The 108,924-nt window shown below is 73.7% G+C and carries 122 protein-coding genes, 1 tRNA gene and 1 pseudogene (2 of these 124 only partly in view); 64 read left to right on the forward strand and 60 right to left on the reverse strand.

All coding sequences use genetic code 11. The features are described from left to right. The 5 genes in view from Ae717Ps2_RS25775 to Ae717Ps2_RS25795 are tightly spaced (at most 59 nt apart) and all read right to left on the reverse strand, a layout consistent with a single transcriptional unit that may run on beyond the window. Positions 1-306, reverse strand: the start of a protein-coding gene (locus Ae717Ps2_RS25775) for a class I SAM-dependent methyltransferase (protein WP_020627420.1). It extends 327 nt beyond the left edge of the window; the window shows 306 of its 633 coding nt (coding positions 1-306); its start codon is at positions 304-306; the stop codon falls past the left edge of the window. 31 nt (positions 307-337) lie between these two features. Continuing rightward, complete coding sequence (locus Ae717Ps2_RS25780; protein WP_020627421.1) at positions 338-745, reverse strand: hypothetical protein; 408 nt, start codon at positions 743-745, stop codon at positions 338-340. Next, positions 732-1,178 carry a DUF1707 domain-containing protein gene (locus Ae717Ps2_RS25785; RefSeq protein WP_083696225.1) on the reverse strand — a complete coding sequence of 149 codons (447 nt, stop codon included), beginning with the start codon at positions 1,176-1,178 and terminating at the stop codon, positions 732-734. The genes Ae717Ps2_RS25780 and Ae717Ps2_RS25785 overlap by 14 nt, the downstream gene beginning before the upstream one ends. Before the next feature lie 59 nt (positions 1,179-1,237). Next, on the reverse strand, positions 1,238-1,765 hold the full coding sequence (locus Ae717Ps2_RS25790) for a PadR family transcriptional regulator (RefSeq protein ID WP_075309553.1): 528 nt from the start codon (positions 1,763-1,765) through the stop codon (positions 1,238-1,240). Positions 1,766-1,782: 17 nt separating this feature from the next. Continuing rightward, positions 1,783-2,895: a hypothetical protein gene (locus Ae717Ps2_RS25795; protein ID WP_139320135.1), complete on the reverse strand. Its 1,113-nt coding sequence runs from the start codon at positions 2,893-2,895 to the stop codon at positions 1,783-1,785. A 260-nt stretch (positions 2,896-3,155) separates the two neighbouring features. Here Ae717Ps2_RS25795 and Ae717Ps2_RS25800 point away from each other — a divergent pair, with 260 nt between their 5' ends. From Ae717Ps2_RS25800 to Ae717Ps2_RS25850, 11 genes are all read left to right on the forward strand, one after another. Then, on the forward strand, positions 3,156-4,181 hold the full coding sequence (locus Ae717Ps2_RS25800) for an NAD(P)-dependent alcohol dehydrogenase (RefSeq protein WP_075333987.1): 1,026 nt from the start codon (positions 3,156-3,158) through the stop codon (positions 4,179-4,181). 102 nt (positions 4,182-4,283) lie between these two features. Further along, a complete protein-coding gene (locus Ae717Ps2_RS25805) occupies positions 4,284-4,610 on the forward strand; it encodes a putative quinol monooxygenase (protein WP_075309549.1) in 327 nt (108 codons plus the stop codon). A 314-nt stretch (positions 4,611-4,924) separates the two neighbouring features. After that, entirely contained in the window at positions 4,925-5,467 is a 543-nt protein-coding gene (locus Ae717Ps2_RS25810; protein ID WP_020627427.1) for a L,D-transpeptidase, read from the forward strand. A gap of 109 nt (positions 5,468-5,576) precedes the next feature. Continuing rightward, entirely contained in the window at positions 5,577-6,392 is an 816-nt protein-coding gene (locus Ae717Ps2_RS25815; RefSeq protein WP_075309547.1) for a trans-aconitate 2-methyltransferase, read from the forward strand. Positions 6,393-6,501: 109 nt separating this feature from the next. After that, the gene (locus Ae717Ps2_RS25820) at positions 6,502-6,975 is read left to right on the forward strand and encodes a hypothetical protein (RefSeq protein ID WP_075309545.1); all 474 of its coding nucleotides are present in this window, start codon (positions 6,502-6,504) and stop codon (positions 6,973-6,975) included. 278 nt (positions 6,976-7,253) lie between these two features. Beyond that, positions 7,254-7,727, forward strand: a complete 474-nt coding sequence (locus Ae717Ps2_RS25825; protein ID WP_020627430.1) for an Asp23/Gls24 family envelope stress response protein — start codon at positions 7,254-7,256, stop codon at positions 7,725-7,727. After that, positions 7,724-8,125 carry a hypothetical protein gene (locus Ae717Ps2_RS25830; protein WP_075309543.1) on the forward strand — a complete coding sequence of 134 codons (402 nt, stop codon included), beginning with the start codon at positions 7,724-7,726 and terminating at the stop codon, positions 8,123-8,125. Before Ae717Ps2_RS25825 ends, Ae717Ps2_RS25830 begins: the two co-directional genes overlap by 4 nt. Before the next feature lie 67 nt (positions 8,126-8,192). After that, a complete protein-coding gene (locus Ae717Ps2_RS25835; protein ID WP_020627432.1) occupies positions 8,193-8,405 on the forward strand; it encodes a hypothetical protein in 213 nt (70 codons plus the stop codon). 5 nt (positions 8,406-8,410) lie between these two features. Further along, positions 8,411-8,920 carry an Asp23/Gls24 family envelope stress response protein gene (locus Ae717Ps2_RS25840; RefSeq protein ID WP_233147679.1) on the forward strand — a complete coding sequence of 170 codons (510 nt, stop codon included), beginning with the start codon at positions 8,411-8,413 and terminating at the stop codon, positions 8,918-8,920. Continuing rightward, entirely contained in the window at positions 8,917-9,462 is a 546-nt protein-coding gene (locus Ae717Ps2_RS25845) for a DUF6286 domain-containing protein (protein WP_075309541.1), read from the forward strand. Before Ae717Ps2_RS25840 ends, Ae717Ps2_RS25845 begins: the two co-directional genes overlap by 4 nt. Beyond that, positions 9,462-10,061, forward strand: coding sequence for a hypothetical protein (locus Ae717Ps2_RS25850; protein ID WP_075309539.1), 600 nt, complete (start codon positions 9,462-9,464; stop codon positions 10,059-10,061). The genes Ae717Ps2_RS25845 and Ae717Ps2_RS25850 overlap by 1 nt, the downstream gene beginning before the upstream one ends. Before the next feature lie 65 nt (positions 10,062-10,126). On the opposite strand, the gene Ae717Ps2_RS25855 is transcribed toward Ae717Ps2_RS25850, so the two are convergent. Next, the gene (locus Ae717Ps2_RS25855; RefSeq protein WP_020627436.1) at positions 10,127-11,017 is read right to left on the reverse strand and encodes a hypothetical protein; all 891 of its coding nucleotides are present in this window, start codon (positions 11,015-11,017) and stop codon (positions 10,127-10,129) included. A gap of 107 nt (positions 11,018-11,124) precedes the next feature. Then, complete coding sequence (locus tag Ae717Ps2_RS25860) at positions 11,125-12,099, reverse strand: aldo/keto reductase (RefSeq protein ID WP_075309537.1); 975 nt, start codon at positions 12,097-12,099, stop codon at positions 11,125-11,127. An 87-nt stretch (positions 12,100-12,186) separates the two neighbouring features. On the opposite strand from Ae717Ps2_RS25860, the gene Ae717Ps2_RS25865 reads away from it, so the two are divergent. The 4 genes from Ae717Ps2_RS25865 to Ae717Ps2_RS25880 are packed head-to-tail and all read left to right on the forward strand — an operon-like array spanning position 12,187 to position 16,492. Continuing rightward, a complete protein-coding gene (locus Ae717Ps2_RS25865; protein WP_075309535.1) occupies positions 12,187-12,753 on the forward strand; it encodes a Chromate resistance protein ChrB in 567 nt (188 codons plus the stop codon). 15 nt (positions 12,754-12,768) lie between these two features. Next, positions 12,769-15,297: a cation-transporting P-type ATPase gene (locus tag Ae717Ps2_RS25870; RefSeq protein ID WP_083695375.1), complete on the forward strand. Its 2,529-nt coding sequence runs from the start codon at positions 12,769-12,771 to the stop codon at positions 15,295-15,297. Positions 15,298-15,317: 20 nt separating this feature from the next. Further along, positions 15,318-16,031 carry a S9 family peptidase gene (locus tag Ae717Ps2_RS25875; protein ID WP_075309533.1) on the forward strand — a complete coding sequence of 238 codons (714 nt, stop codon included), beginning with the start codon at positions 15,318-15,320 and terminating at the stop codon, positions 16,029-16,031. 35 nt (positions 16,032-16,066) lie between these two features. Further along, entirely contained in the window at positions 16,067-16,492 is a 426-nt protein-coding gene (locus Ae717Ps2_RS25880; RefSeq protein WP_043282665.1) for an acyl-CoA thioesterase, read from the forward strand. Positions 16,493-16,553: 61 nt separating this feature from the next. Here the strand turns inward: Ae717Ps2_RS25880 and Ae717Ps2_RS25885 are convergent, their stop codons facing one another. The 3 genes from Ae717Ps2_RS25885 to Ae717Ps2_RS25895 form a co-directional block, all read right to left on the reverse strand. Further along, positions 16,554-16,940 carry a hypothetical protein gene (locus Ae717Ps2_RS25885; RefSeq protein WP_020628221.1) on the reverse strand — a complete coding sequence of 129 codons (387 nt, stop codon included), beginning with the start codon at positions 16,938-16,940 and terminating at the stop codon, positions 16,554-16,556. Positions 16,941-17,266: 326 nt separating this feature from the next. Next, positions 17,267-17,614: a hypothetical protein gene (locus Ae717Ps2_RS25890; RefSeq protein ID WP_020628222.1), complete on the reverse strand. Its 348-nt coding sequence runs from the start codon at positions 17,612-17,614 to the stop codon at positions 17,267-17,269. Positions 17,615-17,950: 336 nt separating this feature from the next. Then, the gene (locus Ae717Ps2_RS25895) at positions 17,951-18,535 is read right to left on the reverse strand and encodes a hypothetical protein (protein WP_233147680.1); all 585 of its coding nucleotides are present in this window, start codon (positions 18,533-18,535) and stop codon (positions 17,951-17,953) included. Between the two features lie 103 nt (positions 18,536-18,638). Between Ae717Ps2_RS25895 and Ae717Ps2_RS25900 the strand changes: the two genes are divergently transcribed. Beyond that, positions 18,639-19,244, forward strand: a complete 606-nt coding sequence (locus Ae717Ps2_RS25900) for a TetR/AcrR family transcriptional regulator (RefSeq protein ID WP_075333988.1) — start codon at positions 18,639-18,641, stop codon at positions 19,242-19,244. Positions 19,245-19,383: 139 nt separating this feature from the next. Here the strand turns inward: Ae717Ps2_RS25900 and Ae717Ps2_RS25905 are convergent, their stop codons facing one another. After that, positions 19,384-20,187, reverse strand: a complete 804-nt coding sequence (locus tag Ae717Ps2_RS25905) for an alpha/beta fold hydrolase (protein WP_075309529.1) — start codon at positions 20,185-20,187, stop codon at positions 19,384-19,386. Between the two features lie 60 nt (positions 20,188-20,247). Here Ae717Ps2_RS25905 and Ae717Ps2_RS25910 point away from each other — a divergent pair, with 60 nt between their 5' ends. After that, on the forward strand, positions 20,248-20,673 hold the full coding sequence (locus tag Ae717Ps2_RS25910) for a helix-turn-helix domain-containing protein (protein WP_075309527.1): 426 nt from the start codon (positions 20,248-20,250) through the stop codon (positions 20,671-20,673). A 16-nt stretch (positions 20,674-20,689) separates the two neighbouring features. Here the strand turns inward: Ae717Ps2_RS25910 and Ae717Ps2_RS36390 are convergent, their stop codons facing one another. After that, positions 20,690-21,076: a hypothetical protein gene (locus tag Ae717Ps2_RS36390; RefSeq protein WP_139318895.1), complete on the reverse strand. Its 387-nt coding sequence runs from the start codon at positions 21,074-21,076 to the stop codon at positions 20,690-20,692. A gap of 75 nt (positions 21,077-21,151) precedes the next feature. Between Ae717Ps2_RS36390 and Ae717Ps2_RS25920 the strand changes: the two genes are divergently transcribed. After that, positions 21,152-21,700 carry a hypothetical protein gene (locus Ae717Ps2_RS25920; protein ID WP_139318894.1) on the forward strand — a complete coding sequence of 183 codons (549 nt, stop codon included), beginning with the start codon at positions 21,152-21,154 and terminating at the stop codon, positions 21,698-21,700. Next, positions 21,697-22,722: an amidohydrolase family protein gene (locus Ae717Ps2_RS25925; RefSeq protein ID WP_075309521.1), complete on the forward strand. Its 1,026-nt coding sequence runs from the start codon at positions 21,697-21,699 to the stop codon at positions 22,720-22,722. The genes Ae717Ps2_RS25920 and Ae717Ps2_RS25925 overlap by 4 nt, the downstream gene beginning before the upstream one ends. A gap of 124 nt (positions 22,723-22,846) precedes the next feature. Here the strand turns inward: Ae717Ps2_RS25925 and Ae717Ps2_RS25930 are convergent, their stop codons facing one another. After that, a complete protein-coding gene (locus Ae717Ps2_RS25930; protein ID WP_198932231.1) occupies positions 22,847-23,401 on the reverse strand; it encodes a TetR/AcrR family transcriptional regulator in 555 nt (184 codons plus the stop codon). Positions 23,402-23,464: 63 nt separating this feature from the next. On the opposite strand from Ae717Ps2_RS25930, the gene Ae717Ps2_RS25935 reads away from it, so the two are divergent. After that, the gene (locus Ae717Ps2_RS25935; RefSeq protein ID WP_075334378.1) at positions 23,465-24,448 is read left to right on the forward strand and encodes an SDR family NAD(P)-dependent oxidoreductase; all 984 of its coding nucleotides are present in this window, start codon (positions 23,465-23,467) and stop codon (positions 24,446-24,448) included. A 16-nt stretch (positions 24,449-24,464) separates the two neighbouring features. Here the strand turns inward: Ae717Ps2_RS25935 and Ae717Ps2_RS25940 are convergent, their stop codons facing one another. Beyond that, positions 24,465-26,162, reverse strand: a complete 1,698-nt coding sequence (locus Ae717Ps2_RS25940; protein WP_198932232.1) for an FAD-dependent monooxygenase — start codon at positions 26,160-26,162, stop codon at positions 24,465-24,467. Positions 26,163-26,296: 134 nt separating this feature from the next. Between Ae717Ps2_RS25940 and Ae717Ps2_RS25945 the strand changes: the two genes are divergently transcribed. From Ae717Ps2_RS25945 to Ae717Ps2_RS25955, 3 genes are all read left to right on the forward strand, one after another. Continuing rightward, positions 26,297-26,719 carry a nuclear transport factor 2 family protein gene (locus Ae717Ps2_RS25945; RefSeq protein ID WP_075309517.1) on the forward strand — a complete coding sequence of 141 codons (423 nt, stop codon included), beginning with the start codon at positions 26,297-26,299 and terminating at the stop codon, positions 26,717-26,719. Next, positions 26,716-27,342, forward strand: coding sequence for a VOC family protein (locus Ae717Ps2_RS25950; RefSeq protein ID WP_075309515.1), 627 nt, complete (start codon positions 26,716-26,718; stop codon positions 27,340-27,342). Before Ae717Ps2_RS25945 ends, Ae717Ps2_RS25950 begins: the two co-directional genes overlap by 4 nt. A gap of 70 nt (positions 27,343-27,412) precedes the next feature. After that, a complete protein-coding gene (locus tag Ae717Ps2_RS25955; protein ID WP_075333989.1) occupies positions 27,413-28,246 on the forward strand; it encodes a fumarylacetoacetate hydrolase family protein in 834 nt (277 codons plus the stop codon). A gap of 130 nt (positions 28,247-28,376) precedes the next feature. Here Ae717Ps2_RS25955 and Ae717Ps2_RS25960 read toward each other — a convergent pair whose 3' ends face one another. Beyond that, on the reverse strand, positions 28,377-28,964 hold the full coding sequence (locus Ae717Ps2_RS25960; RefSeq protein ID WP_075309513.1) for a TetR/AcrR family transcriptional regulator: 588 nt from the start codon (positions 28,962-28,964) through the stop codon (positions 28,377-28,379). Positions 28,965-29,301: 337 nt separating this feature from the next. On the opposite strand from Ae717Ps2_RS25960, the gene Ae717Ps2_RS39345 reads away from it, so the two are divergent. The 12 genes from Ae717Ps2_RS39345 (at position 29,302) to Ae717Ps2_RS26015 (ending at position 40,484) form a co-directional block, all read left to right on the forward strand. Next, on the forward strand, positions 29,302-30,129 hold the full coding sequence (locus Ae717Ps2_RS39345) for an MFS transporter (RefSeq protein WP_233147681.1): 828 nt from the start codon (positions 29,302-29,304) through the stop codon (positions 30,127-30,129). Beyond that, positions 30,130-30,639: an MFS transporter gene (locus Ae717Ps2_RS39350; protein WP_139318892.1), complete on the forward strand. Its 510-nt coding sequence runs from the start codon at positions 30,130-30,132 to the stop codon at positions 30,637-30,639. Continuing rightward, positions 30,629-32,356, forward strand: a complete 1,728-nt coding sequence (locus Ae717Ps2_RS25970) for an FAD-dependent oxidoreductase (protein WP_075309511.1) — start codon at positions 30,629-30,631, stop codon at positions 32,354-32,356. Before Ae717Ps2_RS39350 ends, Ae717Ps2_RS25970 begins: the two co-directional genes overlap by 11 nt. Continuing rightward, complete coding sequence (locus Ae717Ps2_RS25975; protein WP_075309509.1) at positions 32,353-32,949, forward strand: VOC family protein; 597 nt, start codon at positions 32,353-32,355, stop codon at positions 32,947-32,949. The genes Ae717Ps2_RS25970 and Ae717Ps2_RS25975 overlap by 4 nt, the downstream gene beginning before the upstream one ends. 636 nt (positions 32,950-33,585) lie before the next feature. Next, positions 33,586-34,407: an ABC transporter ATP-binding protein gene (locus Ae717Ps2_RS25980; protein ID WP_060713942.1), complete on the forward strand. Its 822-nt coding sequence runs from the start codon at positions 33,586-33,588 to the stop codon at positions 34,405-34,407. Continuing rightward, complete coding sequence (locus Ae717Ps2_RS25985; RefSeq protein WP_075309507.1) at positions 34,404-35,159, forward strand: ABC transporter permease; 756 nt, start codon at positions 34,404-34,406, stop codon at positions 35,157-35,159. The genes Ae717Ps2_RS25980 and Ae717Ps2_RS25985 overlap by 4 nt, the downstream gene beginning before the upstream one ends. Next, entirely contained in the window at positions 35,156-36,013 is an 858-nt protein-coding gene (locus Ae717Ps2_RS25990; protein ID WP_139318891.1) for an ABC transporter permease, read from the forward strand. Before Ae717Ps2_RS25985 ends, Ae717Ps2_RS25990 begins: the two co-directional genes overlap by 4 nt. Positions 36,014-36,045: 32 nt before the next feature. Continuing rightward, positions 36,046-37,095 carry an ABC transporter substrate-binding protein gene (locus tag Ae717Ps2_RS25995; protein ID WP_075333990.1) on the forward strand — a complete coding sequence of 350 codons (1,050 nt, stop codon included), beginning with the start codon at positions 36,046-36,048 and terminating at the stop codon, positions 37,093-37,095. A gap of 24 nt (positions 37,096-37,119) precedes the next feature. Next, the gene (gene allB, locus Ae717Ps2_RS26000) at positions 37,120-38,544 is read left to right on the forward strand and encodes an allantoinase AllB (RefSeq protein ID WP_083695380.1); all 1,425 of its coding nucleotides are present in this window, start codon (positions 37,120-37,122) and stop codon (positions 38,542-38,544) included. Then, a complete protein-coding gene (locus Ae717Ps2_RS26005; RefSeq protein ID WP_075309501.1) occupies positions 38,541-39,416 on the forward strand; it encodes a hypothetical protein in 876 nt (291 codons plus the stop codon). Before allB ends, Ae717Ps2_RS26005 begins: the two co-directional genes overlap by 4 nt. Continuing rightward, the gene (locus Ae717Ps2_RS26010; protein WP_075309499.1) at positions 39,413-40,060 is read left to right on the forward strand and encodes a GntR family transcriptional regulator; all 648 of its coding nucleotides are present in this window, start codon (positions 39,413-39,415) and stop codon (positions 40,058-40,060) included. The genes Ae717Ps2_RS26005 and Ae717Ps2_RS26010 overlap by 4 nt, the downstream gene beginning before the upstream one ends. 28 nt (positions 40,061-40,088) lie before the next feature. Continuing rightward, entirely contained in the window at positions 40,089-40,484 is a 396-nt protein-coding gene (locus Ae717Ps2_RS26015; protein WP_075333991.1) for a gamma-glutamylcyclotransferase, read from the forward strand. Between the two features lie 223 nt (positions 40,485-40,707). Here Ae717Ps2_RS26015 and Ae717Ps2_RS26020 read toward each other — a convergent pair. The 6 genes from Ae717Ps2_RS26020 to Ae717Ps2_RS26045 all read right to left on the reverse strand — a co-directional run bounded on the left by Ae717Ps2_RS26020 (position 40,708) and on the right by Ae717Ps2_RS26045 (position 47,000). Continuing rightward, a tRNA-Thr gene (locus Ae717Ps2_RS26020) sits at positions 40,708-40,784 on the reverse strand. 54 nt (positions 40,785-40,838) lie between these two features. Beyond that, positions 40,839-41,345 carry a 2'-5' RNA ligase family protein gene (locus Ae717Ps2_RS26025; protein ID WP_075333992.1) on the reverse strand — a complete coding sequence of 169 codons (507 nt, stop codon included), beginning with the start codon at positions 41,343-41,345 and terminating at the stop codon, positions 40,839-40,841. Next, a complete protein-coding gene (locus Ae717Ps2_RS26030; protein WP_083695382.1) occupies positions 41,338-42,489 on the reverse strand; it encodes a DNA polymerase III subunit delta' in 1,152 nt (383 codons plus the stop codon). Before Ae717Ps2_RS26030 ends, Ae717Ps2_RS26025 begins: the two co-directional genes overlap by 8 nt. After that, positions 42,486-43,811, reverse strand: coding sequence for an MFS transporter (locus Ae717Ps2_RS26035; protein WP_083695383.1), 1,326 nt, complete (start codon positions 43,809-43,811; stop codon positions 42,486-42,488). Before Ae717Ps2_RS26035 ends, Ae717Ps2_RS26030 begins: the two co-directional genes overlap by 4 nt. Before the next feature lie 76 nt (positions 43,812-43,887). Further along, the gene (locus Ae717Ps2_RS36400; protein ID WP_139318890.1) at positions 43,888-44,514 is read right to left on the reverse strand and encodes a hypothetical protein; all 627 of its coding nucleotides are present in this window, start codon (positions 44,512-44,514) and stop codon (positions 43,888-43,890) included. 95 nt (positions 44,515-44,609) lie between these two features. After that, positions 44,610-47,000, reverse strand: coding sequence for a penicillin-binding protein (locus Ae717Ps2_RS26045; RefSeq protein WP_233147683.1), 2,391 nt, complete (start codon positions 46,998-47,000; stop codon positions 44,610-44,612). A 155-nt stretch (positions 47,001-47,155) separates the two neighbouring features. Between Ae717Ps2_RS26045 and Ae717Ps2_RS26050 the strand changes: the two genes are divergently transcribed. Together Ae717Ps2_RS26050 and Ae717Ps2_RS26055 are read left to right on the forward strand one after the other, a co-directional pair. Next, positions 47,156-47,518, forward strand: a complete 363-nt coding sequence (locus Ae717Ps2_RS26050) for a WhiB family transcriptional regulator (RefSeq protein WP_082375646.1) — start codon at positions 47,156-47,158, stop codon at positions 47,516-47,518. Between the two features lie 18 nt (positions 47,519-47,536). Further along, positions 47,537-48,214, forward strand: coding sequence for a class I SAM-dependent methyltransferase (locus Ae717Ps2_RS26055; RefSeq protein ID WP_075333993.1), 678 nt, complete (start codon positions 47,537-47,539; stop codon positions 48,212-48,214). A 2-nt stretch (positions 48,215-48,216) separates the two neighbouring features. Here Ae717Ps2_RS26055 and Ae717Ps2_RS26060 read toward each other — a convergent pair whose 3' ends face one another. Then, on the reverse strand, positions 48,217-48,660 hold the full coding sequence (locus Ae717Ps2_RS26060) for a MarR family winged helix-turn-helix transcriptional regulator (RefSeq protein WP_020626607.1): 444 nt from the start codon (positions 48,658-48,660) through the stop codon (positions 48,217-48,219). Between the two features lie 92 nt (positions 48,661-48,752). On the opposite strand from Ae717Ps2_RS26060, the gene Ae717Ps2_RS26065 reads away from it, so the two are divergent. Next, positions 48,753-49,016 carry a hypothetical protein gene (locus Ae717Ps2_RS26065; protein WP_043280967.1) on the forward strand — a complete coding sequence of 88 codons (264 nt, stop codon included), beginning with the start codon at positions 48,753-48,755 and terminating at the stop codon, positions 49,014-49,016. A 2-nt stretch (positions 49,017-49,018) separates the two neighbouring features. On the opposite strand, the gene Ae717Ps2_RS26070 is transcribed toward Ae717Ps2_RS26065, so the two are convergent. Together Ae717Ps2_RS26070 and Ae717Ps2_RS26075 are read right to left on the reverse strand one after the other, a co-directional pair. Beyond that, the gene (locus Ae717Ps2_RS26070; protein WP_075333994.1) at positions 49,019-50,182 is read right to left on the reverse strand and encodes an ArsA family ATPase; all 1,164 of its coding nucleotides are present in this window, start codon (positions 50,180-50,182) and stop codon (positions 49,019-49,021) included. Then, on the reverse strand, positions 50,179-51,231 hold the full coding sequence (locus tag Ae717Ps2_RS26075; RefSeq protein WP_075334381.1) for an ArsA family ATPase: 1,053 nt from the start codon (positions 51,229-51,231) through the stop codon (positions 50,179-50,181). The genes Ae717Ps2_RS26070 and Ae717Ps2_RS26075 overlap by 4 nt, the downstream gene beginning before the upstream one ends. Positions 51,232-51,396: 165 nt before the next feature. Here Ae717Ps2_RS26075 and Ae717Ps2_RS36405 point away from each other — a divergent pair, with 165 nt between their 5' ends. From Ae717Ps2_RS36405 to Ae717Ps2_RS26100, 4 genes are all read left to right on the forward strand, one after another. Next, positions 51,397-51,567 carry a DUF4177 domain-containing protein gene (locus Ae717Ps2_RS36405; protein ID WP_020626603.1) on the forward strand — a complete coding sequence of 57 codons (171 nt, stop codon included), beginning with the start codon at positions 51,397-51,399 and terminating at the stop codon, positions 51,565-51,567. Beyond that, positions 51,564-52,022 carry a RidA family protein gene (locus tag Ae717Ps2_RS26080; protein WP_075309485.1) on the forward strand — a complete coding sequence of 153 codons (459 nt, stop codon included), beginning with the start codon at positions 51,564-51,566 and terminating at the stop codon, positions 52,020-52,022. The genes Ae717Ps2_RS36405 and Ae717Ps2_RS26080 overlap by 4 nt, the downstream gene beginning before the upstream one ends. A gap of 12 nt (positions 52,023-52,034) precedes the next feature. Beyond that, positions 52,035-52,598: a hypothetical protein gene (locus Ae717Ps2_RS26085; protein ID WP_075309483.1), complete on the forward strand. Its 564-nt coding sequence runs from the start codon at positions 52,035-52,037 to the stop codon at positions 52,596-52,598. 1,149 nt (positions 52,599-53,747) lie between these two features. Then, positions 53,748-55,409, forward strand: a complete 1,662-nt coding sequence (locus Ae717Ps2_RS26100; RefSeq protein WP_075333996.1) for a hypothetical protein — start codon at positions 53,748-53,750, stop codon at positions 55,407-55,409. A 270-nt stretch (positions 55,410-55,679) separates the two neighbouring features. Here the strand turns inward: Ae717Ps2_RS26100 and Ae717Ps2_RS26105 are convergent, their stop codons facing one another. Beyond that, entirely contained in the window at positions 55,680-56,573 is an 894-nt protein-coding gene (locus Ae717Ps2_RS26105; RefSeq protein WP_075333997.1) for a Gfo/Idh/MocA family protein, read from the reverse strand. 52 nt (positions 56,574-56,625) lie between these two features. Here Ae717Ps2_RS26105 and Ae717Ps2_RS26110 point away from each other — a divergent pair, with 52 nt between their 5' ends. From Ae717Ps2_RS26110 to Ae717Ps2_RS26130, 5 genes are all read left to right on the forward strand, one after another. Then, positions 56,626-57,432 (forward strand): NUDIX hydrolase, encoded by an 807-nt coding sequence (locus tag Ae717Ps2_RS26110; RefSeq protein ID WP_198932233.1) that lies wholly within the window; start codon positions 56,626-56,628, stop codon positions 57,430-57,432. Then, positions 57,429-58,217 (forward strand): MBL fold metallo-hydrolase, encoded by a 789-nt coding sequence (locus Ae717Ps2_RS26115; protein ID WP_075333999.1) that lies wholly within the window; start codon positions 57,429-57,431, stop codon positions 58,215-58,217. Before Ae717Ps2_RS26110 ends, Ae717Ps2_RS26115 begins: the two co-directional genes overlap by 4 nt. 107 nt (positions 58,218-58,324) lie before the next feature. Beyond that, positions 58,325-59,077 (forward strand): amino acid ABC transporter substrate-binding protein, encoded by a 753-nt coding sequence (locus Ae717Ps2_RS26120; protein WP_020628206.1) that lies wholly within the window; start codon positions 58,325-58,327, stop codon positions 59,075-59,077. Next, positions 59,078-59,746: an amino acid ABC transporter permease gene (locus Ae717Ps2_RS26125; protein ID WP_020628207.1), complete on the forward strand. Its 669-nt coding sequence runs from the start codon at positions 59,078-59,080 to the stop codon at positions 59,744-59,746. Further along, positions 59,743-60,495 carry an amino acid ABC transporter ATP-binding protein gene (locus Ae717Ps2_RS26130; protein WP_020628208.1) on the forward strand — a complete coding sequence of 251 codons (753 nt, stop codon included), beginning with the start codon at positions 59,743-59,745 and terminating at the stop codon, positions 60,493-60,495. Before Ae717Ps2_RS26125 ends, Ae717Ps2_RS26130 begins: the two co-directional genes overlap by 4 nt. Here Ae717Ps2_RS26130 and Ae717Ps2_RS26135 read toward each other — a convergent pair. From Ae717Ps2_RS26135 to Ae717Ps2_RS26150, 4 genes are all read right to left on the reverse strand, one after another. Next, positions 60,492-61,184: an HD domain-containing protein gene (locus Ae717Ps2_RS26135; protein ID WP_075309469.1), complete on the reverse strand. Its 693-nt coding sequence runs from the start codon at positions 61,182-61,184 to the stop codon at positions 60,492-60,494. The two genes, Ae717Ps2_RS26130 and Ae717Ps2_RS26135, sit on opposite strands and share 4 nt — an antisense overlap. Then, entirely contained in the window at positions 61,181-62,443 is a 1,263-nt protein-coding gene (locus Ae717Ps2_RS26140; protein ID WP_075309467.1) for an MFS transporter, read from the reverse strand. The genes Ae717Ps2_RS26135 and Ae717Ps2_RS26140 overlap by 4 nt, the downstream gene beginning before the upstream one ends. 41 nt (positions 62,444-62,484) lie before the next feature. Then, on the reverse strand, positions 62,485-63,159 hold the full coding sequence (locus tag Ae717Ps2_RS26145) for a Crp/Fnr family transcriptional regulator (protein ID WP_020628211.1): 675 nt from the start codon (positions 63,157-63,159) through the stop codon (positions 62,485-62,487). Between the two features lie 163 nt (positions 63,160-63,322). Next, a complete protein-coding gene (locus Ae717Ps2_RS26150; RefSeq protein WP_043282623.1) occupies positions 63,323-63,571 on the reverse strand; it encodes a hypothetical protein in 249 nt (82 codons plus the stop codon). 352 nt (positions 63,572-63,923) lie between these two features. Here Ae717Ps2_RS26150 and nth point away from each other — a divergent pair, with 352 nt between their 5' ends. The 5 genes from nth (at position 63,924) to Ae717Ps2_RS26175 (ending at position 68,545) form a co-directional block, all read left to right on the forward strand. Then, the gene (gene nth, locus Ae717Ps2_RS26155; RefSeq protein WP_075312644.1) at positions 63,924-64,655 is read left to right on the forward strand and encodes an endonuclease III; all 732 of its coding nucleotides are present in this window, start codon (positions 63,924-63,926) and stop codon (positions 64,653-64,655) included. Then, entirely contained in the window at positions 64,652-65,323 is a 672-nt protein-coding gene (locus Ae717Ps2_RS26160) for a TlpA disulfide reductase family protein (protein ID WP_075334000.1), read from the forward strand. Before nth ends, Ae717Ps2_RS26160 begins: the two co-directional genes overlap by 4 nt. Beyond that, positions 65,320-66,066: a CoA pyrophosphatase gene (locus Ae717Ps2_RS26165; protein WP_233147684.1), complete on the forward strand. Its 747-nt coding sequence runs from the start codon at positions 65,320-65,322 to the stop codon at positions 66,064-66,066. Before Ae717Ps2_RS26160 ends, Ae717Ps2_RS26165 begins: the two co-directional genes overlap by 4 nt. A gap of 2 nt (positions 66,067-66,068) precedes the next feature. Further along, on the forward strand, positions 66,069-67,268 hold the full coding sequence (locus Ae717Ps2_RS26170) for a MarP family serine protease (RefSeq protein ID WP_075334382.1): 1,200 nt from the start codon (positions 66,069-66,071) through the stop codon (positions 67,266-67,268). Positions 67,269-67,339: 71 nt separating this feature from the next. Continuing rightward, positions 67,340-68,545 (forward strand): MFS transporter, encoded by a 1,206-nt coding sequence (locus tag Ae717Ps2_RS26175; RefSeq protein ID WP_075334001.1) that lies wholly within the window; start codon positions 67,340-67,342, stop codon positions 68,543-68,545. Here the strand turns inward: Ae717Ps2_RS26175 and Ae717Ps2_RS26180 are convergent. Beyond that, positions 68,527-69,369, reverse strand: a complete 843-nt coding sequence (locus Ae717Ps2_RS26180) for an MBL fold metallo-hydrolase (RefSeq protein WP_075334002.1) — start codon at positions 69,367-69,369, stop codon at positions 68,527-68,529. The genes Ae717Ps2_RS26175 and Ae717Ps2_RS26180 overlap by 19 nt on opposite strands. A gap of 100 nt (positions 69,370-69,469) precedes the next feature. Between Ae717Ps2_RS26180 and Ae717Ps2_RS26185 the strand changes: the two genes are divergently transcribed. After that, positions 69,470-70,312, forward strand: a complete 843-nt coding sequence (locus Ae717Ps2_RS26185) for a helix-turn-helix domain-containing protein (protein ID WP_075309462.1) — start codon at positions 69,470-69,472, stop codon at positions 70,310-70,312. On the opposite strand, the gene Ae717Ps2_RS26190 is transcribed toward Ae717Ps2_RS26185, so the two are convergent. Further along, on the reverse strand, positions 70,302-71,576 hold the full coding sequence (locus Ae717Ps2_RS26190; RefSeq protein WP_075309460.1) for an adenylosuccinate synthase: 1,275 nt from the start codon (positions 71,574-71,576) through the stop codon (positions 70,302-70,304). The genes Ae717Ps2_RS26185 and Ae717Ps2_RS26190 overlap by 11 nt on opposite strands. A 204-nt stretch (positions 71,577-71,780) precedes the next feature. Here Ae717Ps2_RS26190 and Ae717Ps2_RS26195 point away from each other — a divergent pair, with 204 nt between their 5' ends. Next, complete coding sequence (locus Ae717Ps2_RS26195; RefSeq protein WP_020622377.1) at positions 71,781-72,362, forward strand: hypothetical protein; 582 nt, start codon at positions 71,781-71,783, stop codon at positions 72,360-72,362. Here the strand turns inward: Ae717Ps2_RS26195 and Ae717Ps2_RS26200 are convergent, their stop codons facing one another. The 8 genes and pseudogenes from Ae717Ps2_RS26200 to fbaA form a co-directional block, all read right to left on the reverse strand. After that, a complete protein-coding gene (locus Ae717Ps2_RS26200; RefSeq protein WP_075334003.1) occupies positions 72,363-73,781 on the reverse strand; it encodes a WXG100 family type VII secretion target in 1,419 nt (472 codons plus the stop codon). Between the two features lie 10 nt (positions 73,782-73,791). Beyond that, the gene (locus Ae717Ps2_RS26205; protein WP_075309456.1) at positions 73,792-74,121 is read right to left on the reverse strand and encodes a PE domain-containing protein; all 330 of its coding nucleotides are present in this window, start codon (positions 74,119-74,121) and stop codon (positions 73,792-73,794) included. A gap of 120 nt (positions 74,122-74,241) precedes the next feature. After that, positions 74,242-74,769: a DUF3558 family protein gene (locus tag Ae717Ps2_RS26210; protein WP_075309454.1), complete on the reverse strand. Its 528-nt coding sequence runs from the start codon at positions 74,767-74,769 to the stop codon at positions 74,242-74,244. A gap of 74 nt (positions 74,770-74,843) precedes the next feature. After that, a complete protein-coding gene (locus tag Ae717Ps2_RS26215; RefSeq protein ID WP_075309452.1) occupies positions 74,844-75,521 on the reverse strand; it encodes a 1-acyl-sn-glycerol-3-phosphate acyltransferase in 678 nt (225 codons plus the stop codon). A gap of 120 nt (positions 75,522-75,641) precedes the next feature. Next, positions 75,642-76,088 (reverse strand): hypothetical protein, encoded by a 447-nt coding sequence (locus Ae717Ps2_RS39355; protein ID WP_233147824.1) that lies wholly within the window; start codon positions 76,086-76,088, stop codon positions 75,642-75,644. 283 nt (positions 76,089-76,371) lie between these two features. Continuing rightward, a pseudogene (locus Ae717Ps2_RS39360) lies at positions 76,372-76,695 on the reverse strand (FUSC family protein); the annotation flags it as partial. 92 nt (positions 76,696-76,787) lie between these two features. Continuing rightward, the gene (locus tag Ae717Ps2_RS26225; protein WP_020623386.1) at positions 76,788-77,201 is read right to left on the reverse strand and encodes a DUF3151 domain-containing protein; all 414 of its coding nucleotides are present in this window, start codon (positions 77,199-77,201) and stop codon (positions 76,788-76,790) included. A gap of 71 nt (positions 77,202-77,272) precedes the next feature. Continuing rightward, the gene (fbaA, locus tag Ae717Ps2_RS26230) at positions 77,273-78,301 is read right to left on the reverse strand and encodes a class II fructose-bisphosphate aldolase (protein ID WP_075309450.1); all 1,029 of its coding nucleotides are present in this window, start codon (positions 78,299-78,301) and stop codon (positions 77,273-77,275) included. A 224-nt stretch (positions 78,302-78,525) separates the two neighbouring features. Between fbaA and Ae717Ps2_RS26235 the strand changes: the two genes are divergently transcribed. The 3 genes from Ae717Ps2_RS26235 (at position 78,526) to Ae717Ps2_RS40535 (ending at position 80,630) form a co-directional block, all read left to right on the forward strand. Further along, positions 78,526-79,215 carry an RNA polymerase sigma factor gene (locus tag Ae717Ps2_RS26235; protein ID WP_075334383.1) on the forward strand — a complete coding sequence of 230 codons (690 nt, stop codon included), beginning with the start codon at positions 78,526-78,528 and terminating at the stop codon, positions 79,213-79,215. Further along, a complete protein-coding gene (locus Ae717Ps2_RS26240) occupies positions 79,212-79,556 on the forward strand; it encodes a hypothetical protein (protein ID WP_075309448.1) in 345 nt (114 codons plus the stop codon). The genes Ae717Ps2_RS26235 and Ae717Ps2_RS26240 overlap by 4 nt, the downstream gene beginning before the upstream one ends. 69 nt (positions 79,557-79,625) lie before the next feature. Beyond that, positions 79,626-80,630 (forward strand): DedA family protein, encoded by a 1,005-nt coding sequence (locus Ae717Ps2_RS40535; protein ID WP_083695394.1) that lies wholly within the window; start codon positions 79,626-79,628, stop codon positions 80,628-80,630. 47 nt (positions 80,631-80,677) lie between these two features. On the opposite strand, the gene Ae717Ps2_RS26250 is transcribed toward Ae717Ps2_RS40535, so the two are convergent. Genes Ae717Ps2_RS26250 through Ae717Ps2_RS26260 form a run of 3 tightly spaced genes read right to left on the reverse strand, consistent with a single transcriptional unit; the run spans position 80,678 to position 82,652 of the window. After that, the gene (locus Ae717Ps2_RS26250) at positions 80,678-81,325 is read right to left on the reverse strand and encodes an RNA methyltransferase (protein WP_075334004.1); all 648 of its coding nucleotides are present in this window, start codon (positions 81,323-81,325) and stop codon (positions 80,678-80,680) included. Next, positions 81,322-81,882, reverse strand: coding sequence for an orotate phosphoribosyltransferase (gene pyrE, locus Ae717Ps2_RS26255; RefSeq protein ID WP_020625733.1), 561 nt, complete (start codon positions 81,880-81,882; stop codon positions 81,322-81,324). Before pyrE ends, Ae717Ps2_RS26250 begins: the two co-directional genes overlap by 4 nt. Continuing rightward, entirely contained in the window at positions 81,879-82,652 is a 774-nt protein-coding gene (locus tag Ae717Ps2_RS26260; protein WP_020625732.1) for an SDR family oxidoreductase, read from the reverse strand. The genes pyrE and Ae717Ps2_RS26260 overlap by 4 nt, the downstream gene beginning before the upstream one ends. A gap of 153 nt (positions 82,653-82,805) precedes the next feature. Between Ae717Ps2_RS26260 and Ae717Ps2_RS26265 the strand changes: the two genes are divergently transcribed. Both Ae717Ps2_RS26265 and Ae717Ps2_RS26270 read left to right on the forward strand, forming a co-directional pair. After that, positions 82,806-84,407, forward strand: a complete 1,602-nt coding sequence (locus tag Ae717Ps2_RS26265; RefSeq protein ID WP_139318887.1) for an NAD(P)/FAD-dependent oxidoreductase — start codon at positions 82,806-82,808, stop codon at positions 84,405-84,407. Between the two features lie 15 nt (positions 84,408-84,422). Beyond that, on the forward strand, positions 84,423-84,950 hold the full coding sequence (locus Ae717Ps2_RS26270; protein ID WP_020625730.1) for a MarR family winged helix-turn-helix transcriptional regulator: 528 nt from the start codon (positions 84,423-84,425) through the stop codon (positions 84,948-84,950). A 4-nt stretch (positions 84,951-84,954) separates the two neighbouring features. On the opposite strand, the gene Ae717Ps2_RS26275 is transcribed toward Ae717Ps2_RS26270, so the two are convergent. From Ae717Ps2_RS26275 to Ae717Ps2_RS26320, 10 genes are all read right to left on the reverse strand, one after another. Beyond that, positions 84,955-85,938 (reverse strand): amidohydrolase family protein, encoded by a 984-nt coding sequence (locus Ae717Ps2_RS26275; protein WP_075309444.1) that lies wholly within the window; start codon positions 85,936-85,938, stop codon positions 84,955-84,957. A 74-nt stretch (positions 85,939-86,012) separates the two neighbouring features. Further along, positions 86,013-87,005 (reverse strand): adenosine deaminase, encoded by a 993-nt coding sequence (locus tag Ae717Ps2_RS26280; RefSeq protein WP_075309443.1) that lies wholly within the window; start codon positions 87,003-87,005, stop codon positions 86,013-86,015. A gap of 30 nt (positions 87,006-87,035) precedes the next feature. Continuing rightward, positions 87,036-88,028 (reverse strand): SDR family NAD(P)-dependent oxidoreductase, encoded by a 993-nt coding sequence (locus tag Ae717Ps2_RS26285; RefSeq protein WP_075309442.1) that lies wholly within the window; start codon positions 88,026-88,028, stop codon positions 87,036-87,038. An 89-nt stretch (positions 88,029-88,117) separates the two neighbouring features. Next, positions 88,118-88,765, reverse strand: a complete 648-nt coding sequence (locus tag Ae717Ps2_RS26290) for a hypothetical protein (protein WP_020627000.1) — start codon at positions 88,763-88,765, stop codon at positions 88,118-88,120. Positions 88,766-88,845: 80 nt separating this feature from the next. Then, entirely contained in the window at positions 88,846-89,718 is an 873-nt protein-coding gene (locus tag Ae717Ps2_RS26295; RefSeq protein WP_075309440.1) for a hypothetical protein, read from the reverse strand. Then, on the reverse strand, positions 89,715-90,053 hold the full coding sequence (locus tag Ae717Ps2_RS26300; RefSeq protein WP_075309439.1) for a type VII secretion target: 339 nt from the start codon (positions 90,051-90,053) through the stop codon (positions 89,715-89,717). Before Ae717Ps2_RS26300 ends, Ae717Ps2_RS26295 begins: the two co-directional genes overlap by 4 nt. Next, on the reverse strand, positions 90,050-90,382 hold the full coding sequence (locus Ae717Ps2_RS26305; RefSeq protein ID WP_020626998.1) for a YbaB/EbfC family nucleoid-associated protein: 333 nt from the start codon (positions 90,380-90,382) through the stop codon (positions 90,050-90,052). Before Ae717Ps2_RS26305 ends, Ae717Ps2_RS26300 begins: the two co-directional genes overlap by 4 nt. 50 nt (positions 90,383-90,432) lie before the next feature. Beyond that, positions 90,433-93,054, reverse strand: coding sequence for an ATP-dependent chaperone ClpB (gene clpB, locus Ae717Ps2_RS26310; protein ID WP_060714136.1), 2,622 nt, complete (start codon positions 93,052-93,054; stop codon positions 90,433-90,435). 224 nt (positions 93,055-93,278) lie between these two features. Then, on the reverse strand, positions 93,279-93,608 hold the full coding sequence (locus Ae717Ps2_RS26315; RefSeq protein WP_020626996.1) for a hypothetical protein: 330 nt from the start codon (positions 93,606-93,608) through the stop codon (positions 93,279-93,281). A 205-nt stretch (positions 93,609-93,813) separates the two neighbouring features. Further along, positions 93,814-94,629, reverse strand: coding sequence for a pyridoxamine 5'-phosphate oxidase family protein (locus Ae717Ps2_RS26320; protein ID WP_083702500.1), 816 nt, complete (start codon positions 94,627-94,629; stop codon positions 93,814-93,816). Between the two features lie 314 nt (positions 94,630-94,943). Between Ae717Ps2_RS26320 and Ae717Ps2_RS26325 the strand changes: the two genes are divergently transcribed. Beyond that, positions 94,944-96,116 carry a globin domain-containing protein gene (locus Ae717Ps2_RS26325; protein ID WP_198932235.1) on the forward strand — a complete coding sequence of 391 codons (1,173 nt, stop codon included), beginning with the start codon at positions 94,944-94,946 and terminating at the stop codon, positions 96,114-96,116. A gap of 82 nt (positions 96,117-96,198) precedes the next feature. Here Ae717Ps2_RS26325 and Ae717Ps2_RS26330 read toward each other — a convergent pair whose 3' ends face one another. Genes Ae717Ps2_RS26330 through Ae717Ps2_RS26345 form a run of 4 tightly spaced genes read right to left on the reverse strand, consistent with a single transcriptional unit; the run spans position 96,199 to position 100,417 of the window. After that, complete coding sequence (locus Ae717Ps2_RS26330; RefSeq protein WP_158071546.1) at positions 96,199-97,008, reverse strand: TauD/TfdA family dioxygenase; 810 nt, start codon at positions 97,006-97,008, stop codon at positions 96,199-96,201. Positions 97,009-97,065: 57 nt separating this feature from the next. Continuing rightward, on the reverse strand, positions 97,066-97,923 hold the full coding sequence (locus Ae717Ps2_RS26335; RefSeq protein WP_075334005.1) for an ABC transporter permease: 858 nt from the start codon (positions 97,921-97,923) through the stop codon (positions 97,066-97,068). Then, a complete protein-coding gene (locus Ae717Ps2_RS26340) occupies positions 97,920-98,861 on the reverse strand; it encodes an ABC transporter permease (RefSeq protein WP_075309436.1) in 942 nt (313 codons plus the stop codon). The genes Ae717Ps2_RS26335 and Ae717Ps2_RS26340 overlap by 4 nt, the downstream gene beginning before the upstream one ends. Beyond that, a complete protein-coding gene (locus Ae717Ps2_RS26345; RefSeq protein WP_075334006.1) occupies positions 98,858-100,417 on the reverse strand; it encodes an ABC transporter substrate-binding protein in 1,560 nt (519 codons plus the stop codon). The genes Ae717Ps2_RS26340 and Ae717Ps2_RS26345 overlap by 4 nt, the downstream gene beginning before the upstream one ends. Before the next feature lie 158 nt (positions 100,418-100,575). Here Ae717Ps2_RS26345 and Ae717Ps2_RS26350 point away from each other — a divergent pair, with 158 nt between their 5' ends. Beyond that, on the forward strand, positions 100,576-101,874 hold the full coding sequence (locus tag Ae717Ps2_RS26350) for an MFS transporter (protein ID WP_226361539.1): 1,299 nt from the start codon (positions 100,576-100,578) through the stop codon (positions 101,872-101,874). A 97-nt stretch (positions 101,875-101,971) separates the two neighbouring features. Here the strand turns inward: Ae717Ps2_RS26350 and Ae717Ps2_RS26355 are convergent, their stop codons facing one another. The 4 genes from Ae717Ps2_RS26355 to dnaK form a co-directional block, all read right to left on the reverse strand. After that, positions 101,972-102,427, reverse strand: coding sequence for a heat shock protein transcriptional repressor HspR (locus Ae717Ps2_RS26355; protein ID WP_283160292.1), 456 nt, complete (start codon positions 102,425-102,427; stop codon positions 101,972-101,974). A gap of 5 nt (positions 102,428-102,432) precedes the next feature. Next, the gene (gene dnaJ, locus Ae717Ps2_RS26360; RefSeq protein WP_075334008.1) at positions 102,433-103,665 is read right to left on the reverse strand and encodes a molecular chaperone DnaJ; all 1,233 of its coding nucleotides are present in this window, start codon (positions 103,663-103,665) and stop codon (positions 102,433-102,435) included. Positions 103,666-103,753: 88 nt separating this feature from the next. Next, positions 103,754-104,440: a nucleotide exchange factor GrpE gene (gene grpE / locus Ae717Ps2_RS26365; protein ID WP_075312626.1), complete on the reverse strand. Its 687-nt coding sequence runs from the start codon at positions 104,438-104,440 to the stop codon at positions 103,754-103,756. Positions 104,441-104,478: 38 nt separating this feature from the next. After that, positions 104,479-106,350: a molecular chaperone DnaK gene (dnaK, locus tag Ae717Ps2_RS26370; RefSeq protein ID WP_075334009.1), complete on the reverse strand. Its 1,872-nt coding sequence runs from the start codon at positions 106,348-106,350 to the stop codon at positions 104,479-104,481. Positions 106,351-106,625: 275 nt separating this feature from the next. On the opposite strand from dnaK, the gene Ae717Ps2_RS26375 reads away from it, so the two are divergent. The 3 genes from Ae717Ps2_RS26375 to Ae717Ps2_RS26385 form a co-directional block, all read left to right on the forward strand. Further along, positions 106,626-107,150 (forward strand): DUF3558 family protein, encoded by a 525-nt coding sequence (locus Ae717Ps2_RS26375; protein ID WP_158071547.1) that lies wholly within the window; start codon positions 106,626-106,628, stop codon positions 107,148-107,150. 101 nt (positions 107,151-107,251) lie between these two features. Beyond that, positions 107,252-107,554 carry a PE domain-containing protein gene (locus tag Ae717Ps2_RS26380; protein WP_158071548.1) on the forward strand — a complete coding sequence of 101 codons (303 nt, stop codon included), beginning with the start codon at positions 107,252-107,254 and terminating at the stop codon, positions 107,552-107,554. 31 nt (positions 107,555-107,585) lie between these two features. Continuing rightward, a protein-coding gene (locus Ae717Ps2_RS26385; RefSeq protein WP_075334011.1) for a PPE domain-containing protein crosses the window boundary here: on the forward strand, positions 107,586-108,924 show its 5' portion. 29 nt of this gene lie beyond the right edge of the window; the window shows 1,339 of its 1,368 coding nt (coding positions 1-1,339); the start codon lies at positions 107,586-107,588; its stop codon lies off the right edge, out of view.

Here is a 108,924-nt window from a genome sequence, read left to right on the forward strand (position 1 = left end):
GGCGCGGGCCCGGTCCAGCATCCCGGGCGACAGGTCGATCCCGTCGACGGTGGTCGCACCGCGCTCGCGCAGGGCGACGCCGACGAGCCCGGTGCCGCAGCCGGCGTCGAGGATCTCGCCGCCGGGGCCCGCGGCCGCGACGACGGCGTCCGCGGTGACCGCGGGCGCGACGTAGCCCTGGGCCTCGCCGGAGAGATCGGCGTCGTAGGTGGGGGCCCACTCGTCGTAGAGCGCCCGGGCGTCGGCCGGGCCGCTCAGCGAGTAGGCGCGTTCCAGATGGGGGTCGCCCCCGGTGCTCGTGGCCATCGCCCGATCATGATGGACGGTCCGTGGGCTGTCATGCGCGCCCGAGCAACCCCCGGCGCGGCGGGTCGGCGGCGAGCAGGGAGAGCGCGCACAGCGCGCCCCAGCCGGCGGCGACCATGGTCGCCTTCTCCCTGGCGTCGCGGTCGGGGAGCTGCGAGCCCAGCACCACGAGGTCGACGACGTCGGCGCCGACCCGCACCGCGATCGCGGCCTTGAGCGGGGTCCCGGCCGGGGCCAGGGCCATGGCCAGGCCGGACGCGAGGTCGCGCCCGCCGACCGCCCGCGCGAGCAGCGTGGTGCCCGCGGACGGGGTCCGGCCGCCGCCGGACAGCTTCGTCGGCGACAGCAGCACCTCCGGCTTCGCGGCGACGGCCGCACCGTAAGCGGCGGTGGCGGCGCCCAGCAGGCGGGGGATCCAGGTCAGGTCACGACGGGGCATGCACCCGGTGTACCCGTTCCGCGGCGGTTCTCGCCCGCCCGCACGGACCGGCGACCGAGCGGCCGGTGAGCGTGCCGAGTGCGAGCAGGGCACCCCACGGCCCGATCACCCAGATCGGCCAGAAGTACCCTCCGCCCCCGCCCAGTGCGACGGCGGCCCAGATCGTCAGGACGATCACCGCGGTCAGCGCCCACGGCCCCCAGGTCGCGGCCAGGACGACCCGGCGCACCCGCCGCTCGCGCTCCGGGTCGACGGGACGCGGCAGCCGGGGCAGGTCCGCCTCGACGGCGGCCAGCTCGGACGCCGTGCGCGCCGCGGCCACCTGCTCGCTGCGGGTGGAGAACTCGGCGAGGTCGAGCCGCCCGTCCCCCACGTGCCTGCCGAGCCGTTCCAGTGCGCGCTCCCGCTCGGCGTCACCGATGCGTACGTCCACCACGACCACCCTCCCAGTCGGATACCGGAACTATCCACTATCCGTTTCGGGACTGCGAGTCAGAGTTCGTCGAGGAAGGCCAGCGCCGCCTCCGCCGAGGTGCGCCGCCAGGCGGCCAGCATCCGGTCGAACTCGTCGCCGCCGTCCCCCGCCGCTGCGGCGCGGTCCTGTTCCGCCCGCAGCGCCGCGACGATCGGGGCCAGCTCGCGGCGCTGGGCCTCGACCAGCGCGGTCGCGTCCCGGCCGTGCCGGTGCAGCACCGCCAGCTTGAGCAGGAACTCCGAGCGCAGGTCCCGCACGTGCGGCACCGGGATGCCCAGCCACGCGTCGACGTGGCCGCGGCCGGCGGGGGTGGCGGCGTAGAGGGTGCGGGGCGGGCCACCCTTGGTCTCGACGGCCTCGGCGGTGATCAGGCCGGCGTCGACCAGCCTGCCGATCGCCCGGTAGACGACCGGGCGCGGGATCTGCCAGACCCGGCCCAGCTCGCCGTCGGCGGCGGTGAGCGCGGCGACGGCGAAACCGTGCACCGGGCGCTCGCCGGCCACGGCCAGCACGACCCACTCGGCGAGCCCGAGCCGTGGAAGCATCGGGCCAGCGTAGGGCCTCAGCGGTGGACGGCCGCCTCGTTCCCCGCATCCCAGGAGAAGCCGCGGTCGTAGAGGAAGCGCAGCTCGGGGTCGCTCTCCAGCACGAGCCGCTGGCCGTCCCCGGTCAGCTCGACCCGGCCGTCGGGCCGGGGCGTCCAGGTCAGCTCGGCGGTCCGGACGGCGGGCTCGACCAGTGAGGTCGCGCCGGACTGCGGCGCGTTCCACTCGACCCGGATCGTCCGGTCCCCGACGGGCCGCCAGGTCCCGCGGACGACGGTGCTGTCGGCGAGCCGCACCGAGATCCCGGCGGAGCCGGTCTGCGGGTAGCCGGGTACCGGGAGCGACGGGCCGACGTAGGTCCACTGCCCCACGGCCACGTGCTGCCAGCGCCGGTCGTCGGCGAGCCGGGCGGCGGGGGCCGTCGGGTCCTCCACGACCCGGTAGACCCCGGCGAGCGCGATGTCGGAGCGCTGGAACGGGGGCTGGAACTGCTGGAACAGCGCGCCCTGCGCGGCGATCAGCACCAGTCCGAGCACCGGGACCAGCCATCGGGTCACCCGGCGGACCCGCGGCCACGGCAGCAGCCGCGGGGACCCCTCGGTCGCCGCCGTCGGACGCCCGGCCAGGAACCGGACCACCCGTGGCAGCTCGGGGGCCGCGACGAGCGCGAACCCGACCGTCAGGGCGAGTGCGAGCTGCTTGACCGGCACGTCGTAGGTCATGTTCAGCAGGAAGACCGTGCCGAGGGCGACGGTCCCGAGCAGGCCGCCGATCCAGGCCGTGCGCCGGAACACCAGCAGCAGCACGACGACGAGCTCGGCGAACCCGGCCAGGAACTGGATCACCGGGGAGTAGGCCATGAACCCCCACAGCAGCCCCATCGGGCTCTTCTCGCCGGTCATGACGAGCGCCTCGGAGTAGTCGGCCCGGCCCATCTGGGTCAAGGTGAGCTTGGACCAGACGTAGGGCTGCATGAGCAGGATCAGGACGAACCGCAGCAGCGCGTGCAGCGCCCACGCCACCCGGTTCCACCACGGTCGCGGCGCCGCCGCCTCCGCCGCCCCGGCCACCGCGGCGCCGTCCACAGCGTCCTCCCGCCGCACCGCGGCGTCCCCCCTCGTCCCGGTCATGGGCCGACGGTAGGGCGCCACGGCACGGTCGCGGATCCCTCGTCCGACCGATCCTCTGCGCCCGGCACTCCTCCGCGGGTGGGAGACGTGACGCACAGCCCGTCGATGCATCGCACACAACGATCAATGGGTAGACACATGGCGATGCGGCCGTACGACCGGCCGCGCATCCCGCCGTGGCATCGGCGCCCGGCCACACCCGAACCACGGCGTCGGTAGCGACGCCACGAGGAGGAACCGTGCCCACGACCGTGTCCGCCATGAAGACCGCAGGTCCGAACAAGCCGTTCGAGCGCGGCACCATCGAGCGCCGCGACCCGCGGCCGCACGACGTCGTCATCGACATCGCGTACGCCGGGATCTGCCACTCCGACATCCACCAGGCCCGCGACGAGTGGGGCGAGGGCATCTACCCGATGGTCCCCGGCCACGAGATCGCCGGAGTCGTCTCCGCCGTCGGCGACCAGGTCTCGCGCTACGCGGTGGGCGACCGCGTCGGCGTCGGCTGCTTCGTGGACTCCTGTCGCGAGTGCGAGAACTGCCTCGCCGGTGAGGAGCAGTACTGCCTCAAGGGCGAGGTGCAGACCTACAACGGCCGGCAGTACGACGGCGAGCCGACCTACGGCGGCTACTCGACGCAGATCGTGGTCGACGAGAACTACGTGCTGCGCATCCCGGACGGCGTGGAGCTCGACGTCGCCGCTCCGCTGCTGTGCGCCGGCATCACCCTGTACTCGCCGCTGCACCACTGGAACGCCGGCCCCGGCAAGCAGGTCGCGATCGTCGGCATGGGCGGCCTCGGCCACATGGGCGTGAAGATCGCCGCCGCGATGGGCGCCGAGGTGACCGTCCTGTCCCGCACGCTGTCCAAGCAGGAGGACGGGAAGCGGCTCGGCGCGGACCACTACTTCGCCACCGAGGACGAGAGCACGTTCAGCGAGCTGGCGGGCCGTTTCGACCTGATCGTCAACACCGTCGCCGCGCAGATCCCGGTCGACGCCTACCTCGGACTGCTCAAGCTCGACGGGACGATGGTCAACGTCGGCGTGCCGGAGGGCCCGCTCTCGTACCACGGCTTCTCCCTCGTCGCGAGCCGCAGGAGCCTGGCCGGTTCGAAGATCGGTGGCATCCGCGAGACCCAGGAGATGCTCGACTTCTGTGCCGAGCACGGCCTGGGCGCCGACATCGAGACGATCTCCTGCGACCAGGTCGACGAGGCCTGGGAGCGGGTCGTGCGGGGCGACGTGCGCTACCGCTTCGTGATCGACACCGCGACGTTCTCCTGAGCGCTGTCAACCCGGTGGGCGTCCCTGATTGAGACGCCCGCACGCCACCGATCCGTGGAACGATCCCCGCGACGTTCCCGACGACCGTGACCGGAGGCTCACATGATCCTCATCGTGCTCAAGGCACAGATCCGCCCGGACAAGCGCGAGGAGTGGCTGACCGGCATCGCGCAGTACACGAAGGACGTGAACTCCGAGCCGGGCAACATCTCCTTCGACTACTACGAGAACTTCGAGAAGCCGAACGAGTTCGTGATCGTGGAGGTCTTCAAGAACAGCGCGGCCGGCGACGCCCACGTGAAGACCGACCACGCGCAGAAGTTCTTCGACTTCATGGGCTCGGTCGTGCCGGAGAAGCCGCTCATCAACTTCCAGAGCGAGGACGGCAAGGACGCCTGGGTCGAGATGGGCGAGGTCACCCCGCACTGACCCGACCCTCCCGACGATGCCGGCGGCCCCACGGGTCGCCGGCATCGTCGTGTCGGGAGCGGAGCGGGCAGGTGGCCCGACCGCACCGGACGGAGGAACCCGGGCGGACCGGACATCGGAACCGAGACGGTCCTTCCGGGTGATCGGGACGGGAGCGCACCGCGTCCGGGCCGGTCGGGAACGGGGTGCAGACTGACCCGGCACGGCCGAACCTTTCGTCACGCAACCTGGGCGTTCCCCACGCGTCTCCCACAGTGACGGAACGATCACGTGGCGTCGCCGCCCCGGGCGACGCGGACGAACAGGAGCACCCCATGGACACCGTCCGGCAGCGGCCCCGCCGCCTCGTCGCACTGGGCCTCGGACTGGCCACCATCGCGGGTGTCGCCGTCGCCGGGACCGCCCTGGCCGCCTCCCCCGCGGCCGAGCAGGCCCGCGCGCAGCCGCTCGTCCCCGGCACCCCCTGCTCGATCACCGCCAAGGCGTGCGTCGACCTGGACTCGCAGCGGTCCTGGCTCATCCAGGACGGCAAGGTCATCCGCGGCCCGATCGGCATCTCCTCCGGCGGCAACGGCCAGGAGACCCCGGTCGGCCACTCGCTGCGCGTCTACCGCAAGGACGCCGAGCACAAGAGCGAGGAGTCGCGCCTGCCCAACGGCGACCCCGCTCCGATGCCGTGGTCGGTCTTCTTCAACGACGGCGGCATCGCCTTCCACAGCGGCGACCCGAACCGCTCCTCCGCGGGCTGCATCCACGTCCCGCCGGCCGACGCCAAGGCGTACTTCGACTACCTGCAGATCGGCGACCAGGTGCAGGTCGTGAAGGCATCCGAGGAGACAGCGGCCCGTAAGGGCTAGCTCGCGGGGAGTCACCGCATCGGGGGCTGCTGGGACGTCCGGCGTAACGCGGAGACGGTCGTGCCGCGACACACCGGACGTATCACCCGCACGTCCCCCGGAGCGCCCGATGGCCGAGAGCCGACCCGTCCGTCGCACGCCGATCGACCACGCCCGGCGGGTCGCCCGGCTCTCCCTCAGCGGCGGCGCGCGGGCCGCCGCGGTCCCGGTGCGCGGCCTGGCCCGGCTCGGCCGCGACGCCCACGACCCCCGCTGGACCGGCCAGACCTGGCTCTGGCAGCCGGGCTGGGGGCGCCGCACGCACGACCGGCCCTACCGCAGCCCTGACCCGTACTCGATCGGGCTGTCGGCCTACGAGCAGCAGAAGTACGGCACCGTCATGGACGCGCTCGCCGGCCGCCGTTTCGACCGGGTGCTGGAGGTCGGCTGCGGCGAGGGCGACCTGTCGGTCCGTCTCGCCGGGCACACCGCGGCTCTGCTCGGGGTGGACATCTGCTCGGCCGCGGTCGAGCGGGCCGCCGCCCGGGTGCCGTCGGGGACCTTCGTCCGTCGCACGCTCCCGCACGAGATGCCCGAGGGCGACTTCGCCCTGATCGTCTGCTCCGACGTCCTCTACTACTGGGAAACGGTCACGCTGCGGGTCGGCCTGACCGCCCTGCTGGACCGCCTGCGGCCGGGCGGGATGCTGCTGGCCTACCACTACCGCGGGGCGTTCGGTCAGGCCGGGACGGCCGACCGGGTGCACGAGACGCTCGTCGCCGCCGCGACCGCCCGCGGACTGACGGTCCGGGCGCACGAGACCGTCGACGGTGTCGGTCCCGACGGCGCCGGGGCCCGCTTCGCCGTCGTCGTCCACCCCGAGGTCGCGGTGCCGTCCCCGCGCCGCCCGGAGCCGGGCGTCGCAGTCCGCGCACGTCGATCCTGAGGGGTCGACTGGGCCGGGTGGCGGTGCGGTCGCTGGACCGTCCGGGCGTTCTCGTCAGGTCGACGTGGACCTGTCGTGACCGGGCGGTTCCTGGTTACCGTCCGGAGCCATGACGGTCGACGCCGACGGACCCGCCGGGATGGCCGACGCACAGCGCGTGGTCACCATCCCCGAGCTGAGCGCACCGAGCTACCTGCAGGCGGTGCTGTCGATCGCCTACCGCGACGAGCGCAACAGCGTCCCGCTCACCGTCGCCACCCCGGCCGGGCTGGTGTTCGGCAACGCCGTGCACCCCTCGGCCTGGCTGCGCGGGCTGGGGGACCAGCTGCGCCGGCTCACCGCCGACGATCCGGGCAACGAGTCCGCGGCGTCGATGGCCGACATGTTCGACGAGATGGCCGGCGGTCGCGGCGACGAGCGCCCCGGCCCGGACGTCCCGACGAAGGACATCCACTGGATCTACTTCACCGACGCGCTCGTGGTCCCGACCGCGGCGGGCGGGCCGAACTACGGCGAACCCGCCTGCTGGCAGGTGGCACTGCGCGACGTCACCGGCTGGACGATCGGCCTGCCGCCCGCCTGACCACCACGTCCGATGAACACCCGAACACGTGATCGCAAACCCGCAGGATCCGGGCCCCGCCACAGCCTCCCTTCGCAGGTCGGACGCTCTCTGCCCAGGTCAGCGACCCATCGGCGGAGCGCAGGTGTGACGACGACCACCCAAATTGGTCCGTGAGGATGCGCCACCCCCGGGACTCCCATGTGTGTCGAGCGGATCGACAGGGCACCACCGGTGCGAACCGGCCCCCGATCCGGCCACTGTGAGGCCCGATACCGGGCCATGACCTGGAGGCACACATGAGCACCACCGAGACCAAGGCGACCAAGGCCCCGGCTGTCACCGGCACCCCGTCGGCCCTGCAGTCCGAGCACGGCAGCACCCGCATCGCCGAGACCGTCGTCTCGAAGATCGCCGGGCTGGCCGCCCGCGAGGTCAGTGGCATCTACGCCCTCGGCGGCGGCGCGGCCCGCGCGTTCGGCGCGTTGCGCGAGCGCATCCCGGGCGGCACCACCAACGCCTCGCAGGGCGTGTCGGTCGAGGTCGGCGAGAAGCAGGCCGCCGTCGACATCAACGTCGTCGTCGAGTACGGCGTCTCCATCGCCGACCTGGCGAAGGCCGTGCGCCGCAACGTCATCTCCGCCCTGGAGCGGATGACCGGGCTCGAGGTCGTCGAGGTCAACATCTCGGTCGACGACGTCCACCTGCCGTCCGAGGACGACGGCAAGGACGAGGAGCCGAAGAAGATCGAGTCCACCTCGCGGGTGGCGTGAGCGCCCGTACCGCCGCGGGTGGCGACGGGATCGTCGCCACGGGTGCGATCGACACCGACCGGATCGCCGACGCGGTGCTGGGCTGCCCCGGCGTCGCGCAGCTGCACGGCGGCCGGTTCGGTGAGGTCGCCACCTACCTGCCCGGACGCCGGGTGAGCGGCATCCGCGTGGACCCCACGGCCCCGGCCGTCGAGGTGCACGTGGTCGGTCGCTACCCGGCCTCCGTGGCCGAGATCGACCACCAGGTCCGCACCGCGCTGCTCCCGGTCGTCGGGGGCGCGCGGGTGGACGTGGTGGTCGGCGACTACGCCGGTCCCACCGAGCCGACGCCCGTCCGGCAGTCGGACTCGGCACCCGCCACCGGCGAGCTCCCGGTCCCTCCCGCGGCCACCCCCTGACCCGCCCGGACGCCCGTCCACATCCCCGGACGTCCGGTACCTCCTCGTCTCGAAGGACGTGACTGTGATGTCCCTGTCCACCAACACCCAGATCGGCCTGATCGCCGGTCTCCTCCTGGCCATCGCCGGCATCGTCGGCGGCTTCGGCGGGTTCGTCCTCGCCCTGATCCTCGGCGCGATCGGGCTCGGCGTCGGCCGCTGGCTCGACGGCGACCTCGACCTGTCCGAGCTCTCCGAGCGGTCGGGGCTGTCCGGACGCGGCCGCGACAAGGTCCGGTGAACCCGGTGAGCACCGTCGAGCCGACGGGGACGGCGACCGGGGACCCGGAGACGATCCGGGCCACCCGTCTCCCCCCGCCCCCGCCGGACGACACCCCGACCCGCTCGATCGACACCGGCACGGGCTCCGCGGACGCCTCCGCCGGGACGGCCCCGGAGGACCGGGGCCGGGTCGACGTCGCCGACCAGGTCGTGCAGAAGATCGCGCTCGGCGCCCTGGAGGAGACCGAGGGCGTCGGCGGGAGCACCGGCACGGTCGGGCGGATGCTCGGCCGCGACGACGCCGACGGCCACCCGCGCGTCGAGGCGACCGTCTCCGGGCAGTGGGCCCGGATCGACGCGCGGATCTCCGTCGCCTACCCGTCCCCGGTCGCCGCGGTCTGCGACCGCGCCCGCGCGCACGTCGTGCGGCAGGTCGAGGCGCTGACCGGGCTGTCCGTCACGCGGGTCGACGTCGTCGTCACCGCGCTCACCATCCCGGGCGCCGCCCGCCCGGCCGGGAGGGAGCTCGAATGATCCGCCGCCCCCGCAAGTCCCTCGCCGCGGGCATCGTGGCGCTGGTCCTGCTCGCGCTCTGCGTCGTCGTCGCCGTCGCGGTCGTGCAGCTGCTCCTCGGGCAGCAGCCGATCCTCGACTTCGGCCTGCTGGGCTCCACCGTCGCCGGGTACACCGGCGCCGACGTGCCCGTGCTCGTCGCGTCCGGCGTCGTCGCGCTGGTCGGGTTGGTGCTCGTCGTGGTCGCGCTGCGGCCGGGCACGCCGACCGTGTTCCCGCTGGCCTCCGCGGACGGGGCCGAGAAGCTCGACTCCGGCATCACCCGGCGCAGCCTGAACCGGGCGCTGGCCGACGCCGCCACCGACGTCGACGGCATCACCAAGGCATCGGTGAAGAACACCGGCCGCCGCGCCGCCGTCACCGCGCACGCCGCGTTCGGCGACCCCAGGGACCTGCGCGACCGGGTCCGCAGCGCGGTCGCGCAGCGGCTCGACGCCGTCGGACCGGCCCGCAGCCCGAAGATCACGGTGTCCGTGACCGGCACGAAGCAGCAGGAGGCGTGATGGCCAGCGCGACCCCACCGTCCCGGCTCAACCGGACCCTGCTGTTCCTGATCGGGCTCGTCCTGCTCGCCGCGGGGGTGTTCGGGCTGCTGTTCGGCACCGGCGTCCTGCGCCAGGTGCTTCCCGGGATCGACCCCTCGGTCCCGCTGCTGCCCGCCGGTCTCACGCTGCCCGCGTGGGCGCCGTGGGTGACCCTCGCCGTCGCGGTCGTGGTCGGGCTGCTGGCCCTGCGCTGGCTGCTCGCCCAGGCTCGTCGCACGCCCCGCACCTCGGCATGGACGCTACCGTCGGCGCAGGTCGCGGGCCGGGACGCCGGGACGACCCGGATCCACTCCGACCACGCCGCGGACGCCCTGGCCGCCGACATCGAGAGCTACGACGGCGTCCAGCGCGCCGCCGCCGCACTCGTGGGCGACCGCCGTCGTCCGGAGATCCACCTGGACGTGACCGCGGACGACGGTGCCGACCTCGCCGCGCTGCGCACCCGGATCACCGACCACGCGCTGCCGCGGCTGCGGTCCGCACTGGACATCGAGTCCGGTCGCGCCGACCTGGTGCTGCGCCTGGCCGAGGAGAAGGCGCACTCGCGGGTGGGCTGAGCGACCGCACACCGACGACGACGGGGCCCCGGATCACCGGGGCCCCGTCGTCGTGTGCGGGCGGGTCAGCGGGACCGGTCGACGAACCCGGCGCCGGCGATCCGCAGGCCGCTGCCGCCCGCCATGCGGAGCAGCCCGGCCATGGCGATGACCAGACCGACCATCTCGAGGGTCTCCTCGGTGCCGGCCAGGACGTTGTAGGTGAAGGACTGCACGTCGCCGGTCTGCTCGAACAGCGCCCCACCGGCCGACTCCAGCCCGACCGCGCCGAGCAGGAACACCGCCGCCCCGGCGACGACGAGCCAGGCCCCCGGCCGGCGCAGCACCATCGGCAGGCACAGCACCGCGACCACCGCGACGAGCGCCACGGCCGGGATGATCCAGGCGTAGGTCAGGAAGCCGCTGGTGCCGAACGTGGTGTGGATGATCCAGCCGACCTGCTCGTGGTTCGCGGCGGTCTCGTCCATCGCGACGACCGCGCAGGACAGGCTGAGCAGGATCCAGCGCCACCGCTCGCGGCGCACCGAGTTCGCCGCGATCAGCGCGAGCAGCGCCGCGTTGGTCAGGTGCAGCGCCGAGCTGAACCAGGTCGAGATGTTCAGCTCGGTGCCCAGCCGGATCGGGGCCGGGATCTCGAAGCCGGGCCGCCCGATGCCGTAGACGGCGGCGCCGTAGTGGGCCAGCGCCAGCACGGCGACGATCGCGGCGGCGGTGCCGACGACCGGCCCGCGACGCACCAGCGCCAGGTGCGGTGCGCCGGGCGCGGCGGCCTGAGCCTGCGGTGACGGCTCCGCGGGGGCCGGGCTCGCGGCCCCGGAGGCCCCCGCGGGCCGCGGACCGGCCCCGGCGTCCTCGGTGACGCGCGGGATGACGACCGTGGCCGGGTCGTCGTCGGCGCTGTGCGCGCCGCCGCCCTGGGCGCCGCGGCCCCGGGCGAGATGGTCCTGGGCGGTCATGTCCCCTCCTCTTCACCGGCGGCCGGGCGGCATCAGCAGGCGACGTCGACTCCGACCGCAAGGTGGCTGGAAGGTAAACGAGCGTATGACCGCCGGGAAACGCCGGGTCAGCTCCAGGGGCGCGCGGAGCGGGTGCGCCAGTAGCTCTCGGCCGGTTCGGCCAGCGCGGCGAGCTCCTCGGCCACGTCCGCCGGCAGCGTGAGCTCCGCGCCCGCGAGGTTCGACGCGAGCTGGTCGGTCCCGACCGGGCCGAGCAGCACCCGCCACGCCCACGGGTTCGCCAGCGCCGCGGCGACGGCGATCCGGTCCAGCCCGATCCCGGTCCGCGCGGCCAGCGCCGCGGCCGCACGGGCGCCCTCGGTGCCGTCCTCACCGCCCGGGGCGAGCCTGCCGTTGGCGAAGACCTCCTTCAGGATCACCCGGGCCCCGGCGTCGGCGGCCTCGGCCAGCGCCGGACCCACCGAGGGTTCGAGCGGGTTCCAGGTGCTCTGGAACGAGGTGAACAGCGGCTCGCCGTCCACCCGGACCTCCAGCGCCCGGCGCACCGCGTCGGCCTGGGCGGGGCCGGAGGTGGAGATCCCGACCCGGATCCCCCGGTCGCGCAGGTGGGCCATCGCGCGGTGGACGCGCTCGTCGTCGAGGACGCCGGTGTCGAGCGTCGCGGAGTGCACGTGGTAGATCCCGAGGTGGTCGCCGAGCAGCTGGTGGCTCATCGCGTACTGCTCGGTGAAGGCGTCGAGCGAGTGGTCCTTGATCTCGTGGGTGTCGGCGTCGGTCCGCCACCCGCCCACGTAGCGGTAGCCCCACTTCGAGCCGATCTCGACGGGGTCCTCGCCGCCGGTCACCCCGGGCCGGTCGGCGAGCCAGCCGGCGAGGAACTCCTCGGCGCGGCCGTAGGAGCGGGCGACGTCGACGTAGCGGACGCCCGCGGCGTACGCGGCGTCGAGCAGGGCACGGGAACGGTCGCGCAGGTCGGCGACGTCGCGGGCGTCGCCGAGCTCGGCGGCGCGGCCGGAGGTGATGTAGGCGGGGCGGGCGATCGCGGCCAGGCCGAGACCGAGACGGTGGGCGGGGGCGGGCATGCCCCCAGCCTGCCCCACCCGACGCCGGCGCCCCACCCGACGAAACACCTGTTGCACGCCGGTGGCGGCCCGGTACCGTCACCCGGCATGACCGACGCGCCGTCAGCCGGCTGGGTCCTGCTGCTCGCGCAGCTGCCCGCCGCGCCCTCGAGCCCACGGGTCACGCTGTGGCGCCGGGCCCGCGCCGCGGGCGCGGTGGGCCTCCAGAACGGCGCGTGGGTGCTGCCCGCGACCGACGAGCACCGCACGTTCCTGGAGGGGCTCGCGACCTACGTCCGCGAGGCCGGCGGCACCGCGTTCGCCCTCGACGTCGCCGCCGGGAGCAGCGACGAGGGCATCGTCGCCCGGATCCGCGCCGAGCACGGCAAGGAGTTCGCCGAGTTCACCGAGCGCGGCGAGGCGCTGCTGGCGGAGCTGGCGAAGGAGTCCTCCCGGGACAACTACTCCTTCGCCGAGCTGGAGGAGAACGAGCAGGACCTGGAGCGGCTCACCCGCTGGCTGGCGACGATCTCGTCGCGGGACTTCTTCCCCGACGAGCGCGGCAAGGACGCCGAGGCCCTGCTCGACCGCTGCCGGCACGCACTCGACGCGTTCACCGCCGCCGTGTACCGCGCCGAGGGCGTGGCCCCCGACCTGCCACCGCGTACGGACTGAGGCCGTGGGCAGCCGGTGAGCACCGGGGCGCACGCCGCGACCGGCGCGGCGGTGGTGGACGACCTCGGCACGGACGCCGTGCGGGGTCTGACCGACGCCGAGGCCACAGCCCGTCACCGGCGGCACGGCCCCAACCGGTGGGTGGTCCCGCGCCGGGTCACCTTCCTGCGGGTAATGGCCGACGAGGTCACCGAGCCGATGATGCTGCTCCTCGCGGCGATCGCGGTGCTCTACGGCGTCTGGGGCAGGTTCGACGACACCGTCGCCGTCGTCGTGATCATCGCGGCGGTCGTCGGGGTCGAGGTGTTCGCCGAGTTCCGGGCGAAGTCGGTCATCGCCTCGCTGGGCGAGCTCACCGCCCCGACGACGCCGGTGGTGCGCGACGGGAGCACCGTCTCGGTCGATGTCACCGACGTCGTGCCCGGCGACCTCGTGCCGCTGGCCGCGGGCTCGCGGGTGCCCGCCGACCTGCGCCTGGTCGAGTCCTGGGGTCTGCGCGTCGACGAGTCGACCCTCACCGGGGAGCCCGTCGCCGCCCCCAAGGACGCCGCCAGGGTGCTGCCCGGCGACGCCGCGCTGGCCGAGCGGACGAACCTGGTGTTCGCGGGGACGACGGTCGTCGCCGGGCGGGCCCGCGGTGTCGTCGTCGCGACGGGGACGGCCACCGAGCTCGGCACGCTGACCGGGCTCGTCGTCGCCGCGCGACCGCCCCGGACCGCGCTGCAGCAGGCCATGCGCGAGCTCGCGGGCAGCCTCGCGACGCTGGCGATCGCGTTCAGCGTGCTCGTCCCACTGATCGGGGTGCTGACCGGTCGGCCGTGGCGGGAGATGGTGCTGACCGGGCTCACCCTGGCCTTCGCGACGGTCCCGGAGGAGCTGCCGATCATCGTCAGTCTGGTGCTCGGGCTCGGCGCGCACCGGCTGTCCCGGCGACGCGGGCTGGTCCGGCGGCTGCGCGCGGCGGAGGCGCTCGGACTGGTGACGGTGCTGGCCACCGACAAGACCGGCACGCTCACCCGCAACCGGATGGCCGTCGCGCGGGTCGAACCGGCTCCGGGCACGGACGGCGACACCGTGGTCGCCCTCGGCGCGGCCTGCACCGAGACCGCCCCCGAGCCCGACGGCGGCTGGTCCGGCGACCCGACCGACGTCGCGTTCCTGGTCGCCGCCCGCGACCGTGGCCTGCCCACGCCCGCCGAGCCGGTCGCCCGGTTCCCGTTCGACCCCGGCCGGGAGACGATGACCGTCGTCCTGCCCGCCGGCGCCTCCGGCACCGCCACCGTGGTGACCACCGGCTCGCCGGAGTCGGTGCTGGCCCGGTGCGCGGCGCCGTCGCCGGAGACCGCGGGCCGGGTCGCGGTGCTCGCCGCCCGCGGCCTGCGCGTGATCGCGGTGGCGAGCAGGCCCGCGCCGCAGGTCCCGGCGACGGTCGGCGCCGCCGAGCGCGACCTCGTCCTCGCCGGGCTCGTGGCGCTGTCCGACCCGCCGCGCCCGGGTGCCGCCGAGGCCGTCGCCGCCGCACGACGGGCCGGGGTGCGGGTGGTGATGCTGACCGGGGACCACCCCGCATGTGCCCGGGCCGTCGCCGCCGAGGTCGGCATCGACCCCGACCCGGTGCTGACCGGCCGCGACCTCGACGGTCTCGACGACGCGACGCTGGCCGCCGCCGTCGCGTCGACGCCGGTGTTCGCCCGGGTCACGCCCGCGCACAAGCTGCGCCTGGTCACGGCGCTGCAGGCCGGCGGGGAGGTGGTGGCGGTGACCGGGGACGGCGTGAACGACGCCCCCGCGCTGGCCCGGGCCGACGTCGGGGTGGCCATGGGCTCGTCGGGCACCGACGTGGCCCGCGAGGCGGCCGGGCTCGTGCTGGCCGACGACGACGTCTCCACCCTCACCCGTGCCCTGCACGAGGGCCGCACGCTGCACGGGAACCTGCGCAAGGGCGTCGCCTACTACCTGGCCTGCAAGGCCGGGCTGGTCGCGACCGTCGCCGCCGGGGTGCTCACCGGGATGGCCGTGCCGTTCACCCCGATCCAGATCGTGGTGCTGGAGATGTTCATGGACATCGCGGGCAGCGCGACCTTCGCCGCGGAACCCGCCGAGCGCGACGCCATGACCCGCCCGCCACGCGACCCGGGCGCACGCTTCCTGGACCGGGCCCTGCTCGGCGACCTCGCCGCGGGGGCCGTGGCGCTGTTCGTCGCCGTCGGCGGGCTGTACCTGGTGACCGCCTCGCAGACGGTGGCGTTCGTGGCGTGGCTGTCCGGGCACCTGGCGCTGGCCTGGGTGATGCGGACCGAGCGGACACCGGTGCTGCGGTCGGGTCTGTTCGCGAACCGGTTCCTGCCCTGGTGGACGGTGGTGACCGCCGCGGCCGTGTGGGTGGCCACGACGGTGCCGGCGCTGCGGGAGACGCTGCGGCTGACCCCGCTGACCGGTCCGCAGTGGATCGCGGCGGTGCTCGTGCCGGTGGCCGCGGTCGCGGTGCTGGAGCTGCGCAAGGCCGGCCGGCGGCGGGCCGCCACGGCACGCCCGGCGGGGTGATCCGTGCTAGACCACCGGTCGTGAACGGATCGGTCCTCTCCCGCCCGGCCCCCGAGCCGCCCCGTGTCGTCGCCGTCGGCGACGACCCCGACCAGGTCATGGACCTGTGGCCGGACGGCGGGCCAGGCCGCCCGCTGGTCGTGCTGGTGCACGGCGGGTTCTGGCGGCCCCGGTTCGACCGGGTGCACCTGCGGTCGACGGCGGGTGCGGTGAACGCGCTGGGGCTGCCCGTCGCGTCCCTGGAGTACCGCCGGGCGCCCGGCGACCCGGACGCGACCGTCGCCGACGTGCTCGCCGGACTGCGGGCCGCCCACGCGATCGCCGGACCGGTCGTCGCGGTGGGGCACTCGGCGGGCGGGCACCTCGTGCTGCACGCCGCGGCCGTCGAGCCGTCGCTGATCAGGGCGACGGTGTCGCTCGCCCCGGTCGCGGACCTGGCGCTGGCCGACGCGGAGAACCTCGGCGACGGCGCGGTCCGCGCCTATCTCGGCGGCCCCGCGGCCGGGCGCACCGACCTGGACCCGGCGGCGGGCCCGACCCCGCCCGGACCGGTGACGATCGTGCACGGCGACGCCGACGAGCGCGTCCCGCCGGCCGTCTCCCGCTCCTACGCCGGCCGGCACCCGTCGGTACGGCTCGTCGAGCTGCCCGGCTGCGACCACTTCGCGGTGGTCGACCCGCTGTCGGCGGCCTGGCGGACGGTGACCCGGGAGATCCTGGCGGCGGCGACGTGAGCGCGCCCGGCGGCCTGCCCCGTCACCAGCTGACGATGACCGTGCTGATGACGCCGGACATGGCGAACTTCTCCGGCAACGTCCACGGTGGCGCGATCCTGAAGCTGCTCGACCAGGTCGCGTTCTCGTGTGCGAGCCGCTGGGCCGAGACCTACGTCGTGACGCTCTCGGTGGACCGGGTCCGCTTCCGCGAGCCCATCTACATCGGCGAGCTCGTGACGTTCCAGGCGTCGGTGAACCACACCGGGCGCAGCTCGATGGAGGTCGGCATCCGGGTCACCACGGAGAACATCACCGAGCGGACCCAACGGCACGCCAACAGCTGCTACTTCACGATGGTCGCGATGGACGAGCACCGGCGTCCGGTCCCGGTCCCGGAGCTGGTCCCGTCGAACGACACCGAGCGCCGTCGCCGGGACGACGCTCGCCGGCGTCGCGAGGTGCGCCGGGCCGGGGGCTGACCCCGGACACGACGGTGCCCCGGGACCACGTCGTCCCGGGGCACGTCGAGGTGCGGAGAGATCAGCCGATCGAGTCGCCCGCGCCGGAGGTCTGGCCGCAGCTGTCGGACTGGTCGGTGGCCGAGTCGCCGGAGACGGCCTTGGCCTTGCCACCCAGGCCGAGGGCCCCGGTGATGCCGCTCAGCAGGTTCGCGTCCTCGACCGGGACCTGCACGCCCAGGACGTTGACCGGGATGTTGTTGTTGCAGAGCTGGATCGGCACGTTGATGTTGTTGCCGCTCAGGCCACCCGCGAGCAGGCCCTTGGCGTCCTTGTCGATGTGGCCCGACTCGTGCTTGCCGTGGTGCTTGGCGGAGTCGCCCGCGTAGTCGCCGGCGAAGGCCAGCGGGGAGACGGCGAGCAGGGACGCGGCGGACGCCGCGACGATGATTCCGGCCTTCTTCAGCACAGTTCTTCTCCTGATGAGGTGTCAGGGCCGTGGTGAAGGCCCCGTTCCATGTCGGCACGCTGACAGAAAGGGGGGAGCCCGTGCCGACTGGCTGCGAATCTAGCGGGGCGGGAGTGCCCGAACAATTCTTCTACCACCATCGGGTGGCCAAATCACTTTCCGTTCGGATACTCCCACGATGGGGTCGGATGTGATCGAGGCGAATCGCCCGGAACGCCACCCGAACCGGCGACGACGACCACGGCGGGTGCCCGCGGGCCCCACTCCGGACACGGACGTGCCCCGGAGCCGCGAAGGCCCCGGGGCACGTCAGCGAGAGGATCCGGTCAGTTGACCGAGTCGCCCGCGCCGGCCTCCTGGCCGCAGTTGTCCGACTGGTCGGTGACGGAGTCGCCCGACTTGGCCTTGCCCTCGCCCAGGATGCCGGCGCCACCGGTGAGGCCGTTGGCCGCAGCCGCGTCCTCGACCGGAACCTGGACACCCAGGACGTTGACCGGGATGTTGTTGTTGCACGCCTGGACCGGAACCTGGGCGTTGTTGCCGTTCAGGCCGGCAACGAGGCCCTTCGCGTCCTTGTCGATGACGCTGTCCGAGCCGGCGAACGCCAGCGGCGACAGGCCGATCAGGGCGACGGCGGACACGGCGGCGACGAAACCGGCCTTCTTCTTCTGCACAGTCTTCTCCTGGTGAGTCACGGATCCATGCGGATCCGGGCACGTGCCGGTCCGACGACAAAGGGGGGAGCTCGAACCGGCTGAGGAGAACGATAGGGGGCGGAAAGCGCACGGATCAACCCGGGAAACACCATCGTGGGGAACAATCACCGAGGGTCAGTTATTCACACGATACGGTTTCGTCGCCGAGTCGGCCGTTCTGCACGACGACGGTACGAAACCCGGCGCCCCGGCCTCCCGGCCGACGCCGACCGGCGGGTCGGGAACCGACGACACGTCCTGGACCCTGACACGGACGGCCGGCCCGTCGACCGTGTCACCGTCACCGTGTCACCGTCACGCGGACGCGACCCGGCCGAGCCTCAGCGCCGACACCAGGAAGAAGACACCACCGAGCAGGGCGTAGCCGGCGACCCCGGTCAGGGACGCCTCGCCGCCCGAGGCCATCAGCACGAACGAAGCGCCCGCGACGACCGAGAGGGACCCGCTCGCGATCATGGCCCCCTGGCCGCCCGCCGCACGACGCCGCAGGGCGACGACGAGCTGGGCGACCCCGGCGACGACGGCCCAGGCACCCCAGACCCGCAGCACCGCCGGCACGCCCGAGCCGAGGACGACGACGAGCCCGACGGCCGCGAACCCGCCCAGGACGATCGTGGCGTACAGGCCCGGAGCCACCCCGGTCGCACGCGAGGAGCGGGCGTCGATCACGGCGGCGGCCACGTCCACCAGCGGGTAGAGCACCAGCAGCGCCGCGGTCAGCGGGCCGACCTCCGCCGCGTTCGGCAGCAGCAGCGCCGCCCAGAGCAGCGCGAACGCGAACCGCGCGAGGTACAGGCGCCGTAGGGCGACGGTGCCGTCGACCGGCCCCGGGCGGGGGGTCCGCACGGTGCGCCGACCGGTGGTGGGCGAGCTCGACATGATGCCTCCTGGAGGGAGAAAGACCGTTCTTCCTATGAACCCGAGCATGCACGCCTGACTCGCCATAAGCAAGACCGATCGTTCTTTCTGCTAACGTGGGGCCGTGGCTGCACCGACACGCACGACGTCCGGGGCCGGGCGCTCCGAGGCCCGCGAGCGGCTGCTCGCGACGGCGAGCGGGCTGTTCTACCGCGAGGGCATCCGGGCGGTCGGTGTGGAGCGGATCCTCGCCGAGACCCCCACCACGCGCGCCACGTTCTACCGGCACTTCCCCTCGAAGGAGGCGCTGGTCGTCGCCTACCTGCGCGGCGTCGACGCCCACACCCGCGCCGCCCTCCAGGACGCCGTCGCCTCGGCCGCCACCCCCGACGACGCCGTCCGCGCCGTCGGCACCGCGCTGGTGGACGACCTGACCGGTGCGGACTTCCGGGGGTGCGCGTTCCTCAAGGCCGCGGCCGAGTTCCCCGACCCGGAGGACCCCGTGCGCCGGGTCGTCGCCGAGCACCGCAGCTGGTACGTCGCCAGCCTCACCGAACTGTTCGCCAGGGTCTTCGGGTCCGCACCGGGGCGCGGGCGACCCGAGCACGCGGCCCAGCACTTCCTGATGATGCGCGACGGGGCCATGGCCGGTGCCGACATCGACGGGGCGGGCCACGTCGGCGCCGCGTTCCGGCGCGGGCTGGAGGGGCTGCTCACGCTGACCCACTGAGGCGGCGATCGCGGGCCTGCTGCACCCCGAAGTCCGTGCACTCCGCCGGGCCGGAAGGACGGCGATCCGACGCCAGGCAGGGCGATGTGCGGCCGCCGGCGCGGCTCGTCGACAGGGCCGGGACGACAGCGCCCCGGCATCACGTGCGCAGAAGTGCCACGAGCGCGTCGGGCCGGTCGAGGGGCACGATGTGCCCGCAGTCGTCGAGCAGGTGCCCGTCGAGGACGTCGGCGACCCCGCGCAGCTGGTTCTCCAGCGCGCGACCGACCGACGCGGCGCCGACCGCGGTCGTGGGCACCGTCAACCGGGCCTCGGCCACCGCCGCGGCGAGCTGCCGTCCCGTCTCGGGCAGCGCCCGGTAGACGGCGAGCGCGCAGCGGAGGGCGTCCGGGCGCGCGAACGCGTCGGCCATCGCGGCCCGCAGCGCCGGACGGATCCCGCGCCCGCGGGTGCCCTGGTCGAGGAACCACCCGGCGTAGGCGGCCTCGTTCCCGCGCAGCACGCTCTCCGCCAGCCCCGGAACCCGGTGGAAACCGAACCACCACGGGGGTCCGCCCTCGAAGAACTCCTCGGCGCCGGGGAGTGTCCCCAGGGTCGACTCGACCAGCACGAGCCGCGCGACGAGGTCCGGGCGGCGCAGGGCGAGCAGGAACGCGGCGGGGACACCGGCGTCGATCGCCACCACGACCGCCGGCGCGGCTCCGAGGGCCACGACCAGCTCCTCGAGGTCGCGCGACAGGGTTCCCGCGTCGAGCCCCTCGGCCGTGCGGGTGCTCGCCCCGAACCCGCGCAGGTCCGGCACGACGACCCGGTGGTCCTCCCGCAGCGCGTCGCGCACCTCGGACCACACCAGGCCGGTGTGCGGGAAGCCGTGCACGAGCACCATCGGCGGCCCCTGCCCCACCTCGTCGACGGCCAGCTCGACCCCGTTGACGGCGACCATCCGCACGACGACCTCCCAGTCGGTAACTTCTGGTGACCAGATCACCTAAGCTCACCGACCATGGAGACGGAAGACGGCACGTCGACGGCACCTGGTGAGCCCGGGGTGACCGACCCCCGTCGCGGGGACCTGTTCTCCCCGGACTGCCCCACCCGTCGCCTGCTCGACCGGCTCGGCACGAAGTGGACCTCGATGGTGGTCGGATCGCTGGCCGACGGCGGAGAGCTGCGGTTCACCGAGCTGCGACGACGCGCACCGGGGATCTCCCAGAAGATGCTGTCCACGACGCTGCAGAACCTCGTGCTCGACGGCCTGGTCGCCCGGCGCGTCGAGGACACCGTCCCGCCACGCGTGCACTACCGGCTCACCGAGCTCGGTGCCTCCCTCGAGATCCCGCTCTCCGCGCTGCGCGAGTGGGCGCAGCAGAACATGGCCCGCATCGACGACCACCGCACACGGACCGAGGCGTCCCGCACGGGCCGATGAGCACGGGCGCCCGCCGTCAGGGACCCGCCGGGACCAGGGACACCGCACAGGAGCGGATCCGGTCGAGGTCGACGTCGTCCGCGAGCGTGACCGGATCCGGTCGACGAGGGAGGGGCGGGCGAACCCCGAGCAGGCAGCTCATCACCTCCGGGTACACGGTCCGTGCCACGAGAGCCCGGGCAGTGGCGTCGGCCGCCTCGGGCGCGAGACCCGTGCGCTGTTCGAGATACGCCGCCAGCCGCGCGGTCGGGATCTCGACCACGGACTCGTAGTCGCGCTGCGCGGCGTCGACGCCCTGTTCTGGCTCATGCCTCCCGACCTCACCGCACCCGATCCCGTCACCGCCTCCCGCGACGCGAGCCGCCCCGGCGCGGAGGCCGTCGCCACACACGGCGTCGGCCACGTCGTCGGGGTCTCCGCCCTCGGTCGTGGCACCCCGCTCGCCCACCGGGCCGGCCACGTCACCGGATCGCTGGCCATGGACGACCTCTTCGCCGCCACCAGCCACTACCGCGCGCTGGCCAACCCCACCTTCATGGACAACACCCTGCGTGCAGCCGGCGCCCTCCACGACACCGCGACACTGACGTCGACCACGGCTCCCGACCACCGGCTGCCCCTCGTCGCGACCCGCGACATCGCCGACGCCGCCGCCCACCTCCTGCTCGACCGCTCCTGGAGCGGGTTCGCCGAGACACCGTTGCTGGGCCCCGAGGACCTCTCCGGCAACGACATGGCAGCCGTGCTCTCCGACGTACTCGCCGACCTCCTCGGTCGACCGGTGCGCTACACGCAGACGGACCCGGAACTCGCCGGCCGCGCGATGCTCGACCACGGCGCATCCCCCGGCATGGCACGTGCCATGGCCGACATGGCCACCGCGAAGAACGAGGGCCTCGACGAAGGCGTCACCCGCACTCCCGCCACGACCACTCCGACCACCTACCGCGACTGGTGCACCGAGAACCTCAGGCCGGTCATCGCCGCCCTCGGGCCCGCCCGGGACGCCCGACAGGAGACGGCATGACCCTCATCTGCATCGAGGAACACGCCCTGCACGGCCCGACCGACACCGCGGCCGGCCCCACGCTCGGGCAGCAGGCTCCGTATATGTCCGGGCAGAGCAGGAGCGACGCGCCCGTGCCCCGCGTCGACGGACGGCATCCCGCCGTCGACATGGACACCGCCCGACGGCTCGGCGCCGACCTCGGGGCCGGCCGCATCGACGACATGGACCGGCACGGCATCGACATGGCCGTCGTGTCCTGGACGAGCCCCACCCAGCTCGCTCCCGGGGACGCCGCGGTAGAGCTGGCCCGCGCGGCCAACGACCGTCTCGCCACCGCGGTCTCCGAGCACCCCGACCGTCTCGCCGGATTCGCGACGCTGCCCTGGCAACGTCCGGCCGAGGCGGTCGCCGAACTCGACCGTGCCGTCGGGGAGCTGGGCCTGCGCGGCGTACTGATCGTCGGACGACCCGGTGCCGGGTTCCTCGACGACCCCGTCCACCGGCCGCTCCTGCGCCGCCTCGCCGACCTCGGCGTGCCGCTCTACCTGCACCCCTTTCCTCCGCTGCTCGAGGTGCAGCAGGCCTACTACTCCGGCTTCAACGACAAGGTCACCGCGGAACTGTCGCTCGGCGGATGGGGCTGGCACCACGAGGCGGGAATCCACGCCCCGCGTCTCGTCCTCGCCGGGATCTTCGACGAGCTCCCCGGCCTGCAGATCATCAGCGGACACTGGGGCGAGATGGTGCCGTTCTTCCTCCCGCGCCTCGACGACGTCCTCTCCCCCGGCGACACCGGACTGTCCAGGACCATCAGCGACACCTACCGGTCCCACGTCTGGGTCACCCCCAGCGGCATGTACCACCGGCCCCAGTTCGACTACGTCCGCGAGGTCGTCGGCATAGACCGCATCATCTGGTCGACCGACTACCCGTTCCTGCACCTCGACGGCACCCAGGAGTTCCTGAGCGGACTCGATCTCTCCCACGGGGAACGCGAGCAGATCACCCACGGCAACGCCGCCCGACTCCTGGGTCTCTGACGACGCGGCGGCGCCGACGGCCCGTGGCGCGGCGGACGGGAACGGTCGGCGGGCCTCGGGGAGGGGCATCGAGGCCGCTCTCCGTCGGACGCCCGTCGCGCTCGGCCACCGGACGCTGTTCGGGCTAGTCGGGCTGTTCGGGCACCAGGAGGTGGACCGCGACGGCGATGCGCCGGCGATAGGCGTCACGGGTCTCCACCTGGTGCTTCACGCCCACCGATGTGCTGATCAGGGTGTCGGCGATGTCGACGGCCCTACGGCGGTCGACCGTCCGGGCGAGTGCGTCGACGATCAGCTGCCGGAACCTGGCGGGCGCGGTCTCGACGATCTCACCGAGCAGGTCCGGGTTGGTGGCGACGACGTCCTCGACGTCGCGCGCGGGGCCGACGTAGCGGCCCGCCCAGTGGTCGAACGCGTCCACGATCCGGTGGCGCAGCGGTTCGGCGGTCGACGCGAGCGAACGTTCCGCGGCTGCGAGGTCGCGGTCCAGAGCGTGGGTCGCCGCGGCGCGGAACAGCTCCTGCTTCGAGGAGAACAGGAAGTAGAGACCGGGCCGGGAGATCTCCGCCGCGCGCGCGACCTCGTCCATGGACGTCTTCCGGTAGCCGAAACGGGCGAAGCTCAGCAGCGCCGACTCCAGCACGCGCTCACGACGGCCGACCGCCTCCGACGCTGTCACGGGCCGAGTCTAGCTGCCGCTGATCGCACTAGGCAGAAAGTGTTCATCTTGTACAGTGTGGGCATGCGTCGCGGCCTCCGCTCCACACCCTTCTCCGCCACCAGCACCGCCGACGACGTCCTGTCGGGGCACGACCTGACCGGCGTGCGCGCCGTCGTGACCGGGGCGTCGTCCGGGCTCGGGGCCGAGTCCGCCCGCGCCCTGGCCGCCGCGGGGGCCGAGGTGACCCTGGCCGTCCGCAACACCGTCGCCGGTGCGGCCGTGGCCGCCGACATCGCCAGGTCGACCGGGAGGCCGGCGCCCGCGGTGGCACCGCTCGACCTCGCCGACCGTTCGTCGGTCGAGGGGTTCGTCGCGGCGTGGCGCGGCCCGCTCCACCTCCTGCTCGCCAACGCCGGGGTGGTCACCGGGGGTCTCGAGCGCACCCCCGAGGGCTGGGAGCTGCAGTTCGCGACCAACCACCTGGGCCACGTCGCCCTGGCGACGGGCCTGCGCCGCGGGCTCGTCGCCGGCGCCGCGGATCAGGGCGGAGCGCGGATCGTCGTGGTGAGCTCGACCGCGCACATGCGAGCGGACGTGGACTTCGACGACCTCCACTTCGACGACCTCCACTTCGACCGCCGCGCCTACGACCCCCAGATCGCCTACGCACAGTCGAAGACCGCGAACTCCCTCTTCGCGGTGGGGGCGACCCGACGATGGGCCCGGGACGGCGTCGTCGCGAACACCGTCAACCCCGGCGGGGTCGCCACCGGGTTGCAGCGGAACTTCACCCGTCGTCAGAAGGACTCCCTGGCCGCCGCGGAAGCAGCAGGAGTGTTCACCTACAAGACCGTCGAGCAGGGAGCGGCGACGAGCATGGTGGCCGCGGTCGACCCGCAGTTCGCGACGTCCGGAGGCCACTACCTCGACGACTGCCAGGAGGCCTACGAGGTCCCGAACGACGCCGACCTCGCCGACCACCCCCACGGCGTGAAGGCCTGGGCGCTCGACCCCGACCGCGCCGACCGGCTGTGGACGGTGTCGGAGCAGCTCCTCCGTCCATGAGCTCGTAGGTGCCCGCTCAGCGTTCTCCCTGCGCAGCTGCGCGGACTCCTCGAGCTCCTCGGTCGTCGAGCGGGCCGGCGCCACGGACGCGGTCCAGCAGCGCGACCGGGTCGTCGGGCGCACTCGCTCCGCGCCACGCCACGTGGCCGTCAGGTCGGACGAGCACCATCGGCGCCGCATAGAGCCGGACGACGGCAGGACGGTCGATGCGCAGCACCCTCAGCGGCACCCCGAGGGCGCTCGCGGCACGGACCATCGGAGCCGGGTCGGCGGTGGCCGTGGCGACCAGCACGAAGCCGTGGCCGAAGTGATCGAGGGTGGAGCTGCCGTCGGGGAGCCAGGCGTGCGGCGCGCGGCACCCGGGCCAGGTCGAGGGAACATAGGCGTCCGGCTCGTCCGGCGGCTCGGGGGTGCCGTCCGGCAGGCAGATCGGCGAGCCGGCGTAGCGGTGGCTGAGCTGCACCCCGATGCTGCGGAACTCACGTCCACGCAGCCGTTGGATGAGATCGCCGGTCACTCTGCGCGCCTGCGCGCCGACGTCGTCCGGGCGATCGAGGAGCGGGTCGGGGGTCAGCCGGGCGTCCGAGGTCCAGTTGCTCGACGCCTCGGAGACGTTGCGCACCGCCACCGGGCGTCGCTCGATCTCGTAGCTGTCCAGCAGGTCGGAGCCGCCCCAGCCGTGCAGCACGGCCGCGAGCTTCCAGCCGAGGTCCACGGCGTCACCGATCCCGGTGTTGGCGCCGAAGCCGCCCTTGGGCCACAGCAGGTGCGCGGCGTCGCCCGCCAGGAACACCCGGCCGTCCCGGTAGCGGTCGGCCACGACCCGGTGCCCGCTCCACGGCTGGGCCCGCAGGATCTCGGTCTCGATCGGCTCTCCGACGGCCTCGTGCACCCAGCGGACGGCGTCCCCGTCGGCCGGCTCGTGGTCGAGGTAGACCGACAGACGCCACTCGTCGACGCCGTCGACGACCGTGATGTAGGGCCGCTTCTCCGAGGCGAGGGTCTGGATCTGTGCCGCCCGCCCGCCGGCGCGCTCGATCAGCAGCTCCCGCAGTCGCGGGGCCCGGAAGTGCACGGCGAAGTTGTGGCCCTGGGCGAAGTCGCCGGCGAGCTCGATCCCGAGCGCGCGCCGGATCCCGCTGCGGCCGCCCTCGCAGCTGACGAGGTAGGCCGCCGCCTCGGTCCGTTCGACGCCGGTGACGACGTCCCGGACGCGGGCGGTCACCCCGTCGGCGTCCTGGGTGAAGTCCTCCAGCCGGTTCCCGTGGGCGATCTCGACGGCCGGCAGTCCGGCCGCGATCCGCTGCAGCAGCGGCAGGAGGGAGAACTTCGAGATGAATGCGGGGCCCTCGGGGGTCACGTCGGCGTACTCGCCGGGGCTGGAGTTGGTGACCCCGTAGTCGAACTCGGTGAGCACGTGCCCGACCACCTGGGTCATGAACAGGATGCGGTGCGGGTGGTCCGGGCCCGGCAGGCACTCGCGACGCGCCTCGGCCGCATGGCCCCATCGCCGCAGGTGCTCCATGGAGCGGGAGAAGATCGCCTCCCCGGCCGGGAAGACCACCGACCCGTCCGTCTCGTCGACGAGCAGCACCGGCACGTTCCGCCAGCCGAGCTCGATGGCCGTGCAGAGGCCCACCGGGCCGCCGCCCACCACGATCACGCGCCCCGGCCCGGTCGTCCGGTGCGCGCTGTCCGCTGCAGGTCGTGTCACTCCGGCACCTCACACGTCGTCGTCGATCGAGCTGGGCACTGCCGCCACCGGGAGCGGCGGGAGCGCCGCCGCCGTGCGTTGACACCCGCCATGGAAGCACTACTCTTGAGTCATACTCAAGAGAGGAGCTGCCCATGGGTCTCATGCTCGACGACGACGTCAGCCAGTGCCGGCAGCACGTGATCGGCTACCACCTCGCGATCGACCGGGGACGGGCCACCACGGGGATCGACGCCTTCACCGACGACGCGGAGTTCGAGATCCGCGGCGAACGGCTCCACGGGCGCGACGCGATCCTCGAGTTCCTGACCCGCCGGGAAGCCATGCCGGACCGGCAGACGGCCCACCTGATCAGCAACGAGCACCTCGTCGAGCGCAGCGCCGACGAGATCACGCTCGGCTGCCTGGTGCTGCTCCACCTGCGCGGTGCCGACGGCACCTACGACCTCGAGAAGATCCTCGACACCACCCACACCCTGCGCCGCACGGCCGAGGGATGGCGCATCGCGCGACGGACCTCGCGTCCGTTGCACGGACCCACCGGAGGTGCGGCATGACCGCCGCGACCGACCGGCCCGCACCGGGGCAGACCTCGACGCGGGCCGTCCCGCTGCAGATGGCGGAGCTGGTGCTGAAGACCGGGCGCTTCGAGCAGATGCACGCCTGGTACTCGCACGTCCTGGGCGCCGGCCCGTTCTTCGAACGCACCCCCGCCCCGGACGCCCCGCCCCGCCCCGCGGGCATGCCCGAGCGCGCGGTGGACGTCCGCCTCGCCTTCTTCCCCGTCCGGGACGGTCAGGTCCTCGCCCTGTTCGGGATCGACTCCCTCGCGGGCGTCGATCCCGCCGGGCCGGGCCTGCACCACTTCCAGTTCGGCGTCGCGTCCCTCGCCGACCTGATCGCCCAGTTCGAGCACCTGCGGGCCGCCGGAACCCATCCGCACCGCGCGGCCAACCACGGTCAGGCCACGAGCTTCTACTTCCGCGATCCGGACGGCAACGTCGTCGAGTTCTCCTGCTCGAACTTCGACACCCCGGAACAGGAACGGGAGTTCATGGCGAGCCCGGAGTTCGCCGCGAACCCGTCCGGACTGGAGCTCGATCCCGACCGGTTCGCCGAGCACTTCCACGCGGGCGATCCGGACATCCTCGACCTCGACAACCAGGCGGTGGCCCGATGAGCGAGCCCGCGAGCGAATCATCGACACAGCGCCTCGCGCAGCGCCGACCGAGCGTCAGCGAGGGAGTGCGATGAGCAGGCTCGTCAGCACCACGAAGGGCATCGGCAGCCACGACGGCGAGACCGTCGCCCTGCTCGACGTCGACGCCCCCGACCTGGGCGAGGCCCTGCGCGCGGGGTACGACGTCGCGGACATCGCCGCGGCCACCGTGCGCGAGCGGATCCCCCTCGCGCAGGTCGAGCTGCTCCCGACGATCCCCAGGCCCTCGAAGATCTGGGCCGTCGGCTTCGCCTACGCCGCGCACCGCAGCGAGGTCGGGCGCACCGAGCACCCGGACGAGCCGCACATCTTCCTGAAGGCGCCCTCGTCGGTCATCGCCTCGGGGCAGGCGATCCGGTTCCCGCGGGTGGCGCCCGAGCACGTGGACTACGAGGGCGAACTGGCCGTCGTCGTCGGGCGGCGCGCCACGGACGTCGAGGTCGGCGACGCGATGAGCCACGTCGCGGGCTACACCATCTGCAACGACGTGAGCGCCCGGGACGTGCAGAAGGGCCTCGTCCCGGGACGCGGCGCGGACGTGAGCGCGGCCAAGAGCTTCGACACCTTCACCCCCATGGGGCCGTGCCTGGCCACCCTGGACGAGTTCGACGATCCCGGAGACCTGCACCTGCAGACCTGGGTCGACGGCGAGCTGCGCCAGGACGCGCGCACCTCCGATCTGATCCACCCGGTCGGACCCCTGATCTCCTACCTGTCACGGCAGACGACGCTGGAGCCCGGCGACGTCGTGATGACCGGGACCCCGGCGGGCGTCGGGCATCCACAGGGGCGCTACCTGCGGTCCGGCTCGGAGGTGCGGATCGCGATCGAGGGGATCGGCACCCTGGTCAACCGCTGCGCCTGATCGACCGCTGCGCCTGATCGACCGCTGCGCCTGATCGACCGCTGCGCCTGATCGACCGCTGCGCCTGATCGACCACTGCGTCTGATCGACCACTGCGCCCGAGTCGCGCGGCCGCCGCGGTCGGGCGGGCTCAGTCCGACGGGACCGGCGCCGGCAGGTCGCGGGCGCGGGCGGAACCCAGGACCGACTCGAGGAGGAACCGCATGAGCTGAGCACCCGGGCGCGGCGGCGCGCCCTCCACGTTGAAGCCCTCGAAGAGGGTGACGGCGGTGTCGGCGACGAGCTCACGATCCACCGACGGGTCGTCGAGGTCGTCGACCATCTTCCGGACGAGGTCACGGATCCAGTCGAGGAAGCGGTCGTGGGCCTCGCGCACGGCTTCGGACTGCAGGAGCCTGCCGTGCATGGCCTGGTGCAGCGGCCGGAACACGCGCATGTCGTTGAGACCCCGGACCAGGTGCGACATCGGGTCGTCGTCCGCGTGGTCCTCGTCGAGGATGCGGATCTCCCGGCTGAGCATGCGGTCCATGACCGCGGCGAAGACGTCGTCCTTGGAGGGGAAGTACCAGTAGACCGCCGCCGGCGCGACGCCGGCGGCGCGGCTGATGTCGGCCATCGTGGTGCCGGCGTACCCGTTGCTGAGGAACAGCTCGGTGGCGACCGCCAGCACCTCGGCCTTCCGCTCCTCGCGCGGGATGTGCTGCCTGTTCCGGGGCACGGCCGATCGCCTCCTTCGGGTGCTCCGCGCGGCGCAGAGGCGGCTCCAGCTTAGCCATCCGCGGCGAGACGGTCGGAGGTACCTCTTGATCGATCCTCATCCTCTTCGCCGAGATGCCGCCGATCCCGCAGCCAACCGCACCACAGCGACATCCTTGACACTGCTCTTGATCGCCATTCATCATTCGTCCCCATCGCAGCGGCACGGCCCGGCGCGTCCCTCCGCCCGCCGGTTTCCCGACCCCACCGTGATCACGCCGAGCACGGCAGGTCTCACGCACGAACACTCACGACAGAGGAGTCCAGTGTTCCCGCAGAGCGAATCCCCACCCGTCCCCGTGAGGTCGGGCACGCGCCACACCCGTCGGGTCGCCACGGCGAGCTTCGTCGGCACCGCGATCGAGATCTACGACTTCAACATCTACGGCCTGACGGCGGCGCTGATCTTCGGTCCGCAGTTCTTCCCGACCTTCTCGCCCGTCGCGGGCACCCTGGCCGCCTTCGTGACCTTCGGCGCCGGGTTCATCGCCCGGCCGCTGGGCAGCGTCGTCCTCAGCCACCTCGGTGACCGGGTCGGCCGCAAGTCCACGCTGGTCGCGTCGCTGGTCATCATGGGTGCGGCCACGTTCCTCACCGGGCTGCTGCCCACCTACGCGGTGATCGGCGTCTGGGCACCCGTCCTGCTGGTCGTGCTGCGCCTGGTGCAGGGCTTCGCGGTCGGCGGGGAGTGGGGCGGTGCGGTGGTGCTGGGGGTCGAGCACGCCCCGACGCACCGGCGCGCCTTCTTCGGTTCGTTCACCCAGATGGGCAACCCGGTCGGCATCGTCCTGGCCTCGCTGACCTTCGTCCTGCTGACGACGTACCTGCCCGCCGACGTGTTCAGCTCCTGGGGCTGGCGGATCCCGTTCCTGGCGAGCATCGTGCTGATCGGCCTCGGCATGTGGGTGCGGCTCGGTGTCGCGGAGAGCCCCGACTTCACCGCCGTGCAGCGCTCCGGCGCCATCAGCCGCTCGCCGGTCCGGGACCTGATCATTGACAACTGGCGGGAGATGCTCCTGGGCGGTCTGTCGTCCACCGCCGCGCCCACCCTGGGCTACCTGATGTTCGTGTACATGCTCGCGTACTCCAGGCAGGCCCTCGGGCTGCCCCCGACGTACGTGCTCTGACTGACCGTCGCCGCCGGTGTGGTGTGGATCCCGCTGGTGCTGGTCACCGCGCGGCTCGCGGACCGCATCGGCCGCAGACCGGTCCTCCTCGGCGGGCTGATCGGCATCGTCGTGTGGGCCCTGCCGTTCTTCGCCCTGGTCAACACCGGGTCACTGGCCGCGATGATCGTCGCCTACCTGGGCGGCGTGATCGCCGTCTCGTTCGCCACCGGCGCACAGGCCGCCTTCATCGCGGAGCTCTTCCCGGCCCCGGTGCGCTACAGCGGGACCTCGATGGCCTATCAGATCGGCTCCATCCTCGGCGGTGGCGTGGCGCCGATCGTCTTCGCCCTGCTCTACGCCAGGAGCGGCTCCTCGACCCCGATCGCCGGCTACCTGCTGGCCACCGCCGCGGTCAGCCTCGTCGCCACCTTCGTGCTGTTCATCAGGGGCAGTGCCCGCAACGGCGGGACCGCGTCGACGCGCCCCGAACCCACACCCGCAGTGGAGGGAACTGCCGATGCGCACTGACCACGATCCGACACCCGCCCCCGACCACCACGACGTCGTGGTGGTCGGGGGCGGCCCGACCGGCCTGAGTGCGGCCATCGGTCTCGGCCGCCTCGGGGTGCGGACGCTGCTCGTCGAACGGCGGGCGACGACCTCGTACCACCCGCGAGGGCACGTGGTGAACGGGCGCTCCCTCGAGATCTTCCGCAGCTGGGGGGTCGCCGAGGAGGTGCTGGCGGCGGGTCTGCCGCGGGAGCGCAACCGCGGCAGCGCATTCGTCACCCGGCTCGCCCACCCCGAGTTCGGCGCGCTGGTCACCCACGGCCACTCCCCCGAGTTCGACCGTGAGGTGGCCGGTTACGCGCCGCACGTCAAGAGCTCCTGCCCGCAGGACGTGTTGGAGCCGATCCTGCTCCGGGCCGCCTCGGCCCTCCCGGCCGTGGACGTCCGGTTCGGCACCACGGTGCTCGGTGTCGATGACATCGACGACGCCGAGGCCGCCGACGACGCCGTCACCGTCCGCCTGTCCGCGGACGGAGGATCCGAGTCGGAGGTCAGGGCCCGGTTCGTGATCGCGGCCGACGGAGCGGCCAGCCCACTGCGCGACCAGCTCGGCGTGCGGCTGGAGGGCCCGGAGCGCCTGGGCGCGCAGATGGGCATCTACTTCCACGCCGACCTGTCGCGCTACGTCGCCGACCGCCCCTACCTGCTGTGGTGGGTCTACAACCCCGAGACCACCGGCGTGCTCATCACCCTCGACGGCCGCCACCGGTGGACCTACAACTTCGCCTACGACCCGGCCACGACCGAACCCGCCTCGTTCACCCCCGAGCGCTGCGTGGAGATCGTCCGCGCCCTCGTCGGCGACCCCGATCTCGACGTCGACGTCCGCAGCGCCCGGCCCTGGCAGATGCAGGCGCGTGTCGCCACCCGGATGCGCGTCGGGAACGTCTTTCTCGCGGGCGACGCCGCGCACCCGCTGCCGCCCACCGGCGGGCAGGGGATGAACACCGGTGTCGGCGACGTGCACAACCTCGCGTGGAAGATCGCCGCGGTGTTGCGGGGGCGGGCCGGCCGGCACCTCCTGGACACCTACGAGGAGGAACGCCGTCCGGTCGCCCGGTTCAACGTCGACCAGAGCCTCGCCAACGCCGAGCGGATGGCGCGCGCCGGGCTCGGCGGGATGCTGGAGAACGACCTCGACTTCGTGGCCCGTGTCGAGACGCTCGACGACGCCGAGCTCGGGCCGGTCCGGGCGGCGATCGCCGAGCAGCGCGAGCACTTCGAGTACTACGGCCAGGTGTTCGGCATCTCCTACGAGTCACCCGGGATCCGGCCGGACGGGACCGAACCCGTCCCCAGCCCCGTCGGCCGCTACCTCCCGGTCGGGCGGCCCGGCGCGCGTGCCCCCCACCTGTGGCTCGACCCCGAGCACACCCGCTCCCTGCAGGACCTGTTCGGCGCCGGTTTCGTGCTGCTCACCACTGCGGCCGGGAAACAGCGGTGGACGGCACCGGACGAGGTCGACGTCGTCGCGGTGGGAGCCGAGGCGCGGCACGCCGGCGTCGAGGACGACTTCCGCACCGTCTACGGCATCGGCGCCGACGGGGCCGTGCTCGTCCGCCCGGACGGGCACATCGCCTGGCGCGCACCCGCGTTCGATCCCGCGATCGACCTGAGCGACGTGCTCGACCACCTGCTGCTCCGCCAGCCCGACCTCATGGAGGCAACCGCATGACCTCGACCGACCAGCACACAGGGGCGGCGCGCACGCTGCCGGACCCGACCGTCGCCCGGCCCCCGGTGGGGCTCGCCCACGTGGTGTTCCGCACCAACGACCTGCCGCGGATGCGGGAGTGGTACTGCACGGTGCTGGGCGCGCACCCGGTCTTCGACAACGGCAAGCTCGCGTTCCTGACCTACGACGAGGAGCACCACCGGGTGGCCCTCATCGCCACCGGGCCGTACCCCGTTCCGAGCGACGAACCACAGGTCGGCTTCTACCACTCCGCCTTCACCCATCCCGATCTCGGCGCGCTCCTGGCCACCTACCGCCGGCTGCGGGACGCGGAGATCCTCCCCGTGCGCGCCATCCGCCACGGTCCGACCGTGTCGCTGTACTACCGGGATCCGGACGGCAACCACGTGGAGCTGCAGGTCGACAGCTTCGCGACCGCCGACGAGGCGACGGAGTGGATGAAGGGGCCGGTGTTCTCGGCGAACCCGATCGGCACCCTGTTCGACCCGGAGGAGATGGTCGCCGACTACGAGCGCGGCGTCCCGTTCGAGGTCCTCGTCCGGCGCGACGACGACCCCGTGCCGACCTCCTGACCGCGTCCAGGGCGCCGGGCCGACGCCAGGCGGCGATGTCGGGGACCGTGGGGAGGAGGTCACCCGCGGCAGGCTCACCGCCCGTCGGGAACGCGAACAGATCACCCGCGGCGATGCCGCACGGCTGCTGGGCCTGCCGGCACGGCTCCCCTGACGACTCGCGTGCGGTGCGCGCGCGGGTCGGCCCCCTCGTAGCGGGCCTGACCGAAGCCGGGAAGCACCCCACCGAGCGCAAGCCTCCCCGCCAGCACCTCCGCGACCCGTCGCAACCGCCGGAACCTCCGTCGGACCGGCGTCGGCAGCGCTCCGGGTCCTCCTCGGCCTGCTCGGCAAGGACCTCGGCGAGTTCCAGCGCTTCGCCCTCCTGCAGGTCGCTCTGGTGGCGCTGGCGATGACCGGCGTCGTGGCCGCGACGGGAGTCGTCTCCTCGTCCTCGTGACGACCGGTGAGCCGGCCGGTTCCTCGTCGCGCCCTCTCCGCGAGCCGGATCGGGCCCGCGTGGCACGAGGCCCGAGTGACGTAACCGGACAGACGCATCGATTTACGCCTCCGCAACGCCGCGCGCCTATCTTCGCATCCGAGCTTGGATCCAAACTCGGATGCAAACAGCGCAGAGCGTGAAGGAGGAGAACGCACATGGTCGAACCGACTGCTCCTGGCATCCACATCGCGGGCCTCGGCAAATCGTTCCGCGTCGGCCGCGGGGAGGTGACCGCCCTCGACGGCGTCGACCTGCAGTCCCGTGCGGGCGAGTTCGTCACCCTGCTCGGCCCCTCGGGCTGCGGGAAGAGCACGATCCTCCGGATCCTCGCGGGTCTCGAACACCAGTCCACCGGGGTCGCCCTCGTCCACGGTGAGACCCCCGCGGACATGCGCCGTCACCACCATCTCGGGATCGCCTTCCAGGAGCCGGCTCTGTTGCCGTGGCGGACGGTGCGCACCAACATCGGCCTCCCGTTCGAGCTGACGCGGCGTCCGACCGACGATGCCCTCGTCGATGACCTGATCGAGCTCGTCGGGTTGACGGGGTTCGAGGACGCCAGGCCCGCGCAGCTGTCGGGCGGGATGCGGCAGCGCGTCGCGATCGCCCGCGCGCTCGTGGTCGAGCCGCGGGTGCTGTTGCTCGACGAGCCCTTCGGCGCCTTGGACGACATGACGCGGCAGAACCTCAACGTCGAGCTCCTGCGCATCTGGACCGAGCGGCCGGCGACCACGCTGATGGTCACGCACGGCATCTCCGAGGCGGTGTTCCTGTCCGACACCGTCGTGGTGATGAGCGCCCGCCCGGGACGGGTCCAGCAGGTGGTGCCGATCGACCTGCCGCGGCCACGGACCCCGGAGCTGCTGCGCACGCCCGAGTTCCACTCCTACGTCGACCGGCTGTCGTCGCTGCTGTTCGGACTCGACACCCCCGGTCAGGACCTGATCGGCGCGGCGACGAGGGAGACCGAGCGATGAGAAGCCGTGCCCTGGGCACCGCCGGGACCGTGGCCGTGTTGCTGGTGTGGCAGCTCGTCGGCATGACCGGGCTCCTCGGCCCGGCGATCGCCCCGCCACTGGAGATCGTCGCGGGTATCGTCGACGACGGGGTCGCGTTCTACGCCCTGCACGTCCCGGTGACGCTCGCCTCCGCTGTCGTCGGCTACCTCTGGGGCAACCTGGCAGCGATCTGCTGCGCCGCGGTGGTGATGACCGTCCCGGCCGTCGAACGGTTCGTGCTGCAGATCGGCATCGCGTCGGCCTGCATCCCCCTCGTGGCCATCGCCCCGATCCTCGCCGCGTGCTTCAACGGACCGGTCACCTCAGCCGTGATGGCCGCCGTGTCGGTGTTCTTCACGACGCTGGTCGGCACGATCAACGGCCTGCGCCGGACCGATCCGGCTGCTCTCGACCTGGTCCGCGCCTACGGCGGGGGCCGGTACCTCGTCCTCCGCAAGGTCCAGCTCCGCTCCGCGCTGCCCGGCGTCCTGACCGCGCTGAAGATCGCGGTCCCGGCCGCGCTCCTCGGCACCGTCATCGGCGAGTTCATGGGACAGGAACGCGGTCTCGGAGCAGCCCTGGTCGTGGCGCAGCAGTCCAGCGACGTCGTTCGCACCAGCGGCATCACCCTCGTCACCGGCGTGATCGCCGGTCTCGCCTTCGCCGTCGTCGGCTGGATCGAACGGGCGACGACGCCGTGGGCCCCCAGCACCGCGGGAGCCTCCGCATGACCGCGACCAGCGCCCCCGCGCGCTCCTGGGCCCGGGTCGGCACCGGCACCCCCGACACCCGCACACGGCGCGCCCTGGTCGCCGGTCTCGCCCGGACGACGTCGACGCTGGTCGGAGCGACCGTCGCGATCCTGGTGGTCTGGACGGCCTTCGTCAGCCTCGTCGACGTGAGCCCGTTCGTGGCCAAGACCCCGCTCGACGTCTGGCGCTACCTGTTCACCGACCCCACGGCCGCGGCGAGCCGGGCCGGCATCGGCGCAGCGCTCGTCGTCACCCTCGGCGACGCCGCCCTCGGGTTCGGACTCGGTCTGGTCCTCGCCGCCGCCGTGACCGTGCTGTTCCACTTCTTCCGCACGGCCGAGAAGATGCTCACGCCCACGATCTCGGCGCTGCATGCCATCCCGATGGTCACCGTCGCACCGATCCTCGTCCTGATCTTCGGACGCGGACCGTTCGGGGTCGCGGTCATCGGCGCCGCCATCGTGTTCGTGCCGGCGATGCTCACGATGCTGCAGGGCATCCGCTCCGCACCCCGGACCGACCTCGACATGTGCGCGGCCTTCGGGGGATCCAGCTGGTCCGCGTTCGCCCGGGTCGCCCTGCCCCACGCCGTGCCGACCTGGTTCGCCGCCGCCCGTGTGGCCGTGACCAGCTCGGTGGTGGGTGCGCTCCTGGCCGAGTGGCTCGCCAGCGGCGAAGGCCTCGGCGGACAGATGCTCCGCGACGCGAACGAGTTCGAGTTCGCCCGGCTCTGGGCGTCGGTCGTCGTCCTCACCGTGGTCTGCGTCCTGATCTACCAGCTCGTCGGTCTGCTCGAGACGTTCGTGACCGCACAGATGGGGGTCACCCGGTGAACCCCTCCCACCCCATCAGGAATGGATCCCTCATGTCCTCCCAGCTCGGCCGCCGTGCATTCCTCCGTCACGGTCTCACCGTCGGAGGACTGGCCCTCGCCGCTCCCGCCGTCCTCACCGCCTGCGTCTCCGGTGGCGACGGCGACGGCTCCCGCTTCGGAATCGCCTCGCAGCGCCTCGCCTGGGTCAAGAACACCCAGTTCGCCGGCAGCTATCTCGCCGACCGCAACGGCTACTACGTGCAGGAAGGCTTCTCCGGCGCCGATCTGGTGTCCGGTGGCCCGACCGCGCCGCCCATCGAGTCGGACGTGCTGAGCCGCACCTTCACCGGGGTGTCCCAGGTCCCCATCGTCGGGTCCGCGGTTGCCAAGGGTGCCCCGCTGAAGATCATCGGCGCGGTCTACGCCCGGAACGCGAACTGCATCATGTCGATGGGAGCCAGCCCGATCGAGACCCCGCAGGACCTCTACGGAAGGACCATCGGCTGCTCCTCGTCGAGCGAACCGGTCTGGCGCAACTTCGTCGCCGCGCTCGGTCTCGACGCCTCACGCATCACCACCGTCCCCGTGCAGGGCGATCCCATCGGGATGACGACCGGGGAGATCGACGGCTACGTCGGGTTCGTCAACAACCAGGTCGTCGACCTGCGGGGCAAGGGTTTCGACATCCACGCGATGCTGCTCGCCGACGTGGGGTTCCCGCTCGTCGGCCAGACCTACATCACCACCCAGGACGTACTCGACAACGACCGGGAGAAGGTCAAGGCCTTCCTGCGCGCCGAGGTCCGCGGCTGGAAGGACGTCCTCGCCGACCCTCAGCACGCCACCGACCTGACCGTGAACGACTACGGCCGGACCCTCGGCCTGGACCCGAGGACCACCCTCGATGCCTGCATCGCCGGCAACGAGCTCATCCGCACCGGCGAGCCCGGCCAGCGCGTCATCGACATCTCCGACGCCACCGTCGAGGCGAACGTGCGGGCCATCGCCGCGGGCGGGCTCGATCTGAGCCCCGACACCCTGTTCGACCTCGGTCCGATCCGCGAGGTCCACCAGGAGGACCCCGCTCTCGCCCTCGCCTGACCCACCCGAGAAGGAGATCAGCACATGTCTGTGCCCCACGACCTGGTCGTCACCGGTGGGACCGTCGTCCACCACGACGGCCGCCACCGCCACGACGTCGCCGTGCGCGACGGCCGCATCGTCGCCGTCGGCACCGACCTCGACACCACCGGCGCCACCGTCGTCGACGCCCGCGGCCTGCTCGTGCTGCCCGGCCTGATCGACATGCACGTGCACCTGCGCGAGCCGGGTATGACGGAGAAGGAGGACTTCGCCAGCGGCACCAGTGCCGCCGCCGCCGGGGGCGTCACCACCGTGGTCGACATGCCCAACACCTTCCCGCCCGTCGCGACCGCCCAGCGCTACCGCGACAAGCTCGACCTGGTGCGCGGCAAGGCCTACGTCGACTTCGGGCTGTACGGCATGATCGACCACGACAACGCGGGTGAGATCGCCGGTATGGCCGAGCTCGGTGCCATGGGGCTCAAGCTGTTCATGGGACAGACGACCGGCGACAACCGCTGCCCGGACGACGCCGCCATCTTCCGCGGGCTCGAGGCCGCCGCCGCCGCCGACCTGGTCGTCGGTGTGCACGCCGAGAACGACCACCTCCTACGGCTGTTCGGCGAGCGGCTCCGCGAGTCCGGCCGTACCGACCCCCGCGCCCACCTGGAGTCCCGGCCCGCGTTCATCGAGGTCGAGGCGATCACCCGCATCGTCACCATGGCCACCGAGGCCCGCACCAAGCTGCACATCCACCACCTCTCGACCCGCGCCGGCCTGCAACGGATCGTCGACCTGCGCGCCGAGGGCCACCGCGTCACCGTCGAGAGCCTCGTCTCACACCTGGTGCTCGACGACGGCGCCTACGACACCCACGGCAACCTGGTGAAGCTCAACCCCCCGATCCGGCCCGCCGCCGACGTCGAGGCGCTCTGGGCCGGCATCACCCGCGGCGACATCGACATCATCGCCACCGACCACGCCCCGCACACCGCAGCCGAGCAGGCCGAGACCGACGTGTGGAAGGCCTACGGGGGCTTCATCGGTGTCGAGACCATGCTCCCGCTGCTGCTCACCGCCACCACGCGGGGAGCCCTCGACGTCGAGGACATCGTGCGTCTGTGCGCGTACACCCCGGCCCAGCGCTGGTCGATCCCGTACAAGGGGCAGATCGCCCCCGGCTTCGACGCCGACCTCGTCCTCGTCGACCCGACCGAGGAGAAGCCCCTCGACGGGGCGAGCCTGCACTCCCGGCATCCCGTGACCCCCTACGACGGGTGGGTCCTCACCGGCTCCGTCGTCGCCACCTACCTGCGTGGCGGACTCGTCCACGACCGGGGAGAGGTCGTCGGCCCGCCGAGCGGACGCCAGGTCGTGCCCCGCCGGGGGTCCGGCCTGCGGCCGGTGGACGCCCCGGTCCCCGCCCTGGGCACAATGCTCACCGTGCCGACCCGGGAGCTGGTGTGACGTCCCCGCCGATCACGCTGCTGGGCCACGACGGTGCCGCGACCCTGCGGGCCACCGTCGCGCACTGTCTCGACGAGAGCCCCACGCCCCACCGGCCGCCGGGCCCCGTCACGATCGCCGGTATCGGCACCACCGCACCGCACGCCCTGCAGGGCCGGCTGCTCCTCGACGCCCTCGCGGCCCGCGGACTCGTCGTCTCCGCCACCACCCCCGTCGACGGCCCACAGTCCCTGCTCACTGCCCCGGGCTGGGATCTCGCCCTCGTACTCAGCCCGTGGAAGCGCGACGTGGCCACGGCGGTAGCTGCACTGAGCCCGTCGGCCGAGGCCACCGGCGTCGTGGACACCGTCGTACGCGGCGGCGCGGGCGAGGCACTGGGGGTCAACACCAACAGCTGGGCCGCCCAGGCCGCGATGGAGACCGTGACCGGCGGGGCCGTCCCCCGGACGGTCCTGGTGCTCGGCTCCGGCGGGTCCACGCACTCGGTCGCGCTGGGGGTGCGGCGGGCGTGGCCCGGGACCCGACTCGTCGGTACCGCCCGCCGCCCCGAGGCCCTCACCGGGTGGGCCACACAGTTCGACGCCGAGGTCCTCGCCCCGGCCCGGCTCCGGACGGCGTTCGCGGACGACGCGCCGACCCTGGTCGTCAACACCACCACCTGGGGCGAGACCGACGCCTCCGAGAAGGACCCCTTCGCGTTCCCGTTCGCCGAGCTCCTCGCCCCCGGCAACGCCTTCTTCGACCTCAACAACCGGGTCTCGACACTGCAGACCGACGCCCTCCGGGCCGGGATGAGCGTGATGTCGGGGACCTTCATGCAGCGCGCCACCAACTCGTGCCGGGCCGCACTCCTCGCCGGGGCCACACCATGACCGGCGCGCACCGGAACAGCAGCGCTCCGAGCGCCCGCGAGCGCGTGTACCTCTACCTGCGCCAGCAGATCACCACGGGCGAGTACGGGCCCGGCATCCGCCTCGTCGAGGAGCAGATCGCCGAGGAGCTCGGCGTGAGTCGGACCCCCATCCGGGAAGCACTGCAGCGCCTCACCAGCGAGGGCCTCGTCGAACGGGTCCGTCGGGGCCAGCTCGTCGTCGTCCGGATCGACGACACCGCCCGCGCCGAGCTGCACGAGCTGCGCATCGCCTTCGACCAGGTCGCCGCGAGCCTGCTCACGCAGAAGGTCGGCAGCGTCGACTGGGAGAGCCTGCACGCGCTGCTCGACCCCCTCGGCCACGCCGCCCGCGAGTACGGCATCGGCAGCCCGCAGTACGGCATCGCCCACCTGGACCTGCACGTCGCGATCAACCGGGCCGCATTCTCCCCGGTCACCTCGGCCTTCCTCGAACGACAGGCCTTCCTCCACCCGACCGACGACTACGTGCAGCAGAGCGGCCACGAACCGGTCGCCCAGCACCGCGACCTGCTCGACGACCTCGCCAGTGGTGACCTCGACAGGGCGCAGACCGCGATGCGCGTCCACGCACTGCGCGGCCACGGCAACACCACGCTCTCCTGAGCGCCCCGCACCGTCGAAAGGCACCTCCATGTCCGACAGCGTCCGCATGTTCGTCAACGGCCAGGCCATGAGTGGTGGCCCGCTGCACGACGCCCTCGCCGGCGCCCACTTCCTGGGCCCCGTCCGCACCGCCCCCGACTACCGCTTCTTCTCCTTCGACGACGTGTTCCCCGGTATCGCGCCCGTCCCCGACGGTGGCTGGTCGGTCCCCGGCGAGATCTACGAGATCTCCTACACCCAGCTCCGCCGAGACCTGCTACCCCGCGAACCGGCCGAGCTGGAGCTGTCCGTGATCGAGCTGGAGGACGGGACCGGCTCCCTGAGCATGGTCTGCCGCACCCTGCCCGGCGCCACCGACGCCGTCGAGATCACCGCGGCCGGTGGGTGGCGGGAGCACCTCGGCGCCGTGTCCACCGCGCGCTGACCGCGATGCTCGTCGCCGGGGCCGATCCCGGCCTGGCCACCCACTCCCTGTGGTGCACCCCGGACACCGTCACCTCGACCCCGTGGGCGCCGAAGTGGCCCGCCGACGGGGACACGATCGCTTCGAGAAGGCGATGCTCCGAAGCCAGAGCGACCGGGAGGTCACACACCGCGTTCAGGGAGTTCAGAGGACTTGTCAGATGCCGGACCGGGCCCCTGACCTGTGGAGCCGCCTTGGGGAGTCGAACCCCAGACCTACGCATTACGAGTGCGTCGCTCTAACCGACTGAGCTAAGGCGGCGTGGTGCATACCCAGTGTACCGATCGGCCCCCGACGCTCCCGCAGCCCCCCGGGTCACCCCGAGAAGGGGAACCGGGGCCCCGGGTCCCACGGCCCACCGTCGTAGCGCCACAGCGCCACGCCGGGGACGCCGGCGTCCCACGGTTCGAATCCGGCGACCAGGTCGTCGTACAGCGCGCGGGCCGCGATCGGGTCGACCTTGTTCTGGACGGTGACGTGCAGGTCGGACTTCCCGGCGTCCTGCCGGGTGAGACGGGATCGCCACCGCTCGGCGACATCGCGGCGCAGCGACGTCAGCTCGGGGCAGTCGAGGGTGAACGCGACACCGCGGCCGAGCAGGCGCAGCCCGGTGACACGGGCGGTCATCGGGGGACGGTCGGTCGCGGCGATCAGGTCCGCGGTCAGCTCGACGACGGCGTCGCCGGGCAGGGCGTGGAACAGCGTCAGGTGCGCGGCCAGGTGGTTGCGTCCGGCCGGGAAGTGCCGTTCCCGCAGGTCGTCGAAGCGGGTCCGGGTGGTGTCGTCGAGCTGGGCCGTGAGGATCAGCGGCCGGTCATCCACGGTGCAGCGCGGTCATCATCGCCTCGACGGCGATCCGCGGCTTCACGTTCTGCTCCAGCGCGTCGCGGCAGGCGAGCACCGCCTCCAGCCGGCGCAGGCTCGACTCCGGGCCCCACTCGGCGGCGGCCACCCGGATCTCGCGGTCGCGGTCCGGGTTGGTCAGCGGCACCGTCGCACCGGTCGCGGCGACGATCGCGTCCCGGTAGAAGCCGGCGAGGTCGACCAGGGCCCGGTCGAGCGCGTCCCGCTGCGTACGGGTGGCGCGGCTCTTCTGCCGCTTCTCCAGATCCCGCTCGGCCGCCTTCGCCGAGCGGGCCGCCGCGGCGGCGCCCTTGCCGGTGCCGCCGGCCCCCATCGCGACCGCGAGCTCCTCGCGCTCGGACTCGTCGCGGGAGGAGCGCAGCTCGTCGGCCTCGGCCTCGGCCGCGCGGATCAGCACGTCGGCGTGGAAGAACGCGTCGCCGAGGCGACGGAGCTTCGTCGGTACGCCGAGGATCTCCTCGCGACGGGCACGGGCCTGCGGGTCGCGGGCGAGGCGCCGCGCCCGGCCGACGTGGCCGCCGCACACCGACGCGGCCCACCGGGCCTGCTCGGGATCGATGCCGTCGCGGTCGCGCAGCACCCCGGCGACGGCGTCGGGCGCCGGGCTGCGCAGGTGCACCATCCGGCAGCGCGACCGGATCGTGACGGGCACGTCGTCGGGATGGTCGGACGGCGCGCAGAGCAGGAACACCGTCTCCGGGGCCGGCTCCTCGACCGCCTTGAGCAGCGCGTTCGACGCGCCCTCGGTGAGCCGGTCGGCGTCGGCGATGATCACGATCTGCCATGTCCCGGTGGCGGGCTTGCGTGCGGCGAGCTGCACGAGCGAGCGCATCTCGGCGACCGAGATGGACAGTCCCTCGGGGACGATCTCCCGGACGTCGGAGTGCGTGCCCGCCATGACGGTCCGGCAGGCCGCGCACTCGCCGCAGCCGTGGTAGCGGCACTGCAGGGCGGCCGCGAAGGCGCGCGCGGCGTTGGACCGGCCGGAGCCGGGCGGGCCGGTGAACAGCCAGGCGTGGGTCATCGCCGACGGGTCGGATGCCGCCGCGTCCAGCTCGGCGACGGCGGCGGGCTGGCCCACCACGTCGTCCCACACACTCACGACGATCCCTCCTCCGTCATCTGCCGGCGCGCGACGACGCCGACCGCCGCCGCCAGGACGCCCGCTCCGGCGAGCACGAACCGCGTGCCGTCGACCAGCAGCGCGGTGTCGCCGACGGTGACCGTCCGGGTCGCGACGACGCCGACGACGACCGGCACCACCGACATCGCCCCCAGCAGCACCAGCCGGACCAGGGACTGCACGAACGCGTTGACCCGGCCGCGGATCCCGTCGGCGACCTCGGTGCCGATGATCGTGAGCCCGGTCAGGAAGGCGATCCCGGCGAACGCGCCGACGACCAGCACCGCGGCGATCGCCATGAACAGGTGCACCGCCACTGCCACGACGACGAGCGACACCCCGGCCCCGACGATCGCGCTGCCGAACAGCCGCCGGTGCGGCACCTGCCGGGCCAGCACCGGGCCGACGGCCATGCCCGCGGCGAGTCCGGCGAAGACCGACGCGAACAGGATCGAGTACGCCGCGTCCCCGCCGCCGAGGCTCGACGCGTAGAGCTTGGCCGTCGCGATCACGGTGCCGCCCGCGGTGAACGCGCCGACGACCCCGACGACCAGCCCACGCACGAGCGGGGTGCGGACGACATAGGTGTAGCCGTCGCGCAGCAGGTACAGCAGCGACGGCGGGGCCTGCTGCCGCTCGGCCTCGGTGGCCCGGCCGGAGATCTCGGGGATCGCGAAGTACACGACCAGCGCCGAGAGCAGGAACGCGAACCCGTTGAGGCACAGCGCCGCGTAGACGGTGGTCTCCTGGTCCGCCCCGAACATCGGGCCGGCCTTGCTGACCAGCGCGAACAGCCCCGCACCGCCGACGACCGCGACGCCGTAGGTCACCAGCAGGCCCAGCTGCGCGGCGCTCTCCATCTGCGCCGGGCTGCGCAGCAGGTTCGGGACGGCCGCGTCCTTCGCCGGGATCCAGAACATGGTGCACAGCTCGAGTAGCAGGGTCACGACCAGCAGCCACCACAGCTGCCCGACGAACGGGATCGACAGCAGCAGCACGAACTTCGCGAGATCGCAGGTCACCATGACCTTGCGCCGGTCGAAGCGGTCGGCGAGCACGCCGGCGAGCGGCCCGAACAGCAGCGACGGCACCAGCTTGGTCGCGACGACCCCGCCGAGCGCGAAGCTCTGCGCGGTGAACCCGGCGCCCGCGGTGAGGTGGGTCGCCAGCGAGGTGAGTGCCAGCAGCGCCAACCACTCGCCGGTCGCGGTGACCGCGGTGACCGACCAGAGCCTGCGGAAGGCGGGGATCGCGAGGACCGACGTCAGGCGGTGCGACGACGTCGACGACGGGGTCGTGATCGCGGCTCACCTCCTCGCCCGGTGCGGCGTGCGGATCTTCAGGCTAGACGGGGCCACCGACGGCGACCGCGGGACCTCAGACGATCGTCGACAGTGTCTGGACCAGGATCACCAGGTAGATCAGCACGAAGACGATCGTGAACACCCGCGCTCCGACCCGGCCGCGGGTGAGCCGGGAGAAGCCGAGCAGGCCCTCGTCGAGGTCGACCGGGGGCCGGGCGGACACCGCGGGCGGCCGGTAGACCGTCCCGACGGGTTCCTCGCCGCCGGAACGGGGTCGGCGCGGTGCGGGCAGCCGGGGCACCGGGCCGGTCGGGGACCGCCGGGGCACGGGCGGGACCGGCGACGACGGGGCGGGCGTCACCGGGCGGCGGGGCCCGGGGACCGAGTCGTCCGCGTCCTCGTCCGGGGTGGGGATGGCGGCGGGGCCCGGCCTGCGGCGCCGGACCGCGGTCAGGGTCCGCCGGGTGGGGCCGTCGATGTCGGGTCCGCCCGCAGCGGGCTGCTCACCGTCCGAGGACGGGTCGGGGTCCGGCCGGTCCGCGGGCGCGTCCTGCGCCGCCCCGGCGGGGCCCGCGGGGTGGGCACCTTGCTCCCGGGCCCGCCGGTCCGCCTCGCGCTCGGCGACCAGCCGCGCCACGCCCCAACGCCCGTCGTCGGCGGGGGCCGGCGCGGGGCGGCTGTTCCTCCACCGCACGGCCATGACGGCATGCTAGGCCGCGACCAGCGGTGACGCCTGCTTCCGACGGGGTATGGCGCGCGGTGCCGCCCGGCCGGGTGACCCGGCCGGGCGGAGCGTCACCCGCCGTCGGGCGGGCGGTTCCCCTCGTCCGGCCGGCCCGGCGGCGGGCCGGAGTCCGGCGCGGGCGCCGGAGCCGGGCTGCCCGGGGGCGGCGGCGGAGCGGGCACCGACCCGCTGCTGACCTGCAGGGTCACCTGCTCACCCGGGAGCGCGGCACCGCGGGGCTCCTGCCCGACGACCGTCCCCTCGGGAGCGTTGTTGTCGACGGTGCGGGTGGTGACCTGCCATCCGGCGCCCTCCAGCTCACCGCGGGCGTCGCTCACCGACCGGCCGACGACGTCCGGGATGCGCGACTCGGCGCCGCCGTCGAGGTAGCGCGGGTCGGTCGGCGGCAACGGGGTCGGCGGGGTGTTCGCGACGAGCGGGCCCACCGCGCCGTACCAGGTGCGGGCCGGGGTCTTGCCGCCGAAGATGTTGCCGTTCCCGCAGGCGAAGGGGGCGCCGCCGCCGTCGCAGAGGGGTCGCGGCCGGTTGGAGTTGTCGAAGGTGATGACCGCGCCGGCCATCTCTGGGATCGCACCCATGAACGCGGCCGACTTGTGCTGCTGGGTCGTCCCCGTCTTGCCCGCCATCGGCCGGGTCCAGCCCGCGGCCCTCGCCGCGGCGGCGGAGGTGCCGGCGACGTCGTCCTTGCTCAGGCCGGTGACCAGGGTGTTCGCCAGCGCGGGATCGACGGCCTGCTGGCAGGGCTCCTCGGTGATCGGGACGGGCTTGCCCTCGGCGTCGGTGATCGAGTCGATCGGCGTCGGCGGGCACCACTTGCCCTGGGAGAACAGGGTGGCGCCGACGTTGGCCAGCTCCAGCACCGACGTCGGGGTGACGCCGAGCGTGAACGACGCGAGCCGCTGGTCCTTGATCACCTCGGCGATCGAGCGGTCGGTGCGCTTGCCGGTGCCCGGGTCGACGAACGGCGTCGTGGCCAGCGACTTCATGCCGAGCCGGACGGCCATGTCGACCACGTCCGGCACCCCGGTGAACTCCTCGAGCTTGATGAACGCGGTGTTCGGCGACTGCGCGAGCGCATCGGTGAGGCTCATCCGGCCGGGGTAGTTGCCGGCGTTCGCGACGGGGACGGGGCGGCCGCTGCCGTCGACGTAGATCGGGGAGGCGTAGCCCGAGGGCGGCACCTGCATCGAGTAGTTGATGCCGAGGCCCTTCTCCAGCGCGGTGGCCGCGGTGAAGATCTTGTACGTCGACCCGGCACCGAGGTTGACCGGCTGGTACGGCAGGCCGTAGCTGGTCTCCTCGGCGTCGGCGTTCAGGCCGAACGTGCGGCTCGACCCCATCGCGAGCACCCGGTGCTTGTCCTGGCCGGGCTGCACCAGCGACATCACGTTCGCGACGTTGGGGGTGTCCGGCGGCACCTCCTTGTCCAGGGAGCGCTTGACCTCGGTCATCGCGCGGCGGTCCAGGGTGGTGCGGATGGTGTAGCCGCCGCGCTGGATCTGCTCCTCGGTGAAGCCGGCCTCGGTCAGGTACTGCGTCACGTACTTGCAGAAGAAGCCCATGTCGCCGGCACCGATGCAGCCGTTCGGCACCCGCACCAGCGGGTTCGCGACGCCGAGCGGAGCGGCCATGGCCTGCTTCGCCTGGGCGTCGTCGATCATCTGCTGCTGGCGCATCTGGTCGATCACGACGTTGCGCCGCTGCAGCGCGGTCTGCGGGTTCTGCACCGGGTCGAACTGGGTGGTCGAGCGGACCATCCCGGCGAGCATCGCGGCCTGCGGGACGGTCAGCTTGTCCGGCGTGGTGTTGAAGTACGTGCGCGCCCCGGCGGCGACGCCGTAGGAGCCGTTGCCCAGGAAGACGATGTTGAGGTAGCGGTTGAGGATCTCGTCCTTGGACAGCTGGCGTTCCAGCTGCAGGGCGATCCGCGCCTCCTTGAGCTTGCGGGCCGGTGTCTGCTCGGTGGCCTTGAGCCGCTCGGCCTCGCTCGTCGCGTCGACGTAGAGCATGTAGTTCTTGACGTACTGCTGGGTGATCGTCGAGGCACCCTGGACGACGTCGCCGGACGCCGAGTTCGCGACGACCGCGCGCAGCGTGCCCTGCCAGTCGACGCCGTCGTGCTCGTAGAACCGGCGGTCCTCGATGGCCAGCATCGCGCCCTTCATCGCGGTCGAGATCTGGTCGTTCGTGACCTCGGTGCGGTTCTGGTCGAACAGGTAGGCGATCGGGCGGCCGTCGGAGTCGGTGAGCGTCGTCGTCAGCGGCGGGCGGGTGCCGACCAGGTCCGCCGAGCTCGAGGTGACGCTGTCACCCGCCTCGTTGGACAGCATGCCGAGGCCGCCGACCAGTGGGAAGGCCATGCCCGCCGTGATCACACCGAGCAGGACGCACAGGCCGGCGAGGACGCCGAGCGGGCGGAGCAGACGCCGGGGGAACCTCACGGGACCAGCCTACGGGCCACGGCGTCAGGAACCGGTCAGGCCGACACCCCCCGGGTTGCGTAGTTTTGCGCGCTGACCCGGACACCCTCCGCGGTCGAGGATCGACGCATCACGTCGCGGGCCACCGGGCCCGCACCGGCCCGAGAGGCGACCCGATGCTCGACACCCTGCGTCCCGTCACCGGCAGGCCCCGCCTGCGCCCCGCCGTCGTCGTCCGCGCCTGCACCGCGGTCTGGAACTGGCGGTCGGCCGCACGCTGCCGCACCGAGGACGCCGAGAACCTGTTCGTCACCGGCGCCGACCAGCGCGAGGCACGCGAGTTCTGCCTGTCCTGCCCGGTCCGCACCGAGTGCCTCGCGCACGCACTGGACCACCAGGTCGAGTTCGGTGTGTGGGGCGGGATGACCGAGCGGGAGCGCCGGGCGCTCCTGCGGCGGCGCCCGGACGTGCGCGACTGGGCCGCGCTGCTCGGACGCGCGCGCTCCGACCACTACGCCGGACGCAGCAGGAGCGCCTGACCCGATAGCGTCAGCGGCGTGCTGGAGTTCCTGGCCGGTCTCTACCGGACGCACGCCGACGATCTCGCCGCGGTGATCGACCAGCAGCGGGGGCTCCTCGCCGGCGGCACGATCACTCCGCAGCTCGACGACGTCGAGGCCGAGCTGACCTACCTGCTGCTGCGCCACCACCGGCCGTCGCAGGTGGTGGAGGTCGGCACCTACTACGGCTGGTCCACCACCTGGATCCTGTCCGCGCTGCGCGACAACGGGGCGGGTCACCTGCAGTCGTTCGACCTGGTCGACCACGTGTGCGGCACCGTGCCCGAGGAGCTGTCTGCCGGGCGCTGGACGTTCCACCGCGGGGACCTGCGCGAGACCGTCGAGAAGGTCCCTGCCGGCACCGGCTACCTGTTCGTCGACGCCGACCACGGACGCCGCTTCGCCCGCTGGTACCTGGAGCACCTGTTCGGGCGGATCGCGACGGGCACCCCGACCAGCGTGCACGACGTGTTCCACCTGCCCCGGGCACGGCCGTTCACCGAGGGGGCCGAGGTGCTGCGGCACCTGGCGCGCAGCGGCACCGGCTGGTTCACCCCCTCGCGGGCCGCGGCACCGCGGAACCTGCGTGCGCTCGACGCCGTCCGGGCCGAGCTGGGGATCACCGGGGCACGCGGGACCTCGCGCAACCCGATGATCTTCTTCTCGATGCCCTGAGCTCAGCGGGCGGGATCGCGCAGCCCCTCGACGACGCCCTCCAGCACCGTCGCGAACCGGTCGGCCTCGGCCCGGTCCAGCCCGGACAGCAGGCGTTCCAGACGCGCGTCGAGCCGTCCACGGGTGCGGTCCACCGCGGCTCGGCCCGCGTCGGTGAGCGCGACGGCGACCGCCCGACGGTCGGTCCCGTGCGGACGGCGGAGCAGCAGTCCGTGCGCCTCGAGGGTGCTGACGTGCCGGCTGGCGACACTGCGCTCCAGTCCGACGGCGGCGGCCAGCTCGGTGGTGCTGACCCCGTCGCCGAGCCGGGCCAGCCCGGACAGCACCGGGTAGGTGGTCGCGTCGAGACCGTCGATGCCGCCGGTCAGTGCCGCGTGCAGCCCGGTGCGGGTGTCACGCAGCAGTAGCCGGCCGAGGGCGTCCGCACAGCGTCGTTCGGGGGTCACACCGCCCCACGATACGTGCAGCTTGCACGCTCCCCACCGGCCGGCGTACCGTCCGAATGCGTGCACAGTGCACGCTCATGGAGGGAGTGGTCATGACCGGAGCGGTGGATCCCGAGGACGTCCTGCCGGACGGGGTCGAGTACGCGGAGCTGGGCGGGACGCCGGTGCGCAAGGGCACGGTCGCCGCGTTCGTCGCGACGGCGCGGTCCCTGGAGGCGCTGCCCGCGGGCGACCCGGCCGAGGCCGGTCTGGCTGCGCACCTGCGTGACCTGCTGCCGGGCCTGCGCGCGGTCGGGGTGCTGGAGGTGTTCGCGCCCCGCTCGGCCCGGCTGCGGGCCGCGCTCGGCGTGTCCTGAGCTCACCCCGCCGACGCCGCGGCGCCGGACTCGGTCTCGCCGGCCAGCAGCGCGCCGACCCGACGCAGCCCGTCGAGGTCGGCGATGTCACCGGCCAGCGCGGGCACCCGCGTCACCGCCACGCCGGGGTGCGCGGCGGAGAACCGGGTGAGCAGGTGCTCCTCCCGTTCGTGCAGGTCGACGCGGTCGGCGTGCAGCCGCAGCACCGCGGCCGCGATCTGCGACCCCGGTCCGCCGACCTGCTCGGCCGCGGCCCGCGCGCGGGCCGCGGAGACCGGCGCGAGCACCGGGTGGGTCCGGTTCAGCACGAGCCCGGCCAGCGGCATGTCCTCCGACGACAGCCGCTCGGTGAAGTACGCCGCCTCGCGCAGCGCGTCCGGCTCCGGTGCGGCGACGACGAGGAACGCCGTGCCCTCCGAGCGCAGCAACGCGTAGGTCTTGTCGGCCCGCTCGGCGAAGCCGCCGAACAGGGTGTCGAAGGCCTGCACGAACGCCGACGCGTCCTGCAGCATCTGCCCGCCGATGATCGAGCCGACGGCCTTGGCGAACAGCCCGAACCCGGCCTCGACGATCCGACGCAGCCCGCGGCCGCCCGCCCGGGCGGGCGCGGCGAGCAGCTTGATCATGCGGCCGTCGAGGAAGCGGGACATGCGCTGCGGGGCGTCGAGGAAGTCCAGCGCCGAGCGCGAGGGCGGCGTGTCGACGACGACGAGGTCCCACGTCCCGGCGCCGGCGAGCTGACCCAGCTTCTCCATCGCCATGTACTCCTGCGTCCCGGAGAACGAGGAGGAGACCGTCTGGTAGAAGGGGTTCTCGATGATCTTCTGGGCCCGCTCGGGCGGGGCGTGCGACTCCACCATCTCGTCGAAGGTGCGCCGCATGTCCAGCATCATCGCGGCGAGCTCGCCGTCGACCGCCTTCACCGGGGCGGGGTCGTTCGACAGCTCGTCCACCCCGAGTGCCTGGGCCAGGCGCCGCGCCGGGTCGATGGTGAGCACGACGACCTGACGGCCGCGATCGGCGGCGCGCACCGCGAGCGCCGCGGAGGTGGTCGTCTTCCCGACGCCCCCCGAGCCGCAGCACACGATGACCCGGGTGGCCGGGTCGTCGATCAGGGCGTCGACGTCCAGCACCCCGTCCGGCGCCGGGTCGGTCCTGCTGGTCATCGGCGGGCCTCCAGGTGCACTCCCTGCGCGGTCATCGACTCGGCGAGCTCGTAGAGCGAGCCGAGGTCCACACCGCCCAGCAGCGCGGGCAGGGTGATCCGCGGCAGCGGTGGGGTCGGCTCGGTCTCCAGCCGGCGCAGCGCGGCGGTCTCCCCCTCGACGGCGACGGCGTGCTCCACGGTCTCGGCGACCAGGCCGTCGATCTCGGCGGGGGCCAGCTCGATCCCGGCGCTCTGCAGGCCGTTGCGGATCCGGGTCGCGTCGACCCGGCCGCCCGCGGCGGCGGTGACCGAGCGGTCGGGCAGCCACTGCTCGCGCATCCGGTTCACCACGACCGAGCCCAGCGGGATCCCGGCGGCGTCGAGCTCGGCGACGGCGTCGAGCGTCTCGGTGACCGGCAGGTCCGACAGCAGCGTGACCAGGTGCACCGCGGTGAGCGGGGAGTGGATCAGCGCCTCGACGCCCTTGGCCTGCCCGTGGATCGGCCCGACCTTGGCCAGGTCCGCCATCGCCCTGGTGACGTCGAGGAACGACACGAGACGACCGGTGGGCGGCGCGTCGAGGACCACCGCGTCGTAGGCGGGGAGGCCGTCGGACTCCGTGCGGGTGACGCACTCCTTGGCCTTGCCGGTGAGCAGCACGTCACGCAGGCCGGGGGCGAGCGTGGTCGCGAACTCGATCGCGCCCATCCGGCGCAGGGTCCGCCCGGCCACGCCCAGCCGGTAGAACATCTCGAAGTACTCCAGCAGCGCGGCCTCGGCGTCGACGGCCAGCGCCCGCACCTCGCCCCCGCCGGGCGCGACGGCGATCCGCCGCTCCTCGTACGGCAACGGCGCGGTGTCGAAGACCTGGGCGATGCCCTGGCGGCCCTCGACCTCGACGAGCAGCACCCGCTTCCCACCGCCGGCCAGGGCCAGCGCGAGGGCGGCGGCCACGGTGGTCTTGCCGGTTCCCCCCTTGCCGGACACCACGTGGAACCGCACGCAGGAGAGCGCATCGGGCCACGGATCGGGGCGGGTTCCGGGCTCGGGCCGGACGGTCGTGCTCACGACGACCAGCGTACGAGCGCCCACCGACAGCGGCCCGTCGGCGAGGTGCGTCCCACAACGGACGGGCGCGTCCCACGCTCCGGCGGTGGGCGTCCGTCGCAGCGGGACGGCCATCCGTCGCGCCACGGCGGTTCGGTGTCGGGTGCCCGGGTTACAGTCCCGCCCATGAGCTCCCCGGTCGTGAAGTGGGAATACCTGACCGCCCCCCTGCTGATCCACAACACCAAGGCGATCCTGGACAACTTCGGCCGCGACGGCTGGGAACTGGTCACGGTGACCAGCGGCGCGAACGCCGAGCAGCTGGTGGCGTTCTTCAAGCGGCCGGTGCAGCAGTGAGCGCACTCGCCCGGCTGACGGAACTGGGGTTGACCCTGCCTGCCGTGGCCGCACCGGCCGGCGCCTACATCCCGGCCCGGCGCAGCGGGAACCTGGTGTTCACCGCGGGCCAGGTCCCGTTCGTGGACGGCAAGGTCGCCGCGACCGGCAAGGTCGGCGGCACCGTCACCCCCGAGCAGGCCTACGACCTGGCCCGGATCTGCACGCTGAACGCGCTCGCCGCGATCGACGGGCTGGTCGGCCTCGACAGCGTCACCGGCGTGGTGAAGGTCGTCGGGTTCGTCGCGTCGGACCCGTCGTTCACCGGCCAGCCCGGCGTGATCAACGGTGCGTCGGACCTGCTCGGTGAGGTGTTCGGCGAGGCCGGGGCGCACGCCCGGTCGGCCGTCGGCGTCGCGGTGCTGCCGCTGGACGTACCGGTCGAGGTGGAACTGACCGTGGAGATCAAGGACTGAGGTCGGGTCGACATGGGTGTGTCCGTCGGGGTCCCGGCCGGTCACGAGCTGCTGCTGCGGCTCGCCGGCCGGGTTCCCGACGAGCTGCTCTGGCGGCTGCGCGACTGGCTGGCCGCCGGGGACACCACGGCGCTCGGCGCGGTCCTGCCGCGCACACTGCTGCGGCACCGGATCGGGCTGACCGGGCACGAGCGCACCCTGCTGGCCGAGGTCGTCGGGCCGGACGCGCCGTCGCGGCGCCTGGTCGACGCGGTGCTGCCCGGCACACCCCCCGCCCCGCCCACGTTCACGGCGGGCGAGCCGGACCTGGCCGCGTGGTCGGCCCTGTCGGTGGTGCGCGACGAGGCGTCCGCGCTGCTGCTGGCCGTGCGTGACGACGGAGCCCGCGTACTGCTCGTGCGTGACGCGCAGCGGCCGCACCTGCTCGCCGCCGCGGTCGCGCGGCTGCTGCGTGTCCACGGTGACCGTGTCCCGCGCGTCGAGGCCCTCACCGGCGACGCCCCGACCGAGTACCACGAGGCCGCGTGCACCGCGGCGGCGTCGTTGTGGAGCCGCGAGCCGGTCCCCACCGGCTGACGCGGACCGCGAAGGAGGCCCCATGTCCGACCCCACGTACCGCCTGCTGCGGGAACTGGCCGGCCGGGTGGACGACGACCTGCTCGCCACCGGACGTGAGCTCGTCGCCGTCGGCGAGGAGGGGCACGCGCTGGAGCTGCTGGTCGCCGAGCTCGTCGCGGGGCGGGCGGTGCTGCCGCACGCGGTGCGCTCCGAGCTGGTCACCGAGGCGGCCGCCCGCCGGGTGCAGCCCGACGCCGACGCCTGCCTGCCGCCCGCCGCGGACGTCGCCGCGGGTCCGCACCGGTTCGACGGCGACGGTCCGCCCGGTGCCGCGGAGGCGGTGGCCGCCGCACTTGCCGGCGTCCCGGACCCGGAGTCGGGCTGGACGCTGGCCTGGCGCACGACGCCCGCCGGTGCCGCCCCCGGCCCGCTGCCGCAGCCGGTGCTGCTGGCCCGCACCGGACCGCACGACGCACCTGAGGTCCTGACCTACCAGGCGCAGGCGGCGCTGGCCCGCGCCGGGCTGGTCGTGTCGGTCGAGGTCGGCGACGACAGCCCGGATCCCGACTACCACCGCGCCGCCCGCGAGGTCGCGCGGCCGCTCCCCGCCGCTGCACCGCTCCCCGCCGCGCCACCACCCGCGGCACCACTCACCGCCGCACCACTCTCCGCCGCACCGCCGCTCCCCGCGGCCGCCTCCTCTGCGCCGTCCCACGACACTCCGTCCCACGACGCCCCGTCCCGTGACGACGTGTCGGCGGAGGGCGCCCTGCCCACCGGCGACCGGCCGGCCCCACCCACCTCGGCCCACTCGTCCGACCGGGCTCTCGGCGACCGTCCCGACGACCGGCCGTCCCACCGGGCCGGACTCGTGTCCGCGGCGGCCCCCCCCCGGACCCGCGGCCCGACCGGGACGCGCCCTCCATCGACCCGGACCCCGAGCCCGGCGCACTCGGCGGCCTGGACAGCGACGCGGCGCTGGCGTTCGATGCCGTACCGGCCCGGGACCGCGCCGACGGCTCCCCCGTCCGCCCCGCCGTCGATGCGGAGGTCCCCGACCCGGGGCGATCGCCCGCACCGATCCCCGACGACCGCCCCGCGCCCCGCACCGACGGCCCCTCCACGCAGGTTCCGGAACCGGCGGACCGACCCGGCCACGTCGATCCGGTGTCGACGAGGAGGACCACCACCTCGCCGGGAACGAGCGGGCCCGGCGACCGGCCGGTCCGGTCCTCCGACGCTGCCGCCTCCCGCACCGGCGCGGACCCGGGCACCCCCGCGACCGGCTCCGCGACGAGCCCGTCCGACGCGACCGGTCCGGGCCCGGACACCGGCACCTCGGCCGGCACCGCACACGGTCCGGAGACGGCCACCGCCGACCCGGCCGTTCACGGCCCGGAGGCGGGCACCGCCGATCCGACCGGCACGACAGTGCGCCCTGCGACCCGCGGCCCGCGGGCCGGCACCCCCGACAGCGCCGATCCAGGTTCGGCCGGGTCGCGCGGCCCCGCGGCCCGACCGGTCGCGGTACCCGCCGAGGGCGAGGACACCGCGCATCCGGCACCGCGGCCGTCGCCGCCGATCCGGGCGTTGCGGCAGGCCACCGGGGGCGACTGGTTCGACTCGCCCCCGGAGGCCGGCAGCCCGAACCCGACGCCGGCGAGCGGCGTCGGCGAGGTCTCCGACGTCCCCCGGCACCGCTTCGTCGCCGAATCCGCCGGTCCCGGCAACGGCCACTCCCCGGACCACAACGGGGCACACCCCGCGACCGCGGACCGCGGGCCCGTGGCGGGGCCGCCGGAGCGTCCGGTCGCGCCCGACACGTCGCCGTCCGGCCGGCCACCGCGCCCCTCCGACGGACCGCCGACACCACCGGTCAACCGGGCACGTCCCGGGCCCCCGGCGTATCCGACTGCGCCGGAGACCCGGACCACGCCGGATACCCCGACCACGCCTGAGTCCCCGACCACGCCCGTTCCACCGGTCGCCGCCGCGGATCCGTCCCCGGTCGGCCGCCGGTCGACCCGGCGTGACCTCGACGTACCGCCCCACGGGGCGGCCGGGCGGGCGCCCGCGGGTGACGGGCCCGCCCCGGTCGTCGTGCGTCCGCCCGTCGGAGCACCCGCGGCGCCGGGCCCCGACGAGGCGTCCTGGCTCGCGGACTGGGCCTCGGGCGCCTGGGTCGGGGAGATCGGGCCGCCGGAGGAGCCGGCGCGGACCGACCGGACCGATGTCGACCGGACCGTTCCGGGCACGCCGCGCGTCGTCCCCGCTGTGAACGGCACCGCGCCGGCCTCGCGGGAGACCCCGGCGGACGCAGACCACGCCGTCCCCGCCCCGCACTCACGCGCCGGACTGCCCGACACCGGTCCGGCCCCGGACGAGGCAGGGACCGACCCCGTCGACGAGGCGCCCACCCCACCTCCGGGCGCCCCGATCCGGCGCGCCCCGGCTCCCCCGGCGCCGGCCGACCGGGACCGCCGCCCCCGCCACCTTCTGCTCACCGACGACGAGCCGGACGAGCCGCGGGAGCCGGACGAGCCCGTCGCGGACGCCACCGAACCGGCCGACGTCGTGGGGCCCGCACCGGCGACGGACCAGCTCGCGCCGCGCCCGCCGGAGGAGACGGCGACGGGTCTCGCGGCAGGGCCCGCGGAGGCACCCGCCCCGAGGCCTCGACCGCGACCACGTCCCGCCGGGGGCCTGGCCGACCGGCTCACCCCCACCGAACAGGACCTGCTGCAACGGCTGCACGAGGAGCTCGCGGCCCGCGAGAACGGCGGCGAACCGACCCCCCGCAACGGCACCGCCCGCACCGACCGGGGCTGATCCGGCCGGGTTCCGGGGGACCGTCACCCGCGAACTCGCTTACCCGGTAAGCGAGTTCGCGGAACAGCGTCCCCCCGGCGAGAGCGGGAACTCGGCCAGGCGGGGCGGGAACACTCCGCCAGGCGGGGCGTGAACTCAGCCAGGCGGCGGGAACTCGGCCGAGCGGGAGCCGGAGCGCAGCAGCCGGGCCGGAGCAGGAGCGCAGCAGCCGGGCGGGAGCCGGAACTCAGCCGGGCCGGAGCAGCAGCTCGGCCGCTCCGGAGCGGGCACTCAACCGACCGCGCGCACGATCCGGTCGATCACCCGCTGCAGGTGCAGCGCCCGGGCGGCGTCCACCGGGAGGTCTGCGCCCGAGCCGATCGCGTCCGCGAGGTCGTCGAGCAGCGCGCCGAAGCAGGCGACCGCGTCGGCCGGGCGTCGGTCGAGCACGTACCGGCCGCGGCCGTCCGCCCCGAGCCCCCCGACCAGCGCCACCTCGAACTCGGTCGGGTCCACCGGGACGCGCAGCGACAGCACCACCGAGCTGCGGGCGCCGCCGTCGTGGACGAGGCCGATCCGCCACAGGTCGGGCTCGTCGCGGTGGGCGTGGTCGACGTCGACGACCGGGCCCACCGCCGCGTCCAGCAGGTCCACGACGTGCGGGCCGACGTCGAGCAGCGCCCCGTGCTCGGCCCGCCACGACGACGCCGCGAACGGCCCGCCCAGCAGAGCCCCGGACAGCCAGCGCGCGGTCGCGGTCGTCCCCGGTCCGCCGGCGCCGGTCGGGACCGCGTCGAGCCAGGCCCGGATCGCCGGGTCGAACCGCAGGGTCAGCATCGTCGCCGACCGGACGCCCGACGCCGCGACCGCGGCCGCGGCCCGTTCGGCGGCGGGCAGGTCCGCGGCCAGCGGCTTCTCCAGCACCACGTGCTTTCCGGCGGCCACGACCCGCTCCAGCAGGTCGGCCTGGACGGCGGGCGGGACGGCGAACGCGACGGCGTCGCACGCGTCGAGCAGGTCCTCGACCGACGCGTGCACGGGACCGCCGGAGACCGCGGCGATCTCGGCGGCCGCCTCCGGTCGTCGCGCCCACACCCCGGCCGCCGACCAGCGGGGATGCGCCGCGATGGCGGGGGCGTGCACCTGTCGCGCCCACGGCCCGGCGCCGAGCAGTCCGATACGCATGCGGGCATTCTCACCGCCGACCGGCCCCGATCATGACCTAGGGTCGGCGGCCATGAGCGATGATCCGGCGACGCAGCCGGTCGAGCCGAGGGCCGCCGCGACCGTCCTGCTGGTCCGCGACGAGCCTGCCGGCGGTGACCTGCAGGTCTTCCTGCAGCGACGAGTGGCCGGGATGGCGTTCGCCGGCGGCATGACCGTGTTCCCCGGCGGCGGTGTCTCCCCCGGGGACGAGCCGGACCCCGGCCGCTGGCGCGGCCCGGACCCGGCCCTCTTTGGCGCCCGGCTCGCCCAGCCGGCGGTCCTGGCCGCCGCGCTGGTGACCGCAGCCGTCCGCGAGACGTTCGAGGAGTGCGGCGTGCTGCTGGCCGCCCCCACCGGCTCCGACCCCGGCCCGCTGGAGGCCGCCGCGGCCTGGCGGGACGACCTCGTCGCCCACCGCACCACGCTGCCGGAGCTGCTGGCGGCCCACGACCTGGAGCTGCGCGCGGACCTGCTGGTCCCGTGGGCCCGCTGGATCACCCCACCACGCAACCCGAAGCGCTACGACACCGCGTTCCTCGTCGCACGGGTGCCGGACGGCCAGGTCGCCGACGACGCCACCACCGAGGCCGTCGAGGCGCGCTGGTGGACCCCGGCCGAGGCGCTGGCCGGCTACGACGACGGCGATCTCAAGCTGATGCCGCCCACCCTGCGGACCCTGCAGGAGCTGGACCGCCACGCCACCGCCGCCGACGTCCTCGCCGCGGCGGCCGAGCGCGACATCGAGCCGATCACGCCCGAGGTGCGGCGCGAGGGCAGGGTCGTCACGATCACCCTGCCCGGCGATCCCGACTGGATCTACGAGGAGGCGCTCCGGTGAGCCACCCGCTCTACGGAACCCTGCGCACCGCGCACCCGCTGGCGTCGGTGCTGCTGCAGCACAACCCAGGCCCGATGACGCTGGAGGGCACCAACACCTGGGTGCTGGCGGCCCCGGACGCGCACGACCGGATCGTCGTCGACCCGGGCGAGGACGACGGCACGCACCTGGAGGCGCTGGCCGACGGCCCACCGGTCGCCGCGGTCGTCCTGACCCACCGCCACCACGACCACGCCGGCGGGATCGGCCGGTTCGTCGAGCTGACCGGCGCACCCGTGTACGCCGCGGACCCCTCGCTTACGTCGGGGACCACCCCGCTGCTCGACGGCGCCGTCGTCACCGGTGGCGGGGTCGAGCTGGAGGTGCTGAGCACCCCCGGTCACACCTCGGACTCGGTGTCGCTGCTGCTGCGCGGCCCCGGCTCCGACGGCGTCGCGCTGCTCTCCGGCGACACCGTGCTCGGCCGCGGCACCACCGTCATCGCCCATCCCGACGGCACCCTCGGCCCCTATCTGGACTCGCTGCGCCGGATCGCGGAGCTCCCCGCGGGCACCCCGGTCCTCCCCGGGCACGGGCCGGAGCTCCCGGACGCCGCCGAGACGGCGCGCCACTACCTCGCCCACCGCGAGCAGCGGCTGGAACAGGTCCGGGCGGCGCTGGAGCGGCTCGGGCCGGACGCGTCGGCCCGCGACGTCGTCGAGGTCGTCTACGCCGATGTCGACACCTCGCTGTGGGACGCCGCCGAACTGTCGGTCCGGGCACAGCTGGATCACCTGCGTGGATGAACGGGGCTCCGCGGAGCGTTGGACCGGCGAGGCCCGATCGGCCTAAGGTCCCCGCATCCGCGGGGGCGTCGCGATCCGTCCGCCCCGTTCCGCCCGAAGGAGACCCCGTGCGTCGCACGATCCTGGCCCTGGCCGCCGCGCTGCTGGCCCTCACCACCCTCGTCGGCTGCAGCAGCGGTGGGTCCGACACGCTGCGCGTCGGCACCGAGGGGACCTACAGCCCGTTCAGCTTCCAGGGCCCCGACGGGCAGCTGACCGGCTACGACGTCGAGGTCGCCCGTGCGGTCGGCGCCAAGCTGGGCAAGGAGGTCGAGTTCGTCCAGACCCCCTGGGACTCGATCTTCGCCGCGCTCGAGTCGCAGCGGATCGACCTCGTCGCCAACCAGGTCACGATCAACGACGAGCGGAAGGCGAAGTACGACCTCTCGACGCCCTACACCGTGTCCGAGGGCGTGATCGTCACCCGCGCCGACGACACCGCGATCCGGAGCCTGGCCGACCTGCGGGGCCGCACCACCGCCCAGTCGGCGACCAGCAACTGGGCCGAGGTCGCCCGCGGCGCCGGGGCGAACGTCGAGGCCGTCGAGGGCTTCGTGCAGGCCGTCCAGCTGCTCAAGGACGGCCGCATCGACGCGACGGTCAACGACACCCTGGCCGTCGGCGAGTACGAGAAGTCGACCGGGGACAAGGGCGTCAAGGTCGCCGCCACCACCGGGGACACCAGCGAGCAGGCCTTCGCCGCCCGCAAGGACAGCGGCCTGATGCCCGACGTGGACCGGGCACTGGCCGAGCTGCGGGCCGACGGCACCCTGGCGCAGCTGTCCGAGAAGTACTTCGGCAGCGACGTCAGCGGGAAGTAGATGGATCCCGCCACCTGGGAGCTGATCGGCCGCAACCTGTGGCCGATGCTGAAGGCGACGGTCACGATGACCATCCCGCTGACGGCGATCAGCTTCGTGATCGGGCTGGCGCTGGCCCTGCTGCTGGCGCTGGCCCGGATCTCGTCGATCGCGGCGTTGTCCTGGCTGGCCCGCGCCTACATCTCGGTCGTGCGCGGCACGCCGCTGCTGGTCCAGCTGTTCATCGTGTTCTACGCGCTGCCACAGCTCGGGCTGGTGATCGACCCGTTCCCGTCGGCGGTGATCGCGTTCAGCCTCAACGTCGGCGGCTACGCGGCCGAGATCATCCGGGCGGCGATCCTGTCCATCCCGAAGGGGCAGTGGGAGGCCGCGCAGACCATCGGCATGGGGTACGCGACGACGCTGCGCCGGGTGATCCTCCCGCAGGCCGCGCGGACCGCCGTCCCGCCGCTGTCGAACACGCTGATCTCCCTGGTCAAGGACACGTCGCTGGCCTCGACCATCCTGGTGACCGAGCTGCTGCGGGTCGCCCAGCTGGCCGCGGCGCCGACGTTCGACTTCTTCGCCCTCTACGGCGTGGCCGCGGTGTACTACTGGATCGTCTGCCTGATCCTCTCGTCCGTGCAGGTGCGGGTGGAGGCGCGGCTGGAGAGGTACGTGGCGCGATGAGCGACCTGCTGACCGTCCGGGGCCTGCGCAAGTCCTTCGGGACGCTGGAGGTCCTGCGTGACATCGGGTTCGACGTCCCCGCCGGGACCGTGACCGCCGTGATCGGGCCGTCCGGCTCGGGCAAGACGACGGTGCTGCGCACCCTGAACGCGCTGGACCGGGCCGACGCCGGGGTGATCACCATCGGCGATCTCGCGGTCGACTTCGGCGCCCCCGTCGACCGGGCCACGCTGGCCCGGTTCCGGTCCCGGACCGCGATGGTGTTCCAGTCGCACAACCTGTTCCCGCACCGCACCGTCCTGGAGAACGTGATCGAGGGCCCGGTGATCGTGCAGAAGCGGCCCCGGGCCGAGGCGACCGCGGACGCCCGGCGGCTGCTGGACCAGGTGGGGCTGGCCGAGAAGGCCGACCAGTACCCGTACCAGCTCTCCGGCGGCCAGCAGCAGCGCGTCGGGATCGCCCGTGCGCTGGCTCTCGACCCGCAGCTGATGCTGTTCGACGAGCCCACCTCGGCGCTGGACCCCGAGCTCGTCGGCGACGTCCTGCGGGTGATCAAGGACCTCGCGACGGCGGGCCGGACGATGGTCATCGTCACCCACGAGATCCGCTTCGCCCAGCAGGTCGCCGACCAGGTCCTCTTCGTCGACGGCGGGGTGGTGGCGGAGTCCGGTCCGCCGTCGCAGGTGCTGGTCGAGCCGGCGCAGCCCCGCACCCGGCAGTTCCTGAAGCGGATCCTGGACCCGCTCTAGACCTCGGGCGGGGCGCCGCCTTCGTCGCCGTGGACCTCGATCCACTCCTCGCGGAACCGGCGCAGGAACTCCACCAGGGCCGCGTGCCGCCGCTCGCCCATCTCCCGGCCGGCGGCGGTACGCAGCTCGCCGCGCAGCCGGAGCAGCTTCTCGTGGAAGTGGGCGACGACCGAGCCGGTCGGCCCGGACCGGTAGCCACCGCTCGCGACGCCCGCCCCCGGGTCCCACAGGGGCTCGCCGATCGCGCCGCCGTAGGCGAACGCGCGGGCGATGCCGGTGGCGCCCATCGCGTCGAGCATGTCGGCGTCGTGCAGGCAGGCGGCGATCCGGTCCGCGGTGGGCGCCGTGGCCGCCTCGGAGAACGAGTAGCGGCCGGTGGCCTCGACGGCGTCGAGCACCGGGTCCCACAGCTGCTCGGCGACCCCGCCGCGGCGCAGTGCGTCCCGGGCGTCGTCGCGGACCTCCGCGGGCGCGACGACCCGGCCGAGCCGGGCCTCGGCCGCCCGGTGGTGGTCGTGCACGTACGCGGCGACGGCGGCGACGAACCCGTCGAGCCCCTCCCGCACCGCCAGCCGGGCCGACAGCCCGGCGACCCGGTCGAGGTGTCCGAGGTCGTGCGCGACGTCCGCACCGGCCATGTCACCGGCGACGACGTCGCGCAGCCGCCGCAGCTCCCCGGCGCCGCTCACGCCGGGCTCCCGGCCGCGACGGCGCGGGGCTCGGTGTCGGCGACCGAGCCGCGACGCAGCCACAGCAACCCGGCGACCAGCAGCCCCAGGGCGCCGCCCGCCGCGTACCCGCCCGGCCCGACGAGGTCGATCATGACGCCGGACAGCGCCTGCCCGACCGAGACACCGAGCACCGCGGCCATCACCATCCAGTTGAACGCCTCGGTCGCCGCCCCGGCCGGAGCGGTCTGCTCGACGCCGAGGGAGTGCGCGGTCACCTGCGGGGTGATCAGCGCGCCTGCCGCCATCATCACCACGGCCAGCAGCACCAGCGAACCGAGCGGGGAGACGAGCCCCATCGCCGTCACCAGGACGGCGAAGCCGGCGAGCAGGACCGGCAGCCGCAGGTGCAGCGGCCGCGGCCAGGGCCGCATCCCGTAGAGCACCCCGGTCAGCACCGAGACCACCGACCAGAGCGAGAGCAGGAGCCCGCCGGCGGCGGGCGAACCGGCGAACGCGGTCGCGGCGATCACGCCGACCTCCGCGGTCCCCGCCACCAGCCCGAACCCGAGCGACGCCAGCGCCACCGTCCGCAGCCCGGGCCGCCGGAACACCCCGAGCAGCCCGGCCTCGACCGGCAGCGACCCGTCGGCGCGCTCGGCGCGGATGCGGGCCGAGCGGCGGCGTACGGCGGCGGTGAGCGCGAACCAGGTGGTGCCGACGATCTCCGCGGTCGCCGCGGCGACGAGCGCGGTGCCCGGCCACGGCGTCGCCACCACCAGCACAGCGGCCAGCGCGGGCCCCATGATGAAGAAGATCTCGAGGCTGATCGCCTCGTAGGTGTAGGCGGCCTCGCGGCGCGGCCCGGGCGGGGTCAGGTCCGACCACAGCGCCCGTGACGACCCCTCGAACGCCGGCGTGACGAGCCCGGTGACGACCGCGACCGCCACGGCGAGCGGCAGCGCCGCCCGGAACTCGATGCTCAGCACCAGCCCGGTGACGCACAGCAGGTACACCCCGACGAGCACCAGCATCGGCCGGGTCGGGCCCAGCCGGTCCAGCACCCTCCCCTGCACGACCGTGCCGACGGCGGTCCCGACGAGCAGCGCCGCGGAGACCGCTCCGGCGACGGCGTAGGAGCCGTGGACCTCGCGGACGTAGAGCAACGTGGCGAGGCTGTGCATCGCGATCGGGAACCGACCGAGGACGGAGGCGCAGACCGGCGCGGCCGCCCCGGGGGTCCCCAGGGCGGCGCGGTAGTCGGAGAGGGCGGCGGGCACGCCCCAGGATCACATGTTCTGGGACGTCCGTACCAGAGAATTCAGCGAGCGCGTCGCGCGAGCCGCTCCGGCTCCAGGATCAGCACGCTCTTGCCCTCCAGCCGCAGCCAGCCGCGGTGCGCGAAGTCGGCGAGCGCCTTGTTCACGGTCTCGCGGGAGGCGCCGACGAGCTGGGCGATCTCCTCCTGCGTGAGGTCGTGGGTGACCCGCAGCAGACCCGACTCCTGGGAGCCGAACTGGCGCGCGAGCTGCAGCAGCGACTTCGCCACCCGGCCCGGCACGTCGGTGAAGATCAGGTCGGCGAGCATGTTGTTGGTGCGGCGCAGGCGGCGGGCCAGCACGCGCAGCAGCTGCTCGGCGATCTCCGGCCGCTTGCCGATCCACTCGCGCAGCGCGCTGCGGTCCATGGTGTAGCAGCGCACCTCGGTGACCGCGGTCGCCGAGGACGTGCGCGGGCCCGGGTCGAAGATCGACAGCTCGCCGAACATGTCCGACGGACCGGCCACCATGAGCAGGTTCTCCCGGCCGTCGGGGGACTTCCGGCCGAGCTTCACCTTCCCGCCCGACACGATGTAGAGGCGGTCACCGGGCTCTCCCTCGGAGAAGATGACCTGCCCGCGGGAGAACTCGGCAGTCTCCAGAGCTTCCGCCAGCGCCTCGGCGGCCTGGGGCTCCACACCTTGGAAGATCCCTGCCCGGATCAGAACCTCGTCCACTGCAATGCTCCTCGTTCACCGGCCGTGTCGTCACGGCGGGTCGTCGGCGCGTCAGTGTAGAGGTCTTCGCCACACACGTGGGCACCACTGGCCCGATCGGATTGACATCCGATCGGGTCCGACTCGTCGCGGGGCGCTGTAGCGCCTCCTGCACCCGATCTTGTCAGGCCGACGGGACCTGGCTCCGACGAGCCCCCCGACGGCGCCGGTTGCGCAGCCGGAACAGCTCCAGCGCGCGGCCCGTGCCGGACCGGAACAGGGCACGGACCTCGTCCGGCCGGGGCTGTTCGAGCATCTCGTCCAGCTCGTCCTGGCGCACGGTGGACTCCCGCATGCGGGACTCCACGCGCTCCATGCCGAGCGCGAAGAACATCACGAGCAGCGGGACGAGAACGCTCAACCAGGCAGTCATGGCGGCTCCGATCCTCTCGTACGGGTTCGGAGCCCGGCCGGTCGGGGGTGGTCGCGTCGGGGGCTTCGTGACGCGTTCGTGACCTCGTAGCCCGTTCGGCGCACACTCGACCAGGGGCGGGCACCGCTCGTCGGACGCGTCGCCGCGCCGGACGGTCGACCACGCTCCGACGCGAACCGGACCGCGCGCGGCGACGAGCGGTGCACGGCGCGACACCGTGACACGACTGTCGGTGCCCACCCGTACGCTCGGTCACGTGAGCACCTCCGCCGGACGGACGTCGCGGGCGTCGCGGCCCACCCCCCGCGCCGCAGCCGGTCTGGCCGCGCGCGTCGCGGCCGGGGAGAGCCCGATCGGGCGAGCACGCCGGGTCAACCGCACCCTGCGGGCGTTGGCCGAGGCCTACCCGCACGCGCACTGCGAGCTGGACTTCACCACCCCGCTCGATCTCGCCGTCGCGACGATCCTGTCCGCGCAGTGCACCGACGAGCGGGTCAACCAGGTCACCCCGGCACTGTTCGCCCGGTACCCCACCGCCGCGGACTACGCCGGCGCCGACCGGACCGAGCTCGAGGAGCTGATCCGCTCCACCGGCTTCTACCGGAACAAGGCGACGTCGCTGATCGGGCTGGGGGCCGCCGTCGTCGAGCGGCACGGCGGGGAGCTGCCGTCGACGCTGGACGAGCTGGTGAAGCTGCCGGGCATCGGGCGCAAGACCGCGAACGTCATCCTCGGCAACGCGTTCGGCGTCCCCGGGATCACCGTCGACACCCACTTCGGACGTCTGGTGCGCCGCTGGGGCTGGACGACCGAGGAGGACCCGGTCAAGGTCGAGCACGCCATCGGCGAGCTCGTCCCGCGCCGGGACTGGACGATCGTGTCCCACCACGTGATCTTCCACGGGCGCCGGGTCTGCCACTCCCGCAAACCGGCCTGCGGCGCCTGCACGCTCGCGGCGGACTGCCCCGCCTTCGGCCTCGGCCCCACCGATCCGGGCGAGGCCGCGGCGCTGGTCAAGGGGCCGGAACGGGACCATCTGCTCGCACTCGCGGGGATCGCGGGGCCCTCCGGGGACGGCCGGTGACCAGGACAGGCGCCTCCCGCTCCGAGATCGTGTCGACCGCGGTCGTCGTCGTCCTGGTGGCGATCGCTGTCTGGGCGCTGTGGCCCTCGGGATCCACCACGGGCGGGGGCGCCGGCAGTGGCCCCGCGGCGAGCGCGGCCCCGGCCGACCGGCCCGAGACCGACCTGGCCGCCGCGGACCCCCAGGCGCTGGCCACCGCGCGTGCCTCGGCCCGGCTGGCCCCCTGCCCGGTCCCGTCCGGCGCGGCGCCGGCCGGTCCGCTCGCCGGGATCACCGTGCCGTGCCTGGGCGCCGACGGCCGCACCGACCTGGGCGCGGCCCTGGCCGGGCGTCCGACGCTGGTCAACTTCTGGGCGTCGTGGTGCGTGCCGTGCCGCGAGGAGCTGCCCGCACTGCAGGCCTACGCGCAGCGGCCCGGCGCACTGCCGGTGCTCACCGTCGACGTGCAGGACGACCCGGTGGCCGCGCTGACCCTGTCCGCGCAGCTGGGGGTCACCCTGCCGGCCGTGACCGACCCGCAGCGGGCCGTGCGCCGCGCCCTGGACACCCCGCCGCTGCTGCCGGTCAGCTACGTGACCCGCGCCGACGGCGGCGTCGCGATGGTGGACCCGCCCGTCCCGTTCCGGACCGCCGACGACGTCGCGGCCGCCGTGGAGCGGTTCCGGTGACCGCGCACGCGGACATTCCGCGGGTGCCCGAGCCCGACCCCTCGGCGACGCCGGCGTCGCTGCGCCCGCTCGTCGACGGGGCGCTGGGCCTGGACCCGGCCTGGTTCGGGTGGCGACGCCTGCCGCCCGACAGCGGCGAACCGCGCCGGGCCTCGGTGCTGATGCTGTTCACCGACGCGGAGTCCGGGGGACCGGACGTGCTGCTCACCGAGCGCGCGGCGACGCTGCGCTCGCACGCCGGGCAGGTCGCCTTCCCCGGCGGCAGGCTCGACCCGACCGACACCGGCCCGGTGCACGCCGCCCTGCGGGAGGCCCGGGAGGAGACCGGGCTGGACCCGTCGGGGGTCGTGCCGCTGGCCGTCCTGCCGGACCTGTTCATCCCGCCCACCGGCTTCCTGGTGACCCCGGTGCTGGCGCACTGGGCGTCGCCGTCGCCGGTGCGGGTGGTCGACGCCGCCGAGGTCGCCCGGGTCGTCCGGGTCCCGGTGGCGGTCCTGACCGACCCGGCGAACCGGTTCACCGTGCGCGGCCCCAGGGGGCACACCGGCCCCGCCTTCGACGCCGCGGGCCTGATGGTCTGGGGTTTCACCGCGGGCCTGCTGTCCGCGCTGCTGCAGCGGTCCGGTTGGGAGCGTCCGTGGGACGCCGGCCGGGTCCTCGATCTCGACGACGCCTGGGCCCGGGCCCGGCGGCACGAACCGGAAGGAGTCCGGGTGGACGACCACGGCGTGGTGGACCGGTGAGCATCAGCTGGGTCGACGTCGTCGTCGTGATCCTCGCTCTGCTGGCCGCGGCGTCCGGCTGGCGGCACGGGGTCGCGGTGGCACTGCTGTCGTTCGCCGGTGTGCTGACCGGCGCGGTGCTGGGGCTGCGGCTCGCCCCGTTGCTGGCCGGGCAGGTGGAGTCCCAGCAGGGGAAGGTGCTGCTCGGGATCGGTGTGGTGGTGCTGCTCGTCGCGCTCGGTGAGGCGACGGGCGTCTACCTCGGACGGTTCATCCGCGACCGGATCCGCGGCGAGGGCACCCTGAAGGTCGACTCCACGCTGGGCGCCGGCGTGCAGGCGGTCGCGGTGGTGGTGGCGGCCTGGCTGATCGCGCTGCCGCTGTCCTCGACGAGCTTCTCCACCCTGACCAGCGGCCTGCGCGACTCGCGAGTGCTCGCCGGGGTGGACGACGTGATGCCGGACGCGGCACGCAAGCTCCCCGCCGAGCTGCGCCAGCTCCTCGACGACTCCGGCTTCCCCGACGTCGTCAGCCCGTTCTCGCGGACACCGGTCGCCGCGGTCGGCCCGCCGGACTCCGCGCTCGCGCAGTCCCCGGTGGTCACCGAGGTCCGCGACTGGGTGCTGAAGGTGCGCGGGCGCGCACCGTCCTGCCGTCGCGCGCTGGAGGGGACCGGGTTCGTCGTCGCCCCGCAGCGGGTGATGACCAACGCGCACGTCGTCGCCGGGACCTCCAGCACCACCGTCGAGGTGACGACGTCCAGCGGACGGACCCGCCAGCTCGACGCCCAGGTCGTCTACTACGACCCCGAGGTCGACGTGGCCGTGCTCGACGTGCCCGACCTCGACGAGCAGCCGCTGCAGTTCAGCCCGGACCCGGCCGCCGTCGGCGACGACGTGATCATCCTGGGCTACCCGCTGGACGGCCCGTACACGGTCACCCCCGGCAAGATCCGGGAGCGGATCCGGCTGCGCGGACCGGACATCTACGAGCAGGGCAGCGTGCTGCGCGACGTCTACACCGTCCGCGCGGTGGTGCGCTCCGGGAACTCCGGCGGCCCGATGATCACGCCCGACGGACGGGTGGTCGGCGTCGTGTTCGGCGCCGCGCTGGACGACACCGAGACCGGTTTCGTACTGACCGCCGAGCAGGTCGGGCAGGCGTTGAACGTGGCGGCGAGCGGCGCCTCGTCCCCCGCCGACACCGGGAACTGCGCCTCCTGACCCCACCGCACGTCGTCCCACGATCCGGGAACGAATGGCCGGATCGTGGGACGAATGCTTAGCGTGGGTACATGACCTCCGTCGACGTGACCCGGACCCGGCGTCGCTGGCTGGTGCTCACGGTGGGGGTGTTCGCGCAGACGGCGGCCTGCTCGTTCGTCTACGGGCTGCCGTTCGTGGTGCCGCTGCTGCGCGACTCGGCCGGGCTGACGCTGGCGCAGGCCGGTGCCTACGTCGGGGCCCCGACGGTGGGCCTGCTGTGCACCCTCGTCCTGTGGGGGGCGGCCGCGGACCGGTCCGGCGAACGCGGCGTGATGACGATCGGGCTCGTGCTGTGCGCGCTGGCCATCGGGGCGGCCGCGCTGCTCCCGCTCGGGCCGGGCCCGGCGCTGCTGGTGCTGCTCGGGCTCGGCGGCGCGGGGGCCGCGTCGGTGTTCGCCGCCAGCGGCCGGATGGTGATGGGGTGGTTCGCCGTCCACGAGCGCGGGACCGCGATGGGCATCCGGCAGACCTCGCAGCCGCTGGGGGTCGCGGTGGCGGGCCTGACGCTGCCGACGCTCGGCGCAGCCGTCGGGCCGTTCCGGGCGCTGGCGCTGCCCGCGCTGCTGTGCCTGGTCGCGGCGGTGCTGGTGCTGACGCTGGCCCCGGATCCGCCCCGACCGCAGCGGCCTGCCGGTGCGGAGCCGGAGCGTTCCCCGTACCGGACGTCCGTACTGTGGCGGGTGCACGGCGCCAGCGCGCTGCTGGTCGTCTCGCAGTTCGCGGTGTCGGCGTTCGGCACCGAGTACCTGGTCCGGGAGCAGGGCTGGCACGCCGCCGCGGCGGGCGCCTTCGTCGCGTGCGGCCAGGTCGCCGGCGCGGCCGGGCGGATCGCGACCGGGGTCTGGTCGGACCGGGTCGGGTCGCGGCTGCGCCCGATGCGCCAGGTCGCGGTGGCCGCGACCCTGGTACTGCTGCTGTTCGCCCTCGGCGACGCCGTCGCCGGGTGGCTGGCGGTGACGATGCTGGCCGTCGGGGCGGTCGTCACCGTCGCCCCGAACGGCCTGGCGTTCACCAGCACCGCCGAGATCGCCGGCCCGGCCTGGTCCGGGCGTGCGCTGGGGGTGCAGAACACGGGGCAGAACGCCGTCGCCTCGGTCGTGCCGGCGGCCCTGGGGCTGCTGGTCGGCACGGCCGGCTACGCGGCGGCCTTCGCGATCGCCGCGGTCGCGCCGCTGGCCGCGGTGCTGGTCACCCCGGTCCGCGAGGAGCGACGGCGTCAGGGCGACGGCGTGTAGGCGAAACCGTCCCCGGCCCGGCGGACACGGCCGGGGGTGAAGTGCGACGGCAGCAGCAGCCCGCCGGAGCGGGCGAGGCGCTCGCACAGGTCGCGTCGGGTACGGGCAGCACGGGCCGGGTCGGCGTCGCCCGCCTGCGCGAGGTCGAGGTCGTCGAACTGCAGCGGGTGGTGCAGGACGTCGCCCCCGATCACCACCTCCGGCCCGTCGGGCGGCCCGATCTCGACGACGAGGTGGCCGGGGGTGTGCCCGGGCGCGGCACGCAGCCGCACCCCGTGACCGAGATCGACATCGACATTGACGCCGTCGCCGTCGCCGTCGCCGACCGGGTCGACCAGACCCGCGTCCAGGACCGGCGCGACGCTGTCCTCCCAGGTCCGGGCCAGTCCCTCGGCGACGCCGGAGCCGGGGGCCGAGCGGTGCACCGCACCCAGCCACGCCAGCTCGGCCCGGGACACCAGGTGCCGCGCCCCGGGGAAGGCCGGGCGGGCGTCGGCGGTGGTCAGCCCGCCGCAGTGGTCCGGGTGCAGGTGGGAGCAGACGACGACATCGATCTCCTCGGGCGCGACCCGTGCGGCGAGCCGGGCCGCGTACCCGGCGTCGAGCAGATGGTGGGCGGGCAGTCCGGGGCGGTGCCGGCCGTCACCGTTGCCGGCATCGACGAGGACGGTCAGGTCCGGGGTGCGGACGAGGTGGGTGGCGATCACCAGGGAGATCGGCCCGTCCGAGGGGTGGGCCGGGAACATCTCGCGGACGCCGAAGGGCCAGTCGTCGAGCTCGGTGATCCGCTCGACCGTCACGGGTCCGCGCAGCTGGATGGTCACGCCGTGATCGTCGGTGCCTCCGGCGCGATGCGGGAGTCCCCGGCCCGGGGTATCCCGCGCAGGGAGTGGCTCGGGTCGCTCCGGTGCGGACAATGGGGTCGTGACGGCTCTCGGCGAGTTCCTGGCGGCGCGACGGGCACGGCTCGATCCCGACGCGTTCGGGCTGCCGACGACCGGCGCGCGGCGGGTCCCCGGGCTCCGCCGGGAGGAGCTGGCCGGTCTCGCCGGGGTCAGCCCGTCGTACTACACGCGGCTCGAACAGGGACACTCCCGCGGTGCCTCCCCCGCGGTGCTCGACGCCATCGCCCGGGTGCTGGCCCTGGACGAGGGCGAGCGGGCCCACCTGCACCGGATCGCCGCGACGGCGGCCCGCCCCGTCTCGCTGCGCAGCGCACCGCCCGAGTGCGTCGACGCCCGTACCGCCGACCTGCTGGCCGCCATGCCGGACGTGCCCGCGCTCGTCCTCGGCCGGTCCGGGGACGTCCTGGCCTGGAACCCGCTCGGGCACGCGCTGCTCGCGGCGCACCTGGATCCGCTCTCCCCGGCCTGCCCGCGGCACCGCCCGAACCTGGTCGCGATGGCGGTGCTGGACCCGCACGTGCGGGCCCTCTACGCCGATCCGGTCGCCCGCACCCGCGCCCTGGTGGCCGCCCTGCGCCTGGCGGCCGGGCGCCGCCCCGACGACGCGCGGCTGTCCGCGCTGGTCGGGGACCTGTCCGTGCGCAGCGACGAGTTCGCCCGGCTGTGGGCCGACCATCGGGCGCACCCCTGCGCACAGGAACGGCACACGCTGCGACATCCGCTGGTCGGCGAGCTGACGCTCGACCACCAGGTGCTCGACGTCGGCCGGACGCCCGACCGGACGGTGCTGGTGCTGACCGCACCGCCCGGCAGCCCGGACCGCGACGCGCTCGGGCTGCTGGCGCGGCAGGTCAGCGGGTGATCGTCTGGTCCCGCCCGGGGCCGACGCCGATCGCGGACACCGGCGCGCCGGTGAGCTCCTCGATCCGCGCCACGTAGGCCTGGGCGGTGGCCGGCAGGTCCTCCCAGGTGCGGGCGGCGGACAGGTCCTCGACCCAGCCGGGCATCTCCTCGTAGACCGGGACGGCGTGGTGGAAGCCGGTCTGGGTCATCGGCATCTCGTCGACGCGGTGGCCGTCGACCTCGTAGCCGACGCAGATCGGCACCGACTCCAGCCCGGACAGCACGTCCAGCTTGGTCAGGAAGAGGTCGGTGATGCCGTTGACCCGCACCGCGTAGCGCCCGATGACGGCGTCGAACCAGCCGCAGCGCCGCGCACGGCCGGTGTTCACACCGACCTCGCCGCCGGTCTTGCGGAGGAACTCGCCCATCTCGTCGTGCAGCTCGGTCGGGAACGGGCCGGAGCCGACGCGGGTGGTGTAGGCCTTCAGGATCCCGATCACGCGGGTGATCTTGTTCGGGCCGATGCCGGACCCGACCGACGCGCCGCCCGCGGTCGGGTTCGAGCTGGTCACGAAGGGGTAGGTGCCGTGGTCGACGTCGAGCAGGGTGCCCTGCGACCCCTCCAGCAGCAGCGTCTCGCCGCGCTCCAGGGCCTCGTTCAGGAGCAGCCGGGTGTCGACGATCTTGTCGGCGAACTCCTTCGACTGCTCCAGGACGGTGTCGACGACCTCGTTGAAGTCCAGCGCGCGCCGGTTGTAGACCTTGACCAGGATCTGGTTCTTCAGCTCGAGGGCGGCCTCGACCTTCTGGTGCAGGATCTTCTCGTCGAGCAGGTCCGCGGCGCGGACGCCGACCCGGGCGACCTTGTCCTGGTACGCCGGGCCGATGCCGCGACCGGTGGTGCCGATCTTGGCCTTGCCCAGGTAGCGCTCGGTGACGCGGTCGATCGCCACGTGGTACGGCATGATCAGGTGCGAGTCGGCCGAGATCAGCAGGCCGGAGGTGTCGACGCCGCGCCGCTCCAGGCCCGCCTTCTCCTCGATCAGCGCCTCGGGGTTCACGACGACCCCGTTGCCGATCACGTTCTTCACGCCCGGGGACAGGATCCCGGACGGGATGAGCTTCAGCGCGAAGTCGCGACCGTCCGGCGTGACGACGGTGTGGCCGGCGTTGTTGCCGCCCTGGTAGCGGACGACCCAGCCGAACTGTCCGCCCAGCAGGTCCGTCGCCTTGCCCTTGCCCTCGTCGCCCCACTGGGCGCCGATCAACACGATTGCGGGCATGTAAGAGACTCCAGTTCACACACGCTCGTCACGGTCGCGGACCCGGGCGTGATTTCCGGTTTCCGCGGCGAGGAGGGTACTCGATCAGTGGTTCCGACCGATCCCGAAGCGGTGCTCCTCGACTGCCTGCCGCAGCGGCGTCACCGTCTTCCCTTCCACGGTATCCGGCCCGGCGCGCGGCGGGAACGCCCACCGTCGTCGCTGGTGTCCGATCCCGCGGTGCGTTCGGTCACCGTGGGTCCGCGCCCCGGGAAGGCGGAGGTCGACGCCCTCCTCCCGGCGCGGCGGCTCATCGTGCACGGTGACGACGCCGACCTCGCCGCCGTGCTTGTCCGGTTGCTGCGTCGCGACGCCCTCGACACCGAGGTCGCCTACCTGCCGGTGTCGCGCCGGTCCCGCGCCGCCGCGAACTGGGGACTCCCGACCCGGTTCGACGACGCCGTCGCCCTGGCCCGGTCCGGCGCCGCCCGCGAGATGCCGCTGGTGCGCGACGACAACGGCGGTGTCCTCGCCGGCCGCGGGGAGATCCCCGACCTCTACGGCGAGGCCTACTGCGATGCGACGCGGGTGCTGCACGGCCGCGTGAAGACGCTCGTCGTCGACGCAGGGCCGGAGGGAGTCCAGGTGCGTGCGGGGCGTGGGGTGACCGGAGCGACCGGGCGGGCGATCCAGATCGGGACGACGGGTGCGACGCCCGTCCGGGACGGCGTCCCGCACCCGCGGGAGATCAAGCGCTGGGCCTGGTACAAGCACACCGAGCCGTGGCGACCGGTGCTGCCGGGCTGATCAGCGGCCGGGGTCCTCGGGGGCGAGGACGGCGTCGGTCGCGGTGACACCGACGTCGAACACCTCGTCGGTGGGGACGACGTAGCGGTTGCGGTGGTCCTGCCCGTCCGCACGACCTCCCGGGACGCCACCGGTCATCGGGCCGTAGCCGGCGGCGCCACCCCGTGCCTCCGACGCCCGGGTGCCGGTCCACGGTTCGGCCGCACCGCCGCTCCGCGGGCCGGTGGTACGGGGCTCGGTACCCCACGCCGTCCCGGACCCCACACGGCTCCCCGGCGAGTGCGGCTCGGCCGAGCCCCCCGGCAGCCGCGCGGTGCCGCGGGACTCGCCGAACGGGGAGCCGTAGCCGCCCCGGCCCGCACCGGTGCCGCCACCGTAGGAGCCGGTCCCGCCGGGGCGGGGCTCCGCGACGGGCCGGACGAGCTGCTGCCGCCGGGCCTGGTCACCGAACCGGCGTGCGAGGTCCTCGCGGGTACGGGCGGCATCCGGCACCGGGGCCCGGGGCGGGATCCGCGTGCGGTCCGGAGCGGGCGGGGTGCGGAAACCCGGGGCCGGGACACCCCCTCCACCGGTGCTCGACGCCGGTCCGTTCGCCAGCGGAACGACGGGCGAGGGCCCGCCACCGGATCCGGCCGCGGGTCCGGCCGCCGGTCCGGGACTGCCACCCGGCCCTCCCCCGAGGGCTCCGCCTGCCCCGCCGACCGCCGGGCCGGGGGGCGCCGAACCGCCCGGGGGAAGCCCGATCCCGGCCGGTCCCGGCACCGCGGCGGAGCCGCTGTCCGGAGGGACGGGGACGTTCGCGCCGACGGACACGCCGGGCTGCGGCCCCGATGCCCCGCCGCCCCCGGACGTCGCATCCGGGGTCGAGCCGGCCGGGGGCGCGGCGGCGGCCTCGGTGGTGAAGCGGTCGTCGATGGCCGAGGTCTCGGACTCGTACTGCTGGAGCGCGCGGTTCGCGATCTCGTCGTTGATCTGGTTGTGCTCGGCGATGGTGACGTGGTCCGTGCCCCGGCCCTGGAGGGACTGCCAGGCCTCGCTGATGTTGTCGCCCGCGCGCTGGATCCAGGAGAACTCGGCCGGGTCCATGAACCGGACCTGACCGCGCATGCGCTCGAACGCGCTGCCGTGGTCGAGCATGCGGTCGGCGCCGTTCTGGGCGACGGTCGCGGTGCCGTCGACGCCGGTCGCGGTGCGGTCCAGGGATTCCTGGGCCGCCTGTGCGGCGGGGCCCTGCCACGAGATGCCGAGGTCGGCCATGCCCCGGTCGAGGGTCTGCTTGGTCGCCGCCATGTCGTCGACGAGGGAACGCAGGCTGTCCGCCGTCTGCCGGGTCGCCTCGGCGCCCGGTTTGCCGAGGATCCATGCCGACTTCGTGGCAATGTCGAAGGCTTCGTAGTTGTAGCAGCGAGGAAGGGGCACGGTCGGGTCCCTAACGCTCGAGCAGCGGGCCGGTGGACGGGGGAGCGGTGGACTTCAGGGCCGCCGTGTTCTCGTCCTCGATCAGGCCGTACTCCTGGGCGGCCTGCTTGAGTCGGTCACGCGCCTCCTGAACCTCGTCCATGTAGTCGACATGAGCACTCGTGATCGAATCGATCTTCGGCTGGAAGACGGCAACGGCATCGAGCGAAACCGGGTCTGCCCCACACGGCGGAACGTTCTTCAGATTGGCCACCTGTTGCCGACTCTTCTGCATTGCCCTGAACTGCTCATCCATTCGCCGATATACGCCCATGATGTTGCCCGGATCAATCTGCAACATGAGCGAATCACTGGCCGACCCCCGCGGTTCTTGAGCAGACCTCTTCATACGGTGAAGAGTAGGCCGATCAACGTGCGGCGAGGCGACATCGGCCACGAACGTTCGCAACCGCAAATCTGATCAGCGCGATCGGGCAGCATCCAGGTAGCTCTGAGCCAACGCTTCAGCTCGGGCACAGACATCGTCCATCGATCCGCGAGTCTGCTCGTCGTACCCGAAGTCCTGAACCTGAACTCGGACGCTGGCGGTGTCTGCCGCGTCCAGGTAGAGGCTGCACAACGGCGCCGAGTCCTCACTCTCAACCATCCGCACGGCCCCGAAACCACCGACGACAGTGACCGTGGCGCCCTGTGCCGTCACGATCTTCGATGCTGCGGTCTGAATCGTCTGGACGCTGTAGTTCTCCACGGTGTCGTAATTGCCCCACCCGCACACACGACTGGGACCGTCCGCGAGGGCAACAACCGAGGGCTCATCGCCCTCGACACCGAAGCGTTGTCGAAGCTCGGGGGTCATCGCCACACAGGGATCAATGTTCGCCACGTCGATCTCCGCCGGCCGCGGCGGAAACGGCCCCTCCGGCTCCGCAGCCCCACACCCCACGACCACCCCGCACACCACCAGCAGGACGAGAACGAGTCGGACCACCAGCGACGCTCCCCCCGACAGGAACAGGACCGCAGCAGGCTAGCCCGCCGCCGTCGTCCCCGGGCCCGTTCCGGTCAGGCCGCGGCCGCCGAGTCGTCCGGACGCCGGTGGTAGCTGTCCACATAGGTCTGCTCCGACAGGTCCGCGATGGCGTCCATGATCTCGTCGGTGACCGCGCGCCGGATCGCCGGCGCGCCCTCCAGCCCGTCGTAGCGGCTGAACTCCAACGGCCGCCCGAAGCGGATCTCGACGCGGGCCAGGCGCGGGAACAGCCGTCCGATCGGCTGCACGCGCTCGGTCCCGATCAGGCCGACGGGCACGACGACGGCTCCCGTCGACAGGGCCAGCGACGCGACGCCGGTGTGCCCGCGGTGCAGCTTGCCGTCGAGGGAGCGGGTGCCCTCCGGGTAGATGCCGAACGCACCGCCGCGCTCCAGGACCTCGCGTCCGGCCGCGAGTGCGGCGAGACCGGCACGAGCGTTGGCCCGGTCGACCGGGATGTAGCCGAGCGCTCCCAGGAACGCCGCCATCAGGCGTCCGCGCAGGCCACGACCGGTGAAGTACTCGGCCTTGCCGAGGAAGGCGACCTTGCGCGGGGCGACGAGCGGGATGAACGCCGTGTCGACAGCCGCGCGGTGGTTCGCTGCGAGGATCACCGGCCCGGTGGCCGGGATGCGGTCCGCCCCGCGCACACAGGGCCGCCACACGAGCCGGACGACTGGCGCGAGGACGTAGCGGATGAACAGCTGCACCGTGAACCCCGATCGATGAGCGACGTCCACAACTCCGTGCAGGGGGACCCGACGTCCCGGCGCCGAACGACGCCCGATTCTGCTCCGTGACCGACCGGTGACGGAAGCCCCGCAGCCCGTTCAGTCCACGTCAGGATCGGCGAACTGGGCCCGCAGCGCCCGCAACGCCTCGCTGCGGGTCATCCCGGTCGCCTGCAGCAGGTCGATCGCGATCGAGCGGACCTGCGCGACGAGCACCGCCGCCGACCCCGCGGGCGCCGTCTGACCCTCCGCCGGCCGCACGACGACCGCACCCGGGTCGGCGAGGACCGGCGCGTGCTGCACGGCCTCCAGGATCGGGCCGCGGGCCTTCTCCCGGTCGCCGTCCTGCCCGAGCTCCCCGATCAGCGCCTCGACGGCGGCGGCCAGCTCGGTGATGGCGTCCGGCAGACCGGGCGGGACCGGTTCGCCGTCCTCGATCGCGGTCATCGCGCGCCGGGCGAGCACCCGGGCGTTGCGGTGGGCATAGTCGGCCCGTTCGGCGAGGGTCCGGTAGCGGCGCAGCATGGCCCGGCGCGGCCGGTGCATCGGCGAGACCGTCACGACCTCGCCCGCGCGAGCTGACGGCGGTGCGCAGCTCGTCGATGACGGCCTGGGTGTCGCGGGCCCGGGCCAGCGCCCGCGACGCGTTCTCCCGGTCGCCCTCGCGCAGCGCCGTCGCGGTCTCGGTGAGCACGGTGACGAGGTCGTCGAGCACCCGGCGGGCGACCCGGCGGACGATCCGGACCGGGTGCGCGGGGATGACCGCGGCCACCAGGATCCCGGCGAGGCCGCCGATCAGTGCGTCGATGCAGCGGTCGATCCCGCCGGTCTCGGTGGGCGGGAGCAGCGTCGTCACCAGCACCGCGGAGACCGCGGCCTGGTTGACGAACAACGTGCCGCCGTCGGTGAAGACCGCGACGACCAGCGCGAGCGCGACGACGAGCACCAGCTGCCAGAGGCCGCTGCCGATCCGCGCGATCAGCAGGTCACCGACCAGCACCCCGATGCTGACCCCGACGACGAGCTCGGCGGTGCGGCGCAGCCGCGAGTTGAGCGACATGCCCAGGCTGAGCACGGCCGCGATCGGCGCGAAGAACGGCCGCGTGTGACCGACCAGGTCACCGGCCACCCAGAGGGCGAGCCCGGCGGCCATGGAGCACTGCAGGATCGGCAGCCACGACGCGCGGACGCGCCGGGCGCCGGCCCGGCCACGTGAGCGGATCCGGTCCCACGCGGCCACGGGCGTCAGGACACGCCGAGGGCGGCGAGCGCCTCCGGGTCCGAGTCGGAGATCAGCGTGCGCAGCCGCTCGACCTCGGGGGCCTCCCCGATCGCCGTGGCGGCGCGCAGCAGCGCCCCGCAGGACCGCAGGAAGCCCTGGTTCGGCTCGTGCGACCACGGGACCGGGCCGAAGCCCTTCCAGCCGTTGCGGCGCAGCTGGTCCAGGCCACGGTGGTAACCGGTGCGGGCGTAGGCGTACGCGGCCACGGTCTCGCCGGCGTCGAGGGCGCGCTCGGCGAGCACCGCCCAGGCAATCGACGACGACGGCGACCCCGCCGCCACCTCCGACGGGTCCTTGCCCGCCGCCAGGTCCGCCGCCGCGGGGTCGACCGGGAGGCGCGTGTCGTCGGGCTCGAGCAGGTTGCCGTGCAGACTCATGGCGCCATCCTGGCGCGTGCCCACCGGTCGTCGCCAACCGGTGGGCACGCGAGGAGGATCCGGACCAGGGCTCAGAGGGCCTTGCCGGCCGACTTCAGGGACTCGCAGGCCTCGATGACGCGCTCGCTCATCCCGACCTCGGCCTTCTTCAGGTACGACCGCGGGTCGTAGACCTTCTTGTTGCCGACCTCGCCGTCGATCTTGAGCACGCCGTCGTAGTTCTCGAACATGTGCGACACGATCGGCCGGGTGAAGGCGTACTGGGTGTCGGTGTCGACGTTCATCTTCACGACGCCGTAGGTCAGCGCCTCGTGGATCTCCTCGAGCAGCGAGCCGGAGCCGCCGTGGAAGACCAGGTCGAACGGCTTGGCGCCGGCGTCGAGACCCAGCTTCTGCACGGCCACCTCCTGGCCCTGCTTGAGGATCTCCGGGCGGAGCTTCACGTTGCCCGGCTTGTAGACGCCGTGCACGTTGCCGAAGGTCGCGGCCAGCAGGTAGCGGCCCTTGTCGCCGGCACCGAGGACGTCGACGGTGCGCTCGTAGTCGCCGGGGGCGGTGTAGAGCTTGTCGTTGATGTCGTTCGCGACGCCGTCCTCCTCACCGCCGACGACGCCGATCTCGACCTCGAGGATGATCTTCGCCTTGGCCGCCTGCTCCAGGAGCTCGGCCGCGATCTTCAGGTTCTCCTCGAGCTCGACCGCGGAGCCGTCCCACATGTGCGACTGGAACAGCGGGTTCTGCCCCTTGTCCACGCGCTCCTGGCTGATCGCGATCAGCGGACGCACGAACGAGTCCAGCTTGTCCTTGGGGCAGTGGTCGGTGTGCAGCGCGATGTTGACCGGGTACTTGTCCGCGACGACGTGCGCGAACTCGGCGAGCCCGACCGAACCGGTGACCATGTCCTTCACCCGGGTGCCGGACAGGAACTCCGCACCACCGGTCGAGACCTGCACGATGCCGTCGGAGCCCGCCTCCGCGAACCCGCGCAGCGCCGCGTTGAGGGTCTCGGTGCTGGTCACGTTGATCGCCGGGTAGGCGAACTCGCCGCTCTTGGCGTTGTCCAGCATCTGGTTGTAGATCTCGGGCGTGGCGATGGGCACGGGGCCTGCCTCCTCGTCGTCGGCGGTCGCTGCTCCGCGCAGCGCTCCTTGTCTCCGGGTGAGTATCACGTACCCACGGCGAAGGGGGAGCCATCGTCGGTGATGGGCCTGGTCTCACCGCGGACGACGTCGCCGACCGCCGCAACGGGTGACACTGCTGCGTGAGACTGCTGCACCGGGCAATGCTGCGAAGGCTGTCGGTGGTGGTCGCTAGGGTGGTGGTCGTGGAGGAGGAGCGCGCCGAGAACGCCGTCGACCGGACGCTGGGCCGGTTGCGCGCCATCGACAGCCGACCGGCGCCCGAGGGCACCGGGCCGCATCAGTTCGCCCCGGGCACGGCGTCCGACCCGGTCGACGGGCCGGGTGGATCCGGGGCCCGGCAGGGACCGGACACGCCGCTGACCCTGGCCGACCTCTACCGCGACCACCGGCTGCGGCTCATGCGCCTCGCGATGCTGCTGGTGGACATCCCGGCCACCGCGGAGGACGTGGTGCAGGAGGCGTTCACCGGCCTGCACCGGCACTGGTCCGGGCTGCGGGACGAGACCGCCGCCGTCGCCTACCTGCGCGCGGCCGTGGTGAACGGGTCGCGCTCGGTGCTGCGGCGCCGTCGCACGGCGCGCGAGTACGTGCCCCCGCACGCGGCGAACGCCCGCTCGGCGGAGTCGCTGGCCATGCTGTCGGCCGAGCACCAGTCGGTCGTCGACGCGCTGGCCCAGCTCCCGCCGCGCCAGCGCGAGGTCCTCGTCCTGCGCTACTACGGCGGGCTGACCGAGTCCGAGATCTCCGAGGCCGCAGGGATGAGCCGCGGCACGGTGAAGTCCACCGCCAGCCGCGCGCTCGACGCCGTCGCCCGGATCATGGCCGAGCGCGCCGGGACCGAGGCCGTCCGGCGCCCGGGAGAGCTGCGATGACCGGCCCCCAGCCGCCGCAGCCCGGCCGCGACGACGCCGCCCGCCGGATCGGCGAGGCGCTCCAGGCCCAGGCCCGCGGGCGCCCGATGCCGCAGCGTCCCGCAGCGGGCCCGGCCCCCGTGCCACCGCGCGTTCCCGGCCGGATCCCGCCACCGGTCCCGCGTCCCGCGCCGCCCCCGCAGCGCCGGCCGCAGCAGGCCCCGGCGCCGGCGCCCGCCCGTTCGGCGACCGGCCAGATCGTCTGGGCCGCCGTGATCGCGCTGCTCCTCGGTGCCCTGCTCGGCGGGGGTCTCGCGCTGGTCTCGGTGCTCCTGCCGGGTGCGCTGCCCGCCCTCGGCTGAACCGCTCACAGCACCTCCACAGCGACGGCCGCGTCGGTCCCCGTCACCCGGCCGGTACCGTTTCTCGACGTGACGGTTCTCGCCGCGACGCAGACGCTCGCCCTCGGTCCCGACTGGCTCGACCCGGCGGTGATCATCGAGTCCCTGGGACCGTGGGCCCTGGTGGGCGTCGCCGCGATCATCTTCGCGGAGTGCGGGCTCCTGCTCGGGTTCTTCCTCCCGGGCGACTCGCTGCTGTTCACCGCGGGCCTGTTCGTGGCGCAGGGCGCGATCGACGTCCCGCTGTGGCTGGTCAGCCTGGTGCTGGTGGTGTCGGCCTTCGCCGGCAACGCCGTCGGCTACGGGATCGGCTACCGCGCCGGCCCGGCGATCTTCGACAAGCCCAAGTCGAAGCTGTTCAACCCCAAGCACGTCGAGAAGACCCACGAGTTCTTCGAGAAGTACGGCAACCGGGCCATCGTCCTGGGCCGGTTCGTGCCGATCGTGCGGACCTTCATCACCGTCAGCGCGGGCGTCGCGCGGATGGACCCGAAGCGGTACCTGACGTACTCGCTGATCGGCGGCGTCGCCTGGGCGGCGGGCGTGACGGTGCTGGGCTACTTCCTCGGCCAGTTCACCTTCGTCCGTGAGCACATCGACCTGATCCTGATCGCGATCGTGCTGGTCTCGGTGCTGCCGATCGTGTTCGAGGTGCTGCGGGCGCGGGCCACGTCGAAGCGCGGGGGTCCCGCCGGCCCGGTCGACGGCGTCGCGGGCGCCGCGGCCGGTGCTGCCGCCGCCACCGTCACCGGCCACAGCGCCGACGACGACCCGGCCGCGGTCACCATGCAGATGCCCGCCGTCGGGAACGGCCCGGCGCCGCAGCACGGGCAGCCCCGGGACGGTCGGGCCCCGCACGCACCGCAGCCCGGTCGCGCACCGCAGTCCGGTTACGCCCCGCAGAGTGGTCACGCCCCGCAGCACGGCGGGCCCGCGCCCCGGCCCGGCGCCGGGCCCCGTCCCCAGGACGGCACCGAGCCGCCGTACCGCCACACCACCGGCCGTCCCGCGATGCCGCCCCGCGCGGGCGGCTGAGCGTCGACCGGCACGTTTCCGCCCCCGGCGGGGCGGAAACGTGCTGATCACCAGGCGTCGGACAGGTCCGCGTGCTCGCGGATCCAGCTGTGCATCACGATGCCGGACGCCACGCCGGCGTTGACCGAGCGCGTCGAGCCGAACTGGGCGATCGACACGACCAGGTCCGCGGCGTCACACAGCTCCGGGGAGAGTCCCGGACCCTCGGCGCCGAACACCAGCACGCAGTCCCGCGGCAGCGACGTCCGCTCCAGCCGGGCCGCCCCCGCGACGTTGTCCACCGCGACCACGGCCAGACCGTGCTCCCTGGCGAACGCGACGAGCCCGCCGGCGTCGGCGTGGTGGTGCAGCCGCAGGTAGCGGTCGGTGACCATCGCGCCGCGCCGGTTCCACCGCCGTCGTCCGACGATGTGCACGCCGGCGACGCCGAAGGCGTTCGCCGTGCGCACCACCGTGCCGATGTTGTGGTCGTGGCCGAGGTTCTCGATCGCCACGTGGAACGGGTGCGCCCGGCGCGCCAGGTCCGCCGCGACCGCCTCGCGGCGCCAGTAGCGGTAGCGGTCGACGACGTTGCGCCGGTCCCCCTGCTCCAGCAGCTCCGGGTCCCAGTGGTCGCCGTCGGACCACGGCCCGGCCCACGGGCCCACCCCGACCTGGCCGGGGACCGACCACTCGCTGGGCCCTGGCTCGCTCATCCCAGCTGCAGGTCCGCCAGCCCCAGCAGCGCGCGGTACGGCACGCCCTCGGCCTCGACCGCCTCCCGGGCGCCGGTGTCGCGGTCGACGACCGTGCACACGCCGACGACGTCGGCGCCGGCCGCCAGCACCGATCGGACCGCGGTCAGGACCGAGCCGCCGGTGGTGGAGGTGTCCTCGACGACCAGCACCGGGAGACCGGCGATGTCCGGGCCCTCGATGAGCCGCTGCATACCGTGCTTCTTGGTCTCCTTGCGGACGACGAACGCGTCGACCGGGTCGGTGTCCGGCTCGGCCGCCGCCGCGTGCAGCACCGCCGTCGCGACCGGGTCCGCGCCGAGTGTCAGCCCACCCACCGACCGGTAGGTCCAGTCCGCGGTGAGCTCGCGCAGCAGCCGCCCGATCAGCGGGGCCGCCTCATGGTGCAGCGTGACGCGGCGCAGGTCGATGTAGTAGTCGGCCTCCGCGCCGGAGGAGAGCGTGACCCGCTCGTGGACGACGGCGATCTCCCGGACCAGCGCGGCCAGCCGGGAACGGTCGGTGTGTGCGGAACTCATGTGCGATCCCTGTCGAACGTCGCCGTGATGCGTCGCAGCAGGCCCCGGGGCAGCACCCCGGTCGCCCCCACGATCGCCTTGTACTGCCGGGAGGGCACCGAGACGACCCGGCCCCGGCCGAGGTCGGCGAGCGCCTCGTCGACGACCTGGGAGGCCTCCAGCCACAGCGGGCCGCGGCGGGCGCCGACGTCGATGCCGGCACGCTCGTGGAACTCGGTGCGCACGTAGCCGGGACACAGCACCATCGCGCGCACCCCGGTGCCCTGCAGCGACGCGGCGACGCCCTCGGTGAAGGAGATGACCCACGCCTTGTCGGCCGCGTAGGTGGAGCCGCGCCCGGCCAGGAAGCCCGCGACGCTGGCGACGTTCAGCACCGCGCCGGTGCCGCGGTCGACCATTCCGGGCAGCACGGCCCGGGTCAGCTCCAGCACGGCGGCCACGTTGACCTGCAGCTGCCGGGCCAGGTCGGCGGCGTCGTTGTCCAGGAACGACGAGCCCAGCGCGAGCCCGGCGTTGTTGACGAGCAGGTCGACCGGGGCGAGGTCGGGATCGGCGAGGCGGCGCACGACGCGGGCCCGCTGGTCCGGTTCCGACAGGTCGGCGGGCAGCACCTCGACGACCACGCCGAGGTCGCGGTAGCGCTGCGCGGCGGCCTGGAGGCGGTCGGCGTCGCGCGCCACGAGCACGAGGTCGCGGCCGTCGGCGGCGAGCCGATCGGCGAACGCGGCACCGATCCCCGACGACGCGCCCGTGATCATGACGGAGGGCACGCGGAGAGCCTAGTGCGTCCGCACCCGACCGGCGCAGGCGCGACGGTGGCCGACGGGCCCGGTGTGACCCGCACGACACGGGTGTCCGGCGACCTGCGTGAGACCGGCCGCTCTCGCGTGCCGGTGCACCACGAAGCCTTTACCGTCGAGGCCATGACGTCCGAGGCGCTGCCGATCCAGCGGCCGGTCGATCCCGCCGCTCCCCCCGGCTCCTGCGACGGACCGCACGGCCCGTCACCCCGTCATTCGAGGGTCGCGGTCGTGGGGGCCGGGTTCACCGGACTCGCCGTGGGCCTGGCCCTGCTACGGCGGGGTGTGCACGACTTCGTCCTGCTGGAGCGGGCCGACGACGTCGGCGGCGTGTGGCGCGACAACACCTATCCCGGGGTCGGCGTCGACACGCCGTCGCCGCTGTACCAGCTGCGGGCCATGACCAACCCGGACTGGAGCGACCTCTACGCACCCGGCCACGAGGTGCAGGACTACGCACGGCGCCTGGCCCGCTCGACCGGTCTGCTCGACCACGTCCGCTTCGACGCCGACGTGCTGTCCGCGCGCTGGGACCCCGCGGACGCCCGCTGGCGGATCGCGACCCCGTCCGGCGAGTTCACCGCGGACGTGCTGGTCAGCGCGGCGGGGCTGGTCGCGGACCCGAAGCTGCCCGACGTCGAAGGCCTCGCGGACTTCCCCGGACCGGTGTTCCACTCGGCCCGCTGGGACCACGACGCGGACCTGACCGGCTCGCGCGTCGCGGTCGTCGGGACCGGGGCGACGGCGGTCCAGCTCGTCCCCGAGCTGCAGCCGCGCGTCGCCGAGCTGCACGTCCTGCAGCGCACCCCGGCCTGGATCCTCCCCAAGCCCGAGCGGCCCGTCGGTGAGCGCACCCGTCGCACGCTGGCGGCGAACCCGCTGCTGTGCCGGATGCAGTTCGACGTCATGTACGTCGGCGCCGAGCTGCTCGCCGCCACCCGCCGGTCGCGGCTGCTGCGCGAGGCGCTCACCCGGGTCGGCCGCCGGCACCTCGCCGCCCAGACACCCGACCCGCAGCTGCGTGCCCGGCTGACCCCCGACTTCGACTACGCCTGCAAGCGGCCGCTGGTCTCGAACGACTACCTGCCCGCGATGAGCGCGCCGAACACGACGCTGCACACCGGAGGACTCACCCGGGTCGAGGGGCGGACCGTCGTCTCCGGCGACGGCAGCCGCGCCGAGGTCGACGCGATCGTGCTGACCACCGGGTTCGAGGTCGGCGCGACCGCCCCGATCGCGCGCCGCATCCACGACGCGCACGGCCGCTCGCTGCACGACCACTGGGGTTCCTACCCGCGCGCCTACCTGGGGATGAGCTACCCCGGTTTCCCGAACCTGTTCCTGATGCAGGGTCCGAACGCGACCAGCGGGGCCAGTTCGACACTGCTGTTCTCCGAGGCCCAGGCCCGCTACGTCGCCGACGCCGTGTGCCGGATGGCGGCCGAGGGCATCCGCGCGCTCGACGTGAAGCCCGCCGTCGAGGAGCGCTGGACGCGGCGGATCCGGCGCCGGTCGGCCCGCACCGTGTACGAGACCGGCGGCTGCTCCAGCTACTACCAGAACGACGAGGGCGTCAACGTCGTGATGTGGCCGGCCAACACCGCGGAGTACCAGCTGCGGACCCGCCGGTTCCGGCTGTCGCCGTTCGACGTCGAGCGGGGCCGGACCGGTGCCGGGCGCCCGCTGCACCCGTTGCGCCCGGTCCGGCTCGCCGCGACGGCCTGACCGTAAGATCGGCCGGTGCCCACCGGAGGCGACCGCACACCCGAGCCCGCATCGCCGGACCTGGTCGGCTCCTTCTCCGACGCCTGCGAGGCCGTCTACCGGCGGATGCACCGTAACCGGGCCCGTGCGTCGGCGTTACGGGCCGACGGTGCGTCCCTGTCCGATGCCGAGTTCGCAGTGATCACCCCGCTGACCGAGGCCCCGGGACTGACCGTGGGCAGGCTCGCGGCCGAGGTCGGGGTCAGCTCGCCGACGCTGAGCCGGTCCTTGTCCAGGCTGGAGGACGGCGGGCTCGTGGTGCGCGAACGGGTGGGTCCGTCCGGGCACCGGGTCGAGGTGCGGGTGACCGACGCCGGGCTCCGGGCGTGGGCGCAGGCACGCGACCGGACCATGGCCCGCCAGCGGCAGGCGCTGGAGATGCTGCCGCCCGGGCGGCGCGACGCCGTCGTCGTCGCGCTGCGGGAGCTGGCCGCAGCGATCGACGCGGCGGACGCCGCGGGGCCGGACGGCACGGCGCCCGGCACCCCGGTCCGCCCGGCCTGAGCGCTCAGAGCCCGAGCAGCCGTTCGGCATTGCCGTGCGCGATCCGGGCCAGGTCGGCGTCGTTGAGCTCGAGGCGGTCGAACCAGGTGGCCGCCTCGCGCATGTCCTCGAAGGGGTGGTCGGCGGAGAACAGCACCCGGTCCGCGCCGATCTCCTGCAGCGTGTTGAGCAGCGCCGGGGTGCGGAAGTTGCCGCTCGTCGTGACGTGGAAGTTGGTCCGCAGGTAGTGGCCGAAGCCGTGCCGGACGTCGAGGCCGCGCGGTGCGACGGCGAGGCGGTGCTCGACCCGCCAGATCACCCACGGGAGCACCTCGCCGAGGTGCCCGAGGATCACCTGCAGGCCGGGGTGGCGGTCGAACAGACCGCTGCCCATCAGCCGCAGCGCGTGCGTGGCGGTCTCGACGGTGAACGCCCACGCCGAGCCGTAGAGCCACGGGTGGCCGTCGTACTGCGGGCTCGTCGACTCCAGCGGGTCGCGGGGGTGCAGGTAGAGCGGCACGCCCAGCTCCTCCAGCGTCGCCCAGAACCCCGCGTAGCGCGGGTCGTCGAGGTAGACGACGGTCTCGGCGTCGCCGACCTGGGAGAAGCCGTTCACGAGCGCACCGACCAGTCCGAGGTCCTGCACCGCACGACGGAGCTCGGCGGTCGCCGCGTCGGGGTCCTGCATCGGCAGGGCGGCGAACGCGGCGAACCGGTCCGGCCGCTCGGCGACCCGGGCGGCCGCGTAGTCGTTGAGCCGGCGGGCCCAGTCGACGGCCCGGGGTGCGTCGTGCAGGGACTGGATGCCGGGGGAGAGCAGCGACAGCACCGACTTCTCGATGGCGCACTCGTCCATCAGCGCGAGGCGCTCGTCATGGATGTCGAGCAACATCGCCCGGTGCCGGGGCCACTCCTGCGGGGTGAAGTGGGTCTCGGACTGCTCGACGATGTCCGGTTCGGTGGCGCCGAAGTGCTCCTCCAGCGCGATCTTGCGGATTGGGGTGGTCATGGTCGCCTCCAAGTCGTTAGCTAACTAGATAGTAGCTAGCTAACGACTTGTCGACGAGAGGTGTGACTGGTCCGTCAGCGCCAGGCGTGCACCTCGGCGAGCAGCCGCTCCGTCGCCGCGTCGTCGAGGAACGACGAGCTGAACGAGTTCGCAGCCAGCGTGCGGAGCTGGTCGTCGGTGAAGCCGAGGCCCTCGCGGACGGCGGCGTAGTTCGCGTCGGCGTAGCCGCCGAAGTAGGCCGGGTCGTCGGAGTGCACCGACACGTTCAGCCCGGCCGCGAGCATCTCCGGCAGCGGGTGCAGCCCGATCCCGGGGACGCAGGCGAGCCGGACATTGGACAGCGGGCACACCGTCAGCGGGGTGCGGTCGCGGACCAGGCGGGCGACCAGCGCGTCGTCCTCGATGGCGCGGATGCCGTGGTCGACGCGCAGCACGCCCAGCTCGTCGAGGGCCTCGGTGACGTAGCCGGCCGGACCCTCCTCCCCGGCGTGCGCGACCGGCTTGAGCCCCAGCTCGCGGGCGCGGTCGAACACGGCGGTGAACTTCGACGGCGGGTGGCCCACCTCGGCCGAGTCGAGCCCGACCCCGACGATCCGGTCCAGGTACGGCTCGGCGGCCCGCAGGGTCTCCTCCGCCTCGGCCGCCGAGCGGTCGCGCAGGAAGCACAGGATCAGCCCGGCCGACACGTCGCCGGCGTGGGCCTCGACCGCGTCGGTCAGGCCGCCGATCACGTCACCGATCGCCACGCCGCGAGTGGTGTGGGCCTGCGGGTCGAAGAACATCTCGACGTGCCGCACGCCCTGCTCCGGGCAGGTCCGCAGGTACGCCGACGCGAGCTCGGCGAAGTCGTCACGGGTCCGGAGGACGGCCATGTTGGCGTAGTAGACGTCGAGGAAGGACTGCAGGTCGGTGAAGTCGTAGGCGGCCCGCAGGTCCTCCACCGAGGCGTAGGGCAGCGCGATGTCGTGCCGCCTGGCCAGCTCGAACACGGTCTCGGGTTCGAGCGTGCCCTCGATGTGCAGGTGCAGCTCGGCCTTCGGCAGCGGCGGGGTCCCGGTGGTCGTCACCGCGACATCATCCCGCGCCGTCCCGGACGGTCAGGAGCTGGTGACCGTCGACGTCATGTAGGCCGAGATCCGGTGGCCACGGGAGCGGTCGCGGGCCGCGGCGCTCGCCCGGGCCCGCTGCGCGGCGGTCCGCACCGGACCGGCCGCCCAGTGCCGCCCGCAGTCCCCGGCCGCGACGACGGCGCGTCCCGCACCCGGGCGGGACGGCAGGTCCGGCAGCCGGGCCGGCTCCCGGTACCCGGCACCGCCGAGCAGCTCCTCGGGCGTGGCCGGCCGGGCCTGCGCGGCCGGGCTCGCGACGGCCGGGGCGGCAGCGTCCGGGGCGGCAGCGGCTGCGGGGCCGGTGGGCTGCCAGGTCGCGTCGGCGAACAGCTCGACGGCGCGCCGGGCCACCCGGACCCCCGCGGCGACGGCGCGCCGGGCCGGGTCCGGACGGGCCGGTGCGGTCTGCGGGGCGCTCACGACGACGCCGGCGTCGAGATCGTCGAGCACCGCGTCGGCGGCGTCGGCGGTCCACTCCGGCCGGTCGTCGCCCCGGACGGCGACGACGTGCACCTCGCCGGTCAGGGTCGGGGCGAGTGCGGTGACGAACGAGACCGCCCACGCAGCCGACTGCTCGTCCCCGCTGATCGCGACGACCCCACCGGCGCCGCGGCGCAGCATGCCGGGCAACGCGGCGTGGGTGAGACGCATCGTCGCGGTCGTGCCGAGGTCGACGCCCACCTGTCCGGCGTCCGACGCGGCGGCCGCGTCGGCGAGTGCGTCGTGCACGAGGATGTCGACGGCCGGGGCCTCCGGGCCGGCGAGGTGGGCCTCGAGCCGGAACAGGCCGTGCCGGGTGCCGAGGTCCGCGACGAGGACGTCGGCACGCACCCCGTACCGGGCGGCGAGCTCCCGGGCGCTGGGGGCGACCCGCTCGGGGTCGCGGGTGACGAGCAGGAGGTCGTGTCCGCGCGCGGCCAGTCGGTCGGCCAGAGCCGCGCCGAGTCCCGTACCGCCGCCGGTGATGAGAGCCAGAGCCACACGATCAGGCTAGCGGTACCCGTTCGGCTTAACGCGTTCGGGTGGTCACATCGCGTTGTGATCAGTCAACGCTGCGTAGATGTCGCAGGTCAGGAATCGATCGTGGGACGCCGGGCGTGCAGCCCCTCCTCCAGAGCGGTGGCGACCTCGGCCAGGTCGGCGAGCAGGTCCTGCATCCGATCGGCGGAGATCCCGACGGGCGCGGCGGCCAGCACCCAGGCGTCCTCGGCCCAGAGCAGCTCGACGTCCTCGCCGACCGCGTCGCTGGCGTCGGCGACCCGCGGGGTCAGCAGCGGACGGACGGCGTCGGCGTCGCTGACGAAGGCGTAGCGCTCACCGACCGGCTCGAGCAGGTCGAGGCCTGCGTCGTCGGGCAGCGGGGCCGAGGGCAGCCGCAGCTCGACGGCGGCGGGCAGCGACTCGTGCACCTGCACGGCGCAGAGCACCGAGCTGATCCGGCCGGCCTGCTCGTGGTCGAACGCGTAGGCCTTGCGCGGGCCGTCCGGGGTGGGGACGTCGCCCGAGACCAGGTTGCGGGCCACGCCGGGGCCGCCCTGGTGGATCGTCCCGTAGCGCCAGCGGCTGGGCAGGACGGGATCGGACTCGAGGTACTCCCACTCCCGCATGGAGGCCCAGCGGCGGCGGTCCCGCGTCGCACCCCCGCGGAACCGGTCGAACAGCAGCAGACCGACGCCGAGGACGATCGCGACGAGGGCGATGACGAACCAGACCGACATGCCGGGGAGCGTAGTCCCGACCGGGCTCGTGGAGTGGTAACGCCACGACACGGACGTGCACGTTCGGCGCGGTCGGGGTCTCAGCCGGATGCCTCCTCGTCCCACTCGGCCGCCGTGGCCCGGCGCGCCGCGTCGTTCTTGCCGTACTCCAGCACCGTGTCCTGCCCGAGGGTCACGGTCTCCTCGACGGCTTTCCGCGCCGCCGGGTCCGCGATCCCGGGCAGCAGCCCGGTCCGCATCGTGTCCTCCAGCCGGCGTGCCACCGCGGCGGACTCCTCCAGCAGCCCGATGACCTCTTCGACCCGGCGGACGATCGTGCGCGCCAGGTCGACGGCGTCGAGGACGAGGACCGCGATGCCGACCGGCGCGGCGACCCCCACCGTCACCACGGCGCCCGCGGCCCACGCGAGCAGCTTCGGAATGAGCCGCACGACGAACTCGGCGATGATGTCGCGTACGACCGCGCGCTCGGTACCGACGATCGAGGCCGAGGTCAGCACGACGTCGGCCACCTCGTGGGCGGTCTCGGACAGGCGTCGCGCGGCCTCGACGCGTGTCGCGGCGGCACCGTGGAACGCGTCCCCGGCCGTGCCGGTCCAGGCGCCGGGGGCGGCGAGGACGGTCTCGATCTCCGGGACGAGGGCGGCCAGTTCGCGGGAGATCTGCTGCCAGTCCTTCGCCCGGGCCTCGATCTGCTTCGCGTCACCGCAGAGCCAGTCCAGCGGTTCGCGCAGGAAGTCGACGTGCTCGATGGCCCAGCCGACACCGGCCGCCCCGAGCTCCTTCAGCGGGTCGGCGACCACGCTCAGCGTGTCGAGCCCGGCGACGGCCGTGGCCGTGACGATGCCGCCGGTGTCCTGCTCCCCGACCGCCTTCCCGACGTCCTCGAACGAGGAGAACACCCCTGCACCCTCGAGCGGGCCGGGCCCCTCCACCTCGACCGGCGCCGTCACCGGTCCGCCCCGACCGGTGACGGGGCCGTCGGGACGTCGACGCCGAGCAGGCCGTCGACCACCCGGCTCTCCACCTCGAGATACGCGGTGACGGACTCCCGTGCCGCGGTCGCCAGCTCGTGCAGCTCCGAGGCGAGGCGGTCCACGGCCTCGACCCCGGCCCGCATGGCCGAGGTGGCCTGGGCGGAGAAGAAGTCGCCGATGACCCCGTAGGCGTCGGAGTCGAGCTCGGCGAGCGACGGGCGCATCCCGGTGACGGTGGAGCCGGCGTCGTCGAGAACCCCGGCATGGGTCGAGACCGTGTCGGTGTCGACCGAGAAGCCGGGGCCCGTCACCGCCCGCCGCCCGTCGTCAGCGGCTCCACGATGGCCGCCACCTGCGCGGCGGCGTCGGCGGCGGCCTCCCGGCTCAGCCGCAGGACCGTCTCGGCGAGCCGGGCCCGCGGCAGCTCCTCGGCCCGTACGCCGAGCTGCAGGTCGGTCAGCGTCCCGGACGCGTCGACGGTGACGACGACCGCGCCGTCGCGGGTGCGCGCGGTCGCCGTCACCGTCGCCACCCGGTCCCGGGCCTCCTCGGCCCGGAGCCGGATCGTGTCGATGCGGGTGCGGTACTCGTCCAGCCAGGTCCGCCCGGCGGAGGGCTGCTCGGCGGTGAAGGACTCCATGGGCCCCGACGATGACGTGCACCGTCGGGGCCCACGGGCGAACCGGTGGATCAGTTCGCGATCGCGACCGGCTCCAGTGCCTTGCCGACGACCAGGGCACCGGTCCCGCCGTCGGCCGAGGGGTCCAGGTCCACCCGGACCGTGTCGCCCTCGCGGACGCCGCCGGACAGCAGCTCGCGGGCGAGCTGGTCGCCGATCGCGGACTGCACCAGCCGGCGCAGCGGACGCGCGCCGTAGACCGGGTCGAACCCGTTGAGGGCGAGCCACTCGCGGGCCGCGTCGGTGACCTCCAGCGAGAGCCGCCGCTTCGCGAGCCGCCGCGCCAGCACGCCGACCTGGATGTCGACGATGTGGGTCAGCTCCTCGGTCGACAGCGCGTGGAAGACCACGACGTCGTCGAGCCGGTTGAGGAACTCCGGCTTGAAGTGCGACCGGACGACCGACATGACGGCGTCCTTGCGCCCCTTGTCGTCCAGCGAGGGGTCGGCGATGGCCTGGCTGCCCAGGTTGGACGTCAGCACCAGGATCGTGCTGCGGAAGTCCACCGTGCGGCCCTGGCCGTCGGTGAGCCGGCCGTCGTCGAGCACCTGCAGGAGCGTGTCGAAGACGTCCGGGTGGGCCTTCTCGACCTCGTCGAGCAGCACGACGCTGTAGGGACGCCGCCGCACCGCCTCGGTGAGCTGACCGCCCTGGTCGTACCCGACGTAGCCGGGAGGGGCACCGACGAGGCGGGCCACCGAGTGCTTCTCGGAGTACTCGCTCATGTCGATGCGGATCATCGCCCGCTCGTCGTCGAACAGGAACTCGGCCAGCGCCTTGGCCAGCTCGGTCTTGCCGACGCCGGTGGGCCCGAGGAACAGGAACGACCCGGTGGGCCGGTTCTCGTCCGCGACGCCGGCACGTGTCCGGCGCACCGCGTCGGACACCACGCGCACGGCCTCGGCCTGGCCGACCACGCGCCGGCCCAGCTCGTCCTCCATGCGCAGGAGCTTGGCGGTCTCGCCCTCCAGCATCCGGCCGGCGGGCACGCCGGTCCAGGAGCTGACGACGTCGGCGACGTCGTCCGGGCCGACCTCCTCCTTGAGCATCACGTCCTCGTGCTTCTCGACGACGGCGGTCTTCTCCGCGAGCTCCTTCTCCAGCGCCGGGATGCGGCCGTAGCGCAGCTCCGCGGCCCGGCCCAGGTCGCCGTCGCGCTCGGCCCGCTCGGACTCGCCGCGCAGCTGCTCCAGCTGCTCCTTGAGCTCGCGGGTCGCCTCGATGGCGCCCTTCTCGTTCTGCCAGCGCGCGGTCAGCGCGGCCAGCTCCTCGCGCTTCTCGGCCAGCTCGGCGCGCAGCGCGACGAGCCGGTCGGCCGAGGCCGCGTCGGACTCCTTCTCCAGCGCCATCTCCTCGATCTCGAGGCGACGGACGGCCCGCTCCACGGTGTCGATCTCCACCGGGCGCGAGTCGATCTCCATCCGGAGCCGGGACGCGGCCTCGTCGACCAGGTCGATGGCCTTGTCCGGCAGGAACCGGGCGGTGATGTAGCGGTCGGACAGGGTGGCGGCGGCGACGAGCGCGGCGTCGGTGATCCGGACGCCGTGGTGCACCTCGTAGCGCTCCTTGAGCCCGCGCAGGATGCCGACGGTGTCCTCGACCGACGGCTCCCCGACGAGCACCTGCTGGAAGCGGCGCTCCAGCGCCGGGTCCTTCTCGATGTGCTGGCGGTACTCGTCGAGCGTGGTCGCGCCGACCATCCGCAGCTCACCGCGGGCGAGCATCGGCTTGATCATGTTGCCGGCGTCCATCGCACCCTCACCGGACGCGCCCGCACCGACGATCGTGTGCAGCTCGTCGATGAAGGTGATGACCTCGCCCGCGGAGTCGGTGATCTCCTTAAGGACGGCCTTGAGCCGCTCCTCGAACTCGCCGCGGTACTTCGCGCCGGCCACCATCGACCCCAGGTCGAGGGCGACGACCCGCTTGCCGCGCAGCGACTCGGGCACGTCACCGGCCACGATCCGCTGGGCCAGGCCCTCGACGATCGCGGTCTTGCCGACGCCCGGCTCACCGATCAGCACCGGGTTGTTCTTGGTGCGCCGCGACAGCACCTGTACGACGCGGCGGATCTCGGTGTCCCGGCCGATGACCGGGTCGAGCTCACCCTCGCGCGCGCGGGCGGTGAGGTCCTGGCCGTACTTCTCCAGGGCCTGGTAGCTGCCCTCGGGGTCGGGGCTGGTCACCCGGGCGGAGCCGCGGACCTTGCCGAACGCCTCGCGCAGCGCGTCCGGCGTGGCGCCGTGGCGCTGCAGGAGCTGGGCGACCGGGCCGCCGGACCGCGCGAGCCCGACGAGCAGGTGCTCGGTGGAGACGTACTCGTCACCCATCTCGGTGGCGAGCTGCTGGGCCGCGGTGATGGCGGCCAGCGCGTCACGGGACAGCTGCGGCGCGCTCACCGACGAGCCCGAGGCCGACGGCAGCCGGTTGCCCAGCGCGGTCAGCTCGGATCGGACGGCGTCCGCGTCCGCCCCGACGGCAGCCAGCAGCGGCGCGGCGATGCCGTCGCCCTGGGCCAGCAGGGCACCCAGCAGGTGGGTGGGCCCGACATCGGGGTTCCCGGCCAGCGTCGCGGCCTGGGCGGCTGCGGAGATGGCCTGCTGGGTACGGGTGGTGGGGTTGAAGGAGTCCATGCTCCGCGTTCCTCCCGGTCCTTCTGTGCCGACGGTCTGTGCATGGGGAGCGGCACCCCGGGCCACTGCTCTCACAGTGTGCCGGAGGGTACGCCTCTCGACAGGTTCAACAGCAGGAAAGTTGAGTCTGTTCCACTCAGGGTGGGGGAGTTCGGAGGAACGACCGCGGCCCGCCCGGAAGGATCCGGACGGGCCGCGGGGTGGAACGGTGGCGCAGGGCGCGCTCAGCGGTGGTTGTCGCCGAGCACCGCGATCTGGGTGCCGTTCAGGTTGTCCTTGACGTCGACGACGTCGTTCAGGAAGTCGCTGCAGTTGCCGATGTTGGCAATCTGGTTGCCCGCGATCGGGGCGAGGACGTTGAGGCCGGCGAGACCACCCTCGGCACCGCCGCGGGCGGACGCGTCGCCACCCTCGAAGGCGCAGTTCTTGTCGCCGCCACCGTGGTGGTGACCCTTGTCGTTCCCGTAGTCGCCCGCGAAGGCGAACGGTGCGGCGGCGGCGAGGGCGGCGGCGGAGCCGGCCACGACCATGCCCAGCTTCTTCTTCGACAGCATTCCTGCTTCTCCTGTGTATCCGATTCAGGACGGGTGGTCGCGGCTCCCGGAGCCCGTGGGAGCCGCAACCCGTCCGATCGCCCGGATTCGACCAGATGTGCCCGGCCGGTGACGATCTGCAGCGATCAACGAGGCCGCGCCTCGGAAGTGACGGTCCGAACGTCACCTAATCGGCTCACTGTCGCGCCATCCTCGTCACCGCAGGTCAGCGACGGGTGGTACGACCGCGCAACGAACGTGATGCGCCCGACACCAGATGGGTCGTGCTCGGGAACCGCCGACGCGGCGGTCGCGGCACGCGCGGCGCCGTCCCCCGCGCACCGAAGAAGTCGCCGCCCTTGCGGGCCGGGTCGTCGGTGCCCCAGGCCCGCCGCTGCGTCACCCGCTCCATCCGCGGGATGTGCTTGCGGCAGTGGATGTAGGCCTCCTCGACGTCCACCACCACCCAGCGCTCGACGCGGCGGCCCGCGGCGTGGTCGTCACGCGCGCGCCCGGGGTGGACGGCGCGGAAGGCGTCGTCGTCCATGATCCGGGCGCGGCCGTTGACGTGCAGCCCGATCAGGGACTCGGTGAAGTCGACCATCAGCAGCCCGATGTGCGGGTTCTCCATCAGGTTGCCGAGGCTCGCGTAGACGCCGTTGCCCCGGTACTCGGGGTAGGCCAGCGTGTGCGGGTCCAGCACGTGCAGGAACCCGGGCGGGCCCGCCCGCAGCGAGCTGTCGCACTCGCCGTGCGCGTCGGACGTCGCGACGAAGGCCATCTCCATCCGTCCGACGAACTCGATCATCCGGGGCAGCAGCCGGTCGCGGAGCTGGTCGTCGTAGAACCGGTCGGCGCGGGCGGAGCTGCCCACCTCGGCCTGCACCGCGTGCTCACCCGCGGAGCCGGGCCGGTGCGGTCCGTCCGGGACCTCCCGGACATCGGAGGACGGGCCCCGCTCCGAGGGCGCGGGGACGACGACCCGCGGCACGGCCGGACGGCCCCGTCCGGGCAGGACGACGGCGGGGATTCGCAACGGCACAGGACAACCGTGCCATCCGGCACGGCCAGGACCAAACGATCACCATTCCGACCGGCCGGGCCACCGCCACGTCGGCTTTCCGCACGATGGGCGCTATCCTGAGCCCGGCGCCCCCCACGCCATGACGAGTGACCGCCGTCCCCGAACGGATGATGAGTGACGATGCGTACCCGCTCACCACACCTTGGTGAGCCGGTCGGCGTACGCCGTACCGGCGGACGGAGTCTCTCGCGTACCCTAACCGGCGGAACGCGGGCGTCGACGCCCGGTGTCACCGCGGCACGGAGCACGACCGAGGAGAGTGTCCGCCAGGCATGACTGCTGACCAGCTGATCGCCGGCGACGTCGCCCCGCCGCGACGCCCCGCCTCGGAGGCGGATCGCACCGTCGAGCTCATCCGGACCAGCTTCGCCCTCGTCGAGCCGCAGGCCGAGGAGATCGGCAAGCACTTCTACGCCACGCTGTTCAGCAAGGCACCCGAGACGCGTGACCTGTTCCCCGTGAACATGGAGGTGCAGCGCAGCCGGCTGCTGCACGCCCTCGTGCACGTGGTGCAGATGGTCGACCAGCCCGACGACCTCGTCCCGTTCCTGCAGCAGCTCGGCCGCGACCACCGCAAGTTCGGCGTGCTGTCCCAGCACTACGACGCGGTCGGCGCGGCGCTGCTGTCGGCGATCGCCACGTTCGCGGGCGAGAACTGGACCCCGGAGATCGAGAAGGCCTGGGTCGGCGCGTACGGGATCGTCGCGGACGCGATGCAGCAGGCCGCCGCGGCCGAGCGCGGGCCGGCGTCCTGGCTGGGCCGGGTCGTCGAGCACCGCCGGATCGGCTGGGACCTGGCCGTGGTCACCGTCGCGACCGACCAGCCGGTGCCGTACCAGGCCGGCCAGTACGTCTCGGTGGAGACGCCGCACCGCCCGCGGCTGTGGCGCTACCTGTCCCCCGCCAACGCGCCGCGTCGCGACGGGACCATCCAGTTCCACGTCCGCGCGGTCGAGGGCGGCTGGGTCAGCCGCGCGATCGTCGCGCACAGCCGGGTCGGCGAGACCTGGCGGATCGGCCCGCCGATGGGCCGGATGGCCGTCCCGCAGAACACCCGGCGCGAGCTGCTGATGGTGGCGGGCGGCACCGGCGTCGCGCCGATGAAGGCCCTGCTCGACGAGGTCGGCCGGCGCCCCCAGCCGCCGCGCACCCAGGTCTTCGTCGGCGGCCGGACGTGGGACGACCTGTACGACTTCACCTCGCTGCGCAAGCTGTCCTACAACTACCCGTGGCTCGATGTCATCCCGGTCGTGGAGTACGAGGACGAGCCCTCCGGCGCCGAGACCGGCACCCTGGCCGACGTCGTGACCCGGTTCGGCGCCTGGAGCGACCACGACGTCCTGGTCTGCGGGTCGCCGGCGATGATCCGGTCCACGGTGTCGCGGATGCTGGTCGCGGGCACGCCGCTCGACCGCATCACCTACGACCCGTTCACGATGGACTGAGCGATGGACTGAGCGGCTCCGTACGTCACGACGGCCGCCCTCCCGCACCGGGAGGGCGGCCGTTTGCGTCGGGGGGTGGGGCTCAGAACGCCTCGGTCGTCCGCACCGAGAGCACGTGCAGCTCCCGGGTGCCGGTGAACGCGTCCCGGCCGTGCAGGAAGCGGTAGTTGTCCAGGACCAGCAGGTCGCCGCTCTCCAGCCGGAACCGCGGCGCCGCGTCGAACGCGGTGGCGAGCACGTCGGCGTAGGACTCGATGTGCGCGAGGTGGGCGTCCCAGTACGGCTCGCGCGGCACCGGCAGCACGTAGTCGCTCGCCCGGACCGCGCGCCGACCACCCCGGGTGTGCTCGATCATCCGGCGCAGCAGCGGCGTCAGCGGGACCCCGCGCGGCGGGTTCGTGCGGCTGCCGAAGAAGTCGACGTCGCTGCCGGTCAGGAACCCGTACAGCGACGGGTGCTCCGCGGCGAGCCGGTCGGCCAGCGCGTAGCCGTCGACGAGCACCGAGTCGCCCCCGGACGGCGCCGGCGACGTGCAGTGCATGAACAGGAAGTCCTCGTCGGGGTCGCGCAGCCGCACGGTGCGGCCGTGCACGTCGGCCTCCAGGTAGGCGCCGTCGTTGTGCAGACCCAGGACCGGGGAGTCGGTACCGCCCTGAGGCCGGATGCCGAACAGCTCGCGCAGCCGTCCGCCGAGCAGGGTGGCCGCGGCGACGACCATCGCCTCCGGGTCCGGACCGGCGCCGGGGATGTGGACGACGCCCTCGCGGGCCAGCACCTCCCGGGCCTCGCCGAGCTCCGCCGCGCGGGGCACCACCCCGGTCTCGTCCACCAGGCTCTTGAGCTCCGGGCGCGCCTCACCCGTGCGCCGCCCGTCGATTCCGATCCTCGCCACGACGTACCTCCTGCCGTTCACCCGTACTCGCAGCAGTCTGGCAGGAACGAAGCGATGTCAGAACTGTCCGGTCGGACCGGTCGTCCACCGGCGTTCCAGCCCGCGGCCGAGTGCGGTGACGAGCAGCGCCGTCCCGACGACGGCCAGCGCGGGCAGCAGGACGAGCTGCGGGGCGTTGAACAGGAACTGCCGGCCGTCGGCGAGCATCGCCCCCCACTCCGGGGTGGGCGGCTGCGGCCCGAGCCCGAGGAAGGACAGCCCGGCCACGGTCAGCAGGACGTTCGCGAACCGCAGGCACAGGTGCGACAGCAGCGGCCGGGCGAGGTTCGGCAGCACGTGCCGGAACGCGATCCGCAGCGGCCCCGCGCCGACGGCGACGGCGCCCTCGACGTACTCGCGGGCGCGTTCGCGCACCACGAGCTGGTAGGTGAGCCGGGCGAACGGCGTCCACCCGGCGACGACGATCGCCACCAGCAGCGACCACACCCCCGGGGCCCCGCCGGACGCGGCGACCACCACCAGCCCGATCAGCACCGCCGGGATCGCGACGAGCACGTCGATGGTGCGCTGGAACAGCTGGCCGACCGCCCGTCCGCACCAGGCGGCGAGCACGCCCAGCACCGTCCCGATCCCCGCGCACAACGCGAGCGCGACCAGGGTGACCCCGACCGAGAGCCGAGCGCCGACGGCCAGCCGCGCCAGCACGTCCCGGCCGAGCTGGTCGGTGCCGAGCGGGTGCGCGGCCGACGGCCCGGCGAAGCGGTGGGACAGGTCGTTGGCGACCGGGTCGAGCGGCAGCAGGGCGAACAGCACCAGCACACCGAGCAGGACCAGCGCCCCGACCTGCAGGACCGCCGCGCGCCGGGTGGTGCGCGCGGCGGCGCCCGCGGGGCGGGCCAGCACCGAGGCGGTCACCGGACGGCGCTCCGGGCCACCGGGTCCAGCGCGAGCGCGAGCAGCTCGGCGAGGATCCCGGCGACGGCGGCGATCAGCACGATCGCGAGCAGCCCGGCCTGCACGACCGGCAGGTCCTGGCCGAGGACGGCGTCGTAGAGCAGGCGGCCCAGGCCGGGGATCGCGAACAGCACCTCGACCACGACCGAGCCGCCGAGCAACCCGCCGAGGAACAGCCCGGACAGCGAGGTGACCGAGGTCAGGGCCAGGCGGCCGCCGTGGCGCCACAGGACCCGCCCGTCGCTGATGCCCTTGGACCGCGCGACGGCGACGTGCGGGCGGGCCAGCGCGTCGACGGTCTCGGCGCGCACCAGCTGGGCGGCGAGCGCGGCCGGGAACGCGGCCAGGGTGACCACCGGCAGCACCGCCTGGTCCACGTCGCCCCAGCCGGTCGCGGGCAGCACCGGCACGGTGACGGCGAAGGCGAGCACCAGCGCCGTCCCGAGCACGAACTCGGGGATCGCGACGCCCAGCACCGATCCGGTGGTCAGGGCCCGGTCGAGCCGGCCACCGGGGCGACGCGCGGCGCGCACCCCGAGCGGGATCCCGACCAGGGCCGCGAGTACCAGCGCGGCGACGGTGAGGGTCAGCGACACCCCGAGCGCGGGCCAGAGCAGGCCCGAGACCGGGGTGCGGCTGGTCCAGGAGATCCCGAGGTCGCCGCGCAGCAGCGCGCCGGCCCAGCCGGTGAACTGGTCCCACCAGGTGCCGTCGAGGCCGTACTGCTCGCGCAGCGCGGCCAGGACCGACGGGTCCGGGTCGGACTCCCCGGTCCGGCTGCGCAGGATCGCGAGCGCGGTGTCCTGTCCGGAGAACCGCGGGAGCAGGAACACCAGCACCGCCGCGGCCACGGCGACCAGCGGCAGCGCCAGCAGCCTGCGTGCGACAAGTGCGGTCACTCCGTGGTCGCCAGCCCGGGGACGACGAGCGACTTGGCCAGCGGGTCGACGGTGTAGCCGGTGACCCGGTGCCCGACGCCGTTGGCGTTGGTGTGCACCAGCGGGACTCCGACGACGTCGGCGTTCAGCTTCGCCGCGGCCTCGGTGAAGACCTTCTGTCGTGCGGCCGGGTCGGTCTCGTTGGCCAGCGGGGCGAGCAGGGCGTCGAACTGGGGCGAGCAGTAGTGGTTGAGGTTGTAGGAGCCCTGGCAGGTGTAGTCGGTGGCCAGCGTGGCGCCGGCGTCCGGCACGTCGACCAGGTAGCTGCGCGAGAGCAGGTACATGTCGAAGTCACCGGCGAGCAGCTGCGGCTCGCGGGCGTCGTAGTCGCCGATGCGCACGGTGACCTCGATGCCGGCCCCGCGGAGCATCTCCTGGACGGCGGTGACCAGCGTCGGGAGCTCGGGGCGGGCGCCGTAGGACCCCAGCTCGATGCGCAGCGGGTTGCCAGGGCCGTAGCCGGCCTCGGCCAGCAGCTGCCGGGCGCGCGCGGGGTCGGCCGGCGGCGGGGCGTCCTGCGAGCCCCACGCCACGGCCGGGCCGAACAGCTCCGAGGCCGGGATCGCCGACCCGGCGAGCGCCTGCTCACCGAGCGCGGTGCGGTCCACGGCGGCCGCGACGGCCTGCCGCACCCGGATGTCGGCGAAGGGCCTGCGGGACTGGTTGAGGACCAGCGACGCGGTCCGGGGCGCGGCGACGGTCTGGTTCACGTACTCGTCGCCGGTGAACTCCAGCGCGCTGGACTCGGGGAGCTCCTGGGCGATGTCGGCGTCGCCGGCCCGCAGGGCCAGTGCGCGGGCGGCCGGGTCGGGCACGAAGTTCGCGGTGACACCGGCCAGCTGCGGGCGCTCACCCCAGTAGCGGTCGTTGCGGGCGAGGGTCACCGACTGGGTGCCGTTCGTCCGGGTGATCGTCATCGGGCCGGTGCCGGTCTGCTGGACCGACGGCGGCGTGGCCCGGTACGCCGACGGCGCCAGGATCGCTGTGTTCACGCTGGACAGCCGCAGCGGCAGGATCGGGTCGGGCTTCGCCGTCGTGACGCGCACGGCAGCCGCGCCGTCCGCGGCGGCCTGCAGGCCGATCCCGCGCACCGCGCGCGGCGGCGCGGCGACGCCGGCCACCCAGTTCAGGGCGGTCGCGGCGGCCTGCCCGGTGAGCGGCTCGCCGTTCTGGAAGGTCACGCCGGGACGCAGCTCGAACCGCCAGGTCCGCGGGTCGGACTGCTGGGCCCACGCCGTCGCCAGTGCGGGTCGGGGCTGCCCGTCCGGGCCGGACGCCACCAGGGACTCGGTCACCCCGAGCTGGGAGAGGACGAACGCGTCGTCGGTGTCCACGCCGTAACCGGCCGACGGGCCGAAGGCCATCGCGATCGTGGCCTGCCCGTCCGGCACGACCCGACCGCTCCCGCCACCGGTGCCGCCGCACGCGGTGAGGACCGCGGCGCTCACCACCAGGGCGGCGGCGACCCGCAAGCGGGAACGACGGGGTGCTACGACGGCGCGCACGGCGGCGGGCATCACGACCTGGCCTCTCCGGCGCCCTCGACCGTGTGTCACCCGGCGCCCGGGAGATCTTCGGTAAGCCTGTACATACGGTCAAGCATCTTCACGCATGCGCATATGTCGTTGTTGCCATCGAGTCGCGACTGCCGACGGCGACCTGGTACCACTTCGTGGTGCTCCGCAGCCTGCTCCGCCGACCCGCCGATCCCGAGTCGGACCCGCGTCCCCCGACGCCGCTCCGACCGGGCCGGTGGGCCCAGTTCCGCGGGCTCCCCCCGGTCATGAAGCTGCTGATCAGCACCCAGATGGCCTTCAACGTGGGCTTTTACATGGTGCTGCCCTACCTGGCGACGCACCTGGCCGAGGACCTCGGGCTCGCCGCGGCGGCCGTCGGGCTGGTGCTGGGGCTGCGGACGTTCAGCCAGCAGGGACTGTTCGTGATCGGCGGGACCCTGACCGACCGGTTCGGTGCGAAGCCGGTCGTGCTCGTCGGGTGCTCGCTGCGCGTGATCGGTTTCATCCTCCTCGGCGCGGCCGGATCGCTGCCCGCGGTCATCGGTGGGGCGCTGCTGACCGGGTTCGCGGCGGCCCTGTTCTCGCCGGCGGTCGAGTCGTCGCTGGCGCGGGAGGCCGGGGAGCGGGAGCGCGCCGGTGAGGGCCCGGCGCGGACCGAGGTGTTCTCGATGTTCGCCGTCGCCGGTCAGGTCGGGACCGTCACCGGGCCGCTGGTCGGCACCGCGCTCATGGTGGTCGACTTCCAGCTCGCCTGCCTGGTCGCCGCCGCCGGCTTCGTGCTGGTGGGTCTGGCGCACTGGCGGTGGCTGCCGTGGCGCGAGCCCGAGCAGGCCGGGCAGCCGATGCTCGCCGGCTGGGGCGAGGTGCTGGGGAACCGACGCTTCCTGCTGTTCGCGGTCGGCTACTCGGGTTGGCTGCTCTGCTACAACCAGCTCTACCTGGCCCTGCCCGACGAGCTGGAGCGCGTCGGGCGCACCGCCGCGCTCGGCTTCCTGTTCGTGATGATGTCCGTGCTGGTGATCTGTCTGCAGATGCGGGTGACGGCCTGGGGGAGCCGGATGGGGGCGGGCCGCGCGGTGGTGCTGGGGTTCTGCCTGATGGCCGCGTCGTTCACCGTCGTCGCGGTGGCGCGGCTGCTGCCGGACCTGCCGGGGTGGTGGGCGCTCACACCCGCGGTGCTGATGGTGCTGCTGCTGACCTTCGGCGAGATGTTCGCCGTGCCGGTCGCGCAGGATCTCGTCCCGCGGCTGGCCGGGGAACGCAGGCTGGGCGCCCACTTCGGGGTGCTCGCCTCGTTCGGCGGGCTGATGGTGCTCGTCGGCTCGACGGGGGTCGGGGCGCTGCTCGACCCCGCGTTCCCACCCGCCCTGCCGTTCCTGGTCCTGGCGGCGGTGCCGCTGGCCGGAGCCGTGATGCTGGGCCTGCTGGCCCGGCGCGGAGCGCTGACGGCCGCCTGACCGGCTCGTGGCCCGGGCACGACGGTCGTCGCCGCGCGAGGCCCGGTCCCGCACCCCGGTTCCGACGGAGGACGCCGGGGTGCGCGACGGAGCGGGTTCAGCCGTCGTCGGCCGGGCGCCAGCGCACGACGGCCTGACGCCGGTCCACCGGCACGAGGTCGCGCCGGTAGGAGCGGTGCACCGCCGCGGTGGCCTGCGCAGCGGCGGCGCGGACCGCGTCCAGCTCGGCGGTCACCTCCTCGAGGCGCGCCGAGAGCTGGTCGACCATCTGCTCCAGTTCGATGATCCGCTTGACGCCCGCGAGGTTCACGCCCTCCTCCTGGGAGAGCCGCTGCACCTCGCGGAGCAGGGCGATGTCGCGCTGGGAGTAGCGACGTCCGCCGCCCGCGGACCGGCCCGGGCTGACCAGGCCGATCCGGTCGTAGCTGCGCAGGGTCTGGGCGTGCAGGCCGGACAGCTGCGCGGCGACCGAGATGACGAACACCGGGCTGTCGTGTGCCACGTCGACCGTCGGCGGTTCCTCCCCGTCACGGGGGGTGCGTCGTCCGGACACCGCCATCACCTCCTGGCGCTACCGAGCAGGTCGGCCCGCGGGTCGAACGACGACGTCGCCTCGGCGTAGGCCTCCAGCGCGCTCCTCGCCGCCTCGTCCAGCTTCTGCGGCACCGCCACCTCGACGGTGACCAGCAGGTTGCCCTTCTTCCCGTTCTTGCGTTCGACCCCACGCCCCGACACCCGGAACGTGCGGCCGCTGGTGGTGCCCGGCGGGATCCGCAGCGAGACGGTGCCGTCGAGTGTGGGCACCGTCAGGGTCGCGCCCAGAGCGAGCTCGGGGAAGGTCACCGGCACGGTGAGGGTCAGGTCGTCGGGGTTCTTCGACGACCGCCCGAAGATCCGGTGCGGGGTCACGCTCACGGTCACGTAGAGATCCCCGGCGGGGGCCCCGCCGCGCCCGGGCTCGCCCTGTCCGGGGAGCCGGATCTTCTGACCGTCGTCGACGCCCGCGGGGACCCGGATGGACAGCGACCGGGTCCGGGTGGACACGCCGTCGCCGTGGCACTCGGGGCACGGGTCGTCGATGATGCGCCCGGTCCCGCGGCAGTCGCGGCACGGCTCGGAGAACGAGAACGCGCCCTGGCTGCGGTTCACCAGGCCCTGACCGGCGCAGGTGGGGCAGGTGCGAGGGGTGCTGCCGGGCCGGGACCCGGTGCCGCCGCAGCGCTCGCACCGCCCGGGCGAGGACAGCTTGATGGGCACCGTCGCGCCGCGCACCGCGTCCTCGAAGGAGATGGTCAGGCTGCTCTCGACGTCCTGGCCGCGGCGGGCACCGGCCGTGCCGTACCCGCCCGCACCGCCGGCGCTGTTGCGCGCGGCGCGGCCGAAGATGTCGCCCAGGATGTCGCTGAAGTCGCCCGCACCGGCCCCGGCACCGCCCGCGCGGCCGGCCTGGCCGAACAGGTCGTTGATGTCGAAGCCACCCTGGCCGGCGCCACCGGGTCGCGCGCCGCCGGGGAAGCCACCACCGGTGCCGAACCCACCGAAGCCGCCGCCACCGGCGAACATCGCGCGGGTCTCGTCGTACTCCTTGCGCTTGGACTCGTCGCCCAGCACGCCGTAGGCCTCGGAGACCGCCTTGAAGCGGGCCTCGGCCTTCTCGTCGCCGGGGTTCGCGTCCGGGTGCAGCTCGCGGGCGAGCTTTCGGTACGCCTTCTTGATCTCGTCCTGGGACGCCGTCGAGGAGACGCCCAGCTCGCGGTAGTAGTCCTTCTCGATCCAGTCGCGCTGGGTCACTCCGCCTCCTTTCCGTTCACGCCCGCGACGCGGCGGGAGACCGGTCGTCTCCCGCCGCACCGCGTGGTCACGTCCCTACCCGTCCTGGTCAGGCCGGGTTCTGCGGCTCGCCGTCGCCGGCGTCCGCGCCGCCCGCGGCGTCGGTCTCGGCCTGTGCCTCGGCCTCTACCTCGGGGCGGTCCTGCACGGTCACCATCGCCGGCCGGAGGACCCGGTCGGAGATGCGGTAGCCACGACGCAGCACCGTCGACAGCACGGTGACCGTGGGGCCGGAGCCCTCGGCCGGCTCGTGCTGCACGGCCTCGTGGAGCTGCGGGTCGAAGGGCTCGCCCTCGGTCCCGAACGGCTCGAGACCGAGCTTCGTCAGCACCGCGGTGACCTTGTCCGCAGCGGCCTTGAAGGGTCCCGTGAGGTCGCCGTGCTGGGCGGCGCGCTCGAAGTCGTCGAGCACGACCAGCAGGTCGTTCGCGAAGGAGACCTTCGCGTCCACCTTCGTCTGCTCACGGTCGCGGTCGGCTCGACGCCGGTAGTTGGCGTACTCGGCGCTGACCCGCTGCAGGTCCGCGGTGCGCTCGGCGACCTCGGCCCGCAGCTTCTCGACCTCCGGGTCCTCCCCGTCGGCCGGGCCCGCGACCTGCTCGCCGTCCCCGGCCGGGGCCGCCGTGTCGGCGGCCCCGGTCGCGTCGGCGTCGGGACGGACCTCGCCGGTCTCCGGGTCCACCTTGCGGCGGTCCCGGAACGTCACCGGCTCCTCCTGCTTCTGTTCGTCTGCCATGTCGACCGTCCTGTCGTCCCGTGGATGGCCGCCGGCCGTCACTTGCTGCCCTTGGCGTCCTTGTCGTCGTCCACGATCTCGGCGTCGACGACGTCGTCCTGCGCGTCGGAGGCACCGGTCGCGCCGGCACCACCCTCGGCACCGGCACCCGCGGCGCCCTCGGCACCGGGCTGCGAGTACAGGGCGGACCCCATCTTCTGGGACTCGGTGGCGAGCTTCTCCATCGAGGACTTGATCGCCTCGTGGTCGGTGCCCTTCAGCGCCTCCTGGGTCTCACCCAGGGCGGCGTTGACCGAGTCCTTGACGTCGGAGGGGAGCTTGTCGTCGTTCTCCTTGACGAACTTCTCCGTCTGGTAGACGAGGGTCTCCGCCTGGTTGCGGGTCTCCGCCTCCTCGCGACGCTTGGCGTCTTCCTCGGCGTGCGCCTCGGCCTCCTTGACCATGCGGTCGATGTCGTCCTTGGACAGCGCCGACCCGCCGGTGATCGTCATCTCCTGGCTCTTGCCGGTGCCCATGTCCTTGGCGGACACGTTGACGATGCCGTTGGCGTCGATGTCGAAGGAGACCTCGATCTGCGGGACGCCGCGCGGGGCCGGCGCGATGCCGGTCAGCTCGAACATGCCGAGCTTCTTGTTGTACGCGGCGATCTCGCGCTCGCCCTGGTAGACCTGGATCTGCACCGACGGCTGGTTGTCATCCGCGGTGGAGAAGATCTCCGAGCGCTTGGTCGGGATCGTGGTGTTCTTCTCGATCAGCTTGGTCATGACGCCGCCCTTGGTCTCGATGCCCAGGGACAGCGGGGTGACGTCCAGCAGCAGGACGTCCTTGACCTCACCGCGGAGCACACCGGCCTGCAGCGCGGCACCGGCGGCGACGACCTCGTCCGGGTTGACGCCCTTGTTGGGCTCCTTGCCGCCGGTCAGCTCCTTGACGAGCTCGGTGACGGCGGGCATCCGGGTGGAGCCACCGACGAGCACGACGTGGTCGATCTGGTTCACCGAGATGCCGGCGTCCTTGATGACCTGGTTGAACGGCTGACGGGTGCGGTCCAGGAGGTCCTGGGTGATCCGCTGGAACTCCGCGCGGGACAGCGTCTCGTCCAGGAACAGCGGGTTCTTCTCGGAGTCGACCGTGATGTAGGGCAGGTTGATGCTGGTCGAGGACGAGCTGGACAGCTCGATCTTCGCCTTCTCCGCGGCCTCGCGGAGCCGCTGCATCGCCATCTTGTCCTTGGTCAGGTCGATGCCCTGGGAGGACTTGAACTTGTCGACGAGCCAGGTGACGATCCGCTCGTCCCAGTCGTCACCACCGAGGTGGTTGTCGCCGTTGGTCGCCTTGACCTCGACGACGCCCTCGGCGATCTCCAGCAGGGACACGTCGAACGTGCCGCCACCCAGGTCGAAGACCAGGATGGTCTGCTCCTTGTCGCCCTTGTCCAGGCCGTAGGCCAGCGCGGCCGCGGTCGGCTCGTTGACGATGCGGAGCACGTTCAGGCCGGCGATCTGACCGGCCTCCTTGGTCGCCTGGCGCTGCGCGTCCTCGAAGTAGGCCGGCACCGTGATGACGGCGTCGGTGACCTCGTCGCCCAGGTAGGACTCGGCGTCCCGCTTGAGCTTCTGCAGGACGCGGGCGCTGATCTCCTGCGCCGCGTAGGTCTTGCCGTCGATCTCCGGCGTCTTCCAGTCGGTGCCGATGTGGCGCTTGACCGAGCGGAAGGTGCGGTCGGAGTTGGTGACGGCCTGGTTCTTCGCCGACTGGCCGACGAGGACCTCACCGTTGCGCGCGAACGCGACGATCGACGGAGTGGTGCGGGCACCCTCCGAGTTCGCGATCACCGTCGGCTCGCCACCCTCGAGGACGGCGACGACGGAGTTGGTGGTCCCGAGGTCGATACCGACCGTACGAGCCATGGTGACTGCCTCCGAGATGTGTGGGGTATGAGTGCGTCCGGCTCAAGTTGTACCAAACCGGGGAGCAGCTCGCGCATCGCCCTTGAGTGGGCTCTGCTCAACTTGCTCTCGTGGGGGTCAACGGACCACCCGAGAGACTTGTTCCCGGGGGACTCAACTTTTATCCGCGACGTTCACGTGTGCAGGTCCGTGGGGCGGGCTAGCCTGTGGCCGGTCGATCGTCGACGGAGGATCACGTGCTCGTACCGGCTGCGCGTCGGCTCGTACTGGGGTCGTTGGCCGCCGTCCTCACCGCCACGGCCACCGCCTGCGGCTCGGGCGCCACGCCTCCGGGGCCGGACCGGCCACCAGCGGCCGGACCGAGTCCGATCGACGTCACGAACAAGCATCCCTGCGATCTCCTGTCCGCACAGATGCTCGGGGCGCTCGAACTCCGCGACCCCCGGAAGAACGACGCGGCGATACGCGGGACGCGGGCCCCGTCATGCGGCTACTTCGGGACCGGGAACCCGCGGATCGACATCAACCTGCAGTTCCTTCCCATCCCCGCAGCAGATCTCCGGTCGGCGGGTTCCTCCTCCGGTCAGGCCCGGGGATATGACGTGATCGAGAACGACCGGTCCACTTCCCGGCTGACCGTGTGCGAAGCCGTGGCCGACAGCGGCCCCTCGACGTCCGTGCGAGCTCAGGCCTCGGTACCCACCGACGAACTGCGCCAAGCCGGTAGTGCCGTACGCGCACCCTGCGACAGGGCGCACGAGGTCCTCGACGAGGCTCTCGCAGTGCTGGCACCGAGCTGACCCTCGCGATTCACGACCGCGAAGCAGTCGCTCGGACGACCCACGTTCGCCCGGATCGCCGACTACTTTGCCCGCTCATGAGTCCGTCGGCTGCACCGAGCTTGAACAACCTGATCAGTCAGGTGTCTCCCGACAACGTCCTCAGCGTCGGACGCTCACTCGCGCAGCAGGCTGAGGCCATTCGCGCCGCCCTCCAGAACGCGCTCGGCTGCACGGTCGGCCCGTGCGGCGAGGACCCGATCTCAGGGATGGCGACACCTGTGTTCGACGAGAAGTTCGCGGCGATCATCGATCGTCATATGGCCCACCGGGCCGAGCTGGAACAGGCCGTCACGTCGCTGCGTGCTGTTGCCTCGTCGTACCGGATCGACGAGGCCGCGATCGAGAGGTCCTTCCGGATCTGACCGTCGCTCCACCCATCACGAGGACACGGGAATGGCGTTCCACCAGGGCTTCAACTTCGCTGCCAAGTCCCTCCAGGAGAAGTACGCCTGGGTGGTCGGCAAACCCGGCTCGTCCGCGGTCGTCGACGCCGCGTCCGCGCTCCGGACCGCGGACACCGAACTCCGTGCCGCGGCCGACGAGGCCAGGAAGCGCATGACCGAGCTCGGCGTCTCCTGGCAGGGCCCCGCCGCGGCCGCCGCCCAGCAGTCCCTCGACGGCATCACCACCTCGATGACGTGCACCGCCCCCGTCACCGCGAACGGCGCGACCCAGCTGGACGCCTACGGACAGTCGTTCGACCGCACCCAGGCCGCCATCGCCGCCCTGGACCCCACCCCGCCCGGCATCTTCACCAGCGGCGTCCGCAACGCCCACCTGCTGGCGGGCGCCCCGTTGACCGGTCTGGGCGCCACCGTCGCCGACTACGTGACCTCGCTCGAACGCGACCAGCGGCACAGCGAGGAGGCCGACCGTGTGCTGCAGGAGCACCTCGCCACCGCGTCGGCGATCGACGACCGCTTCCTCACCGTCGACCCGGCCTCGGCCGCGGCGCCCACCGGTGCCGGAGGTCCGCCGCCGAGCTCGGACGGGGCCGGCGGGTTCGGCCCGGCCGCCGTCGGGGACGGCGGCGGAGCCGCCCGTGTCGGCGGCGGAGGACCGGGCGGCGTCGCACCGGGTCCGCCGGGCGCCGGGCCCCGGCCCGGACCGGGCGGCGTCGAGGCTCCCGGCGGGCGGGGAGTCGGCGGGCGGGGGAGCGGTGGGTCGGGAGGTTCGGGTCCCGGCACGCCGGACGTCGGGCGACCCGCTGGCCCCGACGGGCCCGGGACCAGCGGGGACGGCACCGACCGGGACCACACCGGGCTGCCCGGACCGGCCGACGTCGTCGCACCCCAGCGCCTCGACCCACCGACCACGCCCGCCCCGGACCCGTACCGGCTCGCGCCACCCCAGGGCGCGTACCCCACGTCGACGGCACCGGGCCCCGATCCGTTCGGCACCCGCGTCGACCTCGGGCGCCAGTTCGGCGAGCGGACCCGGGCGCAGCCACTCCTCCCGCCATCGGCCCGCGGCCCCGGGTACGGCGAGCGCCTCCCCGGCGGGACGGGGTCCGGTGGCGGACGGCCGTTCGAGCCGTTCGGCCCCGGCAACCGGTCCACCGACCCGGCCTGGTCCGCCCGCCCCGGCGAGACCACCGGACGGGGCACCGGCCCGAGCGGCTACGGCCCGATGGCCGGCGGCGCGGGCGGCCGCGACGCCCAGGACCACCGCAACCGCTACGTCGTCCCCACCGACGAGGTGTTCGACATCGAGATCGCCGCGACCGACGCCG

It is taken from the genome of Pseudonocardia sp. Ae717_Ps2, from assembly GCF_001932475.1.
Lineage (GTDB): Bacteria > Actinomycetota > Actinomycetes > Mycobacteriales > Pseudonocardiaceae > Pseudonocardia.

Excerpts from the sequence above, each read along its gene's own strand:
- Ae717Ps2_RS25780 (WP_020627421.1), bottom strand. The coding sequence starts at position 745 with ATGCCCCGTCGTGACCTGACCTGGATCCCCCGCCTGCTGGGCGCCGCC.
- Ae717Ps2_RS25790 (WP_075309553.1), bottom strand. The coding sequence starts at position 1,765 with ATGCTTCCACGGCTCGGGCTCGCCGAGTGGGTCGTGCTGGCCGTGGCC.
- Ae717Ps2_RS25795 (WP_139320135.1), bottom strand. The coding sequence starts at position 2,895 with ATGACCGGGACGAGGGGGGACGCCGCGGTGCGGCGGGAGGACGCTGTG.
- Ae717Ps2_RS25800 (WP_075333987.1), top strand. The coding sequence starts at position 3,156 with ATGAAGACCGCAGGTCCGAACAAGCCGTTCGAGCGCGGCACCATCGAG.
- Ae717Ps2_RS25805 (WP_075309549.1), top strand. The coding sequence starts at position 4,284 with ATGATCCTCATCGTGCTCAAGGCACAGATCCGCCCGGACAAGCGCGAG.
- Ae717Ps2_RS25810 (WP_020627427.1), top strand. The coding sequence starts at position 4,925 with ATGGACACCGTCCGGCAGCGGCCCCGCCGCCTCGTCGCACTGGGCCTC.
- Ae717Ps2_RS25815 (WP_075309547.1), top strand. The coding sequence starts at position 5,577 with ATGGCCGAGAGCCGACCCGTCCGTCGCACGCCGATCGACCACGCCCGG.
- Ae717Ps2_RS25820 (WP_075309545.1), top strand. The coding sequence starts at position 6,502 with ATGACGGTCGACGCCGACGGACCCGCCGGGATGGCCGACGCACAGCGC.
- Ae717Ps2_RS25825 (WP_020627430.1), top strand. The coding sequence starts at position 7,254 with ATGAGCACCACCGAGACCAAGGCGACCAAGGCCCCGGCTGTCACCGGC.
- Ae717Ps2_RS25835 (WP_020627432.1), top strand. The coding sequence starts at position 8,193 with ATGTCCCTGTCCACCAACACCCAGATCGGCCTGATCGCCGGTCTCCTC.
- Ae717Ps2_RS25845 (WP_075309541.1), top strand. The coding sequence starts at position 8,917 with ATGATCCGCCGCCCCCGCAAGTCCCTCGCCGCGGGCATCGTGGCGCTG.
- Ae717Ps2_RS25850 (WP_075309539.1), top strand. The coding sequence starts at position 9,462 with ATGGCCAGCGCGACCCCACCGTCCCGGCTCAACCGGACCCTGCTGTTC.
- Ae717Ps2_RS25855 (WP_020627436.1), bottom strand. The coding sequence starts at position 11,017 with ATGACCGCCCAGGACCATCTCGCCCGGGGCCGCGGCGCCCAGGGCGGC.
- Ae717Ps2_RS25860 (WP_075309537.1), bottom strand. The coding sequence starts at position 12,099 with ATGCCCGCCCCCGCCCACCGTCTCGGTCTCGGCCTGGCCGCGATCGCC.
- Ae717Ps2_RS25865 (WP_075309535.1), top strand. The coding sequence starts at position 12,187 with ATGACCGACGCGCCGTCAGCCGGCTGGGTCCTGCTGCTCGCGCAGCTG.
- Ae717Ps2_RS25880 (WP_043282665.1), top strand. The coding sequence starts at position 16,067 with ATGACCGTGCTGATGACGCCGGACATGGCGAACTTCTCCGGCAACGTC.
- Ae717Ps2_RS25895 (WP_233147680.1), bottom strand. The coding sequence starts at position 18,535 with ATGTCGAGCTCGCCCACCACCGGTCGGCGCACCGTGCGGACCCCCCGC.
- Ae717Ps2_RS25905 (WP_075309529.1), bottom strand. The coding sequence starts at position 20,187 with ATGGTCGCCGTCAACGGGGTCGAGCTGGCCGTCGACGAGGTGGGGCAG.
- Ae717Ps2_RS25910 (WP_075309527.1), top strand. The coding sequence starts at position 20,248 with ATGGAGACGGAAGACGGCACGTCGACGGCACCTGGTGAGCCCGGGGTG.
- Ae717Ps2_RS25920 (WP_139318894.1), top strand. The coding sequence starts at position 21,152 with ATGGACGACCTCTTCGCCGCCACCAGCCACTACCGCGCGCTGGCCAAC.
- Ae717Ps2_RS25925 (WP_075309521.1), top strand. The coding sequence starts at position 21,697 with ATGACCCTCATCTGCATCGAGGAACACGCCCTGCACGGCCCGACCGAC.
- Ae717Ps2_RS25935 (WP_075334378.1), top strand. The coding sequence starts at position 23,465 with ATGCGTCGCGGCCTCCGCTCCACACCCTTCTCCGCCACCAGCACCGCC.
- Ae717Ps2_RS25945 (WP_075309517.1), top strand. The coding sequence starts at position 26,297 with ATGGGTCTCATGCTCGACGACGACGTCAGCCAGTGCCGGCAGCACGTG.
- Ae717Ps2_RS25950 (WP_075309515.1), top strand. The coding sequence starts at position 26,716 with ATGACCGCCGCGACCGACCGGCCCGCACCGGGGCAGACCTCGACGCGG.
- Ae717Ps2_RS25955 (WP_075333989.1), top strand. The coding sequence starts at position 27,413 with ATGAGCAGGCTCGTCAGCACCACGAAGGGCATCGGCAGCCACGACGGC.
- Ae717Ps2_RS25970 (WP_075309511.1), top strand. The coding sequence starts at position 30,629 with ATGCGCACTGACCACGATCCGACACCCGCCCCCGACCACCACGACGTC.
- Ae717Ps2_RS25975 (WP_075309509.1), top strand. The coding sequence starts at position 32,353 with ATGACCTCGACCGACCAGCACACAGGGGCGGCGCGCACGCTGCCGGAC.
- Ae717Ps2_RS25980 (WP_060713942.1), top strand. The coding sequence starts at position 33,586 with ATGGTCGAACCGACTGCTCCTGGCATCCACATCGCGGGCCTCGGCAAA.
- Ae717Ps2_RS25985 (WP_075309507.1), top strand. The coding sequence starts at position 34,404 with ATGAGAAGCCGTGCCCTGGGCACCGCCGGGACCGTGGCCGTGTTGCTG.
- Ae717Ps2_RS25990 (WP_139318891.1), top strand. The coding sequence starts at position 35,156 with ATGACCGCGACCAGCGCCCCCGCGCGCTCCTGGGCCCGGGTCGGCACC.
- Ae717Ps2_RS25995 (WP_075333990.1), top strand. The coding sequence starts at position 36,046 with ATGTCCTCCCAGCTCGGCCGCCGTGCATTCCTCCGTCACGGTCTCACC.
- allB (WP_083695380.1), top strand. The coding sequence starts at position 37,120 with ATGTCTGTGCCCCACGACCTGGTCGTCACCGGTGGGACCGTCGTCCAC.
- Ae717Ps2_RS26010 (WP_075309499.1), top strand. The coding sequence starts at position 39,413 with ATGACCGGCGCGCACCGGAACAGCAGCGCTCCGAGCGCCCGCGAGCGC.
- Ae717Ps2_RS26015 (WP_075333991.1), top strand. The coding sequence starts at position 40,089 with ATGTCCGACAGCGTCCGCATGTTCGTCAACGGCCAGGCCATGAGTGGT.
- Ae717Ps2_RS36400 (WP_139318890.1), bottom strand. The coding sequence starts at position 44,514 with ATGGCCGTGCGGTGGAGGAACAGCCGCCCCGCGCCGGCCCCCGCCGAC.
- Ae717Ps2_RS26050 (WP_082375646.1), top strand. The coding sequence starts at position 47,156 with ATGCTCGACACCCTGCGTCCCGTCACCGGCAGGCCCCGCCTGCGCCCC.
- Ae717Ps2_RS26065 (WP_043280967.1), top strand. The coding sequence starts at position 48,753 with ATGACCGGAGCGGTGGATCCCGAGGACGTCCTGCCGGACGGGGTCGAG.
- Ae717Ps2_RS26070 (WP_075333994.1), bottom strand. The coding sequence starts at position 50,182 with ATGACCAGCAGGACCGACCCGGCGCCGGACGGGGTGCTGGACGTCGAC.
- Ae717Ps2_RS36405 (WP_020626603.1), top strand. The coding sequence starts at position 51,397 with ATGAGCTCCCCGGTCGTGAAGTGGGAATACCTGACCGCCCCCCTGCTG.
- Ae717Ps2_RS26085 (WP_075309483.1), top strand. The coding sequence starts at position 52,035 with ATGGGTGTGTCCGTCGGGGTCCCGGCCGGTCACGAGCTGCTGCTGCGG.
- Ae717Ps2_RS26105 (WP_075333997.1), bottom strand. The coding sequence starts at position 56,573 with ATGCGTATCGGACTGCTCGGCGCCGGGCCGTGGGCGCGACAGGTGCAC.
- Ae717Ps2_RS26110 (WP_198932233.1), top strand. The coding sequence starts at position 56,626 with ATGAGCGATGATCCGGCGACGCAGCCGGTCGAGCCGAGGGCCGCCGCG.
- Ae717Ps2_RS26125 (WP_020628207.1), top strand. The coding sequence starts at position 59,078 with ATGGATCCCGCCACCTGGGAGCTGATCGGCCGCAACCTGTGGCCGATG.
- Ae717Ps2_RS26130 (WP_020628208.1), top strand. The coding sequence starts at position 59,743 with ATGAGCGACCTGCTGACCGTCCGGGGCCTGCGCAAGTCCTTCGGGACG.
- Ae717Ps2_RS26150 (WP_043282623.1), bottom strand. The coding sequence starts at position 63,571 with ATGACTGCCTGGTTGAGCGTTCTCGTCCCGCTGCTCGTGATGTTCTTC.
- Ae717Ps2_RS26175 (WP_075334001.1), top strand. The coding sequence starts at position 67,340 with ATGACCTCCGTCGACGTGACCCGGACCCGGCGTCGCTGGCTGGTGCTC.
- Ae717Ps2_RS26190 (WP_075309460.1), bottom strand. The coding sequence starts at position 71,576 with ATGCCCGCAATCGTGTTGATCGGCGCCCAGTGGGGCGACGAGGGCAAG.
- Ae717Ps2_RS26205 (WP_075309456.1), bottom strand. The coding sequence starts at position 74,121 with ATGTTGCAGATTGATCCGGGCAACATCATGGGCGTATATCGGCGAATG.
- Ae717Ps2_RS39355 (WP_233147824.1), bottom strand. The coding sequence starts at position 76,088 with ATGCACCGGCCGCGCCGGGCCATGCTGCGCCGCTACCGGACCCTCGCC.
- Ae717Ps2_RS26225 (WP_020623386.1), bottom strand. The coding sequence starts at position 77,201 with ATGAGTCTGCACGGCAACCTGCTCGAGCCCGACGACACGCGCCTCCCG.
- Ae717Ps2_RS26240 (WP_075309448.1), top strand. The coding sequence starts at position 79,212 with ATGACCGGCCCCCAGCCGCCGCAGCCCGGCCGCGACGACGCCGCCCGC.
- Ae717Ps2_RS26250 (WP_075334004.1), bottom strand. The coding sequence starts at position 81,325 with ATGAGCGAGCCAGGGCCCAGCGAGTGGTCGGTCCCCGGCCAGGTCGGG.
- pyrE (WP_020625733.1), bottom strand. The coding sequence starts at position 81,882 with ATGAGTTCCGCACACACCGACCGTTCCCGGCTGGCCGCGCTGGTCCGG.
- Ae717Ps2_RS26265 (WP_139318887.1), top strand. The coding sequence starts at position 82,806 with ATGACGTCCGAGGCGCTGCCGATCCAGCGGCCGGTCGATCCCGCCGCT.
- Ae717Ps2_RS26275 (WP_075309444.1), bottom strand. The coding sequence starts at position 85,938 with ATGACCACCCCAATCCGCAAGATCGCGCTGGAGGAGCACTTCGGCGCC.
- Ae717Ps2_RS26290 (WP_020627000.1), bottom strand. The coding sequence starts at position 88,765 with ATGTCGGTCTGGTTCGTCATCGCCCTCGTCGCGATCGTCCTCGGCGTC.
- Ae717Ps2_RS26305 (WP_020626998.1), bottom strand. The coding sequence starts at position 90,382 with ATGGAGTCCTTCACCGCCGAGCAGCCCTCCGCCGGGCGGACCTGGCTG.
- clpB (WP_060714136.1), bottom strand. The coding sequence starts at position 93,054 with ATGGACTCCTTCAACCCCACCACCCGTACCCAGCAGGCCATCTCCGCA.
- Ae717Ps2_RS26315 (WP_020626996.1), bottom strand. The coding sequence starts at position 93,608 with ATGCTGTCGAAGAAGAAGCTGGGCATGGTCGTGGCCGGCTCCGCCGCC.
- Ae717Ps2_RS26325 (WP_198932235.1), top strand. The coding sequence starts at position 94,944 with ATGACTGCTGACCAGCTGATCGCCGGCGACGTCGCCCCGCCGCGACGC.
- Ae717Ps2_RS26345 (WP_075334006.1), bottom strand. The coding sequence starts at position 100,417 with ATGCCCGCCGCCGTGCGCGCCGTCGTAGCACCCCGTCGTTCCCGCTTG.
- grpE (WP_075312626.1), bottom strand. The coding sequence starts at position 104,440 with ATGGCAGACGAACAGAAGCAGGAGGAGCCGGTGACGTTCCGGGACCGC.
- dnaK (WP_075334009.1), bottom strand. The coding sequence starts at position 106,350 with ATGGCTCGTACGGTCGGTATCGACCTCGGGACCACCAACTCCGTCGTC.